Source organism: Streptomyces sediminimaris, assembly GCF_047049295.1.
GTDB lineage: Bacteria > Actinomycetota > Actinomycetes > Streptomycetales > Streptomycetaceae > Streptomyces > Streptomyces sediminimaris.
Window position 1 is genome coordinate 226,371 of sequence record NZ_JBJWOT010000002.1, and the last position, 101,774, is coordinate 328,144.

The 101,774-nt window shown below is 70.0% G+C and carries 78 protein-coding genes and 8 pseudogenes; 53 read left to right on the forward strand and 33 right to left on the reverse strand.

Going from position 1 to position 101,774, the window contains the following annotated elements; genetic code table 11:
* Positions 1-236: 236 nt before the first annotated feature.
* From ACJ9NR_RS38985 to ACJ9NR_RS39000, 4 genes are read left to right on the forward strand one after another with little or no spacing between them, the layout of a single operon-like run.
* Complete coding sequence (locus ACJ9NR_RS38985; RefSeq protein ID WP_412494466.1) at positions 237-1,121, forward strand: hypothetical protein; 885 nt, start codon at positions 237-239, stop codon at positions 1,119-1,121.
* Between the two features lie 20 nt (positions 1,122-1,141).
* Complete coding sequence (locus tag ACJ9NR_RS38990) at positions 1,142-5,395, forward strand: CHAT domain-containing protein (protein WP_412494465.1); 4,254 nt, start codon at positions 1,142-1,144, stop codon at positions 5,393-5,395.
* Between the two features lie 53 nt (positions 5,396-5,448).
* Complete coding sequence (locus ACJ9NR_RS38995) at positions 5,449-5,601, forward strand: hypothetical protein (RefSeq protein ID WP_412494464.1); 153 nt, start codon at positions 5,449-5,451, stop codon at positions 5,599-5,601.
* Positions 5,598-6,254: a hypothetical protein gene (locus tag ACJ9NR_RS39000; RefSeq protein ID WP_412494463.1), complete on the forward strand. Its 657-nt coding sequence runs from the start codon at positions 5,598-5,600 to the stop codon at positions 6,252-6,254. Before ACJ9NR_RS38995 ends, ACJ9NR_RS39000 begins: the two co-directional genes overlap by 4 nt.
* 33 nt (positions 6,255-6,287) lie before the next feature.
* On the opposite strand, the gene ACJ9NR_RS39005 is transcribed toward ACJ9NR_RS39000, so the two are convergent.
* A complete protein-coding gene (locus ACJ9NR_RS39005; RefSeq protein WP_412494462.1) occupies positions 6,288-6,596 on the reverse strand; it encodes a transposase family protein in 309 nt (102 codons plus the stop codon).
* Between the two features lie 31 nt (positions 6,597-6,627).
* Between ACJ9NR_RS39005 and ACJ9NR_RS39010 the strand changes: the two genes are divergently transcribed.
* Positions 6,628-6,993, forward strand: a complete 366-nt coding sequence (locus tag ACJ9NR_RS39010; protein WP_412494461.1) for a hypothetical protein — start codon at positions 6,628-6,630, stop codon at positions 6,991-6,993.
* Positions 6,994-7,127: 134 nt separating this feature from the next.
* On the opposite strand, the gene ACJ9NR_RS39015 is transcribed toward ACJ9NR_RS39010, so the two are convergent.
* The gene (locus ACJ9NR_RS39015) at positions 7,128-12,083 is read right to left on the reverse strand and encodes a LamG-like jellyroll fold domain-containing protein (RefSeq protein ID WP_412494460.1); all 4,956 of its coding nucleotides are present in this window, start codon (positions 12,081-12,083) and stop codon (positions 7,128-7,130) included.
* A 473-nt stretch (positions 12,084-12,556) separates the two neighbouring features.
* On the opposite strand from ACJ9NR_RS39015, the gene ACJ9NR_RS39020 reads away from it, so the two are divergent.
* The gene (locus ACJ9NR_RS39020; protein ID WP_412494459.1) at positions 12,557-19,015 is read left to right on the forward strand and encodes an RHS repeat-associated core domain-containing protein; all 6,459 of its coding nucleotides are present in this window, start codon (positions 12,557-12,559) and stop codon (positions 19,013-19,015) included.
* 203 nt (positions 19,016-19,218) lie between these two features.
* Positions 19,219-19,617, forward strand: coding sequence for a hypothetical protein (locus ACJ9NR_RS39025; RefSeq protein ID WP_412494458.1), 399 nt, complete (start codon positions 19,219-19,221; stop codon positions 19,615-19,617).
* Positions 19,618-20,154: 537 nt separating this feature from the next.
* On the opposite strand, the gene ACJ9NR_RS39030 is transcribed toward ACJ9NR_RS39025, so the two are convergent.
* Positions 20,155-20,571 carry a hypothetical protein gene (locus tag ACJ9NR_RS39030; RefSeq protein ID WP_412494457.1) on the reverse strand — a complete coding sequence of 139 codons (417 nt, stop codon included), beginning with the start codon at positions 20,569-20,571 and terminating at the stop codon, positions 20,155-20,157.
* A 177-nt stretch (positions 20,572-20,748) separates the two neighbouring features.
* Between ACJ9NR_RS39030 and ACJ9NR_RS39035 the strand changes: the two are divergent.
* A pseudogene (locus tag ACJ9NR_RS39035) lies at positions 20,749-21,282 on the forward strand (ABC transporter ATP-binding protein); the annotation flags it as partial.
* Positions 21,283-21,406: 124 nt separating this feature from the next.
* On the opposite strand, the gene ACJ9NR_RS39040 reads toward ACJ9NR_RS39035, so the two are convergent.
* Positions 21,407-21,892 carry a DUF389 domain-containing protein gene (locus tag ACJ9NR_RS39040; protein ID WP_412494456.1) on the reverse strand — a complete coding sequence of 162 codons (486 nt, stop codon included), beginning with the start codon at positions 21,890-21,892 and terminating at the stop codon, positions 21,407-21,409.
* Between the two features lie 306 nt (positions 21,893-22,198).
* On the opposite strand from ACJ9NR_RS39040, the pseudogene ACJ9NR_RS41725 reads away from it, so the two are divergent.
* Positions 22,199-22,347: pseudogene (locus tag ACJ9NR_RS41725) on the forward strand (IS256 family transposase); the annotation flags it as partial.
* A gap of 30 nt (positions 22,348-22,377) precedes the next feature.
* Here the strand turns inward: ACJ9NR_RS41725 and ACJ9NR_RS39045 are convergent.
* Positions 22,378-23,229, reverse strand: a complete 852-nt coding sequence (locus ACJ9NR_RS39045; protein WP_412494455.1) for a helix-turn-helix transcriptional regulator — start codon at positions 23,227-23,229, stop codon at positions 22,378-22,380.
* 86 nt (positions 23,230-23,315) lie between these two features.
* Between ACJ9NR_RS39045 and ACJ9NR_RS39050 the strand changes: the two genes are divergently transcribed.
* The 3 genes from ACJ9NR_RS39050 (at position 23,316) to ACJ9NR_RS39060 (ending at position 25,119) form a co-directional block, all read left to right on the forward strand.
* A complete protein-coding gene (locus ACJ9NR_RS39050; RefSeq protein WP_412494454.1) occupies positions 23,316-24,107 on the forward strand; it encodes an SDR family NAD(P)-dependent oxidoreductase in 792 nt (263 codons plus the stop codon).
* A 227-nt stretch (positions 24,108-24,334) separates the two neighbouring features.
* Complete coding sequence (locus ACJ9NR_RS39055) at positions 24,335-24,850, forward strand: hypothetical protein (protein WP_412494453.1); 516 nt, start codon at positions 24,335-24,337, stop codon at positions 24,848-24,850.
* A 53-nt stretch (positions 24,851-24,903) separates the two neighbouring features.
* Positions 24,904-25,119, forward strand: a complete 216-nt coding sequence (locus ACJ9NR_RS39060) for a hypothetical protein (protein WP_412494452.1) — start codon at positions 24,904-24,906, stop codon at positions 25,117-25,119.
* A 604-nt stretch (positions 25,120-25,723) separates the two neighbouring features.
* Here the strand turns inward: ACJ9NR_RS39060 and def are convergent.
* Entirely contained in the window at positions 25,724-26,266 is a 543-nt protein-coding gene (gene def, locus ACJ9NR_RS39065; RefSeq protein ID WP_412494451.1) for a peptide deformylase, read from the reverse strand.
* A 161-nt stretch (positions 26,267-26,427) separates the two neighbouring features.
* Here def and ACJ9NR_RS39070 point away from each other — a divergent pair.
* Positions 26,428-26,716, forward strand: a pseudogene (locus ACJ9NR_RS39070) (ISKra4 family transposase); the annotation flags it as partial.
* A gap of 54 nt (positions 26,717-26,770) precedes the next feature.
* On the opposite strand, the gene ACJ9NR_RS39075 reads toward ACJ9NR_RS39070, so the two are convergent.
* On the reverse strand, positions 26,771-27,802 hold the full coding sequence (locus ACJ9NR_RS39075; protein ID WP_412494450.1) for an SAM-dependent methyltransferase: 1,032 nt from the start codon (positions 27,800-27,802) through the stop codon (positions 26,771-26,773).
* A 1,375-nt stretch (positions 27,803-29,177) separates the two neighbouring features.
* Here ACJ9NR_RS39075 and ACJ9NR_RS39080 point away from each other — a divergent pair.
* The gene (locus tag ACJ9NR_RS39080) at positions 29,178-29,684 is read left to right on the forward strand and encodes a DUF6924 domain-containing protein (protein ID WP_412494449.1); all 507 of its coding nucleotides are present in this window, start codon (positions 29,178-29,180) and stop codon (positions 29,682-29,684) included.
* A gap of 247 nt (positions 29,685-29,931) precedes the next feature.
* Here the strand turns inward: ACJ9NR_RS39080 and ACJ9NR_RS39085 are convergent, their stop codons facing one another.
* On the reverse strand, positions 29,932-30,201 hold the full coding sequence (locus ACJ9NR_RS39085; protein WP_412494448.1) for a hypothetical protein: 270 nt from the start codon (positions 30,199-30,201) through the stop codon (positions 29,932-29,934).
* 96 nt (positions 30,202-30,297) lie between these two features.
* Positions 30,298-31,191 (reverse strand): LysR family transcriptional regulator, encoded by an 894-nt coding sequence (locus tag ACJ9NR_RS39090; RefSeq protein ID WP_412494447.1) that lies wholly within the window; start codon positions 31,189-31,191, stop codon positions 30,298-30,300.
* Between the two features lie 143 nt (positions 31,192-31,334).
* Here ACJ9NR_RS39090 and ACJ9NR_RS39095 point away from each other — a divergent pair, with 143 nt between their 5' ends.
* Together ACJ9NR_RS39095 and ACJ9NR_RS39100 are read left to right on the forward strand one after the other, a co-directional pair.
* Entirely contained in the window at positions 31,335-32,402 is a 1,068-nt protein-coding gene (locus tag ACJ9NR_RS39095) for a YncE family protein (protein WP_412494446.1), read from the forward strand.
* A gap of 34 nt (positions 32,403-32,436) precedes the next feature.
* Entirely contained in the window at positions 32,437-33,195 is a 759-nt protein-coding gene (locus ACJ9NR_RS39100) for an SDR family NAD(P)-dependent oxidoreductase (protein WP_412494445.1), read from the forward strand.
* Between the two features lie 253 nt (positions 33,196-33,448).
* Here the strand turns inward: ACJ9NR_RS39100 and ACJ9NR_RS39105 are convergent, their stop codons facing one another.
* From ACJ9NR_RS39105 to ACJ9NR_RS39125, 5 genes are all read right to left on the reverse strand, one after another.
* On the reverse strand, positions 33,449-34,237 hold the full coding sequence (locus ACJ9NR_RS39105; RefSeq protein ID WP_412494444.1) for an alpha/beta fold hydrolase: 789 nt from the start codon (positions 34,235-34,237) through the stop codon (positions 33,449-33,451).
* A 73-nt stretch (positions 34,238-34,310) separates the two neighbouring features.
* Positions 34,311-34,745, reverse strand: a complete 435-nt coding sequence (locus ACJ9NR_RS39110; RefSeq protein ID WP_412494443.1) for a MarR family winged helix-turn-helix transcriptional regulator — start codon at positions 34,743-34,745, stop codon at positions 34,311-34,313.
* A 123-nt stretch (positions 34,746-34,868) separates the two neighbouring features.
* On the reverse strand, positions 34,869-35,123 hold the full coding sequence (locus ACJ9NR_RS39115; protein WP_412494442.1) for a hypothetical protein: 255 nt from the start codon (positions 35,121-35,123) through the stop codon (positions 34,869-34,871).
* A 474-nt stretch (positions 35,124-35,597) separates the two neighbouring features.
* On the reverse strand, positions 35,598-36,113 hold the full coding sequence (locus tag ACJ9NR_RS39120) for a putative immunity protein (protein ID WP_412494441.1): 516 nt from the start codon (positions 36,111-36,113) through the stop codon (positions 35,598-35,600).
* 478 nt (positions 36,114-36,591) lie between these two features.
* A complete protein-coding gene (locus ACJ9NR_RS39125) occupies positions 36,592-36,795 on the reverse strand; it encodes a hypothetical protein (protein WP_412512784.1) in 204 nt (67 codons plus the stop codon).
* A gap of 108 nt (positions 36,796-36,903) precedes the next feature.
* Between ACJ9NR_RS39125 and ACJ9NR_RS39130 the strand changes: the two genes are divergently transcribed.
* A complete protein-coding gene (locus ACJ9NR_RS39130; RefSeq protein ID WP_412494440.1) occupies positions 36,904-37,431 on the forward strand; it encodes a hypothetical protein in 528 nt (175 codons plus the stop codon).
* A gap of 25 nt (positions 37,432-37,456) precedes the next feature.
* On the opposite strand, the gene ACJ9NR_RS39135 is transcribed toward ACJ9NR_RS39130, so the two are convergent.
* Positions 37,457-37,633, reverse strand: a complete 177-nt coding sequence (locus ACJ9NR_RS39135) for a hypothetical protein (protein ID WP_412494439.1) — start codon at positions 37,631-37,633, stop codon at positions 37,457-37,459.
* Positions 37,634-38,830: 1,197 nt separating this feature from the next.
* On the opposite strand from ACJ9NR_RS39135, the gene ACJ9NR_RS39140 reads away from it, so the two are divergent.
* Complete coding sequence (locus tag ACJ9NR_RS39140; RefSeq protein WP_412494438.1) at positions 38,831-39,349, forward strand: hypothetical protein; 519 nt, start codon at positions 38,831-38,833, stop codon at positions 39,347-39,349.
* Positions 39,350-39,425: 76 nt separating this feature from the next.
* On the opposite strand, the gene ACJ9NR_RS39145 is transcribed toward ACJ9NR_RS39140, so the two are convergent.
* Positions 39,426-39,614: a hypothetical protein gene (locus tag ACJ9NR_RS39145; RefSeq protein WP_412494437.1), complete on the reverse strand. Its 189-nt coding sequence runs from the start codon at positions 39,612-39,614 to the stop codon at positions 39,426-39,428.
* A gap of 47 nt (positions 39,615-39,661) precedes the next feature.
* Here ACJ9NR_RS39145 and ACJ9NR_RS39150 point away from each other — a divergent pair, with 47 nt between their 5' ends.
* The gene (locus tag ACJ9NR_RS39150) at positions 39,662-39,991 is read left to right on the forward strand and encodes a hypothetical protein (protein ID WP_412494436.1); all 330 of its coding nucleotides are present in this window, start codon (positions 39,662-39,664) and stop codon (positions 39,989-39,991) included.
* A gap of 562 nt (positions 39,992-40,553) precedes the next feature.
* Positions 40,554-40,742 (forward strand): hypothetical protein, encoded by a 189-nt coding sequence (locus tag ACJ9NR_RS39155; protein ID WP_412494435.1) that lies wholly within the window; start codon positions 40,554-40,556, stop codon positions 40,740-40,742.
* A 1,062-nt stretch (positions 40,743-41,804) separates the two neighbouring features.
* Here ACJ9NR_RS39155 and ACJ9NR_RS39160 read toward each other — a convergent pair.
* Positions 41,805-42,719, reverse strand: a complete 915-nt coding sequence (locus tag ACJ9NR_RS39160) for a class I SAM-dependent methyltransferase (RefSeq protein WP_412494434.1) — start codon at positions 42,717-42,719, stop codon at positions 41,805-41,807.
* A 47-nt stretch (positions 42,720-42,766) separates the two neighbouring features.
* Positions 42,767-44,473 (reverse strand): LuxR C-terminal-related transcriptional regulator, encoded by a 1,707-nt coding sequence (locus tag ACJ9NR_RS39165; protein ID WP_412494433.1) that lies wholly within the window; start codon positions 44,471-44,473, stop codon positions 42,767-42,769.
* 226 nt (positions 44,474-44,699) lie between these two features.
* Here ACJ9NR_RS39165 and ACJ9NR_RS39170 point away from each other — a divergent pair, with 226 nt between their 5' ends.
* Together ACJ9NR_RS39170 and ACJ9NR_RS39175 are read left to right on the forward strand one after the other, a co-directional pair.
* Positions 44,700-45,170 (forward strand): helix-turn-helix domain-containing protein, encoded by a 471-nt coding sequence (locus ACJ9NR_RS39170; protein ID WP_412512785.1) that lies wholly within the window; start codon positions 44,700-44,702, stop codon positions 45,168-45,170.
* Positions 45,167-45,850 (forward strand): IS630 family transposase, encoded by a 684-nt coding sequence (locus tag ACJ9NR_RS39175; RefSeq protein WP_412490659.1) that lies wholly within the window; start codon positions 45,167-45,169, stop codon positions 45,848-45,850. The genes ACJ9NR_RS39170 and ACJ9NR_RS39175 overlap by 4 nt, the downstream gene beginning before the upstream one ends.
* 179 nt (positions 45,851-46,029) lie before the next feature.
* Here the strand turns inward: ACJ9NR_RS39175 and ACJ9NR_RS39180 are convergent, their stop codons facing one another.
* Entirely contained in the window at positions 46,030-46,566 is a 537-nt protein-coding gene (locus tag ACJ9NR_RS39180; protein ID WP_412494431.1) for a TetR/AcrR family transcriptional regulator, read from the reverse strand.
* 109 nt (positions 46,567-46,675) lie between these two features.
* Here ACJ9NR_RS39180 and ACJ9NR_RS39185 point away from each other — a divergent pair, with 109 nt between their 5' ends.
* The 3 genes from ACJ9NR_RS39185 (at position 46,676) to ACJ9NR_RS39195 (ending at position 49,114) form a co-directional block, all read left to right on the forward strand.
* Positions 46,676-47,683 carry an ATP-binding cassette domain-containing protein gene (locus tag ACJ9NR_RS39185; RefSeq protein WP_412494430.1) on the forward strand — a complete coding sequence of 336 codons (1,008 nt, stop codon included), beginning with the start codon at positions 46,676-46,678 and terminating at the stop codon, positions 47,681-47,683.
* Complete coding sequence (locus ACJ9NR_RS39190) at positions 47,680-48,468, forward strand: ABC transporter permease (protein ID WP_412494429.1); 789 nt, start codon at positions 47,680-47,682, stop codon at positions 48,466-48,468. The genes ACJ9NR_RS39185 and ACJ9NR_RS39190 overlap by 4 nt, the downstream gene beginning before the upstream one ends.
* A gap of 235 nt (positions 48,469-48,703) precedes the next feature.
* A complete protein-coding gene (locus ACJ9NR_RS39195) occupies positions 48,704-49,114 on the forward strand; it encodes a hypothetical protein (protein WP_412494428.1) in 411 nt (136 codons plus the stop codon).
* Positions 49,115-50,085: 971 nt separating this feature from the next.
* On the opposite strand, the gene ACJ9NR_RS39200 is transcribed toward ACJ9NR_RS39195, so the two are convergent.
* A complete protein-coding gene (locus ACJ9NR_RS39200; RefSeq protein WP_412494427.1) occupies positions 50,086-50,691 on the reverse strand; it encodes a dihydrofolate reductase family protein in 606 nt (201 codons plus the stop codon).
* Between the two features lie 340 nt (positions 50,692-51,031).
* Between ACJ9NR_RS39200 and ACJ9NR_RS39205 the strand changes: the two genes are divergently transcribed.
* Positions 51,032-52,249, forward strand: a complete 1,218-nt coding sequence (locus ACJ9NR_RS39205; protein WP_412487501.1) for an IS110 family RNA-guided transposase — start codon at positions 51,032-51,034, stop codon at positions 52,247-52,249.
* Between the two features lie 112 nt (positions 52,250-52,361).
* On the opposite strand, the pseudogene ACJ9NR_RS39210 reads toward ACJ9NR_RS39205, so the two are convergent.
* Positions 52,362-52,982, reverse strand: a pseudogene (locus tag ACJ9NR_RS39210) (saccharopine dehydrogenase); the annotation flags it as partial.
* A 68-nt stretch (positions 52,983-53,050) separates the two neighbouring features.
* Between ACJ9NR_RS39210 and ACJ9NR_RS39215 the strand changes: the two are divergent.
* Complete coding sequence (locus tag ACJ9NR_RS39215; protein ID WP_412494426.1) at positions 53,051-53,308, forward strand: NPCBM/NEW2 domain-containing protein; 258 nt, start codon at positions 53,051-53,053, stop codon at positions 53,306-53,308.
* A gap of 75 nt (positions 53,309-53,383) precedes the next feature.
* Here the strand turns inward: ACJ9NR_RS39215 and ACJ9NR_RS39220 are convergent, their stop codons facing one another.
* Both ACJ9NR_RS39220 and ACJ9NR_RS39225 read right to left on the reverse strand, forming a co-directional pair.
* Positions 53,384-54,376: a DUF8094 domain-containing protein gene (locus ACJ9NR_RS39220; RefSeq protein ID WP_412494425.1), complete on the reverse strand. Its 993-nt coding sequence runs from the start codon at positions 54,374-54,376 to the stop codon at positions 53,384-53,386.
* A gap of 275 nt (positions 54,377-54,651) precedes the next feature.
* Positions 54,652-55,226 (reverse strand): annotated as a pseudogene (locus ACJ9NR_RS39225) (transposase); the annotation flags it as partial.
* A 567-nt stretch (positions 55,227-55,793) separates the two neighbouring features.
* Between ACJ9NR_RS39225 and ACJ9NR_RS39230 the strand changes: the two are divergent.
* From ACJ9NR_RS39230 to ACJ9NR_RS39285, 12 genes and pseudogenes are all read left to right on the forward strand, one after another.
* Positions 55,794-57,392 carry an arabinofuranosidase catalytic domain-containing protein gene (locus ACJ9NR_RS39230; RefSeq protein ID WP_412494424.1) on the forward strand — a complete coding sequence of 533 codons (1,599 nt, stop codon included), beginning with the start codon at positions 55,794-55,796 and terminating at the stop codon, positions 57,390-57,392.
* A 165-nt stretch (positions 57,393-57,557) separates the two neighbouring features.
* Positions 57,558-60,008 (forward strand): RICIN domain-containing protein, encoded by a 2,451-nt coding sequence (locus tag ACJ9NR_RS39235; RefSeq protein ID WP_412494423.1) that lies wholly within the window; start codon positions 57,558-57,560, stop codon positions 60,006-60,008.
* A gap of 60 nt (positions 60,009-60,068) precedes the next feature.
* On the forward strand, positions 60,069-61,217 hold the full coding sequence (locus ACJ9NR_RS39240) for a ricin-type beta-trefoil lectin domain protein (RefSeq protein WP_412494422.1): 1,149 nt from the start codon (positions 60,069-60,071) through the stop codon (positions 61,215-61,217).
* 67 nt (positions 61,218-61,284) lie between these two features.
* Positions 61,285-62,745 (forward strand): annotated as a pseudogene (locus ACJ9NR_RS39245) (glycoside hydrolase family 10 protein); the annotation flags it as partial.
* 405 nt (positions 62,746-63,150) lie between these two features.
* Positions 63,151-64,578: an arabinofuranosidase catalytic domain-containing protein gene (locus ACJ9NR_RS39250; protein ID WP_412494421.1), complete on the forward strand. Its 1,428-nt coding sequence runs from the start codon at positions 63,151-63,153 to the stop codon at positions 64,576-64,578.
* A gap of 43 nt (positions 64,579-64,621) precedes the next feature.
* Positions 64,622-66,250 (forward strand): glycoside hydrolase family 27 protein, encoded by a 1,629-nt coding sequence (locus ACJ9NR_RS39255; RefSeq protein ID WP_412494420.1) that lies wholly within the window; start codon positions 64,622-64,624, stop codon positions 66,248-66,250.
* A 136-nt stretch (positions 66,251-66,386) separates the two neighbouring features.
* Positions 66,387-67,856 carry an arabinofuranosidase catalytic domain-containing protein gene (locus tag ACJ9NR_RS39260; protein WP_412494579.1) on the forward strand — a complete coding sequence of 490 codons (1,470 nt, stop codon included), beginning with the start codon at positions 66,387-66,389 and terminating at the stop codon, positions 67,854-67,856.
* A gap of 76 nt (positions 67,857-67,932) precedes the next feature.
* Positions 67,933-69,765, forward strand: coding sequence for an RICIN domain-containing protein (locus tag ACJ9NR_RS39265; RefSeq protein WP_412494419.1), 1,833 nt, complete (start codon positions 67,933-67,935; stop codon positions 69,763-69,765).
* Positions 69,766-69,813: 48 nt separating this feature from the next.
* A complete protein-coding gene (locus ACJ9NR_RS39270) occupies positions 69,814-72,222 on the forward strand; it encodes a ricin-type beta-trefoil lectin domain protein (protein ID WP_412494418.1) in 2,409 nt (802 codons plus the stop codon).
* Positions 72,223-72,275: 53 nt separating this feature from the next.
* Positions 72,276-74,258, forward strand: a complete 1,983-nt coding sequence (locus ACJ9NR_RS39275) for an alpha-L-fucosidase (RefSeq protein ID WP_412494417.1) — start codon at positions 72,276-72,278, stop codon at positions 74,256-74,258.
* 48 nt (positions 74,259-74,306) lie between these two features.
* Positions 74,307-75,644, forward strand: a complete 1,338-nt coding sequence (locus ACJ9NR_RS39280; protein WP_412494416.1) for a ricin-type beta-trefoil lectin domain protein — start codon at positions 74,307-74,309, stop codon at positions 75,642-75,644.
* Positions 75,645-75,733: 89 nt separating this feature from the next.
* A complete protein-coding gene (locus tag ACJ9NR_RS39285; protein ID WP_412494578.1) occupies positions 75,734-76,036 on the forward strand; it encodes a substrate-binding domain-containing protein in 303 nt (100 codons plus the stop codon).
* Here the strand turns inward: ACJ9NR_RS39285 and ACJ9NR_RS39290 are convergent, their stop codons facing one another.
* Complete coding sequence (locus tag ACJ9NR_RS39290; protein WP_412494415.1) at positions 76,037-76,990, reverse strand: expansin EXLX1 family cellulose-binding protein; 954 nt, start codon at positions 76,988-76,990, stop codon at positions 76,037-76,039.
* 216 nt (positions 76,991-77,206) lie between these two features.
* On the reverse strand, positions 77,207-79,438 hold the full coding sequence (locus ACJ9NR_RS39295; RefSeq protein WP_412494414.1) for an alpha-L-fucosidase: 2,232 nt from the start codon (positions 79,436-79,438) through the stop codon (positions 77,207-77,209).
* A gap of 431 nt (positions 79,439-79,869) precedes the next feature.
* Between ACJ9NR_RS39295 and ACJ9NR_RS39300 the strand changes: the two genes are divergently transcribed.
* From ACJ9NR_RS39300 to ACJ9NR_RS39355, 12 genes are all read left to right on the forward strand, one after another.
* On the forward strand, positions 79,870-80,931 hold the full coding sequence (locus ACJ9NR_RS39300) for a sugar ABC transporter substrate-binding protein (protein WP_412494413.1): 1,062 nt from the start codon (positions 79,870-79,872) through the stop codon (positions 80,929-80,931).
* A gap of 48 nt (positions 80,932-80,979) precedes the next feature.
* Complete coding sequence (locus ACJ9NR_RS39305) at positions 80,980-82,542, forward strand: sugar ABC transporter ATP-binding protein (RefSeq protein ID WP_412494412.1); 1,563 nt, start codon at positions 80,980-80,982, stop codon at positions 82,540-82,542.
* Between the two features lie 4 nt (positions 82,543-82,546).
* Complete coding sequence (locus ACJ9NR_RS39310; RefSeq protein ID WP_412494577.1) at positions 82,547-83,590, forward strand: ABC transporter permease; 1,044 nt, start codon at positions 82,547-82,549, stop codon at positions 83,588-83,590.
* A 92-nt stretch (positions 83,591-83,682) separates the two neighbouring features.
* Positions 83,683-85,017, forward strand: coding sequence for an L-fuconate dehydratase (locus ACJ9NR_RS39315; protein ID WP_412494411.1), 1,335 nt, complete (start codon positions 83,683-83,685; stop codon positions 85,015-85,017).
* On the forward strand, positions 85,010-85,909 hold the full coding sequence (locus tag ACJ9NR_RS39320) for an amidohydrolase family protein (protein ID WP_412494410.1): 900 nt from the start codon (positions 85,010-85,012) through the stop codon (positions 85,907-85,909). The genes ACJ9NR_RS39315 and ACJ9NR_RS39320 overlap by 8 nt, the downstream gene beginning before the upstream one ends.
* Entirely contained in the window at positions 85,900-86,337 is a 438-nt protein-coding gene (locus tag ACJ9NR_RS39325; RefSeq protein ID WP_412494409.1) for an RbsD/FucU family protein, read from the forward strand. Before ACJ9NR_RS39320 ends, ACJ9NR_RS39325 begins: the two co-directional genes overlap by 10 nt.
* The gene (locus ACJ9NR_RS39330; protein ID WP_412494408.1) at positions 86,334-87,377 is read left to right on the forward strand and encodes a zinc-dependent alcohol dehydrogenase; all 1,044 of its coding nucleotides are present in this window, start codon (positions 86,334-86,336) and stop codon (positions 87,375-87,377) included. Before ACJ9NR_RS39325 ends, ACJ9NR_RS39330 begins: the two co-directional genes overlap by 4 nt.
* On the forward strand, positions 87,374-88,135 hold the full coding sequence (locus ACJ9NR_RS39335; protein ID WP_412494407.1) for an SDR family oxidoreductase: 762 nt from the start codon (positions 87,374-87,376) through the stop codon (positions 88,133-88,135). Before ACJ9NR_RS39330 ends, ACJ9NR_RS39335 begins: the two co-directional genes overlap by 4 nt.
* On the forward strand, positions 88,132-88,761 hold the full coding sequence (locus ACJ9NR_RS39340) for a bifunctional 4-hydroxy-2-oxoglutarate aldolase/2-dehydro-3-deoxy-phosphogluconate aldolase (RefSeq protein WP_412494406.1): 630 nt from the start codon (positions 88,132-88,134) through the stop codon (positions 88,759-88,761). The genes ACJ9NR_RS39335 and ACJ9NR_RS39340 overlap by 4 nt, the downstream gene beginning before the upstream one ends.
* On the forward strand, positions 88,758-89,795 hold the full coding sequence (locus ACJ9NR_RS39345; RefSeq protein WP_412494405.1) for a sugar kinase: 1,038 nt from the start codon (positions 88,758-88,760) through the stop codon (positions 89,793-89,795). Before ACJ9NR_RS39340 ends, ACJ9NR_RS39345 begins: the two co-directional genes overlap by 4 nt.
* A 35-nt stretch (positions 89,796-89,830) precedes the next feature.
* Positions 89,831-90,844 carry an aldo/keto reductase gene (locus ACJ9NR_RS39350; protein WP_412494404.1) on the forward strand — a complete coding sequence of 338 codons (1,014 nt, stop codon included), beginning with the start codon at positions 89,831-89,833 and terminating at the stop codon, positions 90,842-90,844.
* A complete protein-coding gene (locus ACJ9NR_RS39355; protein ID WP_412494403.1) occupies positions 90,835-91,557 on the forward strand; it encodes a FadR/GntR family transcriptional regulator in 723 nt (240 codons plus the stop codon). Before ACJ9NR_RS39350 ends, ACJ9NR_RS39355 begins: the two co-directional genes overlap by 10 nt.
* A 136-nt stretch (positions 91,558-91,693) precedes the next feature.
* Here the strand turns inward: ACJ9NR_RS39355 and ACJ9NR_RS39360 are convergent.
* The 6 genes and pseudogenes from ACJ9NR_RS39360 to ACJ9NR_RS39385 form a co-directional block, all read right to left on the reverse strand.
* A pseudogene (locus ACJ9NR_RS39360) lies at positions 91,694-91,915 on the reverse strand (aldo/keto reductase); the annotation flags it as partial.
* 35 nt (positions 91,916-91,950) lie between these two features.
* A pseudogene (locus ACJ9NR_RS39365) lies at positions 91,951-92,184 on the reverse strand (PfkB family carbohydrate kinase); the annotation flags it as partial.
* A gap of 32 nt (positions 92,185-92,216) precedes the next feature.
* Entirely contained in the window at positions 92,217-94,205 is a 1,989-nt protein-coding gene (locus ACJ9NR_RS39370) for a DUF8034 domain-containing protein (RefSeq protein ID WP_412494402.1), read from the reverse strand.
* Between the two features lie 8 nt (positions 94,206-94,213).
* Positions 94,214-95,068 carry a carbohydrate ABC transporter permease gene (locus ACJ9NR_RS39375; RefSeq protein ID WP_412494576.1) on the reverse strand — a complete coding sequence of 285 codons (855 nt, stop codon included), beginning with the start codon at positions 95,066-95,068 and terminating at the stop codon, positions 94,214-94,216.
* Between the two features lie 106 nt (positions 95,069-95,174).
* A complete protein-coding gene (locus tag ACJ9NR_RS39380) occupies positions 95,175-96,089 on the reverse strand; it encodes a carbohydrate ABC transporter permease (RefSeq protein WP_412494401.1) in 915 nt (304 codons plus the stop codon).
* The gene (locus tag ACJ9NR_RS39385) at positions 96,086-97,450 is read right to left on the reverse strand and encodes an ABC transporter substrate-binding protein (RefSeq protein ID WP_412494400.1); all 1,365 of its coding nucleotides are present in this window, start codon (positions 97,448-97,450) and stop codon (positions 96,086-96,088) included. The genes ACJ9NR_RS39380 and ACJ9NR_RS39385 overlap by 4 nt, the downstream gene beginning before the upstream one ends.
* A gap of 314 nt (positions 97,451-97,764) precedes the next feature.
* On the opposite strand from ACJ9NR_RS39385, the gene ACJ9NR_RS39390 reads away from it, so the two are divergent.
* Positions 97,765-98,526, forward strand: coding sequence for a FadR/GntR family transcriptional regulator (locus ACJ9NR_RS39390; protein WP_412494399.1), 762 nt, complete (start codon positions 97,765-97,767; stop codon positions 98,524-98,526).
* Here the strand turns inward: ACJ9NR_RS39390 and ACJ9NR_RS39395 are convergent.
* A complete protein-coding gene (locus ACJ9NR_RS39395) occupies positions 98,490-98,999 on the reverse strand; it encodes an SGNH/GDSL hydrolase family protein (protein ID WP_412494398.1) in 510 nt (169 codons plus the stop codon). The genes ACJ9NR_RS39390 and ACJ9NR_RS39395 overlap by 37 nt on opposite strands.
* Positions 99,000-99,500: 501 nt before the next feature.
* Positions 99,501-100,643, reverse strand: coding sequence for an FAD-dependent oxidoreductase (locus ACJ9NR_RS39400; RefSeq protein ID WP_412494397.1), 1,143 nt, complete (start codon positions 100,641-100,643; stop codon positions 99,501-99,503).
* Between the two features lie 112 nt (positions 100,644-100,755).
* On the opposite strand from ACJ9NR_RS39400, the gene ACJ9NR_RS39405 reads away from it, so the two are divergent.
* Positions 100,756-101,454: a TetR/AcrR family transcriptional regulator C-terminal domain-containing protein gene (locus ACJ9NR_RS39405; protein WP_412494396.1), complete on the forward strand. Its 699-nt coding sequence runs from the start codon at positions 100,756-100,758 to the stop codon at positions 101,452-101,454.
* Positions 101,455-101,774: the final 320 nt, after the last annotated feature.

A 101,774-nucleotide genomic window follows, 5' to 3' on the forward strand; every position in this document is an offset into this window, starting at 1 on the left:
CACATCACCCAGCACTCCGAGACCCACGTCTGCGTCAGCCGGGGCGGCAACATCGACAGTGTGTACCTGCAGGTGGACGATTCCACCTGCGGCTCCCCGAAGGAGCGCCGGGCCGCAGGCGAGCGTGAACTCGCCGGACATTTCGAAGTCGCTTGCGTTACGGTCGAGTTGGCTGCAGCAGATGTGCGCCGCGGTGGGCCGCCCGGACCCTGCCGCCGCTGGGGGAGGTAGGGGCCATGCAGGCACGCGAGCGGTTGGACCGTGAGTACGAGCAGTTGCGGCAGCAGCAGATCGATCCCGGGCGCAGGGGCCCGACGCCCGCTCAGTGGCAGGCTCTGGCCGACGGATACCGTGCCGCGCTGCGCAACGGCCAGGACGTGGACAGCGCCCGTGGACTGGCCCGGGCGCTGTGGCGGTGGTCCGTGCAACTGCATGCGTCAGGCGATCCGGCGGGCGCTCTCGAGCCGGGACGGCAGGCCGTGGCGGAGTTCGACGCCGCGTTCCGGAAAACGCTGGGGTGGAAGGGGGACGAACACTCCGATGCCGCCGACGCCGTCCTGGCGGAGTTGCTCGTGGCCCGCTGCGACCTCGCCGAAGCCGCCGCCGCGGCGGGCGAATCCGATGAGTGCGTCCGGATTCTGAAGGACTCCCGCCAGGCAGGAGGCAGCATCACCATGGGCCCTGCTTCGCTGCGGGCGATGGGGACGGTGCACCACAACCTGTCCGTGGCCGAGCTGAACCACGTCCTGGACGGGGCTCGTCGAGGACGAAGCGACCTCGACCTCGCGGCCCCCGCCCTGTCGGCCTCGCGTGCCGTGGAGATACGCCAGGGGGTGCTCGCACCGTCGGACCCGTTGACGGTGTGGGAACTGGCCAACACCTACATCCACTACCTGCGATGCCTCGGCCTGATCGAGGAGTTGGATCGCGCGGTGGCCGTGACAGAGCTGGCGGCGAAGCTCGTGGCCCTGCATCCGAAGGGGCCACTGGCCGCCCTCGGTCCCCAACTCCGCGAAGCCGTCGGCTTGCTGGCCGCCGCTTACCCCTCGCATGCTCGTGCCTTCGACCGGGTGCTCAAGTCCGCCGGGCCGCGCCGTGGCTGGCGCCGGCGCGGGCTTTGAGAAGGTACGGCGGCGGGAGGGTGGGAGTCGCACTGCGGCTGGAGGCCCACGATGTCGTCGGTCCGCACCGATGGCGCTGGGTACTGAGCGGACCTGACGGCCGGACACGTGCCCGCCACGAGGTGCGTCTGGACCAGGAGAGCCCGCAGTACGAGGCGGCGCTGGATCTCCCGGGGTACCTCCGGCGCCATGTCGCACCGGACCTGCGCGAGGCCGGGCAGGAGGATCTCCTGCGCGAGGTGGGGGAGTGGCTGTGCGAGAGGGTGCTGGGACCGGTCGCCGAGGCGCTGTGCGCGGCGGCCCCGGCGGTGGTGCGGGTGGTGGTGCCCGCGCAGGCGTCGTACCTGTCGGAGCTGCCCCTGGAGCTGGCGTGGACGCGAGAGGGGCCGCTCGCCCTGCAGGGCGTCACACTGGTGCGGTTGTGCGGCGGCGGGGAACCCGCCGGCGGCGAGCAGGTGGTGTACGGCCGGCGCCCGGTGCGGGTGCTCGCCCTGTTCAGTCTGCCGGACACCGGCAGGGCGCTGAATCTGCGGCGCGAGCGGCAGACCCTGCATCGGTGCTTCAGCGGGGCGGTCCGGGCGGGGCGCGGGGTGGAGTTCCGCGCTGTGCAGTACGGCGTGACCCGGGAGCGGCTGCGGGCCGTACTGCAGCGGCGAGACGGTTGGGACCTGATCCATGTGTCCGGTCACGGCAGACCGGGTGAGCTGCTGCTGGAGACGGAGGCCGGTCGACCGGACCCGGTATCGGCGGGTGACCTGCTGGAACTGCTCGCGGTGGCGCGCGGCGTCAGGCTCGTGACGCTGTCGGCGTGCTGGTCGGCCGCGGCAGCGGTGCGCGCGCAGCACCGACTCCTGCAACTGCCGGACGTCGGCGACCAGCCGAGCGCCGTCCCGTCCGGATCCCGGCCGGTGGGTGCGCTCGCGCACCTGGTCGCCGACCGGCTGGGGTGCGCGGTACTGGCGATGCGCTATCCGGTGTCCGACGACTTCGCGATCGCACTGGCCGAACGGCTGTATCCGCGCATGATCCTCGACGGTCACACGCTGCCGAGGGCCTTGGCCGGCACGCTCGAGGAACTCGCTGAGCACCACCGGAGCCATGTGCCCACGGCACTGCAGACAGTGACTCCGACGCTCGTCGGCGCGTCGGCGGCCGAGCTCGCGCTGCCCGCTCCGCACGTTCCTGTGCCGCCCGGGGGCGGCGAGGCAGCGGCGGACCAGCCGTCCGCGGCACCGGAGCGGAGTACGGGAGGTCCGCCGGTCACGGGCAGGCCCCTGGTACCCGAGCGGTTCGTCGGCCGCGTCGCCCTCATGGCCCGGGCCGGTAGGACGCTTGCCCCGCACGGTGACCGAAGCGGGGTGCTGCTGAGAGGGATGCCGGGCGTGGGCAAGACAGCGTGTGCCGCGGAACTGGTGGTGAGCCATGGACATGCCTTCGAGCACGTGGTGTGGTTCCAGGTCACGCCGTCGGCGCAGCGGGGCCCTGACGGCGTCCTGGCCGAACTGGCTCTGTCCCTGGAGCAGGCGGTCCCCGGGCTGCGCTGTGTGGAAGTCGTGGCGGACGCCGACCGGTTCGAGGAAGTGCCGGTACTGTTCGGCGATTTCATGCGGCGGCACCGTGTCCTGCTCGTCATCGACGGCATCGACCCGCTGCTGGGCCACGACGGAGACTGGCTGGACCGGCGGTGGGCACGGTTGCTGGACGCTCTCACGGGCCACGGGGGAGCCGGACGCCTGATCCTGACCGGCCGCAGCTCTCCGCGGGTCCTCCCTCCGGGGCTGTCGGCGGAGCCCGTCGGTCTGCTCAGCCATGACGAGAGCATGCTCCTGACCCGGGAACTGCCCCACTTCGCCAGGCTCGTGAAGGGCGACGTCCCCGGCGTGAGTGTGGCAACGGCACTCCGCCACGCTCGCGCCCTCTTCGAAGCCGCCCACGGACATCCGCAGTTGCTGGAACTGGCCGACGGCCTGTGCGCCGATCCAGGCCCGGGCTTGGCACGGACTCTGACCGCCGAAGCGGCGTTCGAGGCCGACGCGGGCGACGACCGATTGCTGCACGTCATACGCGACTGGACCAGCGCCGTCGTCGATGACCTGGCGGCGGACCACCGTGACCTGTTCCTCTTCCTGTGCTGCCTCAAGGCGGCCGACCGCACGCCGCCGACCGTGGAGCACAACTGGCCGGAGCTGCGCACCCACCTCGGCTACGGCCAGGCACCGCTGGAGGCGAGCCTGGGGACGCTGGTGGAGCGAGGCCTGGTCACACCGTGCCTTTCGCCCGCCTCCTACGACCTCCAGCCCTCGATCGTGGCAGTGGGACGCGACCTGGCCGACGACAGCTTCCGCACACTTGTCGATCGCAGGCTGGCCGGGTACTGGATGACGGTGTTCCGGATGGCGTGGGAGCGAGAGGGCACCGAGGCGGAGCGAGCACACCTCGCCGGTCCGCTGCTCGCGCGCTCCGGGCTGTCCGCCGCGCCCTATCTCGTGCGCCTGGGCGAATTGCAGGCGGCCGAGGTGCTGCTGGAGGCGGTGCTCCGCCGGGACACCTCCCTGCCGACCATCCACCGCGTACACCCCCTGCTGCGTCGGCTCGCCACGCTGCGAGCGGCCGGCACCGGCGGACAGCCCCTCACGGGAGCGCTGGACCTGGTGCTCGACGTCGTCCGGCCCGAGGACGCCGAGAGACAGGCCCGCCGCACGTTGGAACGGGCGCGTTCACGAGGGGATCACGCGCTGGCGGGCGCTGCCGCGGGCCGGCTGCTCGCACTGTGTGTGCGGGCCGGTCGTACGGAGGAGGCGATCGCCCTCGCCGACGAGGAGATCGACCATGTGCGGCATGCGGGACTCGGCGAATGGTCGCGGCTGCACAGCGAGGTCCAGCGGGTGCACGTACTGGCCGAGTCGCGATACGCGGAGCAGGCGCTGACCGAGGTGGCCGCCCTGCGCCGGCGGATCGAGGCGTTGCCGCGCGGGACCGGCCGGGAGGGCATGCCCTGGTGGCAGGTGTGGGAGGAACTCCATGAATCCGGCCAGCGGGCGGCGATTCGCACGGCCGACTGGCGACGGGCACTGGAGTACAACGCTGAGCTGTGCCGCACGAAGGAAGCGCGGGGCGCTCCGGCGACCGAACTCGCGATGGCCCGCTTTCCCGCGTACATGCCACTGGCGCAGCTGGGACGGACCGAGGAGGCCTTGTCGCTGCTGGACCGGTGCCGCGCCCATGTCACCGACGCTGCCGACCTCGGCGAGGTGTTCGGTGCCCTGGGCAACATCGAGCACCTGCGCGGGCACGGTGACGTCGCCATCGCCCGCGCACGGGATTCCCTGCGCTACGCCTACCTGGGCAACGTCCCGTCCTTCATCGCCCTCGGGCACGGCAATCTCGGCAGCTATCTCCATGAACACGCGCGCGACGGCGCCCAAGCGGCGGCCCACCACCTGGTCGCCGCGCTGCTGGGCCGACTGACCAGCGGCGTCACCATCGACGCCGTAGGATCGCTCGCGGGCGATCTGAGGGAGTTCGGACAGGCTGCCGACCCACCCACCGACCCGGACGAACTGGCCGCTCAGGTCGGCACCGTCCCCGGTGTGGACCTCCGCAAAGTCCTGCGACAGGTCGCGCCCGACCCGGCCGCCGTGGGTGACCTGCTGGCGAGCCTCGTGGACGAAGCACGCCGACTGGCGGCACGACCCACGAAACAGATCATCAGGCAAGCCGCGTGGAGCGTCGTCTGGGAGCCCGTCGTCGCCACCCTCGTGGCGGCCGCCCGCGGCAACACCGCGGCCTACATCCAGCTACGGCGCCGCCTGATCGCGTTGGAGAATCTCGACCCGCAATTCGCTCAGCTGCCCGCCGTACTGAGGCGGCTCCACGACGGTGAACGCGGGCCGCACCTGCTGGCCGGCCTCGGCCCGCTCGACGCCGCCGTCGCCGTCCGCGCCCAGGACGCGCTGGAGAACCGAGTCGATATCGACCTCGACCTGTGGCCGGCTCTCCACGTCGGCGTGGCCCTCGCCAACGTCGTCGCCACCGCCACCGCCACCGGGCATGTCGAAGCCGCGCACACCCCCCGAAGTACCGTGGGCGACGACTTCGCCGGTGATCCAGTCCTCGGGCCCATGGCGGACATCCTGACCGACATCGTCGGCGGCAGCCGCGACAGCGATCAGCTCGGACGGCTCGACGATCCGACCCAACGCGCAGTGCTGCATATGGTGTTGCGGCACATCACCGAAGTCGAGTCAGCCGACGCGGGGCACACCGGTGGTTGACTTCGGGCAGGACCGGGCCTGACGGGGCACGCACGCAACAAGGGGGAGCAGCCATGGACGACGAGCCACAGATCAACGCCGTGCGACAACTTGAGAACGGCGACTTGGAGCGCTACAACGGCGAGACCTGGGTCCCCTATCTGGACATCGAGCAGGACCTCGGCGAATGGCCCCTGGGCCTTGCCAGGGGCGACGACCGGCCATGACGACCCCCGCACCCGACGACGGCCGCACCGTCCTGCCGTTCGACACAGCCCTGCCCTCTCCTCTCGAAGCCGTTTCCGATCTGCGGGCCGCCGCACGCTGGATGCTGGCCGCGTTCGGAGCCGTCGGCGCCGCTCTCATCGGCGGCGGACCTCTGGTCGCCGTCGGCCGCGTGCACGGAGTCGCGGACGCCGCCGGCGCGGGCGTTTCGCTCTTCGTCGCCCTCACCGGGGTGAGCATCGCCATCTGGCACGTCAGCCGGGTGCTGGAACCCCCGATCACCACACCTGCGACACTCGCCACACCGGCCCTTCGCGGCCTGCGTGAGATGATCGACGACGCCCCTGCCGACTTCTTCGGCACCGCCGCCACCAGCGTGGACGACCTGTTCAGCCACCGGGCCGTCGCAGTGAACATCCACCGCGCCGTACTGCGCGAACGCGACCCCGCGCGGCGTGAGAGCTGGCTGCGCCACCTGGAGCGCGCCCGGACCAACGCCGCTCGCGTCGCACCTCTCGAGCGCTGGCTGCTGGCAATGGCACACGTGTACCAGATCCAGACGGCACTGCGCGCGGCTCGTCGCTGGTGCCTGGTCGCAGTCGCCCTGGTCGCAGTAGGCACGGTGGGATTTCTCTTCGTCACCGGAAAGGGATGACCGCCCGTACGGCCGTGCGAGCGACGTGTTGAACTACTGCTGGTCAACGGTGAGTTCGCCGCCCATGGGCTGATGGCGGGGCATGCGGAAGCATGCTGGGGCACCTTCGTGGCCGGTGCCGGTGCCGGTGCCGGTGCCGGTGCCGGTGCCGGTGATCGCGATCGTGATCGGGCCGCCGTCAGCGGCGGCCGCTTCGAGGGCGTCGAGCAGGCCGTGGGTGCGTGCGGTGGACATGTCGTGCTCGCGGCCGGGGCGGGTCGGAGAGGTCCGGATCGGGAAGCCGTCCGGGGCGGACAGGACCTGGACGGTGCCGCCGTGCCGCTTGTGTTTTCCGCTCCACAACAGGTCGATTGCCCTTGGTGGAACCGGGGACGTGGCGGGCGTCGGTCTCGATCAGGGTGCCGTCCAGCAGGAGATGGCCGTGGCCGGCGGCCTTCGCCGCGCGGAGGGCCCGTTCCAGGGTGGGCGCCCGGACCTTGAGCACGTCGATCCCCTCCTGGAGGTAGCGGTAGCCGGTGCGGCCGGACAGGCCATTGCCCGCGGCGAGTTGGCTGATGCGGATGCCGTCGATGAACCGGCACAGCACCATCACCGCCTGCCGGAACGGGGTGAGCAGCCGGGTCGCGCGGCGCGTGCGGCGGTTCCGGCGCTCGGCGGCCGGCAGACGTACCGGACGGTCTCCCCGTCGAAGGCGAGGGTGGCTTCACGCCGTCACACCACCAGCCCGGCACGCCGCTGACGCGGCGTCCCCACTCGTTGCCGGCAGCGACTCAGCCCTACGTATGTGACGGTGTCCGGTGGGACGCGGTACGCGCCTGGCGTCTGGCGCCCCACCGGACGGTGGACGGTTGCCGGGTTTTCCGGCTTACCGGATTACGGGATCTGCTTGTACAGGGCCGAGACCTGGTCGCCGGTGAGGGCGTAGTTCCAGGCCTGTACGTTGCTGACCTCGCCGGGGAGGTAGTCGGAAGCGCTCCCGTTGAACTTGGCGCGTCCGACGGTGAAGGTCCCGGTCGACGCCCACGGGGTGACGCCGGTGACGGTCGCGGCGAGGGTGCCGTTCACGTACAGGCGGCCGGTGCCGGTGGTGGCGTCGAAGGTGCCGACCAGGTGGGTCCAGGTGTTGGCCGTGGCGCCGGAGGCGTAGGCGATCTTGTTGGACGGGCTGGCGGTGTCGGTGTCCGGGAACGTCAGCGCCCAGCCGGGGTGCCCGTTGTATTTGATGTCGTATTTGAGGTAGAAGGCGCTGTTCTCCGTGCCGTCCTGGGCCGCGACGGCCGCGTTGCTGCCGGTGGGCAGGGAGGCGAGGTCGACCCAGGCGGAGACCGAGTAGCTGCCGGTGGTGTCGAGGACCTGGCCCCCGGTGGTGGCGTTGCCGGTGCTTCCGTCGAGGCTGAGGACTTCGCCGTGTGTGGAGTCGTTGGTCCAGGCGGTGGTCCCGTTCAGGGTGAGGGGGCTGGCGCCCACGGAGTAGTCGTTGACGGAGTGCGGGGTGTCGGTCGGTGCGCTGTCCGCGGCGCTGGTGGCTCCGTCGCCGTCGTCCAGTCGCCAGGTGTCGTGCGGCGAGAGAATCGCGCTGGTCTCGGCGCCGTACCCGGCGTTGGTGAGGTTGACGTGGTCGCCGGTGTCGGCGGCCGCGCTGAGCTTGTTCTCGCCGTTGACGGTGTCGGGGACGGCGAGGGCCGTGTCGAAGTCGGCGTAGTAGACCGCGGGGGTGCCCCACGGGTTGCCGAGGTTCATGCCGCCGAGCCAGGCGTTGGCGTTGTTGCGGTAGCCGTCGATCGTGCTGGTGCACGGGTCGTCGGGGCTGGCCCCGGAGCCCGCGTAGCCGTCGCACGGGGTCAGGGCCGCGAGCGTCGTGGAGATGCCCCAGGCCTGGAGCTGCTGGACGAGCGTGGTGTACCCGTTGGCCTCCAGATCGTCGTCGGTGGCCCCGTGGAGCAGGTCCTCCAGTCCTTCGTCGACGACGACGCTGGAGATGCCGGGCTCGTCGAGGATGTCCCGGTCGATACGGGAGAGGGCCGACGGGCCGCCGATCGTATGTCCGTTGTACGTCTGCGGGTTGTCGGTCATGAGCTCGTTGGACTCGATGCCCGCGGCGACGGTGCCGTAGGGGCTTGCCGCGGTGGGTTCGGCCGCAGCGAGCATGTCGGAGATGCGCCGCCCGCTGGTGACGGGCTTGGTGTTCGGCTGGAAGGGGTCGACGAGACCGTCACCGAGGACCGCCTTGGTGGGGATGTCGGCCGAGCTGACGTCGAGATCGGTGACCAGGTCGGTGAACCAGCCGGCGTACTGGCCACTGAAGGGGGTGCCGGTGGTGTCGGTGGTCTTGTCCCCGGCGCCCACGGCGGTCAGGTACTCGTACGCGTTGTTGGCGAAGGAATGCTGGACCAGATAGGGGACCGAGTTGGACAGCTGGAAGGAGACCAGCAGGTACTGGTCGGCGCTCACGTCGAAGGAGAGCGGGTCGCTGTACACCGAGCCGCCGGCCGGGACAGTGACGGACTGGGATCCGGCGAAGGTGAGACCGGTCGGTGTGGCCGCGGGTACCGCGGAGGGGGAGCCGGATCCGGAGTCCGGGGCGACGGTGACATGGCCGATGGACAGCTTGCTGGTGCCCAGCGCGTTGTCCAGCTTGACCCGGACCGTGCTGCCCGCGATCGACGTCTTCATCGCGATGCGGAACGTCTGGTCGGAGAAGTTGCTGCCCTGGAAGTTGTACTGACCTTCGTTCGGGTTGGCCCAGGCGCCGGTCCAGCTCTGCCCGGAACCGGCGCCGACCGTGGTGCCGTCGGCCTTCGGTGTGCCGTGGGTGGTGTCGCGGGTCGCCATGCCGAAGATGTGCATGGCCGGGGTGCGGTAGCCGATGTGGTTGCTGACATCGGGCAGGGTCACCGAGGCGATGGTCTTGCCCGGGTCGAGCGGCACCGAGAAGGCGTACATACGGCGCGCGTACGCCTGCTGTCCTGTGGTCTTGTTCTCGTGGGGGAAGACCATGGCGGCGATGGCGTCCAGACTGTCACTCCAGCCCGGCACGGTCAGATGGGGCCTGGTGGAGGTGCCGTCGGTGTAGGTGACGGTCACTGTCGGCACGCAGGGGCCCAGCGGGGTGGTGCCGGAGAAGCAGTAGGAGCCGCTGACCCAGTTCCCGGCGGGCACGTACGGCGCGGTGGCGTCGTCGGCGATGGCACCGGGCGAGGTCACGTTGGACCACGTCGAGGTGGCCAGGAACTCCAGGGCCGAGCCGGAGCCGGAGAAGCCGACGGTCTGGTTGGCGGCCAGCACGTTGTCCTTCTGACCGGAGCCGAAGGCGGGCAGCGTGAACGATGCCCCGTTCACGGTGAGCTTGCCGCCACTGGTCCAGCCCGCGCCTGTCAGGTCGGTGGCGGAGAAGCTGTTGCCGCTACCGTCCAGGTCCGCCTGGGCGGGGGCGGAGTCGGCGCTGATGCCGGTGTTGTCGAAGCAGGCGGCGAGGCTGGAGCAGGTGGTGTTGGGGTTACCGGTGGCCAGGAAGGGGTAGCCGGTGGTGCCCGAGTCGTCGCCGGCCGCGTCGACCGCGTACACCCACAGGGTGTGCGGGCCCGGAGAGTACGGCGTGATGCTGATCTTCGCCGCGTCGGAGGAGGCGGTGACGACTGCGGAGGAGGGCGGGTTGCTGGTGGCGGGCGGGATGTCGACCGAGTAGACGAACTTGGCGGCACTCGCCCCGGAGGCGACCGATACGTCGAAGGTGCCGGCGGTGCCCGCGGCCGCGCCGGCGCCGCCGCCCTGGTCGGTGTCGGGGTAGACGTTGTTCTCGGAGGTGACCTGCGGCGCGTCCGGCGCTGTGGGCTCGGCGGTGAAGTGGCAGGTGACCGAGTAGGCGCTGGTGTACTGCCCGTCGGTGGTCTTGGCCCGCCAGTCCACGACCTGGCCGTCGGTGAGCGCGCTGGTGAAGCTGGACGGCAGGGAGTAGGTGGCGTACGAGCCGCTGGAGAGGTTGTCGCCGCTGAGGCCGGTGTGGGTGGTGGACGAGCCGTCGATCCAGTACTCGAAGGTGGCCTGCTGCTTGTCGCTGTCCTTGTCGGAGACCTTCGCCTTCAGCACCGGCGGCGTGGAGGCGATGGTCTTGCCCATGTACGGATACGGGCTGCTGGTGTCGCAGGCCGCGTCGTCCGAGCCGGAGACCGCCGACATCGACGACTGCGCGGGCGTGTACGGGGTGAAGTCGTAGTAGACCTGCAGGCTCGGGTTGTGGGAGAACCGTGAGAAGCCGTTGCCGTCGTGGTTCGACTCGGCACCGTCCTCGCTCAGGGACACGGTGAAGGTGGAGGCGTGCCCGGACGCCTCCTTGGCGATCGGGGTGTAGACCGACAGGCCGTGGCTGACGTTGCCGTTGCTGGGGCAGTACGTGGGATTGTACGAGCGGGCGTAACCGGCCGAGGTGGAGTAACTGTTGTAGCCGGGACGGTTGTTCCAGTCCGTGCCCGAGCCCATGCCCTTGGACCAGTGCAGGTTCACCGTGTACGTGCCCGAGCACGCCGCCGAGTAGACCTCGGTGGCCTCGACGGTGGCGCTGTGGATGTGCGAACCCCAGATCGTGGATGACAGCTTCCACTGGTAGATCGCGTGCTGGCGCCCGTAGCAGCCGCCCCAGCTGTTGTAGCCGACGCCGAGGCGGCCGTAGTCGCCGTGCGCGTCGGTCTGGTTGTAGAACGAGGTGCTCGGGCAGCCCTGCTTCACCTCGTCGAAGGCGGGCGCGGACGGGGAGTAGGGGTGCCAGTTGAAGGTCGGATCGATGTAGACCGGGTAGACGGTCGACGGATCCTTCAGCATGCCGGCGTCCGGCTTGAGCGACAATGTGGAGTCGGACAGTCCGGTGGTGACCGGCGCGATCCGGGCGACCATGCCGGGCTGGCCGGTGCCGGAGCGGTCAGGAGCCACCTTGGAGGTCGTGGCGGCCTTGGCCGTAGTGTGCGTTGTACGCGGCTTGCGCAGCGTCGTGTTGGAGTCCCACATCGACGGCGCGGCGGCGTCCAGGACCTGCTTGCCCTGACGGTTGGTCACGCCGAGTGATCCGTCACCGGTGCGGCGCAGGTGGCCGCCGCTCACCTTGGTCGTGAGGTTCAGCTTGCGCAGGGCCGGATCGTGCGCGGCCGAGGCCGACTTGACGACCAGGACGTCCCGGAAGCCGCCGCTCGCCGTCGCCGACACCACCAGGTCCACCGACGGGAACACGGACTTGTACGTCGCCGTGTCCTCCTGCACCACCGGCGCGGGCAGCCTGCCCGGCCAGCCGACCGTCATGGTGGTGGCGCCGGACCGGGTGGTCACCAGGGGGCCGGTGCCGCCGCCGGAGAGCTCCACCGTGCCGTACGCGGTGGCCGCCGGGGCCAGGCGTCCGTCGGAACCCCGGTGGAGCGTCAGGTCGATCTTGGTCCAGTGACCGTGCTGCTTGGTGCGCACCGGATGAGGGTGGGCGGTCAGTTCGAACCCGCCGCCCGGTACGGCGGTGACCTGCTGCCGGGGCGTGGTGAGCGCGTCGACGACGACCGGGGCACCCTTCTTGGCGGCCTGAGCGGCGGCGGTGGTCATCGCCTTGAGCTGGGCGGCCGATGGGCCGTAACCGTCGGGGAGTTGGGGAGCGTCGGCCGAGGCCGGTCGGCCCTTGGCGGCAGGGGCGGACCGGCCCGTGGAGTAGTGGGTGTCGCTGTGCGCGGACTGTGACGACGCTGCTGCCTGTGTGACGGGGAGCGCTGCCGTGCCCGCCAGGAGCGTGAGGGCGGCGGTGACGACTCTTCGCCGCCGCAGGACGCCGCGCCGTCTGCGGCGTATGTCCGTATTCACCATGTGCGCGAGATCTCCATATCCGGCAGGGCCGAAACCGGGTCAGCTTGTTCGGCCCACACCAGCCCCGCTCCCGCCCCTGTCAGGGTTGATTGACGGAAAGGATCACCCAAACGCACCAGTGCGTCAAAGGCCGGGATTCCCCGAACTCCCCCTGTTCAGCTGGCCTTTTGAGCCGGTTTGCATGATCCTGTGGCGCGTTGAGCCGCCCCGGAATACGTCCCGAACGTGCCGCTATGGGGTTGTTGGCGACGCGGAAAGCTCTTTACCCGGCAGAGTCCGCATGCGCCGGCGTGACCGTTTCATGACCGAGCAAAGTGCGCCAAGTTCGGGGTTTGTGAAGGGGATTGAAAGGCTAGGATCCGGCTCGAAACTGATGATCATCAGAAAGTGAGGGCGTCGTGTCGGATGGCAGATCCGGGAGCGGCACCGCCGGCCGAATATGGAAACGGGCGAAACCCGGCACCCTGATCCGGGTGCTGGTCGTACTCGCCCTGTCCACCACGAGCCTGGGCGCCAACGTCGGTGCGGCCTCGGCCGCAACCCACCGGCACCCCCCGAAGGCGGCGCACACCAAGCCGATCCCGGTCTCCCCGGTCGCCTCCCACTACCACCGGCTCAAGCCACCGGCCACGCACCGGCTGCCCAGGCCCCAGTGGCCCAGCGGCAGCGCCACGGTCACCCTGCCCGGCCATGCCGCCTCGCCCGCCTCCGCCCGCGCCGGAAAGCTGCCGGTCTGGCTCGGCAGCGCGCCGGACAAGCACGCGGCCCACAAGAACCGGGCGTCGGCAGACACCGCCTCGGCAGCCGGCAGCAGCGCCAAGGTCCGGGTCCTTCCGCAGAGCGCGGCCACGGCGGCCGGTGTCCACGGCGTCCTGGTCGAGGTCACCCCAGGGGCGCACACCACCGGCTCGCTACGGCTGACGCTCGGCTACCAGGCGTTCAAGAGCGCCTTCGGCGGTGACTGGTCAAGTCGCCTGGGCATCAGCTCGCTGCCCGCGTGCGCCCTGACGTCCCCTCACCGTGCGGCATGCCGCGCCCACTCGCCGCTGCCCACCAAGAACAACACCCGAGCCGAACGGCTCACCACCACGCTGCCCGCGCAGAGCACCAGCAGCGGTTCCACGACCACCGGCACCAGGTCCACCGGCACCGGCACCACCGCCATGCAGCCGATGCTGCTCTCGGCGGACACCACCACCTCGTCGTCCTCCGGCGGCGGTGGCGGCGACTTCGGCCAGACCAGCCTGAGCCCGTCCGGGAAGTGGCAGGCGGGCGGCAGCTCGGACGCGTTCACGTGGGCCTACCCGATCTCCACCCCGTCGGTCCCCGGCGGACTCGGCCCGAACCTCTCCTTCGACTACGACTCGCAGTCGGTGGACGGCCTGACGTCCTCGACGAACAACCAGGCGTCCCCCGTGGGCGACGGCTTCAGCCTGGGCCGGAACTTCATCGAGCGTTCCTATCAGTCCTGTCATGAGAACCCGACCGGGACCACCAAGACCTGGGACAGGTGCTGGTCCGGCACCAACCAGATGGTGCTGTCCCTGAACGGCCGGTCCAGCACCCTGATCAAGGACGACCTCACCGGCGCCTGGCACCCGCGGGACGACAGCAACGAGAAGGTGGAGTACCTCACCGGCGCGACCAACGGTGCCCACAACGGCGAGTACTGGCGGGTCACCACCGATGACGGTACCCAGTACACCTTCGGCCTGAACCGGCTTCCGGGCTTCGCCGGCGGGGACGCCACCACCGACTCCGTACAGACCGAGCCGGTCTACGCCACGAGTTCCGGACAGCCGTGCTACAACTCGACGTTCGCCGACTCCTGGTGTCAGCAGGCCTACCGGTGGAACCTCGACTACGTCACCGACACCCACGGCGACGCCATCTCCTTCTTCTACACCCGGCACACCGGGTATTACGCCCGTGACCTGGGCAGCACCGCGAACACCCCGTACACCAGGGACGCCGAACCGGCCAAGATCGAGTACGGGCAGCGCGACGGCTCGGTCTACTCCACCACCCCGGCCGCTCAGGTGCTGTTCACCTACAACGGCCGCTGCAACACCTCCTCCACCGGCTGCTCCACCTCGACTCTGTCCTCCTCGACGGCGTCCAGCTGGCCGGACGTGCCCTACGACCTGCACTGCGCGCAGAACGCGTCCTGCACGGTCAACTCGCCCAGCTTCTGGAGCGAGGAGGAGCTGACCGGCATCCAGACCCAGGCGCTGGTCGGCACCACCGAGCAGGACGTGGACCAGTGGGCGATGACCTACTCGTTCCCCGCCACCGGTGACTCCACGACACCTTCCCTGTGGCTGGACTCGATCACCCGCACCGGCCAGGACATCAGTGCCGGCGGGTCCAGCTCGCCGATCACCCTGCCCTCGGTCACCTTCTCGGGCACACCGCTGTCCAACCGCGTCAACACCACCGACGGCTACGCGCCGATCACCCGCTACCGGCTCAACAAGATCGAGACCGAGACCGGCGAGCTGATCAACGTCGGCTACTCGTCCCCGGACTGTGCCTCGGGCACCCCGTCCGACCCGAGCCAGAACACCACCCGCTGCTACCCGTCGTACTGGACGCCGTCCGGGACGACCTCGCCGATCGAGGACTGGTTCAACAAGTTCATCGTCACCGGCGTGAGTGAACAGGACCCCACCGGCGGCGGTGTCAACGACACCATCAGCACCCACTACACACCCATCGGCTCCCCGGCCTGGCACTACGACGACAACCCCCTCACCCCGTCCGGACAGCGGACCTGGAACGAGTGGCGCGGCTACCAGGGCATGAAGGTGACCACCGGCACCTCCCCCGACCCGGTCACCGAGACCGACTCCACCTACTTCCGCGGCATGGACGGCGACACCCTGCCCAACAGCGGGACCCGCTCGGTGACGGTGACCGACTCACGCGGCGACACCCCGGTCACGGACCTGAACCAGTACGCGGGCGACCTCTACGAGAAGATCGTCTACAACGGCTCCGGCACCGGCAAGATCGTCACCGACAGCGTGACCGACCCGTGGACGTCCACCGCGACCTCCACCCACGCCCTGTCCGGCTCGCTCCCCTCCCAGCAGGCGTTCCACACCGGCTCGGGCAAGTCGCGGGTGTTCACGCCGCTGGCCTCGGGCAGCACCCAGGAACGGGAGATCAAGTACACCCACGACTCGTACGGCCGCGTCACCCAGACCGACGACCTGGGTGATCCCTACGCCTCCACCGACAACCTGTGCACCACGACGACGTACGACGACAACACCGGCAAGTGGATCCTCGACACGGCCGACGAGACGGCGACGGTCTCGCAGAAGTGCACCGTCACGCCCACCTACCCGGATGACGCGGTCTCCGACGTCCGCACCTACTACGACAACTCCACGACCTTCGGCGCCGCCCCCACCAAGGGGGACGCGACGATGGTGCGGCAGGTCAGCTCCTACAGCGGCTCGACCCCGGTGTGGAGCACCATGTCCACCGGCACCGTGGACGAGTACGGCCGCGCGAAGACCTCCACCGACGCGGACAGCCGTACGACCACCACCGCCTACACTCCCGCCACCGGCGCCGAACCGACCAGCATCCAGGTCACCGACCCCCTCGGCCACGCCGCGACCACCAGCTACGACGCGGTGCGCGAGCTGCCGCTGAAGGTCACCAGCCCGGCGGGCTACGTCACCTCCGGACAGTACGACGCGCTCGGCCGCACCACGGCCACGTTCGCCCCGGGCATCAGCAAGGCCGTCACCGAGTACACCTACACGCTCTCCAACAGCGCCCCGTCCGCAGTCACCACCAAGTCCCTCAACAAGGACGGGTCCACCTACCGGATCAGCGAGTCGCTCTACGACGCGCTGCTGCGCGAGCGCGAGACGCAGACCGCCACCGAGGACGGCGGCCGCAATGTGACCGACACCGTCTACAACACCGACGGCTGGACGGCCAAGACCACCGCCCCGTACTACACATCGGGCACTCCGAGCGGAACGCTCGTCCAGGCGCAGGACGGCGACATCCCGTCCGAGACCGGCTACGCCTACGACGGCGCCGCCCGCAAGACGACGGCGACCGCCTACGCGCTGGGCACCGAGACGTGGCACACCACGTACAAGTACGGCGGCAACTTCACCACCACCGTGCCCCCGGCCGGCGCGACCGCGACCACGAGTCTGGAGGACGTCCGCGGCCGCACCACCGATCTGTACGAGTACCACAAGGGCGCTGCCGCCGACCCGGTCAACGACCCGGCCACGGACTACTCCGACACCCACTACACGTACCACCCCAGCGGCAAGCAGGCCACCGTCAAGGACGCCGCCGGCAACACCTGGTCCTGGAGCTACGACCTGCTGGGCCGTCAGACCTCCGCGAGCGACCCCGACACCGGCACGACCACCAGCACCTACGACGACGCCGGCCAGCTGCTGACCGCCACGGACGCCCGCGGCAAGCAGACCACGTACACCTACGACAACGACGGCCGAAAGAAGGCCTCGTACGACACCACCGGCGGTGCCGCCCCCTCCACCGGCAACCAGACCGGCGCCTGGACGTACGACACGATCAAGAAGGGCTACCCGACCTCCGACACCGCCTACCAGCACGGCACCACCAGCACCTCGGTCACGCACCAGGTCCTCGGCTACACCAGCATGGGCAAGGTAGCCGCGACCAGGCAATCGCTGGCCAACCTGCCGTCGAACGAGGCCGTTCTGGAACCCTCCGGCGGCTACGTCACCTCCTACAGCTACAACGTGATCGGCCAGGTCGCCAGCCACCAGGACAGCGCCGCGGGCGGGCTGCCCACCGAGACCGTCGGCATCGGCTACGACACCTACGGCCAGCCCACCAGCCTGAACAGCACGGGCACCACGGCCTGGCCCTACGCCGACGCCATCGGCTACGACGAGTACGGCAAGGTCCTCCAGTACACCCTGGGCAGCTCCGGCAACTGGGTCGACCTGAGCCTGACCTACGACCCGCAGACCAGTGCACTCACCGGCGCCAAGACCACCGACTCCACCAGCTCCACCGTCGTCGACAACACCACCTACACCTACGCCGACGGCAGCGTCTCCAAGGGCGCCGGCCTGGTCACCGCCACCACCGACCAGCAGAACGGCGGCGCGGTCACCGACACCCAGTGCTACACCTACGACTACGCCACCCGGCTGTCCAGCGCCTGGACCGCCACCGACAACTGCGCCACCACCCCCATCTCCGGCAGCAGCTCCACGGTCGGCGGCCCCCACCCCTACTGGACCAGCTGGACCTACAACGCCGCGGGCGACCGCGGCACCGAGACCGACCACGACACCAGCGGCACCACCGCCGACGACACCACCACCACGTACGCCTACCCCGCCCAGGGCTCCGCCACCGACCAGCCGCACACCCTCACCGGCACCACCGCGACCGGCCCCAACGCCTCGGCGAACACAGCGAGCTACTCGTACGACACCTCCGGCCACACCACCAAGATCACCGGCGGCAGCCTCGGCGACCAGACCCTCACCTGGAACGACCAGGGCAAACTCGCCACCGACACCAACACCACCGGGACCACCAGCTACCTCTACGACACCTCGGGCAACCTGGTGCTGCGTACCGGCCCGTCCAAGGCCCAGCTGATGGTCGGTGACGAGGAGATCACCGAGAACCTGTCCACCCAGGCCCTGTCCGGTACCCGCTACTACAGCGTGGCCGGCGCCACGATCGCCGAACGCTCCAGCAGCGGCGCCATCCAGTACCTCATCCCGGACCACCAGGGCACCGCCACTCTCGCCGTGGACGCCCAGACCCAGTCCGTAACCCGCCGCCAGTACACCCCCTTCGGCGCCACTCGGGGTACCGCACCCACAAGCTGGCCCGGTGACCGGGGCTACGTCGGCGGCACATCCGACGCCGCCACCGGGCTGGAGAATCTCGGCGCCCGCGAATACGACCCCGCCACGGGCCGCTTCCTCTCCGCCGACCACGTCCTGGCCCTGGACAACCCGGAAAGTCTCAACGGTTACGACTACGCCGACAACTCCCCTGTCACCCACGCCGATCCGAGCGGCCTCTACACCTGCCGCAACGGGCACGAGGGCTGTGACGAGCACGGCAACGCCTGTGGAGGCGACTGCAGCGCATGGGCGACGCAGACCGGTGACTGTGTCCACACCGAATGCAGCACCAGCAAGTGGAACCAGAACCCTGACGCAACCCTCAAGCAGCAGCGCCACATGTCCTACGTGGCGCACCACTGCGATGACCTGTGTGACACCCTCGGATACTCCGGCCCCGAGGATCCACAGCGTCAGCAGCTGCTGAAGTCGCTCTACGACCCGAACGCCGAGAAGAAGCAGGAGGAAGAACGGGCAGCCGCCAGGCGGGCGGCCAAGGAAGTGGTGGAGCATCAGGGAGCGGCGGCTGCCGTCGCCGCCGCCTGGGCCTTCGGTCAGGCGCGGGTCGGGCCCAACTTCAGCGCCCCGATCGAGGCCGGCGGACAGAAGTACCGGACCATCGAAGCTCTCGCCGACGCCATCAAGAAGGGCAAGGTGGATGTCGGTGACATCCAGATAGAGGCATTCAAGAGGGGCAACGTCAGTGTTTCTCTGAGCAACAGGAGATTCACCGCGATCATCAAGGCCGGAAAACTTCCGACAAACGTCGTCTACCGTGATCCGACACCGAATGAGCTGAAGCGTCTGAACGAGACATCGGTGTTGGGCGAAGAACTGCCATCCCGAAGTATTGCAATAACCCCCTCGATGAAGAACAAGACGGTCATCGACGAGGTATCGGTGGACAACGTCGACGCCGCGGCGATGGAATCGCAGGCGATGACTCAAGCGGAGACTCAGGCCGCCATAGCGCAAGCCGAAGCAGAGGTACAAGCGGAGGAGGACATGCTCCTTCTGGAGGATGAATAGCATGTGCCACTGAGGCATGGGATCCTCCGGGTCAACCACCCAAAGGTCCAGATCTTCGAAGTGAAGGTCTGGGCCTTTGGCCTGGGTTCAATCAGGATTTGGCCGCCGCCTTCGTCTCCTGCGCTGGAGCGGCTCGTCGTGCGGTTTCCGGCGACCGACCAGGCGCTACGTTGCCCCAGGGAGCCGTGTGGCACTCTTCCGCCATGAACGATGACACGCGGAAGTACGAGACTCGCCGCCTGGCCGTCTGGGAAGGCGACCGCCCGCCCGGCGACCCTGTTGCAGAACGGGTCTTCAAGGAGCTCTACAGCCGCTTCGTCTGGAACGGCGATCCGGACGACGACCACGGCTTGAACGAGCCTGCGACCGAGCGTATCTCGGCGTATGCGGCCGCGCTGCTGGAACGGTGGCCCAACGAGACCGGGGAAACCGATGACCACCCGGTATGGGACGACGGACTGCTCGGCGACGCGACGGGCCCGCTGATCTATTTCGGCGTGCGCTGGAACATGGCCGAGGAAGTCACGGCGTACGCGGCGCAGGTCGCGACGTCCATGGGACTGGTCTGCTTCGACGTCTCACGCGGGAAACTGCTGCCGTAACAGGTGTACCTCACCACCGGATCCGCGAAGAAGGCGTGACGCGGAGCCGGCGGCCGGAGCCTCTGAGGGGGCTCCGGCCGTCGTGCCCGGCGCGCGGGACAAGTGGCGCACGTCCTCGCGGCCCGCGCCTGTCGCCGTGTGGAGGACTGGGCTGAGAGCCGGCGGCTCCACCATGCGGAGAGCATGTCGATCAAGGGATCGGCTGCGACACTGCCCGTAGCGGCAGGCTGGCCGATCGCCACCCGGTCGATCGAGGGCGTTTGCCGGCACCTGATCGGCGACCGCCTCGACATCGGCGGCTCCCGCTGGGGCCTGGTCGGCGCCGAAGCCGGCCTGAAAATCCGCGCCTCTGAACGACAACGACGACCCCGACGAGTACTCGTCCTACCACCGCGCTCGGGAACACGAGCGTATCTGCCCCAGCCCCGCCCCCGACCGGCACAACTACCAACTCACGGCTTGGCAAGGAGACTTCCCACGGTCGGAGCTGCACCCATATCCACCGGGCGCAGCTCCGACCGTCAGGTTTCCATCGCCTCAGTGGCCGAAGAGGTGGAGTCGCCTGCTGCGCTGGCGACGCAGTGGTGACGTCGACGCGGGCTCGGATGCCGGGGGCGTGGCCGCTGCCGGACCCGTCTGGCCGGGGGCCGTCGCTTGCGGCGCTGCGGCCCCCTCACGCTCCGAAAGCCGGGCCGCCAGGGCGTCGCGTTCATTGCGCATCCGCATCCTTTGGTTGCGACGGCGCACGGCGCCTCCGGCGGCCATGTACAGGCCCAGCGAGAAGATCAGGGCCAGGGCGAGCCCGGCGCAGAAGATCGCCAGGGTGCTCATGGTGGCGACGTCGTTGCCGAGCACGGACACCGTGTAGTCGGGTCCGCCGCCGAGGTTGTCGGAGATCGCCAGTCCCGTGAAGGCCGCAGTCGCCGCGAGCAGAAGAAGTCCGAGGAACAGCATGCCAAGTCACCTCCGGTCTTTAGCGACCGGCTACCCGTGGCGTGCCACTGCTAACGCCCACCGGCGCCAATGGCGCGAATCGCCGCCTCACAGCCGCTCGCGCGCTCCCACTCCGTGGTCTGACTCCTTGCACACGGCCGCGGGGCGACCTCGTGCCCGAGTGATGGCGTCCCGCCCGGGATCCTCACCCCCGACTCGGGCGAGGTGCGCTTCGACGGACGCCGCGTCGACACCCTGAACGAGGCCGAGCGCAGCGCCTTGCGCCGCGACACCTTCGGTTTCGTCTTCCAGTTCGGTCAGCTCGTCCCCGAGCTGACCGCCGAGGAGAACGTCGCCCTGCCGCTGCTGTTCGCCGGAACGCGCCGGGCGGCCGCGCTCGCCGAGGCACGCCCGTGGTTCGCCCGGCTGGGCCTGGACGGCCTGGAACGGCGCCGCTCCGGGGAGTTGTCCGGAGGACAGGCGCAGCGGGTGGCGCCGGCCCGCGGGCTGGTCGCCCGGCCCAGGGTGCTGTTCGCCGACGAGCCGACCGGAGCGCTGGACTCGCTGACCGGCGAGCAGGCGATGGACCTGATGGTGGACGCGGCCCACGAGGAGGGCACCACCGTCGTCCTGGTCACCCACGAGCCCCGGGTCGCCGCGCACGCCGACCGGGAGGCCATCGTCCGCGACGGCAGGGCCGGCCTGCTCACGACCGGGCGGATCGCCTCGTGATCGCCTTCGCGCTCCGCCTCGCGGCCGGCGGCGGCCGGGAGGCACCATCATCCACCCCGGTCACGGAGTGCAACTCGGGTCCTGGGCGCTCACCCAGCGCGCGCGGGACTCCGGCTTGCTGCCCTCAACGGGCTCCATCGGAGACTGCGTGGACAACGCGATGATGGAGTCCTTCTGGGCACGCCTCCAGGCCGAACTGCTCGGTGTGCGCCCAGCGCCGGCCATCCCGGCAGTTGTCCAGGCACACTCCGGCCTCCACCGGGGGCGGGACGAGAGGGATGGCGATCGCGACTCCGGGCAGCACGGCGGCGACGTCCCGGCGGGCCAGTGCCACCGCGCCGGCGAAGCCGGTCGCCAGGGCGGCGGTCAGGTCCATCGGGCCCGGCGACGTCCGCGACGAGATCTGGGTGTTGGACAGCAGGTCGTAGCCACTGGGGAGGAGCACCGGCATGGTCATCCCGACTGCGGTCACCAGCAGGCACGCGAGGAGGGCGACCTGCACCGATCCGATGCGGCGGCGCTTCACCGATCCCGGAGCGATGCCCACGAAGGGCGTGGACAGCGGTGCGATGATCACCGCGCCGATCACGGTGGCCGTCGAGTCCGTCAAGACGGGCACCCGTGCCCGCGCGGCGCGGTGAAGCAGGAAGCCCCCGGGAGGGTCAGGCGACCCCCAGGCCGGAGTCCCTGGACTTTCAGGCCAGGGAGCACGTCAAGACCCAGAACTGCATCTCGGCACCCGTCCGGGACCGAGCCGGCGGCCTGAGCACCCTTTACCGCCGCCGCCGCCGCCGCAGCAGCAGCAGCCACGAGGTGACCGAGTGGGCATCCCGCGGCTCTTCGGAGTGCCTCGACCAGACACAGGCCGGGCCACACGTCAACGCATCCCGGAACAAGGAGGCTGGCAGGGGGAGTCTGCGTCGTTCACCTACTGAGGAACAGCTTCCGTTACGCGGCTCGGCAGGAGTGGGAGAAGGTCGCGCAGGCGCTCAGGCCCGGCTGCGCCGCCCGACCGAGGAGGCCGTGCTGGAGCGGTTCGTGGGGTTGACCGGCGCCTCAGCCTGGCGTCCGTGCGTTGACGCTTCCCACGGGCGACTATCGGGTGTAGTCGCCGGCCTCGGCTCCGAGGACGTTCAGCAGAGCAAGGGCCTCGGCGCCGGGGGATCCCGGTGGTGCGGTGTAGAGCACCAGGTACTGATCGCGGTCGGGGAGGCTGAGCGTGTCGCAGTCGACGGTGACCTCACCGACGACCGGGTGGCGGAAGGTCTTGGTCAGCATTGGCGCGGCCTGTACATCGTGCTGTTCCCAGAGCCGGGCGAAATCGGGGCTGTTGGTACGGAGTTCGTCGATGAGGCCCGTCACCTCGGGATCGGTCGGATAGCGGGCGAGAGTGGCGCGGAGCTGCATGACCACGTGGTGCCGGAACTCGGCGGCGTCGGAGACCCCGTACAGCGGCGCACCTGCGCGCTGCGGCCCGAGGAAGGCACGGCGTGCCAGATTGCGGTCGCTGGGGGCGAGCGGTGCGAAGTCCTCCATGAGCGCGGCCGCGAGGTCGTTCCAGGCGAGGACCTCGAAGGCGGTGGAAATCACGAAGGCGGCTGTCTGCGGGAGCCGCTCAAGGAGCGCGAGGATGCTCGGTCGGACATCGCGCCGATGCAGCTGGACACGCGCCGGCGCAGTCCCGGCGAGGACGTGGAGGTGGTCGGACTCGGTGTCGGTGAGCCGCAGCGCGCCCGCAATCCCGGCGAGGACCTCGGCCGACGGCCGCGGCGCCCGGCCCTGCTCGAGCCGGACGTAGTACTCCGTGGAGATGTGCGCGAGGACCGCGACCTCCTCGCGGCGCAGACCGGGGGTGCGGCGTCGCGGTCCGGCGGGCAGGCCGACGTCCTGCGGGCGGAGCCGCTCACGGCGGCTGCGGAGAAACGCCCCGAGTTCCTGCTTGTCCATACCCCGAGTCTGCCCGCTGTCCGGCGGCGGATCCTGGTACAGCCTGTGCCTGTATCCGGCCGACGACCGACCGGACGCTGGATGTCATGACGAACACCACACACACCACACCCCGTGCACCCGTCGGCCTGCTCACCGGCAAGGTCGTGTTCATCACCGGCGCCAGCCGCGGCATCGGAGCGGCCGCGGGCCGGCTCTTCGCCGCCGAGGGCGCTGCCGTCGTGCTGGCGGCCCGCGGCATTGACGCCCTGGAGCGGATCGTGAAGGAGATCCGTGCCGACGGCGGTGTCGCCGACGCCGTCACCCTGGACCTCGCCGACTCCTCGAACATCCGCGTCGCGGTCGATCGCGTCGAGGAACTGCACGGACGGCTCGACGGCGCCTTCAACAACGGCGCGGTGATCCAGCAGCCGGGACCGCTCGACACCACCAGCGACGAGGACATCGATGCGCAGTTCTCCGTGAACTTCCGCTCGCACTGGACCGCCATGATCGCCGAGGCCGCGCTCATGCGCCGCACCGGCGGCGGGGCGATCGTCAACACCTCCAGCATCGGCAGCCGCCGCGCCAACCCCGCACTGCCGGCCTACGGCGCCATGAAGCGCGCGCTCAACAGCATCACCGAGACCGCGGCCGTGACGTGGGGCCATGAGGGCATCCGCGTCAATGGCATCACTCCCGGCGGCACGGCCACGGAGATGATCGACGCATGGGAGGCGGTGTCCCCGGGCATCGTCGAGGCCAACAACGCGGCGACCCCGCTCGGTCGCATGGCCGAGCCCCGGGAGGTCGCCGAGGTCGCCGCGTGGCTGCTCAGCGACCGCGCCTCGATGGTGACCGGCGCGATGGTCCCGGTCGACGGCGGCGCTGGCGCCTGACCGGTACCGGCTCGGACCGTTTGAACGACGGGAGAGAGTCTGCCTGTCGGCCGGAAGACCTCGACGAGCAGCGCGTTCTCGCCGTACGAAACCGCAGCAGCCCGCAGACGGTCTCGGCCGCTCCCGGCCAGCCCTCACCGCCCGGTTCGGGGGTGCACTTTTCTCCACCCGGGGTCGGAACCCTGCGTGACTGACGGTGCCCTGGGGTGCGGCGGAGGGTGGAGCACGTGGAGCGGAGAGCCGGCGGGGAGCGGGGCAAGACGATGCGTCAACTGGTGCTGTGCAACGACGAATCGGCCGGTGGTGAGGGCTTTGACCGCGCCGAGGTCATCCCGCTCCATGGAGGGGCGGAGGAGCCGCGCCCGGCGCGGGGCATGCGGCGGGCCGGGTGGCTGCTGGTCGCCTGCGGGCTCGCCCTGCTGCCGTGGCTGTACGTGCTGGCCACCGGCCTGCCGGCCACCGCGACAGCGGCGCACTGGCCGGTCGCCTGGGTCGGGCTCGACGCGCTGGAGGCGCTCGGCCTGATCGCCACCGGCCTCCTCGCCGCCCGCGGCGACCGGCGGCGCGCCCTGGCAGCCGCCGCGACCGCGACGCTGCTTGTGGTGGACGCCTGGTTCGACACCACGACCGCGGCCCCGGGCGGCGACTTCGCCAGCGCGGTCGCCTTGGCGCTCGGCGCCGAGCTGCCGCTCGCCGCGCTGTGCGGCCGGCTGGCGCTGCGGGCGCTGAGCCGGCCCGTGTGACGCCGACCGCCCGACTACGTACCACGGACCGCATCGATCCACTGGAGAACACCATGCACCACATCACCACCGCCCCCGTCGCCCCGATCCCGGCCCGGATCCGCTGGGCGGTCGCCGCCGGCGCGGGTGCCGCGTTGGCCGCCGCCTGGTGGCTGGGCGACACGGCGCCCTGTCCGTACGCCCAGCGCGGCCTGCTCGGCGGCATGGATTTTGGAGTCGCCCCCGCGGAACGTGCGGTCGCGGACGTGGTGCAGAAGATTTTCGCATAGGGGGCGCCGTTTTCCGGCGCCCCCCTCCTCAGAACCGTGCTTGCCACTCGTCGCGGCACACGGCTCAAGCAGCCCGCAAGGGCGGTCAGGACGTTGCGGTCTGCTGCTGCGTGCCGCTGGGCTCGTCGTCTGGGTGACGACGGGCGCAGTCACACCAAGCAGGCGACGGCCGAACCGAGGAACCTGAACACCCATCAACCCCTCTCTGACCAGCTGATCAGCACCTCTCGCCCAACGGGGGTCTCTGTGACCACCGACTGCTCCACTCACGCCCGGCCGGCCTGCGCCGAACGTGCGAACCACCCGCCCCGACCTATGGGCGCATGTGCGCCAGACCATCTATGCCGACTTGGCGTTGCCCCCCGGCCGGTCCTCGCGGGCAGGGGTCGCACGGAACGCGGCGGCCGGGCCGCGGCGTCTCCTCTCCGCAGGCTGGCCGCTGAGGCTCTGCTCCCCACCCTTGACGTCCCCGGAGGGAAGGCGTCGCCCTGTGCGTGACGCAGATGGCATCGGTAGGGCCTCCGCGTGCTGGAAACGGTGGGAGCGGGATCAGTGCGCTGGGCGTGTCTCACCCAGGGCTGACAGAGCGGGAGTCGGCGGCGTTCTACCGATGTGGTGACTGTTTGATCCTGGCCATGACATCGTCGTCGAACCAGTCGGCCGCGCGCAGCGTGGCCATCCACCGTTCCCGCATCTCAGGGGTCAGTCTGTCGATGAACATCACTCCATCGAGGTGATCAGTCTCGTGCTGAATGCAGCGGGCCAGCATCCCGTCTCCGACGATCTGGACTGGGTCGCCCTGCATGGTAAAGCCCTTTGCCACGACATTCATCCGACGCCTGGTGTCCAGGTAGACGCCGGGGATGGACAGGCACCCTTCTATGCCGTCCTGCTCTTCTTCATCCGGAAAGCCCACGACGGGATTGACCAGATGGTCCAGATCGCCGTCGGACAACTTGGGGCTCCAGACGAACACGCGGAGGCCGACACCGAGCTGAGGAGCGGCAAGCCCGGCCCCCTGGGAGTCGTTCAGCGTCTCGCGCAGGTCGCCGACCAAGGTGCGGAGTTCGGCGTCGAAGTCTGTGATTGGCTTGGCCGGCTCCCGCAGAACCGGGTCGCCGAGTTTCCTGATCGGAATGACCGTCATGTAAACCTCTTCTTATCGAAGGACACCGCATGTGTGCGGTAACCGGTAAGCCAGCTCGTTGGGTCGGCCGCGCAAGGTTCTCGCAGTCCTGCGCCAGGAGCCGAGTGATTCTCTGTGTGCTCGCCGAATTGAGCCGCCGCTTTCTGTACGTCGGGACAGCATCAGCCCGCCGCGAGGCAGCCACCGCCTGCCGGCCGCTACCTCACCGGCAGCCACCTTGGTCAGTTCCACTACGGCACCGGCCTCGTGAGTGGCTGGCCGACGGCTGCCGGCGCCGTCGAAGGCGCCTGCTGGCACCCCCTGGGCGTTGACGGTGCCGAAGCCGTCCTCCGACTCCGCGCGCCGATCACAAACGGCGGCTTCGACAAGTACTGGATGTTCCACGCGGCCCATGAACATCAACGCCCTTTGCCTGGCCCCGACCAGCAAAAGTGCCGCCTCACGGCTTGACCCCCTCACTTCAGAGGACCCCGCACGAGCCGCGGCTCGATGCTGCGGTGTCGCTCAGCGACGGGGTTTGCGGACCATGACCAGTCTGCCCGCCGGGCTGTCGAGCACGAGAAGGTCCTGGAACCCGGCTGCCTCTGCCTCGGCAACCAGGTCTTCAGCGGAAAGCCCGTACGCGATGTTCTGCCGACGGTAGACGAGGCGGTCGAGCCGCGAGCGCGTGGTGCAACCGTCCCGCGCGGTCGTCGACGGGAACGTCTCCTGCATCAACAGCAGCCCGCCGGGTTGCAGTGCGCGGAAGATCGCCTTGAGGACGTCAGTTCGGGTGCCGGCCGGGAAAAAGCCCTGGGCCCAATAGCAGACGGCGAAAGCCGACTCATCCTCGAGGGAGCGCGCGTCGACTGCCCGGACCGCGACGCGGGAAGCGACACCCGCCTCTTCTGCCCGATCACGGGTTTCGGCGGCGACCGCCGGAACGATTTCGACGCCGACCGCGCGAAGTCCGGGAAACAGCGAAAGAGTCGTGAGCAGCGCGCCACCGACACCGGAACCCACATCCAGCAGGGGGCCGCCTGCCGCGAGCCTGTCCCGGTACTCCGGCAGCGCTTCGTACACCAGGCCGTACAGTTGACGGGCACCCCCACCGGCTCGAACCCCCCAGTCCCGTGCCAGTGCCAGCGCGCCGTCGAATCCGCTCCGGCTGTCAACCCGCCCGGTCGCCTCAGCGATGCAGATGCGCGCGAGGTCGTGCGCCGCGAGCGCTGTGGAAAGGTCGACGCCGGAGGCTCCCTGAACAAGAGCATCGAACGCTTCGCTCAACTGGAACGAAGTGTCCTCGGCTTGGACCACGCCGGCCGAAGCGAGTACCTCCAGCACGTCCGAGACCGCTTCTGTTGATGTGCCGGTTTTGGATGCCAGCTCCTCTACGGTGGTCCTGCCGTGCATGCGCTCCAGCCAACCGGCTTCGTGGACAGCGCGGATCAGCTCCATGAGCTCCGCGCCCGCGGCCCAGTCCTTGACCATGGACCGGGCTGACAGGGCGGCTTGAAGCCGTTCAAGGCCGTCTTCCCGGTTTGGGATGTCGTTCATGTTCTCGGTCTCCCTGCTGTCACGCATGTTCTTGATCTCTGTTCTTCTGCGGCTCGGGGAGCGGAGGTCGACCCGTCACCCTTTCGCGCCTCGGCCGTTCAGCCGGGACGCCCTCCCCCTGAGCGGCGTATTCGAACGGAGCACGTCCAGCCGGGTCACGTGCCGCGGTGATGGCCTCGTCAGCCCCGCCATCAGCGGGACCACCGCCTCCGTGGCGCCCACCAGTACGAGCAGCACCGGGTCGTGGCGGAGGGTGTCGTGGCCGCCGGTGAGGATCGCAGCGGCGGTGAGTCGCCCGGTTCCAGGAATGGGGCGGGTGGCGCGACCGGGTCGGTCGGATCGGTGCCGATGAGGTGGGCTCGTCCAAGCCCTGCACAACGGGCAACCGACACGGGCCGCGGCCAGCCCGGAGTACGGTGCGTCGGACCGCAGTTCGCGACGCGACCCGTCGTCGTGCCGGAACGGGTCAGCCTTCCGGCCCGGCACGGCGGCATCTCAGCCCTGCTGTCCTTCGCCGGTGCACGAGGGCCTCGGTGATTCAAGCGGGAGTCGGCCCAAGACCGGGAAGACTGCCTGGAACGTGTGGGCGAGCAACGCGGGGCGCCGGACGATTTGAGCGGCATGGAAGGCTCCTGGCGCTGAGACGAGGATCCGGCTGTCCGGCGGCTTCGGCGGTGACATGCCGGCCTCGACGGCGATCGCGGGCTGCTTGAGGCAGGCGTTTCGATGACGGCGGCGACGCCCGGTTCGCTGCGGCTGGACCGGCCGAACCGCTGCGCCTGCCCTGCAGTCCAGGTCCCTCGACCGGCATACCCGAGCAGGACACGTTCACCGACCGACCCCTCTGAGGTGATCTTCGGGGTGCCGGAAATCGGCCCCGACCGGCGTCCCACCACCGGCCGTCAGCGGCGCCGGGGCATCCGGCCCCGACACCTCGTCGCACCTGGCCAGCACCGAACCGGCCACGGCACAGAACAGTGCGGGGCAGTGGTTGACTTCAACCTCGCGGAGCATCGTTCCTCCAGGAATGGGCTTTCGACGTGAGCCGCTCCGGATTCGCGGCCCGAACGCTGCGGGCCACCCACACGCTAGGGGTCAGCGGGTTCTTGATCGTCACCACGCAGTGGACACTTGCTTGTAGCTCTCTCGGGGGACAAAGCCGTTCAGTCTGCCTTGCGAGCTCCGGCCCGCTGACTGATCACTGCTGATGCCAGCGGCTCCAGCGGTCTTCGCCGCTGGACATGGAAGACCACCTCCATGCCTCCCCGCGGAAAAGCGGCTGGAAATCACGGTCTGCCCCTTCTCGCCGTCCGCGCCGAATGACCCAGTGGGGGGTGGTGTATACACTCGGGGCCTCCCGGACGCCGGAGGACACATGACCGCCGCACCCTTGAGCGGGACCGACTATTCCCCGCTACTGCGCACGGACTTCACGGACGAAGTAGCGTGGCAGGCGCTGCTGGACGAGATTGACACGGACTGGCTCACGGTCATGCACGATCCGGCCCACGAGGGGCTGTCCGTCCCGGATTTGCTCGCACTGGTCCTGGAGGGCAGCGCCTATCCGGCGCTCGTCGTCGCCGACGGCGAGACGTTCTCCTCAAAGGAACGCACGCTGCTCCTGGTCGACGTCCAGGAGCAGCCAGGCCGGACGTTCCGCGCTGCCGTCCCCGACGCGTTCGATTCCGTCCTCGGCAACCTGGCCATCCGGAATCAGACTTTCGACGACTGCCTCGACTCCGGCTCTCTCGGTGACGACGGCGTCTACCGCCTTTCCAGCCACCATCGCCAGGCCCTGGTCGAGCTGCAAGGTCCGCGCGGCAAGCAGGAGTTCATGGAGGGCACCGGGCAAAGCCCCGGGCCGGGAACTCAGCGCGTCTGACCGCCGCCGACCTCCAAGGCGTCCCGGACCGTGCCCGGCGCCGCAGCGACGAAGTGCTGCCGAGCGAAGCACCTCGGCAGCACAGTCCAGTAGTCCTCACCATCAGCCGGGGCGTCCCCCGGTTCCTGGGACGGGTGGCGCCCGGTCACCTGGTAAGCCTACTTCGGCCTCACTCGCAGGCGCCGTGCGACCTCCGGCGGCTTGACGGCAGGTTCTCGGTTGTTCCCACGGCACTGCCGAGGGCCGCTCAGGCCGACTTGGCGCTCGACCGGCCGAAGAACTCGATCTCGGCGATGGCGATCTGCTTCTTCGACGACGTACCGGTGGCGGACTCGATGGTGAAGCGGACCGGGCTGACCGTGCCGACGCGGAAGGGGATGCGCTGGCCGCCCGCGCCGGGGTCGCGGGTGATCTCGCGGGTGACCTTTTCGCCGTCGGACAGGGATGATGCTCGCCTTGATGCGGTGCGGGCGGGCCGACCGCGGCGGTCGGCCCGCCGACGCCGGGTTCCCCACAACGGCCGCCGGTTACACCGCTGATCCCGCATTCGTGGCTGCTCACGGTGTTGATGCCGCGATGGGCGTGGGAGGCATGTCTTCCCACGGGTCGGGGTTCATGTCTGCCCCCCGATGGTCGTGCGGACTTGGTCGCGGAACCAGCGGTGGGCGGTGTCGGTGTCGTGGCGGGGGTGCCAGGCCATGCCGATCTCGATGGGTGGGACGTTGAGGGGGATGGGGAAGGTGCGTAGTCCCAGTGCGGTGACCGCGTCAGGCAGGTTGCCGGTGGCGATGGTCAGGCAGACCAGGTCCGTGGTCCGTGCCAGCATCATCGCGCTGGTGTGGCTGGGTACGACGGCGGCGATGTTGCGGCGCAGGCCCAGCTTTCCCAGTGCGGTGTCGATCGGGCCGTGCCGTTTGCCGGTGCGGGAGATGCCGATGTGATCGGCGTCGGCGAACCGGCGCGCGTTGATGGGCGCGTCGAAGAGTGGGTGGTCGTGGCGCGCGGTGGCGACCATCGGCACGCGGGCCAGCGGCTCGGTGTGGGTTTCTGGGTCGAGGTGGTCCAGCACGCCGAGTTCGAGGTCGACGGAGCCCTGGCGGAGCGCGGGGGTGTCTTCCACCGACTCGGGTATGAAGGTGACACCGACCGCCGGGGCTTGGGAGCGGGTCCGGCTGATCAGCGGTGCGGCCAGGGCGGCCAGTAGCGCGTCGCTGGCCTGCACGGTGAAGGTCCGGTTCAGGCTGGCGACGTCGAGTCCGCGCGTGGAGGTGAGTATGGCCTCGGTGCGTTCGATGAGCGCGCGTACCTCAGTTCGGAGTTCGAGCGCCCGGTCGGTGGGGACCATCTGCTGTCCCGCGCGGACGAGCAGCGGGTCCCCGACGATGCGGCGGAGGCTGGCCAGTTTGCGGCTCATCGCGGCCGGTGAGGTGCCGAGTTGGTCGGCGGCTCTGGTCACGCTGCCCTCCTGGAGCAGTGCGTCGAGCGCGGTCAGCAGGTTGAGGTCCATGCGGTCGTCCTCTCCCTCCGTCTTTGCGCTGAGCGCAATGATTACATGCCGATCTTTGCATTGCCGTCATGCCCGGGTCGATGGAGGCTGCATGTGTTCGCAGAATGCGGACGGGTGAGACACGCGATGTGAGAGGGGTAGTCATGCCGCAGACGGCCCGAGCCGGCCGGACCGGGGACGTGGTGGCCGTGGTGAGTCAGAGCGGTCCCACGGTGTCGTTCTTCGACGCCGTGTCGGACCGGCATCTCGACACCGTGGAGACGCTGGCCGAGCCACACGAGCTGTGCTTCGACCCGACCCACCGTCTGCTGTGGTGCGCCAACACCTACCGTGGCGGGTACTACCACGCCAACGCCGGCCGCCGCAGCGAGCTGACCGTGATCGACCCGGACACCCGGCAGATCGTGGAGGTCGTCGACCTCGCCCCCGAGCACGGCCCGCACGGGCTCGCGCTGGACGTAGCGCGCGGGCGGCTGTATGTGAGCGTGGAGGGGTCGCGGACCCGCGTCGGGGGAGTGGTGATCGTCGACACCGCCACCCGGCGGGTGCTCGACCGGATCGACACCGAGGCACCCGGTCCGCACTGGTTCGTGGCGAGCCCGGACGGGATGACGGGGTACGCCAGCAACAAGGAAGCACCGTTCGTGTCCGTCGTGGACCTGCTCGGCGGCACGCTGACGGACCGGATCGAGGTGCCCGGCGGGGAAGGTCTCGCGGTGTCCCAGGACGGGGCGAGGGTCTACCTGGCGTCGCCGTACGCGTCGTTCGGCGGCGCCAGGCCCGAGACGGCCCCGGGTATCCGCGTCATCGACACCAAGACCCGGTCCGTCGTCGAAACGCTGCCCACCGACGACCTCGTGGTACCGGTGCACCTGACCACCACCGGCAAGCTGCTGGCCGGAGAGGTGCGGATGGCCTCAGGCGACGGCAGCGGGAACGCACACGCGGAGCCGGGACAGCTCCGGACGCCGGGGCAACTGACTGTATTTTCGGCCGAGAGCCACGAGAAGGCAGGCAGCATCGACGTCGGCCGGTGCCCGCTGACGATCATCTCGTCGCCGGACGGAGCGTTGGGCTACGTGGCCAGCGTCATCGACTCCACGGTGCACGTCATCGACCTGGACGCGATGTCCTGCCTGGCCCGGCTGGACATCGCCAAGCTCGGCGAGCCCGGCGCCCACGGCCTGGCCTACATCCCCCGCGCCGCCTAGCGCTGTTCTCGTGATCCGTGAAGGAGATCCGACCATGACTCGCATCGCACTCGTGACCGGCGGCAACCGGGGCATCGGCCGCGCCGCCGCCGACGCTCTCGCCGACGACGGCACCGACGTCATCCTCACCTACCGCTCCAACCCGGACGAAGCCGAGGAGGTGGTCGGCAAGCTCATCGCCCGCGGCCGCACCGCGGCCGCCCTGCCGCTCGAGCTCACCCAGCCCGAGAGCTTCCCGTCCTTCGCCGAGCAACTGCGCGCACAGCTGCGGAACCGATGGGGCACCGACCACTTCGACATCCTCATCAACAACGCCGGGTTCGACAAGCTGACCCCGTTCGGCCGGACCACCGCCGACGACATCGACGCCCTCTACGCCGTGCACGTCCGGGGACCCGTCCTGCTGACCGAACTACTGGCCCCCATCGTCCGCGACGGCGGCCGAATCCTGTTCACCTCCACCGGCCTGACCCGCTACGCCGCCAACCCGGCATATTCGGTCTACGCCGCCATGAAAGGCGCCGTCGAGGTCTACACGAAGTACGCTGCGAAAGTGCTGGCAGCGCGCGCCATCACCGTGAACGCTCTCGCACCTGGCGCGACCGCGACCGACTTCGCCGGCGGCGTCATCCGCGACGACGACAACTACCGCGCCGTGATCACGGCCAACCACGCGTCGGGCCGCGTCGGGGAACCGGAAGACATCGGCAACGCCGTGCGCGCCATCACCGCCGAAGCGGCATCGTGGATCACCGCACAGCGCATCGAAGCATCCGGCGGCCAGAGTCTGTGACTCCGCACGGGCGGGGCGCCGTGCCGGCCGGGGCCGCTGCCACTGCCGAGCACAGCGCGCGCGGCGGGCGAGACCGACCTGCCGGGATCTGCTCGGCGGTCGCCGCTCACGGAGAGGTGTGTCAACTCAGCGGCCCTGTCTGCGCGGAACCCGGAGCTGAGTGCGGCGTTCATGGTGTTCAGGACTATCGCGGCCTGCGCGTTCTTCACATGGCTGGCGGGTGCAGTCGGTTGTGTTCCGTGTGCGTACCAGGTCAGGCCCGGCTCAGGGCCTGCAGCAGCAAGGCGTTGAAGGATGCAGCGGCGCGGACCGGGATGAGGTGGTCGCTGTCGAGGCTGTGACAGATGAGCTGCTGAGCGGGGAGGGCGTCGGCGATGCTGCGGGCGACCTTCGCGGCGTGCGGGGTGTCGTGGATGGCGGTGATCAGATCTACGGGGCAGCACAGCTCATGCAGGCGTTGTGTTGCCGGTGGGCTGCCCCATCGGCTCAGGTCCGGGGGGAGGGTGAAGCCGGTGAGGTTGTCGGTGATCATGCGGCGGATGGTGAGCGTGGTCTCGGAGTGCGGTGCCAGGGGTGCCCACAGCCTGACGGCGATGTCGACGAACCGGGTGAAGTCGCGTCGTGCGGCTGCTTCGGCGAAGGCGGCGGCTTGTTTTCCCGGGGGCAGCGGAATGCCTGTGATGCCTGGGGCGGCCAGGACGAGTGACCTGGTCCGATCGGGGTGCTGAATGGCGAAGTCGACGGCGATGCGGCCTCCGAGGGAGGCGCCGACCAGCGTTGCGGAGCGCACGTCGAAATGGTCAAGGACTGCCATCAGGTCGCTGACGGGGGCAAAGGGCGCGGTGGGAGCCGGGCTGCGGCCGAATCCGCGCTGGTCGTAGCGGATGACGCGGTGGTGCTGCAGCACGGCGCGCACCTGCTGATCCCACATGCGCCGGTCGGCGATGCCCGCGTGCAGCAGGATGACGGCGGGGCCGTCGCCGGCGGTGTCGGCCGCCAGGCGGTTCCCGTCGGGCAGGGGTATCCACGTCGTGTGGGTCATGCAGGCTTCCTTGGTCGGGACAGGTGCGAGCGGTGGTGTCGTGCGCGGGTCTGCCAGCGGCTCGGGCAACTGCTCACAGCAGGTCGGCGATGCGGGCCAGCAGAGGCATGGCGGCGGTCAGCTGGGCGCGTTCGTCGGGAGCCAGAGCGTTTGACAGAGCGTGACCGATGCTTTGCGTCACGGACTGGGCTTGCGAGGCCAGTGCTGCCGTGCCGGCTGCGGTCAGGGTGATCGTGGTCTTCCTGCGGTCGCGTGCATCCCGCCCACGCACGATGAAGCCACGGCGTTCCAGGGACGCCAAGGTCGGGACGAGCGCTTGCGGCAGAAGTTTTTCGTGGTTCGACAGCTCGCTCTGGCTGCATGGGCCGCTGGTGTGCAGGCGAGCCAGGACCGAGATCTCGGGAAAGGCGAGTTCTCCGTCGGCGTACAGGTGGCGCATGCGGCGCGCGAGTCGCCCGCCGACAACACACAGGTTTGTTGCCAGATCGGCAAAGGGGTCCACAGTCACAGACTAAAGCTAACTTTATAAAGTCAACTTTATCAACTGTTAGCCGGGCTGCGGATGCGGCACACCGCCGCGGAAGGCTCTGCACGCAGTACTGAGACGCTATCCGCTTCCGCGGGTCACCAGTCACCGGTGAGCGCGATCACGAGCAGGGCCATGGTGTTTGCGCTTGCCGGAGTAGTTCTTCCGGTTCTGTGCCCCGGTGCGCCGTCGGGTGCGGATCAGTAAGCCGTCCAGCAGGATCACCCCGCTCTCGGCCAGCATTTCCTGCAGATGCCTGGCCGACTCATCGGCGGACGTCAGTTCACTCCGGCGAGCCGTGATCAAACGCCCCGGCCATGCCAAAGCCCTGGTCGCCGTCGCCCGCTCGCCACGCATCATCGCCTGGCACCAGCGGCTACCCGTCCGCCCGCATCCGCCGCAGGGCACGCCTTGCGGAGATCAGGGCGGGCATCCGAACCAACCCCGACCGCCGCCCGCCGGGTTCACGCTCGGGCCGACGCCATGACATCCGAGACCGCCTACGACCTCGCCCTCCAATGGGGCTCCCCCTTTAAATCGCCGTCGACGGCATCAGAGCCCATGCCGAACACGCCACCATCCCCGGCCAGCGCGGCGCACTACGCGCCGCCGTCATCGCGTATCTCACCCGCTCCCATGGAGAACCGCGCGCCCTCGCCCCCAGCCAGGGCATCCGCCCGCCGCTCTTCACCTACGACGTCCTGGTCCTACGCTGTCGCCGTTCCGTGAAACCAGGTTCAGAGATCGCCGACATACGCCCCGCCGGTTGGTGTTCCGGCGGGGCCGTCGTCGGTGAGCTGTCGTCTTCCTCGGCAAGGTGCCGGTGGATCGGCCTCAGCAGTCAAACACCGACCAGCAGTTGTCGTTGCGCAATCGCTGGTCGTCAAATACGAGCTCGCGAATCGCCTCCGGAAGCCGGTCGCGCCGCCACTGGCACTCGAGTCGCCTTGCGGCCTCGCTCTCGCCTTTCGGCGCGGCAGCGCGTGCGGCCTTGATCGCATAGGCAGCCGCACCGAGCTCGTGCGCGGCGACGTGCGCGACGACTGCGGCTTGGCCGGCGGCGTAAGCGGCATGCCGTGCTGCGCCACGCAGGTCCCGGGCCGCGCCCATCGCATGGCCGCCCGCCGAGCGGGCCTGCATCATCTTGACCTCGCCTCGCACCCAGGCGCGGGCATGCTCGATCGCCCGCCGCGGCCGAGGGTTCTGAGGCTGAGCCGACTCGACGCGGTCAAGGACGTGCTCCGCGCAGGCCGCCGCCCAAAGGGCGAGGAGATGATGGTCCGCATCAGTGAGGGTCCCACCGCGGCGGATCGTCACGAAGCGAGGGTCTCTGACCTTCGGGAGGATCATGGTCGGCCTTCCTTCCTGCCGGCATCGCCCCACATCCGAGCATGCGTATCCGCGACCGTGAGCACCGGTGCCTCGGCGCGCTGCACGGCCCTTTCGGACTCGGCCAAGAGTTTGCCGGGAGGGCCTTCGCATGCCCTCCTGATCGGCAAGGTGTCGCCGCCGACGATCACCACCGTCGCGCAGACATGCGTCCGAACCCGTCGGCACACAGCATGCTCTCAGCCCGCCGCTCACATAGGCATCTTGAGCGTCGTTGAACACCCCGGCCCGCCGCCTGCTGGCTGTGGCTGACCGCGCTGGTGTCCTGCACGCCGGCGGGCGCCTGCCCGGCGGGCCGCCTGCGCGCTCATGGTGACGGCGGTCGCGAGGGCCAACGACGCCTTCACTTCCTTGCCGTTCACCGCCGGCCACGCGGCCGGGCCCGGGTGGTGGCCGCCCGTCGCCTGGACGCTCGCCTGCACGGTCGTTCTGCCTGCGGTCAGAGAAGACCGGGAACCTCCTCGCCCACGAAGCCGCCGGGCTCGCCCCGGGACGCCTTGTCCCCCCTGCCCTGCAGCCGACCGACGTCCACCAGACCGGACTCGTCGCGATCCCCGGCAGCCTGGCCACCCACCGCGCCTACCAGCGGCACGGCTCCGCCCCCGGTCCGCTCGGCCTCCGCGGGCTGATCCGTCCGCCGCACGCTGCCCCCTGCATCGGCACCACCCCCGGACATCTCCAGGGCCTGTCCGAGGAGAACGAGTCGGTGCGTCAGCGGCTGCCGAGGGCTCGATCGATAGGCTGGCATCCCGTGGAGCTGTGGGGAGCACGTCTTTACGGGAACCCTTGCCGGGACTGCGGATTCGGCTGGTCGCTGAGCCCGCGTGAAGCCGTTGGACTGGTCGAGGATCTTCCGGCGCGGTACGGGGCGTTGGTGAAGGGGCGCCGCGGTGATGAACGGCATCCGGAGCTGGCCTGGAACATCGCGGCCTACATCAGCCACGTCACCGACAATCTGCGCAACTGGGCCGAGCGACTGGCCGGGGCGAGGCTCACTGGCGTGCGCCAGGTCCCCGGCTACGACCAAGACCTTCTGGCCCAGGCCCGCTCCTACAACGACGTCTGCCTGGCGGGAGCTGTGTGGTCGCTGCAGCGGGCGGCCGAGGCCTGGGCGGAGTCGGTGTCTGCCGCACTGGAGGAACACGTCGTGCTTGAGCACGCCGACCGTGGCGTGCAGCGGGCAGAGGACATCGCACGCAACAACGCCCACGACGCCGCCCATCACGCCTGGGACATCGAGCGGATCTTGGCGTACACCGATCAGTCAACCGGGAGCTGAGCCCGGCATGTATCCAGGACGGCTGTCAGCGTGGGGGATCGCACGGTGCGCGGAAGTCGACGGGCCGGTTCGCGTCCTGCTGGACCTGTTCGGCGATGCGACTGGCCTCCGCTTGAACGTCGCCGAGTTCGGCCACGAGAGTGTCGTAGATCGGTGCTTCGCCGGGCGCCGCCGGCCGGGTGGTGCGGTGGTGCTGGTTCACTGGTGTGATCTTCCCCGTGAATGGAAACGGCTTGCGAGTGTAGGGGCCGCGATGAGGGTCGGGCGCACCGGGCGAGCGAGGTCCGCTGGCGGACGGGAGGGCCGTGGGCTCCTGCGCTTGCGGCGTGGGGCGGCACCGTGGGGGAAGGACTGTGCTGTCCGAGGGAGTGAAGAGGCGGGCGGCAGCGGGCGGGCACAGCGCCCTCGCATCGATGAGCGGATGGATCTGCGTGACGAGTGCGAACAGTGAACGGGCCGCTGACCGGTTTTCCGGGCGGTTTTGGACGGTGCGGCCGGCCGGGCACCGTGACGGTCCGGCCTCGGTCACCTGCAGCGGGAGCGGGTGCCGGATGCCGGCCCGGTCCAAGGACCTCGCAGGGCTGCGCGCCTTCGCGGCCGGGCGTGCCGCCGCGCACGCCAAGGCGGCGAAGGCACGCCGTCACGCGTCCTGTCACTGCCGCGCCGTGGGGTGCGCCGCCCACCCCGCCATCCGGGCCCTGTGTACCGGGGGCGTGGTGCTGGTCGTGCGGCACGACCCCGTCGTGGGCCGGGTGTGGATCGTCGAAGAGGCCTGCGCGGTGCTGATGCCCCATGCCACGGTCGCAGCCCGCGCGCCGCGGCCGGCAGCCGTGCCTGCGCCCCCGGTTCCGCGTTCCGACTTCCCGGCGCCGACCCGCGTCCCGGGCGGCTTCTCCTCCGCCGGCGCCGTCGCGGACAGCCCGGTGCCCAGGCCCCGCAGCGCGCGCCGCAGCGGGCGCGGACCACGCCGAGGCCGCGGAGGGCGGCCCGCGCAGGGACGCTGAGGATGCCCAGCCGCGGTCCGGCGGAGCAGGGGGCGCGCAGCAACCGCGCCGGGCCGTGATCGGTGCGGGCCTACGCTCGCCCCGGTGGGGCAAAACCGGCGATGTCACGCACCTGTTTCCCGCGGGGCGGAAGCGGAGGGGTGAGCGCCGCCCGCCGCCTCCCGGGAGGCGGCGGGCGGAACGGCCCTCCGGCCGCGGACCCGCCTGCTCACGGGCAAGCTGCCGCCTGCCGCCTGCCGCCTGCCGCCTGCCGCGCGGTGCCCCCTGTCGCCGAGCAGAGAGAGCCGCGATGAGCGAACGGACCGCCGCTGCCGACGACCTGGCCGCGCTGCTGACCGGCGCGAGAGGCGATGCCTTCGCCCTCGCTACGCCGAGGTGCCGCCCGATCCGGTGGAGTGAGAGCAGGCAGCCGCACCGGCGGCGGGGGAGACGGGAGCCGCGCGGGCCGCCGCGGCCGCGCGCGCATCGAGGTCCGCGAGGTCGTCCACGGGCAGCGCCAGGCGCTGCGCCGGTGGCTGCAGCTGGACGACGGGCGCCGGCCGTTGACGATCCTCTCGGCCGACGCAGGAGAGCTGCGCGAACACACCCCCGGCGAACTGGCGGCCCGCGTCGGCGAGGCGGGCGATCCCGACCGGGCGGCGCGGACCGCCCTCTGGCTCAGCAGCTGGCTGTATCGGCGCGCGGCCGACGCACCCCAGCAACAGGTCCTCGACTGGGTGGCCGCGGCGGCCGCCTGGGCCTGGCACATGCACGTGCTCGCCGACGCTCCGCCGTCCGGGGTACTCGCCGACGCCCTCAACCGGGGGCAGGCGAACAGGACCAGGCCACCGAGGACCTCCTCACCCGTACCGGCACCGGCCTCGCCCGGCTCCTGCGGCGCCTGCCGCAGCGCTCCCGGCCGCGAGGCGACCTGATCGAGGACTACCAGACGCTGCGGGCGGTGTCGGCCGGTGTGCCCGAGCTCCAGGCGAGTGCCGACTGGCTCCTCGATCAGGTCGCTCTGTGCGACCACGAGGCGCGGTGGCTGCGGGCACGCTCGAGCCCGACATCGCCGACCATCTGTGCGACCGCCTGCTGGCGGGAGCGGACGCTCCGCCTCTGGATGCTCCGCGCGTCGAGCAGCTGGCCCAGGCCCGCGCGGTCGTGCGGGACTACGCCGCCGCCGTCTGCAGGGGCCACGCGGGGGACGCGGCCCGGCTGCGGGGGCCTTCCCGCCGCCGCTGCCCGTGCCGGAGCAGCAACCGGTCGGCGCATGGCGGCAGCGGTCGGTCACCGCCCGGCGCGCCGTGGACGCACTGGCCGGCCCGGCGGATGCCGCGATGGCCGAACACCGCCTCCTGGACGGCCCGGAACGGCTGCACGCCGAGGCCACCTACCTGGCCACGCGGCGGGCCCGGCTGCACCTGATGCACGATGCGCTCGGCCGTGTCGCCGATCCGCTGCCCGCACCGCCCTTCCTGCCCGAGGGCCGTACGCAGGTCACGGCCGGGACGGTCCAGCGGCGTCTCGCCGAGGCTTGCGGCTCCGGTGAGCGGGCCCCGCAGCCCAGCCGATAAACCGCTCTGGTGGGGGCTCGTGGCCAGGTAGTGCGCACAAAACCGGCGTCCGTCCGCGCCGAGTACGGACGCCGACACCACATCGGCACACTCACCCGCGCTGCATGATCAAAGAACGCATGTCTCCCATCACAGAAGAAGGCCGCCCTGTCCCGCAGTGGTGTCACTCACGGCTGTGTTTGCCCAGGTCAGAGCATGAGACGTCCCAGAGCGCAGTCACTTCGTGGCCGATGCTGGAAATCCCGGCCCGCGGTCCGTCAGCGTGGGCGCTGCTCCGAATCCACGCATCGGCGGATCTCAATCCGGCCGATGCCGATCCCAGGGAGATCTGGTGGAACGAAACCATCGTTCGCGTTTCCGAAGGACAGTCACGACCGCACTCAGCGTCGGGGCGCTGTGCGTCAGCGGAGCAGTGATCGGCCCCTCGGCAAGTGCGGCTCCAGCCCGGCCCGCGGCCTCCTGTTCCGGCGGGTACCGGGACGTGTACAGCGCGGAGTCCGTCAACAGCCGCGGTGACCAGTCGGTTGCCGTATGGCTGCAGTACAACCCGTCATGCAGGAGTGTGCGAGCCCAGGTCGCGAAGGCGTCCGACACAGGATGGGAGATCTGGGTGTACAACAAGTCCAACGGCGGGAAAGCCACCCAGTACAGCCCGGGCACGACGACCAGCTGGCTCAATGACGCGGGAACGCTGTCCCACGCCTGCGTGCAGCAGTACGGATCCCCGAAGGCATGCACGCCGTACTACTGACAGTCACGCCGCATCACTGCGTCGAGCCGTCCGGCCACGGCTTCGGATGCTCCCGCGGCCACTGACCGGCAAGGTTCACCTCGCAGTGGAGCAGGGGGCAGAAGTCCTTGTCGGTCGTGATCACGGCCGGGCAGCGGGGCGACCCGCCGCAGTTCGGGGCTGGGCCGGGCCGGTGTGCCCGCAGGTCCGGGACTGTCGGGGGTGAGCCGGTGGCGAGTGGGCGGTCCTGCCCTGCGTGCGAATGAGGCGCGGGACCGCCGGGCCCGGCTGTCCTGTCAGAGCCAGAAACCCAAACCATACAGAATCATGTCATATTGGCACACGCGTCACACGGGTCGATCCCGCGGCGAGTCGACGGCGTGATGGGCGGGGCAGACATGCCGTCAGGGCGTGCTCGGCCCGGGCGGATCCGCGGCGCTGCCTCCGGTAGCGGCGCTGCGGCAGTGCAGCAGGCGGCGGCCACCGCCGAAGCCGACGCGGGTCATGCGTACAGGGGCGGGTCCTTCAGCCGGTTCGGCGCTCACACTCCGCTGTTCGAGGATTCGGCCAAGCCTGTCCCGGCCTCCCGTCACCCGTGCAATGATCCGAACGCCAGAGCGTGCCGAGCGGCTGCTTCATGGCGGCGGGGGTGGCATGGCACCGATCGTTCTCGTGCACGGCATCTTCAACTTCGTGTGTGGCGCCGAGCCCGAAGCGGCGGCGCGGCGCGCGGCCGACGGCCGCCTCAGTCTTGCCGACGGCTTCGCCAGGGCCTGGATCCCCGGGCCCTGCCCTGACGTGGTGATGGCCTACTACGCAGACCTCCTGCCGGTCCGATGTGCCGCAGGACGCCCAGGCGGGAGGGGAGGCGCCGGGCTTCGACGGCTGTTCGAGGACGCTGCCGGATGGGTGGATGAGGTCCGTGGAGACGGTAGCGGAGGGAAGGTGGCGCGGTCGACGAGCAGGACCCGGTAGCCCTTCCGGGCGAGCAGCATCGCGGTCGGTGACCCGGCGCAGCGGGCGCCGACGACGATGGCGTCGTAGCCAGGGTGCGGGAGTGGTTGACCGTTGAGGTTCTCCGTTTCAGTGCTTGTGTCCGACCGTGAGGAGATACTCGGCCGAGGTCAGGCCCTGATGCAACGCGAGTAGGTCGCGATGCAGCTCGGGCCAGCGGCCGTCCGCCTCCGCCACGGCGCGCGCGGCCATGAGGGGCCCGAATCTGTTCAGGCGGTACTCGAGGTCGTCCTCAGCGGACGCGAACGGCGGGAAGTGGGCCTCGCCATGCTCGAACTCGAGGTCGACGGCAGCGTCGGCGAACAGCGAGCGCACGTGCTCCTCCCGGCCCCAGAGGATCGGAGGGGACGCGAACAGTGGCGGCGCCGGCAGGTAGCGTGCGAGGGCTGCGAAGACGTCACCCATACCGCTCTCGGGTGTCCAACAGATGAGGGCCAGCCGCCCGCCGGGACGTAGTACCCGGGCGAGTTCGGCGGCGGCGACGCGATGGCGCGGGGCGAACATCGCCCCGAGGACGGAGACCAGGACGTCGAATGTGGCGTCGTCGAACGGCAGCTCCTCGGCGTCGCCTTCGACCCACTCCACCTCGGCTCCGGCGTCTGCTGCGGCCCTGCGTCCTGCGTGGAACAGTTCGGGGGTGAGGTCGAGGCCGACGGCGTGGCCACCGGCCTGGGCCGCGCGGATCGCCGCGTTGCCCGACCCGCATGCCACATCGAGTACGTGCTCGCCCGGCCGTACGCCGACGCAGGCGATGATGCGCTCGCCGAGTGGCCACAGCTCCCGCTCAGCGATGCTGGGATAGTCGCCCGCGGCCCACATCGCTCGGGCACGATGCTTGAGCTCGACGAGCGCACGCGATTCCTGGGCCTCGCGGTTCACCTCGTGGACCGCGGGAGTCCGCGTCATCGGCCCGCCATGGTGTCCTGTCTGGTCACGTTCTGTCTGGTCACGTTCTGTCTGGTCTGGTTCTGTCTGGTCTGGCATGCCGCCAGGGTGCGCCCGTCCGCGCCCGATGCCATCGGCGAGAACCCTCAACTCGTGGCTGATTCGCCCTCGACGTGGCGTACGGCGTAGGCCGCGGCCTCGGCGCGGCTCCGCAGACCGAGCTTGGTCAGCACGCCGCGCACGTGATGCTCGATCGTCTTCCGGCTGAGGAAGAGCCGGTCTGCCAGTTCTCGGTTCGACAGCCCCTCGCCGAGTAGGAGCAGCACCTCCCGCTCCCGTTTTGTCAGTGCCTCGGTGGTGTTGCGGCCGCCGCGGGTCGCGCGCTCCCCCCACGATCGGAGCAGGGTCGCGGCGGCGTCGGCGTCTCGGCTCGCGCCCAGCGCGTCGAAACCCGCCAGCGCGGCCCGCGCCTCTGCGACCGCGGCGGGGCGATCTCGGTCCGCCGTCAGTGGGGCCAGTATGAGGTGGGTGCGTGCGGCCTCGTAGGGCATCTCCAGCCGCTCGAGGCCTGCCAGCGCGCGCTCCAGGTGGCGTACCGCGGTGGGAACGTCGCCGCCGGCGGCGAGGACTCGGCCGTGTGCGCGCTCAGTGCGCGCGACAATCAGGTCATGGCCTGCAACCGTCGGCAGCGCGGCCATCCGCCGCACGGTCTCGGCCGCCTCATCCAGACAGTCGATCTCGATCTCGGCTTCGCTGAGCAGCTCCAGCAGCTCGGCCTGGTCGAGACAGATCGCGGCTCCCGCCCGGTATGAGGTGGTCCGGTCACGTCGGCGCTCGTCGACCTCGAGCAACCGCCGCCGGAGCATCCGGGCCGCCGTGGCGGGGTCGTTGCGCGCCAGCCGCAGTACGGCGAGGGCCGCGGTGCTGGCGACGTGGTCGTCGAAGCCGTCCAGGAGCCGCTCGGCCTCCTCGATACGTCCCTGGGCGAGGCGCAGCTGGGCCAACCCGGCCAGCGCCTCGCCGTACAGGGCGCGTTCGGCGGACTGGCCGATGCGCAGTGCCTCTCGGAACGCTTTTTCCGCTCCGCCCCAATCCCCGGCGGCGAAGAGCACGGCGCCATGGTAGGTCCGGCAGTGCGTGTACAGATGGGCGCAGCCGTAGCGGCGGGTGAACCCGTCGGCGGCGCGGATCCACTGGGTGGCTCGTTCGACCTCGGCGACGCGACTGCAAGAGCTGATCATGTTGCAGCTGGTGTAGACGACCGTGTTCAGTCGCCGGCACTCCCCACCGAGCGACGCGGCCATCGCCTCGTCGAGCAGCGCACCGCCTTCGGCAAGCCGCCCGAGCTGCACCAAGGCGGCCCCGAGCTGGCTCAGCGCGCACAGTTCGAGATCGGGGTCGGCGAACCGCCGGGCCAGCTCGCTCGCCTGCTGCGCCCATCGCCGCGCTGCCGCCGCATCGTCGCTGTCGTGGGCACGCAACAGCAGGACCCATCCGGCCAGCGGCGCCAGATCGGCCTCCTCCACCAGCCGCGACAGCCGTCCCAGCCACCCTCGTGCCGCCGCGGTGTTGCCCAGGCTGATCCTGTACAAGAAGTAGAGCCCGATCGCCGACTGCGCGGCATGCAACGGATTGGGACGGCGGCGGAACGCGGCGTAGGCGCGTTCCCCATGCTTGATCGCGTCCTTGGTTTCCCCCTGCCACCACATCACGTCGGCGAGCCCGGCGAGCGCCTCGGCAACCGGATGTTGCTTCAGCGCAGCCTCGAACGCGGCCCTGGCATCGCCCCATTGGCCGGCTGCCATGGCCTCGTCCCCTGCCGCCAGCAGATCATCCAGCTCGGCTGCCGCCACCCTCCGAGGGTACGCGCGACCACCCGCCCGTCGCCCAGCGCCCGCACCCGCGGGACGGGGACGCTTGGTGCTGCTACCTCGCGCGGGGCGTGGCCCGGACCGCCAGTCGGCCTCGGGCCAAGCCGTGGCGGCTAGTAGATCGTCGCGGCTAAGTGTTGTTCTGGTTGGTGGAGTTGGGGTCGGGCAAGCTCCTCTTGTCGCTTCCGTTCGGCCGGGCAGGGGTGCCGTGTCCTCGCAGAAGAAGTATCCGGTTGCGTTGAGTGCCGAAGATCGTCAGGCGTTGGTGCGCGTGACGACGACGGGGGTCCGCAGCGCGTCGATGATCAGGCGGGCACGGGTGCTGCTCGCGTTGGACACGTCGGTCGGCGACGTCGATCCGCGGGCGGTGATCGCGGAGCGGGTCGGGGTCTCGTGCGAGTCGGTCCGCCTGATCTCGAAGCGGTACGCGGAGACCGGCGGCGATGTGTGGGCCACGGTCGGCCGGAAGAAACGCGCATGCCCGCCGGTGCCCTCCTTGGTGACCGGCGAGGTCGAGGCGAGGCTGATCGCGCTCGCCTGCTCGGCGCCGCCCCAGGGACACGCCCGGTGGTCGCTGCGACTGCTGGAAAAGCACGTCGCGCTGGCCGAGGACATCCCGGATCTGGACCACTCCACGATCGGCCGGGTGTTAAAAAAACGGAACTGCGTCCTCACGTGAAGAAGTACTGGACCATCCCGCCCGCTGCGAATGCGGCCTTCGCCGCGGCGATGGAGGACGTCCTGGCCGTCTACCGCCGCCCCTTCGATCCGGCCCGCCCGGTGGTGTGCATGGACGAGAAGCCGTACCAGCTGCTCGGCCACGTCCGCGATCCGCTTCCCGCGCGGCCGGGCCGTGACCGGCGCGAGGACAACGAGTACGTCCGCTCGGGGACCTGCTCGATCTTCTGCTGGGTCGAGCCACTGCGCGGATGGCGGCGCGTGGACGCCCGGCCCCGCCGGACCAGGGTCGACTGGGCGCACCAGGTCGAGCACCTCCTGACCGTGGACTACCCCGACGCCACCACGGTCGTGCTGGTGATGGACAACCTCAACACCCACACCACCGCCTCGCTCTACGAGGCGTTCGACCCGGCAAAGGCCTTCGCGCTGGCCCAGCGCCTGGAGATCCACCACACCCCCAAACACGGGTCCTGGCTCAACATCGCCGAGATCGAGCTCTCCGCCCTCACCCGCCAGTGCCTGGACCGCCGCATCGACGACCTCGCCGTGCTCAACACCGAACTCGCCGCCTGGCAGCAGCACACCAACAGCAACCAGCGCCACGTCGACTGGCACTTCACCACCGACGACGCACGCGTGAAACTACGCCACCTCTACCCAACCACACAGCAAAATTAAGCCGCGACGATCTACTAGTGCCGCGGCAGGCAACGTTTGTCCGCCAAGGAGCGGCGTCCGGTGCGTGCTCTCGGCGTGGCGGCCGGAAGCCCTCGTACTGGACGTACTTGGGGTTTCGGCAGGTGCGGCGAGAGTGCGTGCCGGGCGTCGCGACGGGGCGAACGTTGCCTGTTGCGGCACTAGCGGCGCGCCAGCAGCGCCCGCAGCGTCTCCAGCGCCCCCGCCACGTCGAGGTCGGGGTCGAGCAGCGCGTGGAGGAGCAACCCGTCACCGACTGCGCCCAGCAGCGTCGCGACGCCCTCGGGCGACACCTGTGCGGGCATCGCGCCGTCGGCTTGGGTGGTGCGGACGAGGTCGACGATGACCTGCCGGTACGTCGCGAGCATCTCGCCCAACCGGGCCCGCAGCTTCTCGTCGCGCTCGGCCTCGCGGAGCGACTCGAACATCAGCCGGGTCAGCGCCCTGTTGCCGGCGACCCCCGCCCCGATCTCGGCACCGACCAGGGTGAGCAGCTCGTCCATCGTGGACGGTGTGGCGAACTCCGCGTACGGCATCGCGTTGGCGAACGCGGACATGCTCGCTTCGATGAGCAGGTCCTGCTTGCCTCGGAAGTGGTAGCTGACCGCGCCGTGCGGGAGCCCGGCGCGCTCGGCGACCGCCCGGGTGGTGACCCGCCCCCAGCCGACCTCGCCGATCAGCTCGGCCGCGGCGGTCATCAGCTTCTCGCGCGTCGGGCGGGGGTCCGGCCCGCGTCCGGCCGAGCTGTCCCCAACGGTTTGTCCATTTGGCTTGTCCATGTGGCCAAATCCTAGCTACTCTGCCTGCATGACACCTTCCGAGCCTGATCTTGCCGTGCGGGCACGCGGTCTGGTGAAGACGTTCGGCACGCTCCGCGCCGTCGACGGGGTGGATCTCGACATCCCGTCCGGCAGCATCTACGGGGTCCTCGGACCCAACGGCGCGGGCAAGACCACCACGATCCGGATGCTCACCACCCTGCTGCGCCCGGACGACGGCAGCGCGGCAGTGTTCGGTCGCGACGTGCAGCGGGAGCCGCATGCCGTACGTCGGCGGATCAGCCTGACCGGCCAGTTCTCCTCCGTCGACGAGGACCTCACCTCGCGGGAGAACCTGGTGCTGCTCAGCCGCCTGCACGGTTACCCGGCGCGTCGGGCCCGCGGACGGGCGGACGAGCTGCTCGAGGCCTTCGGCCTCGCCGACGCCGCCGGGCGGCTCGGCGGCCGGCTCTCCGGCGGGATGCGTCGACGCCTTGACATCGCGGCCAGCATCATCGTCCGCCCCGACCTGCTGTTCCTCGACGAGCCCACCACCGGCCTGGACCCCAGGAGCCGGAACAACGTCTGGGAGGTCGTACGCGGGATCGTCGCCGACGGCACCACGGTGCTGCTGACGACCCAGTACCTGGAGGAGGTCGACCAGCTCGCCGACCGGATCGCGGTGATCAACCACGGCCGGGTGATCGCGGCGGGCACCCGTGGCGAGCTCAAGGCTTCGGTCGGCACCGGAGGCGTCCGGGTCCGGCTGCTCGACCCCGCCGACCGGCCACGCGCGGAGAAGATGCTGGCAGCCGCGCTCGGCACGGAGGCGCACCTCGACTCCGACCCGGCCGTGCTCACCGCGCGGATCCCGTCCGCCGGGCCCGGCGCCCAGCCCACCGCGCTCGCCGTCCGTGCCCTCGACCGCCTCACCGACGCCGGCATCGCCGTCACCGACTTCGGCTACGGGCAGCCGAGCCTGGACGAGGTTTTCCTCGCCCTCACCGGGAGCACCGCAGGCGAAGCCCCCGCCGACCCGCAGGAGGCGCTCACATGACCGACCTCGTCGTACCCCGTCCGCAGCCGGCCAGCCCGGTCGCCGCCTCGTTGACCTTCGCGTGGCGCTCGCTGCTCAAACTCAAGCACGTGCCCGAGCAGCTCGGTGACGTGATCGGGATCCCGATCCTGTTCACCCTGCTGTTCACCTATCTCTTCGGCGGTGCGCTGACCGGCTCCACCCACGACTACCTGCAGTTCTTGCTGCCCGGCACACTCGTGCTCGCCATGGTGTTCGTGACGGTCTACAGCGGGGTCACCCTGAACCGGGACCTGTCCACCGGTGCCTTCGACCGATTCCGCTCTCTGCCGATCTGGCGGCCGGCGCCGGTCGTCGGAGCGCTGATCGGCGACCTCGGCCGGTACCTGCTCGCCGCCGGCCTGGTCGTCGGCCTCGGCTTCCTGATGGGGTACGACGCGCACGGCGGCGCGCCGGGAGTCCTGGCCGCCGTCGGCCTGGTCACGCTGTTCGCCTCGGCGCTGTCCTGGGCCTGGATCACGCTCGGCCTGGTCCTGCGCACCCCGACCGCGGTGATGAACCTCGGCTTCGTGATCCTCTTCCCGCTCACCTTCTTGAGCAACGTCTTCGTCGCCCCGACGACGATGCCCGGATGGCTGCGCCGCGTCGCCGACGCCAACCCGGTCAGCCACCTGGTCACGGCGGCCCGCGGCCTGATGGACGGCACCGCCACCGGCCACCAGGTTCTCGTCGTGCTGCTGGCGTGCGCGGTGCTGATGGCCGTCTTCGCGCCGGCCACGACGGTCCTTTACCAGCGGCGCCGATAGCCCGACGTCCACGCGCAGGCGCGCACAGGGTCACCACGCGTCGAGTCCGGCAAGGCCAGGAACTCACGATTCGGCGCGTGCGGTACCGCAGCTCGGCGCCTGTGGGGCCGCTCCTGTCTCCGGCACCGCGGCGCTCCTCCTGACTGCATCCCGGCGCCGACCTTTTGCGCCTGGCCCGCATGGTTGCCACGAGGTCCGAGCCGTCGATTGGCGACGGAGGTCAGGTGCTTGGCAGGTGCTTGGTAGGGAGTGGAGCAGTTCGCTGAAGTGGGCGTCGATCTTGTCGCGGGTGCTCCGGACGACGGTGATCGGGACGCGTTCCGGGACGGTGACCGGCCGGGTGGTCCAGGCGTCCCTGAAGCTGGTGCTGGAGCCGGTCTTTGAGGCAGATTTCCTCCCGTGCTCCTACGGGTTCCGCCCCAAGCGCCGGGCTCACGACGCGCTCGCCGAGGCACACCACTTCGCCAAGAGCTCCTACGAGTGGATGGTGGAGGGGGATAGTCGGATCACCAGCCCCACACCGACGATGATCGCCGGCAGCAAACACCCCGTGCGCCAGCCCCACGGCAGAAAAGCGTCCTGGGACATCGACGTGGTCAGAAGCGCCGGCATCCCGTTCGCGCCCAGGAGCTGCCAGAGGGGGTGAGGGCAGGTGGCCAGGCGTCGGTAGGCGCCGGTCGACCAGGTGCAGGCGCTGCCGGGCCGCGTAAGCGCGGGCGGGGGTGGTGATGCGGCCGTTGGCGACCAGCACGGCGATGACCGTGCGGCAGTACGAGGACGCGACGGCCCGGGCCGATGCGGCCCTGCGCACCAGAGGTCCGCTGGAGGGGGACACGACCCTGCTGGGTGAAGACCGGGTGCGCTGGAGCGGCGTCTACGTGCTCCTCCATACCGGCAGCCGGCCCCGTCACGTCGGTCCCTTGGTGAGGTGTGCCGGCTTGGACCGTCCGGCACACCGAAACTCATCGGCGACCGAAGCAAAGCATGCAAAGGGGCTGGCGTCTGCGTGGCCGCGCAGGCGAGAGGGGGCCCGGGTCCAACGTTTGGGCTGGGTCGCGGCGGTGGTGGTGGGTACCGATGGCTCGCGACCCCTTCACCCGTGCCGGGGCTTTGCGGGCGATGACCTGGTCCGCCCGGCGGGCGGCGGCCTCGTCCCCGCGGGGCCCTGGCGAGGGCGGTGAACAGGTCGGTGGCCGCGTCGAACGGCATACAGGCGTCGCGGGGGAGCCGGGAGGACTGCATCGGGCGTGCGGGCCTCGTCTGCCGGTCTGAGACGGTGTCCGCGTGGAGCGGCGCACAAGGGCAGTTGGGGCGCCGCGGGGTCGCTCGGGCGAGCGGGCGGCCGCCGGGATGCGGCGACCTGTGCGCCGGGCTCGCAGGTGACCGGGTGCCGATGGCGCGGTGGTGCGGCCGCCGGCGCGGGCGGGGACCGTCCGGCGGCTGGGCCGCCGCAGGCCCCCGGCGTCGTCCGGGCGGGAGTGTGCGGTTCTCGGTTGGCGGATGCCGGCGCAGGGCCCTGCACGGCCACGAGGGGGGGCGGGTGCAGAGCGGCGCGGCCTCCAACGCGGCCCGGCCCTCGACGTGGGGCGGCGGCACTCGGCGGCCGCGGGCACAGACTCAGTAGCTGTCGTAGGTGGGCTTGCCGTGTGGCCGGTAGACGCCGACGACGGTGCCGCCCTTGGTAGTGGAGACACTGACGGGCTGCAGCGCGGTGGGGATCGCTCCGTCGGCGAACAGCCGCTTGCCGGTACCGATGATCACCGGGTGGATGGTGAGGCGGTACTCGTCCACGAGGCCGTGCCGCATGAGGGTCTGGGCGAGGTCGCCGCTGCCGACGACGTTGATGTTGCCGCCCTCGGACGCCTGCAGCGCGCGTACGGCATCGACGGTGTCGCCTTCGAGCAGCGTGGAGTTGTGCCATTCGACGGACGCCAGCGTCCGAGACGCCACGTACTTGTGCATGCTGTTCATCCGCTCGGTGAACGGGTTGTTGGGATCGGCGGTCGGCCAGTACGACGCGAAGATCTCGTAGGTCTTGCGGCCCAGCAGCATCGCGTCGGCGTCCTCGTACCAGCCGGCGATGGCCGCGCCCATCTCGTCGTCGGCCACCGGTTTCTGCCAGCCGCCGTGCTCGAAGCCGCTCTCGGCGTCCTCGTCGGGGCCGCCCGGCGCCTGCATGACGCCGTCCAGCGTGAGGAACGTACAAACGATGATCTTGCGCATGGTGCGCTCCCTTCGTCGACGGGTAGACGGCACCGCCGCCGCAAACTCATCGGTGGAGCTTTCTGCGGCAGTCCCCCCGTTATGTTTTCCGCGGTCCTGCAAGAGGGCCGCTGGCCTCCGGGCCCGGCATGACTGTTGCCCCCTGTCGAAGGCATGACCTGGGGGGTGGTGTCACCGGGCCCGGGAGGTGCCGTCGGAGACGCTGATCAGAGGTCCGGCCACCGCCCGGTCCGGCGCAACGCCGGACAGTTCGCGGGCGGCAGGTCTGCATAACGTGGATGCGCGAGCACGACACCCGAGCCGAGGCCGGCACCGTCAACACCCCTGGGGAAGGGGCACGATGTTCGAGATCGAAGACGTGGGCGTGTTCCTGGGCCTGGACGTCGGCAAGAGTGCCCACCACGGCCACGGACTCACCCCGGCCGGGAAAAAGGTCTTCGACAAACCGCTGCCCAACAGCGAGCCCAAGTTGCGGGCCGTCTTCGCCAAGCTGCGCGAAAAGTTCGGCACCGTCCTGGTGATCGTGGACCAGCCCGCCTCCATCGGCGCCCTGCCACTGACCGTCGCCCGCGACGCCGGCTGCCAGGTCGCCTACCTGCCCGGACTCGCGATGCGCCGGATCGCCGACCTCTACCCCGGCGAGGCCAAGACCGACGCCAAGGACGCCGCCGTCATCGCGGACGCCGCACGGACGATGCCGCACACCCTGCGCTCGCTGGAACTGACCGACGAGATCACCGCCGAACTCACGGTCCTCGTGGGCTTCGACCAGGATCTCGCGGCCGAGGCCACCCGCACGTCCAACCGGATACGCGGCCTGCTCACTCAGTTCCACCCGTCGCTGGAGCGCGTTCTGGGTCCCCGCCTCGACCACCAGGCCGTGACCTGGCTGCTGGAGCGCTACGGCTCCCCGTCCGCCCTGCGCAAGGCCGGCCGCCGCAGACTCGTGGAGCTGATCCGCCCGAAAGCCCCCCGCATGGCCCAGCGGCTGATCGACGACGTCTTCGACGCACTCGACGAGCAGACCGTCGTCGTCCCCGGCACCGGCACCCTCGACATCGTCATTCCCTCCCTGGCCGCATCCCTGGCCGCCGTCCACACCCATCGCCGGGCGATGGAAGCCCAGATCAACGCCCTGCTGGAGACTCACCCTCTTTCCCCGGTCCTGACGTCGATGCCCGGCGTCGGCGTCAGGACCGCCGCCGTCCTGCTGGTCACCGTCGGCGACGGCACCAGCTTCCCCACCGCCGCCCACCTCGCCTCCTACGCCGGCCTCGCCCCCACCACGAAGCAGTCCGGGACCTCGATCCACGGCGAACACGCACCCCGAGGCGGAAACCGGCAGCTCAAACGGGCGATGTTCCTCTCCGCCTTCGCCTGCATGAACGCTGACCCCGCCTCCCGCACCTACTACGACCGCCAGCGAGCACGCGGCAAGACCCACACCCAGGCCCTCCTCCGCCTGGCCCGTCAACGCATCAGCGTCCTGTTCGCCATGCTCCGCGACGGCACCTTCTACGAATCCCGGACACCGAAAGGCGTCGAGCTCGCCGCGTAACCTCAGCAACCCCGAACCACCCCAAACCCGACAGGAGTGCCTTGACGAAAGACATAGAGGCACCCCCCCGCAAGCGCAGCATCCTGGCGCACGGTGGGCGCGGGCCCGCGCTCTATGGATGCAGTTCCAGAATGATGTGCGGGGACAGCGCGCGGAGGAAGCCGGACGCGTCGAAGATATCGCCGGCCGAGGCGACGCCGACCGTCCTGGTCCGTTTCGTGAGGATGCGGTCGACCGCTTCCACCGCGAGCGGCGGGGTGACCGCGTAGATGTCCTGGCCCCTCGCCACGGCGCGCCGCTCGGCGCCGCCGGAGCGGACGACGACGTCGACGAGGAAGGTCTGTGCGGACCGGCCGCGCACGTCGACCGCGGTCGACGCGGGTGTGTCGGGGGCCGCCAGATCACCGGCCGCCTCGATGGTCATGTAGGTGCGGACCTCGGGGACGTAGGTGCGGACCTCGGGGACGGCCACGTCGCTGGGAACGGTGACGACGTCGGCCATCGTGAACTCCCCGATGACGGTCCGGGGGCCCATCGGGTCGGGGAAAGGCCACTTCAGGGTGGGCAGGGCGTCGTCGTGGTACTCCAGCCGCCCGTTCCGCCGTTCCCCGGACACCTTGACCCCGCACCTTCCGCTCAGGGAGTCGCCACCTGCGCAGCAGTGCCCGGTTGTGAGCCCACCGACCACGCCGGAGGCTCGGGCACCGACTCGGTCAGCGACGTCGGCCTCTGCCTCGCCGGGAAGTGCTCCCGGTTGACGGCGGAGGCCGGGGCCGACGACGAGACGGCGGTGCGGGAACGGTGACGTTCTCCGTGCTCGCCGACGGCAGGACCTTGGTGGCCACGCCGGCGATCCGCGGCGGACAGGCCGCGGTGCCGGTCGACGTCGACGTCTGCGACGCCCAAGCCGTCGACCTCAGGGTCGTTGACGCCGCCAACGGCACCGGCAACGACCACGGCCACTGGGCGATGCCGGCGCTGACCTCCGGCTGGAGCCTGTCCGCAGACGGGGCCCGGCCTTGGCGTCTGCGCGGCCGGACAGACCGCCGCCCCGTATGAGGCGGCGGTGACGTCCTCACGGACGCCGGCGGTGATCCATACGGCAGCTGCTCCTTCGCCGTATGCGGGTGGCCATCATGCGTTGGTCACGGCTGTCGGTGTGGCGTCCACCTTGGTCAGCTGGGTGCCGATGGAGTAGACGGACGGCCTGCCGCCTGCGGAGATGAGCCCCATTTCCGTCTGTGCGTAGCTTCGGACGACCTTGCCCATGCGCGCGTCCGGGGTGTGCTTGACGAACGGCTTGTCCGAGTCACCGAGTTTGATGTAGGACTGCAGGTCCTTGGCGAGGAAGGTCTCGTCAACGGCGCTGTCGGACAGCACCAGGGCGCCGCCGTCAGTGGTCTTCGCGGCGAAGACGTCCCCGGCGTAGGGGGTGGTCTTCTTGAAGTCGACCCAGGCATGATCGCCCATGTTCTCGTTCCGCTGGGCGTGCCAGGACCTCCCGGTGCGTAGGGCCGCGGTGTCGGCGAGCGGGGTCCTGCTGCCACCCGTCACCCACAGATCGGTGACCAGGTCCGGGAGCTGGGAGGGCGCGGTCTCGCCGATCTTCGTGTCGGGGGCGGCGATCTTCAACAGCCCCGCTCTGTCGAGGGCGATGTGCGGTGCCTTGGCCACGTCGGCTCCGAAGAAGTCGCGGGCGACCACCATCCGCCAGCCGTTCCCCGAGCGCTTGAAGACGAGGAACCTGATGTCCTTCGACCACAGCTTGCCCGGCTTGCCGTGGGTGAGGTGCGCGCTTCGGGCGCGTACGAGGAACCAGTCGGCCTTCGAGGAGGCGGGCGGGATGTAGAAGGTGCGGTTGACATACACGAAGGGGGCGAGGTTGTCCGCGACGTCGCTCTTGTCGAGGCCGGGGATCTGTGTGAAGTACGCCTGGTCCATCGCGAGGACGGCGCCGCCCTCCGCCCGCGCCATGAGTGCCGGGGAACGCCGGGTATTGGCTTGGTTGTTGGCCTTCTGATAGGTGTCCACCGTCTTGTTCGCCTCGGCTTTGGTGAGCAGCGGCCTCTCGGCCGGCGCGGCGTCCGAGTGCTCGGTGGCACTGTCCGTGGTGGAGCAGGCGGTCAAGGAAACCGCGGCTGAGACTGCCGCCGCGATGAACACGCCCATGCGCGTGCCACGGTTCGTGCGAGCAGAGCGGGCCGAGTTGGCCATGGCAAAGAGTCCCCGTTTCTCGAAGTACCGTCGGCGACCACCCCAACTCTGTGCAGCTGCACACGAGATGATCACTGTGCCACGTTATCGGCACCGCCTCGGGTGGCGACTTCCGCCCCACTTGGAAAGCGGGCTCCTCGGCCGCCTGGCGGGGGACCACGGCGGGGCTTGAGTGAGCGTCAGGTCCATCATGCCTGTTCAGAGGCGTTTTCGGTAGGAGGTAGCGCACGCCCGTTCGGTCTTGCTGCGGGGGATGCCGTGCCCGCAGACTCGTCGTCATCCACTCTCCGGCCAACGTGCCGGCATCCGTCATCGGCTGCCGGTGCGTTCGCCGTGCTGTCTCTCCGTGTGACATGCGCCGGCTCGAGTGGGAATCGAACGGTGTTTCTGGGGTCGTGGGGGGCAACAGGGGGCGAGAGCCGGCCGTCGAAGGTGATCTCGGAGGCGTTGACGCGGGCCTTCCATCGCTGTGACCAGCGTTTGAGTCCCTGCCCGGTCGGGTCGAGGGACATGATCGCCATGGAGACGCACTTGATCGCCGCTTGCTCGTTCGGGAAGTGCCCGTGGGCCCGGACGGCTTTGCGTATCCGTGCGTTCACGCTTTCACATCGTGTTGGCCGTGCAGACAACTCGCCTTGTCTCGCTGTCGCATTCGCGTGATCGCTTGGGGCCAGAGCGTCTCGATGGCGTCGGGCAGGCCCTTGAAGCCGTCGCAGACGACCATGCGGACGGCCTCGGTCCCGCGGTTCTTGATCTCGGCCAGGGAGCCCGTCCCGAGGGCTGGTACAAGATCCGAGTTCGGGCGAACCGATTCGACGCAAGCGCTTCGACGGGATGTCATGCCCGGCCTTGCGCCGACCAGTCGCGTACCGCGAAGCGCAAACAGTGCCAACCCCCGCTGAGGGACGCCCGGTTCGGTGGGGGCCGTCCGCTGCGGCGCTGCGTGATCAATGCCCCTGTGAGAACATGCCTGTTCACCGGCAGGATGGGGAGGCGTCCGAAGTCCGGCGCCGGGACGTCTGCCACGCCCGCGGGGCCCGCTGCGCCCGCGGGGGAGACGGCCGGACCGCCGTCAGGCGCTGCCGCATCGCAACTTTTCGTGGCTGCCGAGAGCTTGCGAACCGCGGCAATCAGCAGTCGAATCGATTCCGTACGAAGGTTCGCAGGAAGGTCCTCCCCGCCCTTGACAGTCCTGTGGGACCGGGAGCACCGTCTCCCCGCGATACCTCTCTGCAATCCCACTGCACCACGGCACGTTCAAGCGCTTCGGCATGTGTCAGCGCCACCACCGCAGCCCGACCGGGATGCGCCGGCACGGTAGGGAGTCCAGATGGGAACCACACGTACAAGACGCCGCCTGCTGCCCGGACGCGGCGGCGTCGAGCGGTTGCTCGCGGCGGTGCGCCATCGCGGCGGGCCCCGGAACGGGCCGCCTCGGACACGTCCGGCTGCGTCGGCGGGAGGGGCCCGCTCCCGGTGGAAGACGTTAGCCCGGGCCGGGGCGGCAGCCGCGCTCGTCGCCGGCGCTCTGGCCGGCGCCACGGCCACGGCCGGCACGGCCCGCGCCGCCACATCCGGCCCCTGCGACATCTACGCGGCGGGCGGTACGCCCTGTGTGGCGGCGCACAGCACCACACGAGCGCTGTACACCTCGTACAACGGGCCGCTGTACCAGGTCCGGCGCTCCTCGGACAACGCCACCCGTGACATCGGTGTCCTGAGCGCGGGCGGGTATGCCGACGCCGCCGCACAGGACTCGTTCTGCTCGGGGACGACCTGCGTGATCACGGTCATCTACGACCAGTCGGGCCGCAACAACAACCTCACCCAGGCACCCGGCGGCGGTGCCGCGGGCGGCCCCGACAACCTCGCGAACGCGACCGCCGCGCCCACCACGGTGGGCGGTCACAAGGCCTACGGCGTCTTCGTGGCACCCGGCACGGGTTACCGGAACAACCACACCAACGGCATCGCGACCGGGGACAACGCCGAGGGCATGTACGCGATCTTCGACGGCACGCACTACAACGGCGGCTGCTGCTTCGACTACGGCAACGCCGAGACGGACAGCAACGACGACGGCAACGGCACCATGGAGGCCATCTACTTCGGCAACATCAAGGTCTGGGGCTACGGCAGCGGCAACGGTCCGTGGATCATGGCCGACCTGGAGAACGGCCTGTTCTCCGGCGTCAACCAGCACTACAACGCGGGCGACCCGACCATCAACTACCGCTACACGACCGCCATCATCAAGGGCGAGGCGAACCACTGGGCGATCCGCGGCGGCAACGCGCAGTCCGGTGGCCTGTCCACCTTCTACGACGGTCCGCGTCCCAACGTCCCGGGCTACAACCCGATGCGCAAGCAGGGAGCCATCATCCTGGGCACCGGCGGCGACAACAGCAAGGGCGCCCAAGGCACCTTCTACGAAGGCGTGATGACCTCCGGCTACCCGTCGAACGCCACGGAGAACGCCGTCCAGGCCAACATCACCGCGGCCGGATACAGCAACTCCTCGGGGGGCGGGACAGGTACCGGCGCGCTGCACGCGGTGGGCGCGGGCAAGTGCCTGGACGTGCCGAACTCGTCCACCACGGCCGGTACGCAGCTGCAGATCTGGGACTGCAGCGGTGGCGCCAACCAGACCTGGACCCGCACCTCCTCGGGGCAGTTGACGGTCTACAGCGGCAGCAGCCGGATGTGCCTGGACGCGTACGGCAACCAGACGTCCGCGGGTACCAAGGTGGTGACCTGGCCGTGCAACGGCGGTGCCAACCAGCAGTGGCAGGTGAACTCGGACGGCACCGTGACCGGCGTCCAGTCCGGCCTGTGCCTCGACGTCACCGGCGCTTCCACCGCCAACGGCGCCCTGGCGGAACTCTGGTCGTGCAACGGCGGATCCAACCAGCAATGGAAGCTCGGCTGACCTGAACGGCTCCGGTCCGCGGCCGGCCCTCCGCCGGCCGTGGACTCTCACCACAGATGCGGACACCGGGCCCCGGTGGGTGCGTCATGCAGGTGATTCGCACGGCGAACAAGCGCCGCAACGCCTCGCGGCACAGGACGACACGCGCCATCACCGGAGGAGACCATGTCCAGAGCCAGAGCGCATCGCGGCCTGTGGGCCGTCCCCGCAGCTGTGCTCGCCCTGCTGGTCGGCAGCCCGGCGACCGGCGGGGTCGCGTACGCGGAACCGGCACAGGGCCAGGCGGGCGTCGCCGACCTGTTCGTGGCGGCGGACGCGGCACCCGGCGGGAACGGCAGCGCCGGGCAGCCGTTCGCCACCATCGACCAGGCGCGGCAGCCCGCGCACCGGCTGTCGGCCGATTCGGACGTCGTGGTCCACCTGGCCGGCGGCACCTACCGGTTGTCCGAGCCGCTGAGCTTCGGCTCCGGCGACGGAGGCCAGAACGGCCACACCATCACCTACCAGGGCGCGTCCGGTCAGCAGCCGGTCGTGACCGGTGCCCAGCAGATCACCGGTTGGCAGGTGCATGACCAGACGAAGAACATCTGGTCGGCCCATGCCGGCACCGGCGTGAACACGCGCCAGCTCTACGTCAACGGCAAGGAGGCACCGCGGGCGGCGATCCAGGTGTCCCGCTCCGCCTTCAGCTTCACCCGGTCCGGTCTGACCGTCACCGACTCCTCCCTCGACTACCTGGCCGGTCTCTCGGACCAGAGCCACATGGAAGTCGAGAGCGTCAACTCCTTCACCGACCGCTACGCGCCGGTCCAGTCGATCAGCGGCAGGACCATCACGATGCGGCAGCCCGCGTGGAACAACAACTCCTGGGGCTACGACACCATCAACGCGCCCTTCGCCGGCGGGACGATGTACCTGGAGAACAACTACGCGTTCCTTCAGCAGGCCGGCCAGTGGTATCTCGACGCGTCGGCGGGCGACCTCTACTACCGGGCCCGGCCGGGACAGAACCCGAACAGCCTCGACGTCGAACTGCCCAGGATGCAGAACCTGCTGGGCGTCAGCGGCAGTTACGGCTCACCGGTGGCGGGTCTGGGCTTCACCGGGATCCGGTTCACGGGAAGCTCCTGGCTCGGCCCGAGCGGACCCGACGGATACGCGGACCAGCAGAGCGGCGCGCACATCACCGGTGACTACCCGATGCCCGCCAACTGGCTGAGCACCTGCAAGTCGGGCTGCAAGCAGTTCGAGGCCACCCGTAACCACTGGGCGCAGATGCCCGCGGCCGTCCAGGTCTCCGCCGCCACCGGCATCACGTTCTCCGGCGACACGTTCTCCGAACTCGGGCAGGCCGGCCTGGGCGTGGGCAACGACGGCGTGGCCACGGCCTCCGGCACCGGGCTCGGCGCCACCGGCATCACCGTCACCGGCAACACCTTCACCGACATCGCCGGCAGCGGCATCCAGGTCGGCGGGATCCAGCCGGACGCGCACCACCCCGGCAACCCGCAGATGACCAACCAGAACATCACCGTCAGCGACAACAGGGTCAGCGGGGTGGGCACCGACTACAAGGAGACCGCCGCCATCCTGTCCACCTACGTCACCAACGCGACGATCACCCACAACCAGTGCGACCACCTGCCCTACGACGGCATAGACATCGGCTGGGGCTGGGGCGTCAACGATCCCGGCGGCAGCCAGGACTACGTCAACCGGGGCACGTACGCCTACCAGCCCGTCTACAGCACTCCCACGACGCTGAAGAACAACACCGTCTCCCACAACCTGATCTACGACACCAAGAACGCGATGTTCGACGGGGGCAGCATCTACAACCTGTCCGCGAGCCCCGGGTCGGTGATCAGTGAGAACTACGTGTACGACAACAACCACACCACCGCGCTGTACCTCGATGAGGGCTCCCGCTATCTGACGGTGTCGAACAACGTGGTGCAGGACGCCGGCAACTGGGCGCTGACCAACGCCAACGCGAACAACCACACCGACGACAGCACCTTCTCCGGCAACTGGTACAACGGCGGCAACACATACGTGGCCACGGGCCCTCCGCACAACAACGTCCTCACCGGCAACGTCCAGGTCGGCGGCACCAACTGGCCGCAGGGTGCACGGCAGGTCATCCAGCAGGCGGGGGTCCGGTCCTCCGGCGGCGGAGGCGGATTCCCCGCCGGTCACCACCAGTTGGCGATCGCCAGCGACAGCCTGTGTCTGGACGTGCACGGCAACTCCGGCAGCGCGGGCGCCGCGATCGACCAGTGGACCTGCAACGGCCAGGGCAACCAGCAGTTCCGGTTCGTGCCGGCCGCCGGGAGTTACGGCCAGTTGCAGGCGCAGAGCTCCGGACTGGTGGTCGCGGTGTCGGGTGGTTCGACGGCCGCCGGCACGCCCGACATCGTGCAGCAGGCCCCGGACCGAGCGGCCGGCGCCCTGTGGCTGCCGGTGCGGCAGTCGGACGGCTCGTACTCCTTCCAGAACCGGAACAGCGGCCTGTGCCTGGACGTCTACGGCGGCAGGAGCAGCCCCGGCCAGCAGCTGGACCAATGGCCCTGCAAGAACACAGCCGGCAGCAACCAGGACTTCACTCCCCGCTGACCGACCGATTCGTGTGCTCGTTCACCCCCACCCACTGTCCCGCACCAGTGAGGAACGCTCATGAGGAAGTGCCCCGTAACCCTGGCTGCCGCGTCGATGGCCGCGCTCGCCGTCGGCGTCGCATCGCCCGCGGCGTCCGCCACCGCCACCGCGGCGCCGCCCTCCGCCGAGCGTGCCGCCGCGGCGCCCGCCTCCCTGCGGCTGATGCCGTTGGGGGACTCGATCACCTGGGGCGTCGGCAGCGCGTCCGGGAACAGCTACCGCGGTTTCCTGTGGAACCAGCTGTCGGCCGAGGGGCACACCCTGGACTTCGTCGGCTCGGGCCGCAACGGCACCATGTCCGACCCGGACAACGAAGGTCACTCCGGGTGGCGGATCGACCAGATCGCCGGCATCGCCGACTCCGTACTGGCCCGTTACCGCCCGAACGTGGTCACCCTGGAGATCGGTACCAATGACCTGAACGGCAACTACCAGGTTCCGACCGCCCCCGACCGCCTCCGCGCGCTCCTCGACCAGATCACCCGCGACGCCCCCGACGCGACCGTCCTCGTCGGCACCGTGATCGTCTCCACCAGCGGCACCGAGGAGGCCGGACGTCCCGCGTTCAACGCCAAGCTCCCCGGCATCGTCCAGGCCGAGCAGGCCCTCGGCAGGCACGTACGGCTCGTGGACATGAGTGCTCTGACCGGCGCGGATCTCTCCGACGCCCTGCACCCCAACGACAACGGCTTCCGCAAGATGGCGGACGCCTTCAACGCCGGGGTCCAGGCCGCCGACGCGGCCGGCTGGCTCAAGCCGCCGGCATCGGCCGGCGGTGAGGTGCGCTCCGGAGTCGCGGGGAAGTGCCTCGACGTCAGCGGTGGCAGCAGCGCCAACGGGACCGCCGCGGACATCGCGACGTGCAACGGCTCCGTCGCACAGCAGTGGTCCGCGCCCTCCGACGGCAGCCTGCGGGCGCTCGGCAAGTGCCTCGACGCGACGGGCCGCGGTACCGCCAACGGCACGAAGATCGAGGTCTGGGACTGCAACGGCGGCAGCAACCAGCAGTGGCAGGCGTACAACGGGGGCTACCGCAATCCCGCCTCCGGCCGCTGCCTCGACGACCCCGGCTCGTCCACCACCGACGGGACGCAACTGGTCCTGTGGGACTGCAACGGCGGTCCGAACCAGCGGTGGACCGCGCTGCCGGTCGCCTCGGCCCAGTGACCCCGCCCGGCCGGTGCACCGGCTCCTGGCCGGTGCCCCATCCCCCACACAAGGAGACTGATCCTTCATGTCCTGGCTCAACGAAGAGCCCCGTCTGCGCAAGGTCCTGGTCCTGGCCGCCGGGCTGACAGCCGGTACGGCACTGGCTCTCGCCGGCCCGGCCGGCCCCGTCGCGCACGCCGCTTCCGGCACATTGGGCGCGGCAGCGGCCGAGAGCGGCCGTTATTTCGGTACGGCGGTGGCTGCCGGAAAGCTCGGTGACTCCACGTACTCCAGGATCCTCGACCGGGAATTCAACATGATCACCCCGGAGAACGAGATGAAGTGGGACACCACCGAGCGCTCCCGCGGCTCGTTCAACTTCGGGCCCGCCGACCAGATCGTCGGCCACGCCACCGCCCACGGACAGCGGATGCGCGGTCACACCCTGGTCTGGCACTCCCAACTGCCCGGCTGGGTCAGCTCCATCACCGACGCCAACACCCTGCGCAGCGTGATGGACAACCACATCACCACCGAGATGAACCACTTCAAGGGCAAGATCTACGCCTGGGACGTGGTCAACGAGGCATTCGCCGACGGCGGCAGCGGCCGGCACCGCAGCTCCGTCTTCCAGAACGTGCTCGGCAACGGCTTCATCGAAGAGGCCTTCCGCACCGCACGCGCCGCCGACCCCGCCGCCAAGCTCTGCTACAACGACTACAACATCGAGAACTGGTCCGACGCCAAGACCCAGGGCGTCTACACCATGGTCCGCGACTTCAAGTCCCGTGGCGTCCCCATCGACTGCGTCGGCTTCCAGTCCCACTTCGGCACCGGCGGCCCCCCGGCGAGCTTCCAGACCACCCTGTCCACCTTCGCCGCCCTCGGCGTCGACGTGCAGATCACCGAACTCGACATCGCGCAGGCACCCGCCACCGCCTACGCGAACACCGTCAAAGCCTGCATGAACGTCGCCCGCTGCACCGGCATCACCGTCTGGGGCATCCGCGACAGCGACTCCTGGCGGAGTGGGGACAACCCCCTCTTGTTCGACGGCGGAGGCAACAAGAAGCCCGCCTACGACTCCGCCCTGAGCGCGCTGGGCGGCAGTGGGGGAAGCCCGGGCGGCATCGTCTCGGGCACGGTGTACTCCTTGACCGACGTCGCCGCGGGCCGGGTGCTGGACGTGCCGGGCGGGCAGACGGCGAACGGCACCTCCCTACAGGTCTGGGACGGCCACGGCGGTGCGAACCAGCAGTGGAGGGCGAGCCGGAACGGCGATGGTTCGTACACGCTGACGAATGTCGCGAGCGGACGGGTTCTGGACGAGCCGGGTGGCCAGACGGGCAACGGCACGCGGATGGAGATCTGGGACTCCAACGGCGGCGCGAACCAGCACTGGCAGGCGAGCCGGAACGGCGACGGTTCGTACACCCTGACCAATGTCGCTTCCGGCAGGGCGCTGGAGGTTCCCGGCGGGCAGGCCGCCAACGGCAGCCCCGTCCAGATCTGGGACTCCAACGGCGGCGCCAATCAGCACTGGAACCTCGGGTGAGGTGATCGGGGTCCGGTAGGGACCCCGCAGCGAACACCCGCGCCCGGTACGGCGGCCGTCGCCGGGCGCGGGCTCCGGCATGCCCCCAAACGGTCTGACCAGGCATTAGACATGGGATGTATCAGGAGGTGGCTCGCTGAGAGGCCGCTATTGACAGAGCGTTGGGCCTGTGGGATCACTATGCGACATGGGATGTATGAGTGTTCCCTGTGAGTGCTCTCGGGCACGCTGGCAGGAGCGCTCGACACCCCTTCCGACCCCCCCCGGACAGGCACGGCACTCTCCGTCCCCACCCCCCCGCATATGCGAGGACACAGAATGCAGCCTTCATCCGCTCCGCCTTGTCGCCCCACCGCTCGTGCGTCGCGCTTACCGGCGGCCGCCGCCGTGTGCGTGATGGGACTGCTGGCCATGCTGCTGGCGGCCGGGCCGACATGGTCCGCGCCGGCGACCGCGGCGCCCCTGACGAGTTCGGCGTCGGGCCGGTGCCTGGACGTCAAGGGAAACGTCGACACGTCCGGCACCACGTTGGACATCTGGGACTGCAACGGCCAGGCCAACCAGGCGTTCGAAGCGACCTCGGCGGGTGAGCTGAGGACGATGAACGGCACCCGTTGCGTGGACGCCTACGACAGCCGGACGGCCCCCGGAGCCCCCGCGGTCATCCGCCCGTGCGACGGGCGGGCCACCCAGGTGTGGCGACACAACTCCGACGGGTCCTTCACCGATACCCCGTCCGGCTTCTGCCTGGACGTCAGCGGGGCGGGCACGGCCAACGGCACCGCGGTCATCCTGTGGACCTGCAACGGCCAGAGCAACCAGAAGTGGACCACGTCGACGGCCCCGCCCCCGCCCGATGGGTCAAGGCCGTGCGACATCTACGCCGCGGGCGGTACCCCGTGCGTCGCCGCGCACAGCACGGTGCGCGCCCTCTACGGTTCGTACGACGGCTCCCTGTACCAGGTCAGGCGCGCCTCGGACAACGCCACCCGCGACATCGGCGTACTGGCACCCGGCGGCTTCGCCGACGCCGCGGCCCAGGACAGCTTCTGCGCGGGCACCAGTTGTGTGATCACGGTCGTCCGCGACCAGTCCGGACACGGCAACGATCTGTGGTACCAGGGCTCGGCCCAGGTCCCGGGCTCGAGTCAGAGCAGCCCCGCGAAGGCGACCTCCGAGTCGCTGACCGCCGGCGGCACCAAGGCGTACTCGCTGTACATCAACCCGGGCAACAGCTACTGGCGCGACGGCCACCTGACGGGCGTGCCGACCGGTGCGGCACCCGAAGGGGCGTACATGGTGACCAGCGGCACCCACGTCAACGGCGGCTGCTGCTTCGACTACGGCAACAGCGAGACGACGAGGAAGGCCGACGCCGCCGGGGCGATGGACGCGATCAACTTCGGTACCGAGTGCTGGTTCGGCGGCTGTTCGGGAAGCGGTCCCTGGGTGCAGGCCGACCTCGAATGGGGGCTGTATTCCGGCGGCAGCCAGTCCTGGAACCCCAACCAGCGGGCGTTCGCCAACAGGTTCGTCACCGCGATGCTGAAGAACAACGGCACCTCGAGGTTGGCCCTCAAGGGCGGCAGCGCCCAGTCGGGGGGCCTGACCACCCTCTGGGACGGCGCGCTGCCCGGCGGATACAGCCCCATGAAGAAGCAAGGGGCCATCGTGCTGGGCAGCGGCGGCGACTGCTGCAAGCCCGGCGGCGGCGCCAACCTGAGCGCCGGCACCTTCTACGAGGGAGCCATCGTCGCAGGCTATCCCTCCGACGCGACCGACAACGCGGTGCAGGCCGACATCACGGCCGCCGGCTATCGCTGAACGGCCGCCCCTTTCCCCGACCCGCTCCAGGAGCCGATGACCTATGCCCACGACCACCTCACTGCCCCCACGGCCGTCTCTGCGCAGAACCCTGGCACTCACCCTCTCGGCGGTGCTGCTCGCCGTGGCCGCACCCCTGTTCGCCCTCGGCGCGGCACAGCCCGCCGCCGCGCTCGGCAACGGACTCGCGCCGACCCCGCAGATGGGCTTCAACGACTGGAACGCGTACGGCTGCAACGTCTCCGAGTCGCTGATCAAGTCCACCGCCCGGGCGATGCACACCAACGGCATGCAGGCGGCGGGCTATTCGTACGTCAACATCGACGACTGCTGGATGACCCGCAACCGTGACTCCGGCGGCCACCTGGTGCCCGATCCGGCGAAGTTCCCCGACGGCATCAAGGGCACCGCCGACTACGTGCACTCGCTGGGCCTGAAGCTGGGGATCTACGAGGACGCGGGCACCGCCACCTGTGCGGGATACCCGGGCAGCCTCGGCCACGAGCGCACGGACGCGCAGTCGTTCGCGTCGTGGGGCGTCGACTACCTGAAGTACGACAACTGCAACAACACCGGCGTGCCGGCACGCACCCGGTACACCGCGATGCGGGACGCCCTGGCGGCCACCGGCCGGCCGATCCTGTTCAGCCTGTGCAACTGGGGCCAGGAGAACGTCTGGACCTGGGGCGCGGACGTGGGCAACAGCTGGCGCACCACGGGGGACATCAGCCCGAGCTTCTCCAGCATGCTGTCGATCTTCCACAGCAACGTCGGACTGGCCTCCTACGCCGGACCCGGCCACTGGAACGACCCGGACATGCTGGAGGTCGGCAACGGTTCGATGACGGGCACCGAGAACCGCAGCGAGTTCAGTCTCTGGGCGGAGATGGCCGCGCCGCTCATCGCCGGCACCAACATCCCCCAGGCCAGCGCCGCCACCCTCTCCACGCTGACCAACTCCCGGGTGATCGCGGTCGACCAGGACGCCCTCGGCAAGCAGGGCACGATGGTGTCCTCCGCCGGCGGCCTGGACGTGCTGGCGAAGCCGCTCGCGAACGGGGACGTGTCGGTCGCGTTGTTCAACGAGACGGGCTCCACGGCGACCATCACCACCACCGCGGCCGCGATCGGGAAGACCGGGGCGCCCTCCTACACCCTCACCGACCTGTGGTCGGGCGCATCCTCCGGCACCTCCGGCACCATCAGTGCCTCGGTGCCGGCGCACGGCACGGTGATGTACCGGGTCGCGGGCGGCACCAGCGGCGGTTCCACCGGCGTGACCGGCCCGCTGCACGCCGTCGGGTCGGGCAAGTGCCTGGACGTACCCAACTCGGCAACGACCGCCGGCACCCAGGTGGAGATCTGGAGCTGCAACGGCGGCGCCAACCAGACCTGGACCCGCACCGCGGCCGGCCAGCTCACCGTCTACTCCGGCAGCTCCCAGACCTGCCTGGACGCCTACGACAACCAGACCACCCCGGGGACGAAGGTGGAGATCTGGCCGTGCAACGGCCAGCGGAACCAGCAGTGGACGCTGAACTCCGACGGCACGATCACCGGCGTCCAGTCCGGTCTGTGCCTGGACGTCACCGGCGGGGCCACGGCTGACGGAACCCTCGCCGAGCTGTGGACCTGCAACGGCAGCAGCGGTCAGCAGTGGACGCTGGGCTGACTCCCCCCGCCCCTCGGCACCGGCGGCCTCGCTGCCGCCGTACGGCTGCACCGCAACAGAGGAGGACTCCTTGCCCGGATCACCAACCGACCGCCGGCGAAGGCGATTCCCGGCCGCGTTCCTGATCGCCCTGGCGATGGCCCTGGCCGTACTGGGCACACCCGCGTTCGCCACGTCCCCGTGGACCGGCGCGAGCACCACCGCTCACGAGGCTGCCCCCGCGCCCGCGGCCGACGCGTCGCTGCCGTGCGACATCTACGCCTCCGGCGGAACGCCGTGCGTGACGGCGCACTCCACGACCAGGGCTCTCTTCGCGGCGTACAACGGGCCGCTGTACCAGATCCAGCGGGCCTCCGACCACGCCCACCGGGACATCGGCGTGCTCGCCGCGGGCGGCTACGCCGACGCCGCGTCCCAGGTCTCGTTCTGCGCGGGCACGTCGTGCACGATCACGAAGATCTACGACCAGACCACCCGCCACAACGACCTGCCGATCTCCTGGGGCGGCTACTGGAAGGGCCCCGGCCCCAACGGAGCGGACGTGGGAGCGGACGCCATGGCCCTGCCGGTGACCGCGGCCGGACACCAGGTCTTCGGCGTCAAGGTCACCCCAGGCGTCGGCTACCGCATCGATCACGCGAGCGGCGTCGCCACCGGCTCCCAGCCCGAAGGCATCTACATGGTGACCTCGTCGAACTACACCAACCAGTGGTGCTGCTTCGACTACGGCAGCGGCGAGAACTCCCACACCGACACCGGCAACGCCACCATGAACGCCATCTACTGGGGCAACGCCTGCTGGTTCAAGAACTGCACCGGCAGCGGCCCATGGGTCGAGGCCGACCTGGAGAACGGCATGTTCCACACCAACACCGGCTCCAACAAGGACCCGAACAACCAGGGCGTGCACCACCCGTTCGTCAGTGCGTGGCTGAAGAACAACGGCACCACCAACTTCACCCTCAAGTACGGCAACGGCGCGGGCGGGGGCCTGACCACCACCTTCTCCGGTCCGCTGCCCAACGGCTACTCCCCGATGAAGGTCGACAGCTCCGTCCTGCTCGGCACCGGCGGCGACAACAGTCCTTCGGGACAAGGCGAGTTCTTCGAAGGCGCGATGACGGCGGGCTATCCCTCCGACGCCACCGAGAACGCCGTCCAGGCCAGTATCACCGCCGCCGGCTACGGGACCTCGGGCGGCGGAGGCGGCACCACCGGTGCACTGCACGCCGTGGGCGCGGGCAAGTGCCTGGAGGTGCCGGGCTCCGCCACGACGCCGGGCACGCAGACGCAGATCCGGGACTGCTCGGGTGCGGCCAACCAGACCTGGTCGCAGAGCTCCACCGGTGAGCTGACCGTCTCCCTCGGAGGAAGCCGCCTGTGCCTGGACGCCTCCGGGCAGGGCACCAGCCCCGGCACGAAGGTCATCACCTGGACCTGCAACGGCCAGAGCAACCAGCAATGGACGCTCAACGCCGACGGCAGCGTCACCGGCACCCAGTCCGGGCTGTGCCTGGACGTGTCGGGCGCCGCCACCGCCAACGGAACCCCGGTGCAGCTGTGGACCTGCAACGGCCAGTCCAACCAGAAATGGACGCTGAGCTGACCCGTTGAGCCACCGCGCCCGGATCCGGGCGCGGTGGCGTCCCGCCGCCGCCCCGACTCAGGAGGATCGGATGAGGATGAGGATGAGAGCGAGACCCGGCGTTGCGGCGCTGGTGAGCGGCTTCGTGCTGGCGCTCGTGCTGGCGCTGCTGACGACGGCCCCGAGCCGGGCCGCCTCGGGACCGTCGCTGAGCGTCGACCTGGCCTCGACCCGGGGTCCGTCGACCGGCGTGGGGGAAGGGTTCCTCTACGGCGTCAGCCAGGACGGCGCTCAGCCCGCCGACCAGTTCCTCCAGCCGCTGGGCATCAACGCGTTCCGCGGCGGCGGGTGGTTCTCCGGCGGCTGGATCAAGGACGGCTACCAGTACGGGCCGGCGACCCGGGCCGACCTCGACTCGATCACCGCGCAGGCCCGGCGGCTCACCCGGCCGCCCTACCACGCGCAGTACCAGGTGCTGGTCAGCGACATCTACGGCGCCAACGGCGGCCAGCCGTCGAACACCAGGTACCCGTGCGACAACGGCGACTGCTCCAACTGGATCAGCTTCATCGACTCCACGGTGGGAGCCCTGCAGGCTTCGGGGCTCACGTTCTCCTACGACATCTGGAACGAGCCGGACATCTCCGTGTTCTGGACCCGGGGTGTCAACAGTGCCCAGTACTTCCAGATGTGGGACACCGCCTACCGGGAGATCCGGCGCATCGCCCCGGGGGCGCAGATCGTGGGGCCCTCCCTCGCCTTCACCCCGCAGCGCAGCCCCGGGGAGTGGCATACCTGGCTCGCGCACGTGAAGGCGGCCGGGACCGTGCCCGACATGATCACCAACCACAACGAGGGCGACGTGGACGACCCCGTCACCGTCGCCCAGAGCCTGCGCAACTCCCTCAGCGCGGCAGGCATCGGCCCGCTGCCGCTGTCCTCGAACGAGTACCAGCCCGCCGACCGGCAGACGGCCGGCGTGACGGCCTGGTACCTGGCCCGGTTCGCGCAGTCCGGGTACACCAACGCGATGCGCGGCAACTGGGTGTGCTGCGTCACCCCGAACCTGACGGGGGTGCTCACCCGGAGCGGGGGCACCTGGCAGCCGACCGGCAACTGGTGGGCGCTTCGGGACTACGCCGACATGACGGGAACCCTCGTCGACACCTCCGGGCAGGTCGGCTCCACGGCCATCGCCGCCTCCGAGGACGCCGCCGGCAAACGCGTGGTGGCGCTCGTCGGCGATTCCAACGGGTCCACCGGCGCCGCCTCCGTGACCTTCGACGGGCTGTCCTCCGTGCCCTGGCTGACGAACGCGGGCAGCGTCCACGTCACCGTGCACCGCATCCCGGACCAGGCACCGCTGGGTGCGCCGCAGACCGTGTACGACCAGAACGTGAGCGCCTCGGGCGGCTCGCTCACCGTGCCGTTCACTTTCCAGGGCACCCACGACGCGTTCGCCGTCTACCTCACCCCGGCCTCCTCCGGCGGCACGGACTTCCCGGACGGCTACCACCAGCTCGTCGTCGCCGGCGACGACCTGTGCCTGGACGTGTACGGCAACTCCACCGCCGCGGGCGCCGTGGTCGACCAGTGGACCTGCAACGGGCAGGGCAACCAGCAGTTCCAGTTCGTACCGGCCTCGGGCGGCTACGGCGAACTGCGCGCCCAGCACTCCGGCCAGGACGTGGCGGTCGCCGGCGGTTCCACGGCGGCGGGCACCCCGGACATCGTCCAGCAGGCGCCCGGCACGGCCGCCAACGCCCTGTGGCTGCCCGTGCGCCAGTCCGACGGCTCGTACGCCTTCCAGAACCGCAACAGCGGCCTGTGCCTGGACGTCTACCGCGCCGCCGGCACCGCCGGACAGCAACTGGACCAGTGGCAGTGCAAGAACGCGCCGGGCACCAACCAGGACTTCCTCGCCCGCTGATACCGCACCCGACGCGGACCCCACCGACCTGCGAAAGGAACCCCCACCGTGTCAGCATTCAGACGGCTGCTGCGGCGCATGCGCGCCTCGACGGCCGTGCTCACGGGCCTCCTCCTGGCCATCGGCGGCCTTGTCGGCACCGTCGCGGCCCCGGCCCACGCCGCCACCTCGATCACCATCAACGGCGCGTCCGGGGGACGGACCTTCGACGGCGTCGGCGCGATCAGCGGGGGAGGCGGCAACAGCAGACTCCTCATCGACTATCCCGAGCCCCAGCGCGGCCAGATCCTCGACTACCTCTTCAAGCCCGGCTACGGAGCCTCCCTGCAGATCCTCAAGGCCGAGATCGGCGGGGACACCAACTCCACCTCCGGCGCCGAGCCGAGCCACCAGCACACCCGCTCCGACCTGAACTGCGACCGGGGCTACGAATGGTGGCTCATGGAGCAGGCCAAGGCCCGCAACCCGGACATCAAGCTCTACGGGCTCGCCTGGGGCGCTCCGGGATGGATCGGCGGCGGGAACTTCTGGTCCACCGACATGATCAACTACCTGGTCTCATGGCTGGGCTGCGCCAAACAGCACGGGCTCACCATCGACTACCTCGGCGGATGGAACGAGCGAGGCTACAACGTCTCCTGGTACGAGCAACTGCGCAGCGCGCTCAACTCCAACGGCTACGGCAAAGTCAAGATCGTCGCGGCCGACTCGGACTGGTCCGTGGCGGGCGACGTCAACTCCGACCCGGCGTTCGGCGCCGCGGTGAGCGTCATCGGCACGCACTACCCGTGCGGTTACCGCTCCTCCCAGTCCAGCTGCTCCGTGCCGTCCGCCGCCACCTCGTCCGGCAAGCCCCTGTGGGCCAGCGAGAACGGCTCGGACGACTACAACGGGGGAGCAGCCGCCATGGCCCGCGGCATCAACCGCGGATACATCGACGGCCGGATGACCGCGTATCTCAACTGGCCGGTGGTCGCGGCGATCACACCGAACCTGCCGTACCCCACCATGGGTCTCGCCCTGGCCTCACAGCCGTGGTCCGGCCACTACGCGATCGGCAAGAACACCTGGGTCATGGCGCACACCAGCCAGTTCACCGCCCCGGGCTGGCACTACCTCGACTCCTCCAGCGGCTACATCGGCGGCAACCGGACCAACGGGAGCTACGTCTCGCTGAAGTCCCCCGACAACTCCGACTACTCCACCGTCATCGAGACGATGGACGCCGGCAGCGCCCAGACGCTGAACTTCCGCGTCACCGGAGGGCTGTCCACCGGAACCGTCCATGTCTGGTCGACCGACGTCGACTCCGGCAACGCGGCCGACTACTTCGTGCACTCCGCGGACATCACCCCGTCCGGCGGCGGCTTCAGCCTGACCCTGCAACCCCATCGCGTCTACACCCTGACCACCACGAACGGGCAGGGCAAGGGCACCGCCACCGGCCCCGCCCAGGGTGCCATGAGCCTGCCGTACAGCGACACCTTCGACGGTTACGCCACCGGCACCGAGGCCAAGTACCTCATGGACTGGCAGGGCGCCTTCGAGGTGACGGCGTGCGGCGGCGGTCGCGCCGGCAAGTGCGTGCGCCAGATGAGTCCGCAGAAACCGATCACCTGGGACGCCCTGTCGGATCCGCACGCCTTGCTCGGCGACGTGGGCTGGAGCAACTACACCGTCTCCTCCGACGTACTGCTCGAACAGCCGGGATACGCCGAGCTGATCGGCCGCGCGAACGGCCAGGACTACAGCAGCACCGGCGGGCTGAACGCCTACCACCTGCGGGTGAGTGACACCGGGGCCTGGTCGATCCTGAACTCCGGCACCAACGGCAACGTCTCGACTCTGGCCCGCGGCACGACCACGGCGCTGGGCACCAACCGATGGCACACCCTCGCGCTCACCTTCTCCGGCACCACCATCAGCGCCGTCATCGACGGATCCACGGTCGGCTCCGCCAACGACCGCACCTGGGCCGGCGGACAGGTCGGCTACGCGACCGGCCAGGGCGAGACGGCGCAGTTCGACAACCTGTCGCTCACTCCCGGCAGCGGCGGGAGCGGCGGCGGTACGACCGGCGCGATCGTCGGGGTCGGCTCAGGCCGGTGCGTGGACGTCCCGAACCAGTCGCAGACCAACGGCACCCAGGTGGAGCTGTGGGACTGCAACGGCGGCGGCAACCAGCAGTGGACGAGCACACCGGCCGGTGAACTGCGGGTCTACGGCAACGCCTGCCTGGATGCGGCGGGCAGTGGCACCAGTCCCGGTACCAAGGTGGACATCTACGGCTGCACCGGCGGCAGCAACCAGAAGTGGACGCTCAACGCCGACGGCACGATCACCGGCGCCCAGTCCGGTCTGTGCCTGGACGCCACCGGTGCGGGAACGGCCAACGGCACCCTGCTGGAGCTGTGGACGTGCAACGGCGGCAGCAATCAGAAGTGGACCCGTGAGTGACCGGTGCCGGCCGAGACCGCCCACCCCCTCAACCGATTCTGAGGAACCCCGACATGACTCCTTCCCCCCACCCGATCAGCCGGCGCCGCCTGCTCGCGGCGACCGGCGCCGCCACGGCCTTCGGCCTGCTGCGGTTCGCCCCCCAGGCCGCCGCGACCGACGGCCCCGCGAGCTACAGCGCCAGCTGGTCCTCCGTGGACCAGCACCCCCCGGCCCCGGCCTGGTTCCAGGACGCCAAGTTCGGCATCTACTACCACTGGGGAGTCTTCAGCGTCCCCGCGTTCGGCAACGAGTGGTATCCGCGCAACATGTACATCGGCGGCTCGAACGAGAACAAGCACCACATCGCCACCTACGGCGACCCCTCGGTATGGCCGTACCACAACTTCATCGACGGAGCCCGCGACAAGTCGGGCAACTTCGTGCAGTTCGCCCCCAAACTCCCGTCTCAGGGCGGTAATTGGGACCCGGGCGCCTGGGCGCGGCTGTTCAAGGCCGCGGGCGCCAGATTCGCCGGCCCGGTCGCCGAACACCACGACGGCTTCTCCATGTGGAACAGCCGCGCCAACCCGTGGAACTCCGTACGGCACGGCCCCGGACTGGACCTCGTCGCCCTGCACGCCCAGGCCATCCGCGGACAGGGCCTGAAGTTCATGGCCTCCCTCCACCACGCCTACCACTTCAACGGCTACTACGACCACGTACCGTCCCAGTCCGACCCCGCCCTGCGCGTCCTGTACGGACAGCAGGGCCCGGCGGCGGAGAACAAGCTCTGGTACGACAAGCTCGTCGAGGTCATCGACGGCTACCGGCCCGACCTGCTCTGGCAGGACTTCGACCTGAACCTGGTGCAGGAGTCCTACCGGCTGCAGTTCCTCGCGCACTACTACAACCAGGCCGTCGCCTGGAACAAGGACGTGGTCGCGACCTACAAGGACGGGCTCGACAACAAGGGCGAGGTCTTCGACTTCGAGCGCGGCGGCCCGGCAGGATTGCTCACCCCCTACTGGCTGACCGACGACAGCATCTCCTCCTCCAGCTGGTGCTACACGGTGGGCATCGGCTACTACTCGACGCAGGCCCTGCTGCACTCGCTGATCGACCGGGTCAGCAAGGGCGGCACCATGCTGCTGAACATCGCCCCGATGGCCGACGGCACGATTCCCTCCGGACAGCAGTCCATCCTGCTCGGCATGGGCGACTGGCTCGGGCGCTTCGGGGAGGCGGTCTACGGCACCCGCTCCTGGGCCAGCTACGGCGAGGGCCCCACCAAGATGGGCGGAGGCTCCTTCAGCGGACCGGTGGTCGGCAAACCGCAGGACGTCCGCTTCACCCGCAGCCAGGACAACAAGGTCCTGTACGCCACCGCGCTGGGGTGGCAGGGCGCGACCATGACCGTCACCACGCTGAACTCCAACCAGATCAACCTCAGCAGCCTGACCGGCGCACAGCTGCTGAACAACGCCGCCGGCACCTACGTCGACCTGCCCGCACCGACCCAGGACGCCTCCGGCCTGCACCTGACGATGCCGTCGTCGAACCCGCCGTTCAGTGCCCTGGCGTACACGGTCAAGCTCACCTTCTCCGGCGAGATCCCCGTCCTGGGCGCACCGGGCGGCTCCACGACCTGGGTGAAGATCGCCAACGTGACCAGCGGGCTGGTCCTCGACAGCGGGGGCGACGTCGCCTCCGGCTCGAACCTCAAGCAGTGGAACTACGACGGCAGCGCCAACCTGCAGTGGCAGCTGATCGACCTCGGCAACGGCTACCACCGCATCATGAACCGCACCAACGGCATGGCCGCCGACAGCTGGGGCGATGCCGCCAACGGCGCTCCCGCCCGGCAGGCGGCGTGGAACGGCGGCAACAACCAGCAGTGGTCGCTGAGCAGCCTCGGGAACAACCGCTACCAGATCGTCAACCGCGGCACCGGCACCGCGCTCGACGGCAGCGGCAGCACGACGGTCGGCTCGACCACGGTGATGTGGACGCCGAACTCCAGCACCAACAACGCATGGACCATCACCGGCGTGTGAACCGCCGGCACGACCGAAGCCCCTCCTCGACCACGGAAGAAGGAGCGCATGAAACGCAGACCACTCTTAACGTCCATCGCGGCTGCGATACTTCTCGTCCTGTCGGCAGCCGGCACCTCGTTCGGCACCGGCCTCGGCGCCGCCAGGCCGGCCACGGCCGCCACCGCGGGCACCGCCGGCTGCGGCAAGGCCCCGACGCTGACGAGCGGCACCCACACGATCCAGAGCGGCGGCCAGACCCGCAGTTACATCCTGCGCGTCCCCGCGGGCTACGACAGCAACCGCCCCTACCGGCTGATCTTCGGCTTCCACTGGCGTGGCGGCACCGCGGGCGACGTCGACTCCGGTGGCACCGACGGATACAACTGGTCCTACTACGGTCTGCGGCGCCTGGCGGACAGCGCGAACAACGGCACGATCTTCGTCGCCCCGCAGGGCATCGGCAACGGCTGGGCCAACTCCGGCGGCCAGGACGTGGCTTTCGTCGACGCCATGGTCAGCCGGATCGAATCAGGCCTGTGCGTCGACACCACCCAGCTGTTCTCCGCCGGCTTCAGCTACGGCGCTGCGATGTCCTATGCCCTCGCCTGCTCCCGGGCGAGCGTCTTCCGCGCCGTCGCGGTCTACTCCGGCGCCAACCTCAGCGGCTGCAACGGCGGCAACCAGCCCATCGCCTACATGGGACTGCACGGACTCAGGGACAACGTGCTGCCCATCTCCTTGGGACGGCAACTGCGCGACACCTTCGTGCGGGCGAACGGCTGCACCCCGCAGAACCCGCCCGAGCCGGCCTACGGCAGTCTGACGCACATCATCACCACCTACTCCGGCTGCAGGTCCGGATACCCCGTCGTGTGGGCCGCGTTCGACGGAGCGGGCCACGATCCCGGTCCGATAGACGGATCCACCGGTGACGGCTGGCGCACCTGGACGTCGGCGGCGGTGTGGCAGTTCTTCACACAGTTCGGTTCCGGCCAGTCGCCGCCTCCGCCACCCACCGGCGACCAGGAGATCATCGGCCAGCAGTCGGGGCGCTGCCTCGACATCAACAACTTCGCGACCGCCAACGGCACCCAGGCGCAACTGTGGGACTGCAACGGCGGCGCCAACCAGCGGTGGACCTACTCCAGCGGGAAGCAACTGGTCGTCTACGGCAACAAGTGTCTGGGCGTCGGCCAGTCCGCCGGCAGTGGCACCCCGGCGGCGATCTGGGACTGCAGCGGCCAGGCGGACCAGCAGTGGAACATCAGTTCCGACGGCACGATCACAGCGGCGCAGTCGGGTCTGTGCCTGGATGCCAACGGTCAGGGAACCGGCAACGGGACGAAGGTCCAGCTGTGGACCTGCACGGGCGGCGCGAATCAGCACTGGCGCCTGCAGAGCTGACGGGCGGGGCCAGGCACGGTGACCACGCCGGACCTGGCCCATCCTGACGGCCTGCGGCCGGCTCGTCCGCCTCGGCCTTCGGCCACAACATCCTCGCTGCCGTCCGGCGCCACCGTCTTCGGCTACCGCGGGACCTGTTGGTGGCGTGCATCAGCGAGGATCCGGACCACGCGACGACCAGTCCGCCCGTCACCGCACTCAGCCTCCGCCCGGACCGGATGGGCGACGAAGCCGTCGGTCTGCTGATCGCCGTCGTCAACGCCCGCGGCCGTGTGGACCGGCGTCGGCTGGTGCGGCCGGTGCTGACGCCCCGCCGGTCCACACGGCGTGCCGCTGCGGATCCACGACGAAGACAACGGCCGGCGCGGCCGGCCGACCTGGAAGCGAGGTGATCAGTGCCGGGCGAACTGCACCTGGGTGTGCTGCACGACGTTCGGCCGAACCGCGATTCCGCTGACGGTCAGCCGTTGCCCGTAGATGTCCGTGATTCTGATCGAGCTGCCGCACCCACTGCCGTTGGCGGAGAGGAAGTAGTTGTAGTCGGTGCGGGGCAGCTGCCGCCAGCCGCCGGAGGTGCTCACCTCCAGCCGCGTCACCGGGTTGCGGTGGCCGATGACCTGGATGCCGCACCAATAGAGGCTGGACCCCGTCTTGTACCTGATGGAGATCGTGCCGGCCGTGCTGGGACTGACCAGGCTCCACGTGATCGGGATTCGGCCCACCTTGAGGTCGGCGAGTTTGGCGAAAGCCTGCCGGCTGAGGTCGAGTTGTCCGGGAGCGCAGGGCAGGGGGCACTCATTGGTGATCCGCACGGTGACGGACTTGCCGTTGGCCGCGCGGACGAGAACGTAGGCGCCGCACGCCCTGGACGTCTCGTAGTCGGTGGTGTTCATCGCAGCGATCATGAGGGTGTCGCTGGGGCCGAACAGGCAGGCACCGTTTCCGTCGCCGGCCTCGTAGGCGGTGGCGACTCCCGTGTAGGTGGTCCTGGGCTGAATCCGCCCCGCCGACGACGCCGTGGCGGCCGATGTTCGCGCAGGCCGTGGGGTGGCCTTGGCCCTCTGCCGTGCCGCGGTCGCGGTCGCGGAGGGCGCCGGTGTCGGCGAGCCGCTCGACGGAGAGGCCGCAGACGCGCTCGGTGTACCGGTCTCGTCTGCGGTGGTGGTGCTCACCTGACGGGTGGTGACGGGCGTGGCGGCAGCAGGTGCCGCATCCGGTGTGCGGTCGGGGAGCATCCCTATGACCAGGGAGGCGAGAACGCCCGCGGCGCTCACTCCCAACGTGGCGCCCAGCACGAGCCTGCGTCTCTGCCTGCGTTGACGCGCGGCCTGCCTCGCTGTGTTCATTCGCTGTCCGTTCGGAAGATCGAGCTGACGGTGCACTGCTCAGTGGCCGCACGGGGCGAAAAGGTTGCCGCCCGATTTCCCGGTTCGCCCTCGGGGCCGGCTCCGCGAAACGGGCCGCGTCCGGCGACGGCGACGCCCACCGGGTCCTGTCACCGGCGCGCCGCCCAGCGAGCGGCGGCGTGGGAGACACGCGCCGCCGCTCGCTCGGCCCGGCGATCACACGGCCGTGAAGGTCCACAGCAGGTTGGAGCTGCTGCCGTAGGTCCACTGCTTGGCCACGGAGCCCGAGGCGACGTCGCCACCGCCGTCGAGGACCAGACCGGTGGTGCGGTTGGCGACCGAGTACTGGTCGCCGCCCCGGTCGGTGATCCTCCACTGCTGGTTGGTGCTCCCGTTCCACGGAGCCTGTCTGGCGGGCGAGCCGTCGGCGGTGCTGCCCCAGCCGTCGGCGACCATGCCGTTGGTGCGGTTGACCAGCCGGTAGTAGCCGCCGTCGAGCGCTTCCGCCCTCCACTGCAGGTTGGCGTTGCCGTTCCAGGTCCACTGCTTGAGGCCGGATCCGGAGGCCACGTCGCCGCCGCTGTCCAGGGCGAGGCCGTCGGTGACGTTGGTGATCCGGAGGTAGGCGGCCGGGGCGAACTGGACCCTCAGCGAGGTGATCTGGTCGTTGTTGCCGGTGACTCGCAGGTCCGGGTTCTCGTTGGTGAAGGTCCAGGACGTGCCGGAGAAGTTGTCGCCGGAATAGCCGACCACCTGGTAGCCGGGGGCAGGCCGGAGCGAGGAGAGGGTGCCTACGCCGAGGCCGGCCGCGGTCAGGTCGGCCGCGGTGTAGTCGCCGATGCTGAAAACACCCGCGTTGCCGGCGTAGTCGACGTCGGCGAAGGCCACCGCGCCGGCGATCGGCCGCAGCCCCGGGATGGTGCCGGAGAAGGTGAGCTTCAGGACATAGGCGTTGGCGCTGTAGGGCGCCGAGGAGGGCAGGGTGACCGTGAGGCCGGCGGCGCTCTGGGCCGGTGCGGGCAGATCGATGTAGCTGCCGGCGGTGGTGCCGAGGAGCTTGACCGAGGTCAGTGGGGAGAGGTTGATCCGGTCCGAGGCGAGGGTCTTGATCGTCAGCGAGCTTCCCGGCCAGCCCAGGACGGTGGCGTACAGGACGGTGCCCGCCTTGTTGCGGGTGAAGCGGATGTCCTGGGCGGTGCCCGCGTGCGGTGTGGTGAAGGCGCCGCCGCCCATCTTCGTCGGGCCTTCGCCGTACGCCGTCCAGGCCCGGGTCGCGTAGACGGACTCCCCGAAGCGTCTCAGGTGGTCTCCGATGCCCAGCAGGATGTCCTTCTGGGCTTGGGGGATGGTGCCGTCCGCCATCGGCGCGATGTTCAGGAGCATGGTGCCGTTCTTGCTGACCCGGTCGATGAACGAGTGGAGCATCTGCTGGGTGGTGTAGTAGCCGATGCCCTGGGTGTAGCACCAGCTGCTGCTGGAGATGCTGTCGTCGGTCAGCCAGTAAGGGCTGGTGAGCCCGGCCGGACCACCGCGCTCGTAGTCGAAGACCTCGCCCCTGTTGTTCAGGCCGTCCTTGTAGGTGGCGACGACCTCACGGCCCCAGCTGTTGGCCTGGTTGTAGTAGTACGACAGGAAGTTGAGGCGCTGCGTCTCGTCGACGGCGTCCAGCTTGAAGTCCTGCCAGAGGATGTCGGGCTGGGCGCGGTCGACGACCTCCTTGAGCTTGTCGAACCAGCGCTGGTTCTCCTCGGCCGAACCCGTCTGCCCGTAGAGCTTCTTGAGGCTCGGGTCCGTCTGTGCGGGGACGAACTCGTAGAAGCCGTTGAAGTGGTACGCGTGGTGCATGGCCACCAGCAGTCTGAGACCCTTGGCGCGGATGGCCGTGGAGAACAGTCGCAGGAGGTCGAGGCCGGGGCCCTTGTTCACCGAGTTCCACTCGTTGACCTGGCTGTCCCACATCGAGAAGCCGTCGTGGTGCTCGGCCACCGGGCCGGCGAACCTGGCACCGGCGTCGACGAAGAGCTGTACCCACTCGTCGGGGTCGAACTTCCCGCCGGCCGACTTCAGCTTCGGCGCGAACCGCACGAAGTCGCCCGCCAGGTCACGGGCTCCGTCGATGAAGTTGTGGTACGGCCATGCCGAGGGCCGGCCGTAGGTCGCGATGTGGTGCTGGTTGGCGTTGCTGCCCGACTGGTACATGTTGCGCGGGTACCACTCGTTGTCGTAGGCGGGGACGCTGAAGACGCCCCAGTGGAAGTAGATCCCGAACTTCGCGTCCTGGAACCACTCCGGGGCCGCCGGGTGCTGGTCGACCGAGTTCCAGTCGGGTGTGTACGTGCCGGGCGCCGCCTGGGCGGTACCGGCACCGAACACGCCTCCGGCGACGGCGGTGGCGGCCACACAGGTGGCGCCGGCCAGGAAGTGGCGTCTGTTGACCGAGCTCGACATGGAGACATCCCTGGTACAGGAGGGGGGCAGGGGGTGCGGGGCGCCGCTTGTTACGCAAGAAGGTCCGGCATCTCTCCCTGGAATGTCAATCCGTTCGCAGGGATGAAAGACGCTTTCCTGTATGCCGTTTCGCGCAAATTGAGGTAATTTCGCGCCGTTTACCCTCCGTAAAACATGGCATGTTTACCGGCACCGCGCGATGGTTCAGGGTTGCCCATCGGCCTTTGATTGATGGGATGGATCTCCACCGAGTGCCACCCTCTTTGTCGCCTCGGCGAGGTTTGAGCTGGGAGTTCGGAGCGATCTGGGCGCGGGGGTGGACAACCTGATGCGAGTGCCCCTATAAACATCCCATCTCTAACGTCCGGCGATACACACATGTCGTCGCGGCGAAACATCTCCCGCTTCGGGACCGGCGCGAGGAAGCACCGATGAGAGTCAGAACCGCCCTGTGTTCAGCCGTCTCCGCCTTGTCCGCACTGGCGCTGCTCAGTGCCTGCGGAAACGGTTCCACTTCGGCGTCGTCGGGCGGCAAGCCGCTGGTCGGTGTCGACTACCCGCGCTCCGACACCGACTTCTGGAACTCGTACATCAAGTACACGCCCCAGTACGGCAAGCAGCTCGGCATGAAGCTGAAGACCACCAACTCCCAGAACGACGTCGCCAAGCTCACGGCAAACGCGCAGACGTTCATCAGCCAGGGCGTCAAGGGCATCGCCATGGCCCCGCAGGACACCGCGGCCATCGCGCCGACCCTCGCGCAGCTGAAGGCCAAGAAGATCCCGGTCGTCACCGTCGACACCCGCCCCGACACCGGCGACGTCTTCATGGTCGTGCGCGCCGACAACCGCGCCTACGGGGAGAAGGCATGCCGGTACCTCGGCACCAAGCTCGGCGGCAAGGGCAAGGTCGTGATGCTGGAGGGCGGCCTGGACTCGATCAACGGACGTGACCGCACGGAGGCGTTCAACGACTGCATGAAGAAGAACTACCCGGGCATCAAGGTGCTCGGCGAGGCCACCAACTGGGACGGCGCGGTCGCGGCGCAGAAACTGCAGACGGACCTGACCGCCAACCCGGACATCAAGGGCGTCTACATGGAGTCCAGCTTCGCCCTGTCCGGCACGCTCCAGGTCCTCAAGCAGAAGCGCCTGCTGGTGGGTCCGAAGGACAAGAAGCACGTCTTCGTCGTGTCCAACGACGGCATTCCCGAGGAACTCAAGGACATCGCCGCAGGCCACATCGACGCCACCGTCTCCCAGCCCGCCGACCTCTACGCCAAGTACGCCCTGTACTACCTCAAGGCCGCCATCGACGGGAAGACGTTCAAGCCCGGCAAGACGGACCACCACAGCACCATCATCCAGGTCCGCGCCGGCGTCCTCGAGGACCAGCTCTCCGCCCCGCTCGTCACCGCCGACGGCGCCGCGTACGGCGGTGTGCCCAGCGTCAGGAGCGACGACAAGTCGCTGTGGGGCAACAACCTCGGCTGATTCCCCCGATACCGCACGGCAACGGCTCACGAGAACAAGGCGGTCGAGATGAACGACGGGGAGCGAGCAGTGACCCCCGTGCCCGCCCCGGCGGACGGCGGGCGGGTCCCCGAGAACCCGCCGGTCGTCGAGGCGACGGGCATAGTCAAACGATTCGGTCCGACGGTGGCACTCGACGGCGCCCGGATCACCATCAGGCCCGGCGAGACCCACGCCCTCGTCGGCCGCAACGGTGCCGGGAAGTCGACGCTGGTTTCGGTACTCACCGGTCTGCAGGCCCCCGACGAGGGAGTGGTGACATTCGGCGGTGAGCCCTCCCCGCGGCTCAGCGACCGCGACGCCTGGCGGCAACGCGTGGCCTGTGTCTACCAGAAGTCGACGATCATCCCCACACTCACCGTCGCCGAGAACCTCTTCCTGAACCGGCACGACCGCGGAGCCGGGCGCCTCATCAGCTGGCAGGCCACCCGTCGCCGCGCGAAGGACCTCCTGTCGACCTGGTCGGTGGACGTCGATCCGCAGGCCCCGGCGGGCGATCTGAGCGTCGAGCAGCGGCAGTTCGTGGAGATCGCCCGCGCCCTGTCCTTCGGGGCGCGGTTCATCATCCTCGACGAGCCGACCGCCCAACTCGACGGGGCGGCCATCAACCGTCTCTTCGGCCGCATCCGCGACCTGCAACGCCAGGGCGTGACCTTCCTGTTCATCAGCCACCACCTCCAGGAGGTCTACGAGATCTGCGACATGGTCACCGTGTTCCGGGACGCCCGGCACATCGTTACCGCGCCGGTCGCCGAGCTGCCGCGTGCCGAACTCGTCGCCGCCATGACGGGCGAGGCGGCCACCGACGCGGGCGCGGAGCGGTCGAGCACCCTGGACTCCGCCGCCACGGCCGCACTGAGGGTCCGCGACCTGAGCGGCGCGTCGTACGGCGACGTCACCTTCCAGGTGGGCGCGGGCGAGATCGTCGGCCTCGCGGGCGCCGCCGGCAGCGGACGCACCGAGGTCGCCGAGACCGTCGTGGGGCTGCGGGCCGCGGCGGCCGGCCTGGTGGAGATCGCCGGGAACCACCCCCGGCCGGGCAGCGTGCCGGCGGCGCTGGCCGCCGGCGCCGGGTTCGTGCCGCAGGACCGGCACCACCAGGGTCTCGTCCCCGACATGTCGATCGCTGACAACGCCACGCTGTCCGTGCCGCAGCGGCTGAGGGCCCGTGGGTTCCTGAGCCACGGGCGGCGCGACCGGCTCGCCCAGAGCATGATCGAGAAACTGGCCATCAAGACTCCCGGTCCCGAACTGCCCGTCTCCGCCCTGTCCGGAGGCAACCAGCAGAAGGTGGTCATGGCCCGTGCCCTCGCCGACGACCCCGGGCTGCTGGTGCTGATCAACCCCACCGCGGGCGTCGACGTGCGCTCCAAGGAGTTCCTCCTCGGCAAGGTCGAGGAGACCGCGCGCACCGGCACCGGAGTGCTCATCGCCTCCGACGAACTCGACGACCTGCGCATGTGCGACCGGGTCCTGGTGATGTTCCAGGGCCGTGTGACCTCGGAGATCGCCCGCGGCTGGCACGACCACGCCCTCGTGGCCGCGATGGAAGGAGTGGACCTGCATGCCTGAAGTGATGCCTGAAACCGTCCTCGCGGACACAGCCGCGGCCAAGGGCCCGGAGCCCGGGGCGAAGCGGCCGGCGCTGCTCGGCGGCCGGATCCCCCTGGCCCGGCTGCGCGATCTCGCGCTCGTCCCGGCCATCGTGGTCATCGCGATCGTCGGACAGATCGTCAACCCGGTCTTCCTGCAGACCGACAACCTCATCAACGTGCTGCAGACCATGTCCGAGATGGCCCTGCTGGTCCTCGCCCAGACGATGATCCTCATCGTCAAGAAGATGGACCTGTCGCTGGAGTCCACCATGGGCCTGGCGCCCGGCGTCGCGGCGTGGCTGGTGGTACCGGCCGGCGCGGGCCACGGACTCGGGCTGCTCCCCGGCGCGTGGGCCATCCCCGTCACCCTCGCCGTGGGTGCGCTCGTCGGCGTGATCAACGCCCTGCTGATCATCCGCTTCGGCCTCAACGGCTTCATCGTCACCCTCGGCATGCTGATCGTGCTGCGCGGTGTCCTCACCGGTATCTCCGGCGGACAGACCTTCTTCCAGCTGCCGCCGTCGATGCTCTACCTCGGCACCGCCGAATGGTTCGGGATGCCCGCGTCCATCTGGCTCTGCCTGGCCCTGTTCGCCGTCGCGATCGTGGTGCTCGGCTGGACGGGTTTCGGGCGCTCGCTGTACGCCATCGGCGGCAACGTCGACGCCGCGAAGGCGGCGGGCATCCGCACCGACCGGGTGCTGTGGATCGTCATCGTCACCGGCAGCCTGCTCGCCGCCCTGGCCGGACTGCTGCTGTCCGGACGACTGGCATCCGTCGCCTCGGCGCAGGGCAACGGTTACATCTTCACCGTCTTCGCAGCGGCCGTCATCGGCGGGATCAGCCTCAACGGAGGCAAGGGCACCGTGTTCGGTGCCTTCAGCGGCATCCTCCTGCTGTTCATGATCCAGAACGTGCTCACTCTGGGTGGCGTCCCCGCCCAGTGGATCGGCGCACTCAACGGACTGATCATCCTCGTCGCACTGACCATCTCGCGTATCACGGGCGGCAAGGTCCAGGACTGAACCAGGCGCCGTCGCGGCCGCCCGACGTTCTCGGCCGCCCACATCTCGTCGCAAGGGGCCCACCACCCCTGCACCACACAGGAGTTGCCGCCATGTCATCCGCCCCGTCCGCTTCCCCGGCTTCGGCCCGCATCACCGCCCTGGACGTGCTGGACGTGCGTTTCCCGACGTCCGAGCACCTGGACGGGTCGGACGCGATGAACCCCGAGCCCGACTACTCCGCCGCCTACGTCGTGCTGCGCACCGACGCGGGCGACGGACTGGAGGGCCACGCCCTGGCCTTCACCACCGGCCGCGGCAACGACGTGCAGGCCGCCGCCATCGCCGCCCTCGCCCCGCATGTGGTGGGCCTCCCGGTCGAACAGGTCTGTGGTGACCTCGGAGCGTTCTCCCGCTCCCTGGTCCACGACCCCCAACTGCGCTGGCTTGGACCGGAGAAGGGCGCCATCCACATGGCCACCGGGGCGGTCGTCAACGCCGCCTGGGACCTGGCCGCCAAGCGCGCGGGCCGGCCCGTGTGGCGCTTCCTCGGCGAGATGTCACCCGAGAACCTGGTCGGCCAGGTCGACTTCCGGTGGCTGAGCGACGCCCTGACACCCGAGGAGGCCCTGCAGATCCTCAAGCGCGCCGAGCCCGGTCGCCAGGAGCGCATCGCCCGGCTGCTGGAGCGCGGCTATCCCGCCTACACCACCACCCCCGGCTGGCTCGGCTACTCCGACGAGAAGCTGGCCCGCCTGGCCCGCGAGGCCGTCGCCGACGGCTTCACCCAGATCAAGCTGAAGGTCGGCGCCTCGCTGGAGGACGACGTACGGCGCATGCGCACCGCCCGGGAGGCCGTCGGCGACAACATCCGCATCGCGGTGGACGCCAACCAGAGATGGGACGTCCAGCCCGCCATCGACTGGATGCGGGCCCTGGCCCCCTACCAGCCGTACTGGATCGAGGAACCCACCTCGCCCGACGACATCCTCGGCCACGCCGCCGTCCGCAGGGCCGTCAGCCCCATCAAGGTCGCCACCGGCGAACACATCGCCAACCGGGTCGTCTTCAAGCAGCTCCTCCAGGCCGGCGCCGTCGACATCGTGCAGATCGACTCCGCCCGCGTCGGCGGCGTGGGCGAGAACATCGCGATCCTGCTGCTGGCGGCGAAGTTCGGCGTGCCGGTGTGCCCGCACGCCGGGGGCGTGGGCCTGTGCGAGATGGTGCAGCACCTGTCGATGTTCGACTACGTCGCCGTCTCGGGCACCACCGAGGACCGGGTCATCGAGTACGTCGACCACCTGCACGAGCACTTCGTCGACCCGGTGCGGATCGTCGACGGCCGCTACCAGGCGCCGGCCCTGCCGGGGCTGAGCGCGCAGATGCACCCCGAGTCCCTCAAGGAGTACGTCTACCCGGACGGCCCCGTCTGGACCGCTCGTGGCTGACGTGCCGGCCCTCGTCGACGCCCACCACCACGTGTGGGACCTGGACGTCCGGCCACAGCCCTGGCTGGACGAACCCGGGAACGAACCGATCCGCCGTACCTTCGGCCCGCACGACCTGAGGAAGGCCGCGACCCGGCCGATCGCCGGACGGCGCCTGACGAGCACGGTGGTCGTCCAGTGCATCGCGTCCGTGCCCGAGACGCGCGACCTGCTCACCCTGGCCGACCGCGATCCGCTGATCGCCGCCGTCGTCGGCTGGGTGGACCTCACGTCCCCCGCCGTCGGCGACGTACTCGACGAACTCCGGTCCGGGACCGGGGGCGGCCGCCTGCGCGCCGTACGGCACCTGGTGCAGGCCGAGGAGGATCCGCACTGGCTCCAACGGCCGGACGTCGAGGAGGGTCTGCGGGCGGTGGGGGAGCGCGGGCTCGGCTACGACGTACTGGTCCGCGACCACCAGCTCCCGCAGGCGGCCCGGCTGGCCGAACGGCTGCCCGAACTGCCGCTCGTCCTGGACCACGCCGGCAAACCGCCGATCGCGCGGCGGGAACTCACCGCATGGGCACGGCGGTTGCGGACCCTGGCCAGACATCCCCAGGTCCACTGCAAGGTGTCGGGTCTCGTCACCGAGGCCGACCACGACACGTGGACCATCGACGACATCCGCCCCGTGTGGGACGTCCTGCTGACCGCCTTCGGGGCCCAGCGGCTGATGTTCGGCTCCGACTGGCCGGTCTGTGTGCCGGCCGGCGGATGGAACCGCTGGGCCGCCACCGTCGAGGAGCTGCTGGACGACTGCTCCCGCAGCGAGAAGCAGGCCGTGCTCCGCGGTACGGCGAGCGCCTTCTACCGGCTGTCCGACGAGAAGGGGAGAACACCCTCGTGCTCCTGACCGAACTACTTCATCCCGGCATCCTCGAAGCCCTCGCCGGAGCCGGCCACGGCGCCCGCGTGCTGCTCGCCGACGGTCACTACCCCGCGAGCACCGCCACCGGCGAGCGCGCCCGCACCGTGCACCTCAACCTGGCCCCCGGCCTGCTCGACGTCACCACCGTCCTCGACGTCCTGCTGCGCGCCCTGCCCGTCGAGTCGGCGCACGTGATGGTGCCGCCCGAGGGGCGGCCGGAGCCGCCGGCCATCGCCGAGTACCGCTCGATGCTGGCGCCCGTCCCCGTCGAGACGCTGGGCCGCTTCGAGTTCTACGACGCCGCCCGCTCACCCGACCTGGCCCTGGCGATCGTCACCGCCGACATCCGCACCTACGCCAACCTGCTGCTCACCATCGGCGTCCGCGCTGAAGGGACCCTGAGAACACGATGACAATCGCAGTCCGCTATCTCTCCGCCCGTACCCTGGACACCGCGCCCGCCGAGGGTGCGTCCCCCGGCCCCGGCCAGGTGGAGATCGCCCCCGCCTACGTCGGTATCTGCGGTACCGACCTGCACATCTTCCACGGCGACATGGATGCCCGGGTCGCCGTGCCCGCCGTCCTCGGGCACGAGATGTCCGGCCGAATCGTGCGGGTGGGTGCCGGCGTGGAGGGCTGGGCACCCGGTGACGCGGTCACGGTGATGCCGCTGCGCTGGGACGACAGTTGCCCGGCCTGCCTCGCCGGGCACCAACACATCTGCCAGCACCTCGACTTCATCGGCATCGACTCCCCGGGCGCGATGCAGCAGCGCTGGACCGTGCCCGCCGCGACACTCGTCCGGCTGCCCGGATCCCTTCCCCTGGACCACGCTGCCCTCGTGGAGCCCACCGCGGTCGCGGTGCACGACGTCGGCCGGGCCGGGGTACGCGGCGGCGAGAAGGCCGTCGTGGTCGGCGGCGGCCCCGTCGGCGTCCTCATCGCCCTGGTCGCCCGGGCCGCGGGCGCGGACGTCCGAGTGGTGGAGCTGAGCACCCACCGGCGGCGTCTCGCCGAGGAGTTGGGGCTGGCTGCCTGGGATCCGGACGCCGACGACCTGCCGGAGCTGGTCCGGCAGTGGGCCGGCGACGCGGGAGCGGACGTCGCCTTCGAGGTGTCCGGCGCGCAAGGCGGAGTCGACACCGCCGTCGAGGTGCTCGGCGTGCGCGGCCGTCTCTGCCTGGTCGCCATCCACCCCCGCCCCCGCGAGGTCGACCTGCACCGCTTCTTCTGGCGCGAACTCACCCTCGTGGGTGCCCGGTTGTACGACCGCTGCGACTTCGAGAAGGCGGCGACCCTGGTGGCCGACGGCACCGTCCCGGCCGAGCGGCTGATCAGCAAGGTCGTGCCGCTCACCGAGGCGCCCGCGGCCTTCGAGGCCTTGGAGGGCGGCGGCGACGTGATGAAGATCCTCGTGGACTGCACCGACGGCGCTGAGGGAGTCGACGCATGACCGCCTTCGACCTCACCGGCAGGCTCGCCGTCGTCACCGGAGCCCGGCGCGGTATCGGCCGTGCCATGGCCCGCGCGCTCGCCGGGGCCGGCGCGGACGTCATCGGCGTCAGCGCCTTTCTGGAGGAGACCGGCAGCGCGGTGGAGAAGGACGTCACCGCCGCCGGCCGCGCCTTCGAGGCGATCCGCACCGACTTCGCGGATCCCGAGGCCGTACGAGGGCTGGGCGCGGACCTGGCCGGTCGCGAGCGCCCGGTGGACATCCTGGTCAACAACGCGGGCACGATCCGTCGCGCCCCGGCCGCCGAACACGAGGACGCCGACTGGGAGTTGGTCCTGCAGGTCAACCTGACCGCGCAGTTCGCCCTGACCCGCGCGGTGGGCGCGGCGATGGTGGCCCGCGGCCAGGGGAAGGTCATCTTCACCGCGTCGCTGCTCAGTTTCCAGGGCGGCATCACCGTCCCCGGCTACACCGCGGCGAAGCACGGCGTCGCCGGGCTGACCAAGGCGCTGGCCAACGAGTGGGCTCCGCGCGGGGTGAACGTCAACGCCATCGCGCCCGGCTACATCGCCACCGACAACACCCAGGCCCTGCAGGACGACCCCGTCCGCAGCCAGGCGATCCTGGAGCGCATCCCGGCCGGCCGCTGGGGCAGCGCGGACGACCTGGCGGGCGCCACGGTCTTCCTGGCCTCCGATGCCGCCGCCTACATTCACGGCACCGTGCTGCCCGTCGACGGCGGATGGCTCGGCCGATGACCACCGACCTGACCACCGTCCTGGCCGGAGCCCGCCTTCTGCCGGTACTGACCGTGCCGTCCACCGCGACCGCCGGCCCACTGGCCGACGCGCTCGCGGCGGGCGGCGCCCGCTGCGCCGAGGTCACCTTCCGCACCCCGGACGCCGAGCGGGTGCTGAAAACGATGGCGGCCCACGGCGGCCTGGCCGTCGGTGCGGGCACGGTCCTCACGCCCGAGCAGGCGGAACGTGCGGTGGCAGCCGGAGCCCGCTTCGTCGTTTCTCCGGGCTATGACGAGGAAGTCATCGCCAAGTGCCGGGAGCTGAGGGTGCCCGTGGTGCCCGGTATCGCCACCGCCACCGAGCTGATGTGGGCCCTGAAGGCGGGCCTCGACACCGTCAAGCTCTTCCCCGCCGAGCCGCTCGGCGGCCCGCGTGCGCTCCGCGCGCTCGCAGCGCCGTTCCCGGGAGTGCGCTTCATACCGACCGGCGGGATCGACGCCTCCCGTCTGACCGCCTACCTGGCCGATCGGGCGGTCCTCGCGGTGGGCGGCAGCTGGATGGCCACCGCCGCCCACCTGGAGCGGGGGGACTACCAGGAGATCCGCCGACTGACGGCGGACGCCGTGGACAGGAGCAGGACGTGATCGACGTGGTGGCCCTCGGCGAGGTGATGCTGCGTTTCGACCCGGGCGAGGGACGCATCCGCACCGCCCGCACCTTCCAGGTGTGGGAGGGCGGCGGCGAGTACAACGTCGTCCGCGGGCTGCGGCGCTGCTTCGGGTGGCGGACGGCCGTCGTGACCGCTCTCGCTGACAACGCGGTGGGCCGACTCGTCGAGGACCTGATCCTCCAGGGCGGCGTCGACGTCTCGCTGATCCGCTGGACACCGGACGACGGCATCGGCCGCAGCGCCCGCAACGGACTCAACTTCGTCGAACGCGGTTACGGCATCCGCGGCGCGCTGGGTGTCAGCGACCGCGCCCACACTGCCGTGTCCCGACTCCGCAAGGGTGACGTCGACTGGGACGCGGTGTTCTCGGCCGGCGTGCGCTGGTTCCATGCCGGCGGTGTCTTCGCGGGTCTGTCCGACACCACCGTCGATGTCGCCGACGAGGCGATGGCGGCCGCCCGCCGCCACGGTGTCACCGTCTCCTACGACCCTAATTTCCGCCCCAGCCTCTGGGCCGGCCGGGGCGGCGCCGACGCCGCCCGCGAGGCCGACCTGCGGCTCGCGCGGCACGCCGACGTCGTCGTGGGCGCTCTGGGCCTGGCCGGGACGCACCCGGGACAGACGCGCATCGGGGACGACGAGGTGGCCGACGCCCTCGCCGAGTCGGCCGGCCTGCTGCCCGATGCGAGAGTACTGGCGACGACCCTGCGCGGCGTACCGTCGGCCGGCGTCAACGACTGGTCCTCGGCCGCCTGGTCCGCCGAAACCGGCTTCATCAACGGCCCCCGGATGCCTGGTCTGCAGGTTCTGGACCGCATCGGCTCCGGCGACGCCTTCGCCGCCGGCCTGATCCACGGACTGCTGGACGACGCCGGCCTGGAGCGCGCCCTGGCCTACGGCACCGCCCACGGTGCCCTGGTCATGACGACGCCCGGAGACGTCTCCATGGCTTCCCTCGCCGAGGTCGAAGCACTCATCGACGGCGGGTCGGCCCACGTCAGACGCTGACCGACGTCCCCCACCCCTGTCCCCAGGAGTACGCCTTGCACCAGCGGAAGATCCAGAACACGTCCGTCGCGCTCACCGGGCTCGGCTTCGGGGCCTCCGTGATCGGCAACCTCTACCGGGTGACCGACGCCCATGTTGCCTCGGCCGCCCTCGACGCGGCCTGGGAGGCGGGCATCCGCTACTTCGACACCGCACCGCACTACGGCCTCGGCCTCTCCGAACGCCGTCTGGGCGCCGCCCTGCGCGACCGCCCGCGTGCGGAGTACGTCATCTCCTCAAAGGTGGGACGGCTGCTGGTGCCCAACGAGCACCCGCGGGGCGTCGACACCGAGGGCTTCGTCGTACGCGACGACCTGCGCCGGCAGTGGGACTTCAGCCGCGACGGCGTACTGCGCTCCATCGAGGACACGCTGCGGCGCACGGGCCTGGACCGCCTCGACATCGTCTATCTCCACGACCCCGACGACCACTGGCGGCAGGCGGCCGAGGAGGCCATGCCCGCCCTGGCCGCCCTGCGCGAGCAGGGTGTGATCGGGGCGATCGGCGCCGGCATGAACCAGTCCGCCATGCTCGCCCGGTTCCTGCGCGAGACCGCCGCTGACGTGGTGATGCTCGCCGGGCGCTACACCCTCCTCGACCAGTCCGCCCTCGACGACGTCCTGCCCGCCGCCCGCGACCTCGGCAAGAGTGTGGTGGCGGTGGGCGTGTTCAACTCGGGACTGCTCTCCCGGGACCGGCCTGCCGAGGGCATGAAGTACGACTACCACGACGCCCCGCCGGCTCTGGTCGCCCGTGCCCGGGCGATCGCCGAAGTCTGCGAGTGGTACGACACCACCCTGCCCGCCGCCGCGATCGCCTTCCCGTACACCCATCCCAGTATCATCAACGTCACCCTCGGCATGCGGACTGCGCAACAGGTCGGACGAAACGTGGAACTCCATGATCAGCACGTCCCGGACGGCCTCTGGGACGATCTACGCGCGCAGGGGCTGATCAGGGCGGACGTGCTCGCGGGGCACGGTGGAGGGAGGGATGTGCGGTGTCTCTGACGGACAAGGCCATCGAGCAGATCCGTGAGCTGATCCGTACCGGTGCCCTTCCTCCGGGCTCGAAGCTCCCACCAGAGCCGGACCTGGCCGCGCAGCTCGGCCTGTCCCGCAACCTCGCCCGCGAGGCGGTCAAGGCACTGGCCGTCGCGCGGGTCCTGGAGGTTCGCCGGGGGGACGGCACGTATGTGACCAGCCTCCAGCCGAGCCTGCTCCTGGAGGGGCTCGGCGGTGCGGTGGAACTCCTGCAGGGCGACTCGGTCGCCCTGCAGGACCTCATGGAGGTACGCCGACTCCTCGAACCCATGGCCACGGCCCTTGCCGCCACGCGGATTTCCGATGAGCAACTGGCCGAGGTCAAGCAGCACCTGGACGCCATGCGTGAGGCCCGCGACAACGTCGAACGGCTCAACGCCCACGACGCCGCCTTCCACCGCGCCGTCGTCTCCGCCACGGGCAACGAGACCCTCCTCACCCTCCTGGAAGGGATCTCCGGCCGCACCCTGCGCGCCCGTATCTGGCGCGGTCTGGTCGACGGCAAGGCCGCGGGCCGCACCCTCGCCGAGCACGAGGCCATCTTCAACGCCCTGTCCACCCGTGACGCCACTCTCAGCCAGGCTGCGGCACTGCTGCACGTGAGCAACACCGAGCAGTGGCTGAGGGAGCATCTGCGCTCGGGTGAACCGCTGCCCTTCGGGACGACAGCGGGGAAGTGACGGGCGAGTGCCGACATTCTCCCGGGACCGGAGCTGGGAGGGCTGAGGTCCCGGGATCGAGGGGCATCCGGGCGGCCGGTCCGGCGGGGAGGGGCGGCCACGAAGCACCTTCGCTTTCCCGAGACCTCTTCCCGGGGCGGGGCCGGTCGCGCAGGGCGGCGCCCAGACGGCGTTCGGAGAGGCCGAGGCCGTAGTGCGGTGCGGTGTCGAAGTAGCGGATGCCCGCCTCCCAGGCCGCGTCGAGGGCGGCCGAGGCAACATGGGCGTCGGTCACCCGGTAGAGGTTGCCGATCACGGAGGCCCCGAAGCCGAGCCCGGTGAGCGCGACGGACGTGTTCTGGATCTTCCGCTGGTGCAAGGCGTACTCCTGGGGACAGGGGTGGGGGACGTCGGTCAGCGTCTGACGTGGGCCGACCCGCCGTCGATGAGTGCTTCGACCTCGGCGAGGGAAGCCATGGAGACGTCTCCGGGCGTCGTCATGACCAGGGCACCGTGGGCGGTGCCGTAGGCCAGGGCGCGCTCCAGGCCGGCGTCGTCCAGCAGTCCGTGGATCAGGCCGGCGGCGAAGGCGTCGCCGGAGCCGATGCGGTCCAGGACGTGCAGGCCGGGCATGACGGGGCCGGTGACGTGAGAATCCCCTCCTTCAGCAGGCGGAGAAGTCAGCCCGATTCCCCTGTCGCGGATGAGTTGGCCTGCTCGGCCGTGGCGTCGAACGGTCTGCGATAGCTGGGTGTGCGCGTGCGCATCCCGAGCCGCAGGGTGAGCCGGATCCGGGTGGAAGCGGGCAGACGGACCGTCAGGAAAGGTGAGCCGCACGGGACTTCTGTCTCGGAGACCACCGGCTCGGCGTGGCCGTAGTCGTACATGTCGCCGATCCAGCCGTCGTCCGGGCAGATCGTGTAGCGGACGCCGGTGATGGTGTGCTCGGCGAACGCGCCCGCCTGGACGATGACCGTGCGGTCGGTGCCGGGGGAGAGGTTGACCAGTTCGACGGTGGTCGCCTCGGGGTCGATGGAGGTGACCAGGGCGGCGACATCGGCGGGCAGACCCGCGCGGCGGGCGTCGGCGTCGTGGTAGCGCAGCCGCGCCTGTTGTAGACCGCCCTGGTACATCACCTGCGGGCCGCCCCAGGTCAGCTGCACCAGGGCCTCGGTGACCACCGGGTTGCACTGCTGCCACACGTGGATGTCGGCCTCGGGCACATCCAGGTCGCGGTAGCGGTCGATACGCCGCAGCCGGTGCCTGGCCTGGGCCTGGGCGGCCGTGAGGATCCGCTCCGGGTAGCCGGGGTCGTCGCCGGCGAGGAAAGCGAACCACGCCTTCTCGTGCCCGGACTCCTCCTTGGCGCGGAACGGGCGCACGGTGCGCCAGTCGATGCCGTCGGCCTCGCGCAGCCGTTCGAGGCGGGCGCGGTCGGCCTGCGAGGAGGTGTGGTGCCACAGGGCGACCGGCACGGGGGGCGTGGAGGGGTTGTAGTCGAACCAGCCCGAGTCGTTGTGCCGGAACGGCAGGTGGAGCGTGGGCGTGTCACGGTCCGGGCCGAGTTCGGCCACCCACTTGGAGGGCAGGCTCGAGTCGGCCTCGGTGTGGGGCATGACCTTGCCGCGGTCGATGAGGGCGTCGAGCGAGGTCGCGACCATGGAGAGGTAGTCGTCGTCCCCGGTGACCGTCGCTGCCGCGAGTGCCGCCACGCAGGCCGCGTGTCCGACACTGTGCCAGCCGTGCGGCCAGGACCAGCCGTAGTGGCCGCCGTACCAGCGGCCCTCCAGCAGGCTGCCGACGACGCCGTCCGGGCCGACGTTGTCCGGGATCAGGCCGCCCTGTTCCCGGGTGCGCTGGCGCCAGGCGCCCACGTAGTCGACGATCCAGTCGCGGTAGCGCTCCTCGCCGGACAGGATCCAGGCGTTGAGGACCAGTCCGGCCGCGGCGAGGTTGAGAGCGGTGTCGCCGACGCCCATCCGGTCCCGCATCTGGTCGCCCAGCCGGGGGTCCGCCGACAGCGGGAAGGGGCCGTCGGCGGCTTCGGGCAGCCAGTCGAGCGGGTAGCCGTAGGTCTGTGCCTCCTTCGGCAGCCAGGGGTAGACGTCGCCGTCGAACAGGCCGGTGCGCTCGGGGTCGCTGCCGTTGTGTGGGCGGGTGATGATGCGGTGCTCGGGGTCGTAGTTGCCCTTGGCGGGGTCGACGTAGAACTCGGCGAAACGCAGGGCCCGTTCGGCCCAGCGCTCGGGCGCGGCCATGCACAGGAAGTAGAGCAGCAGCAGGCTCTCGCCCTGGTGGAACCAGTCGTAGCCGCGCTCGTACTCGTCGCGCAGCATGTTCAGTTCGGTCAGCTGACTGGTCACGCCCTCCCAGTGCCGCTCGCTGGCGGGCAGGAGGTCGTCGGCACCGCCGAGCAGGTACAGCTGGGGCCAGTTGAAGAAGACCTCGTAGAAGTCGTCCACGCCGTCGCGGCTGGTCAGGTGTCTGTTGTAGTTGAGTCGGCCGTCGGGGCCGGTGAAGGCGTGCTCGAAGCGGCGCCAGGCGTGGTCGAGCAGGTCGAACAGGGCGCGCTGTGCGACGGCCCAGCCGGGGGGTTCGAGCAAGGGGACCGTGGCCTGGACATCGGGTGTCGAGGCGTCGGAGGTGTCGGGGTGTGTGCTGAAGGGCATGGGAGCGGTCACTCCTTGGTGGCGCCGGCGAGCATTCCGCTGACCAGGTAGCGCTGGGCGAACAGGAACACGACGAGCACGGGGGTGATGGCAACCAGCGTCGCCAGTGCCAATTGCGGGCGCTGGATCGCGAGTGTGCCGACGGTGGGGTTGAACGACGGCACATTGCTCAGGAGACTGCCGACGCCCACCTGGATCGGCATCTGGTCGCTCTCGGGGAGCATCACGTAGGGCAGGAAGTAGTTCGTCCAGTTGGCGACGAAGCTGAAGAACCCGACCAGCGCGATGACGGGGGTCGCCAGGGGCAGGGCCACGTGCCGGAAGACGCCGAACTCGGAGCAGCCGTCGATCCGGGCCGCGGCCAGGAGGTCCGTGGGCACGGCGGTGGTGAAGTAGATGTACGTCAGGTACACCCCGAAGGGGTAGAAGGAGTACGGCAGGATGATCGACCACATGGTGCCGATCAGGTGCACCGCGTTGATCTCCAGGAACAGCGGTACCACCAGCGTGGCGTTGGGCATCAGCATCACGACGAGGGTCGCGATCAGCAGCGTGTGCCGGCCGCGGAACTGGGTCATGGCCAGCGCGTATCCGGCCGGGACGGCCAGGCAAAGGGTGATGACCAGGGAGATCGCGGCGTAGAGGGCGGAGTTGCGCAGCCACAGCAGGATGGCGTCGTCCTGGAAGGCGGTGAGCGCGTGCCAGTTGGCCGACAGCGCGTGCCAGGATCCGAAGGACAACGGGTTGTCGTGGACCAGTTGCTGGTCGGTCTTGGTCGCCGCGAGCAGCAGCCACAGGACCGGCAGCACGAAGAAGACCACGAAGACGGTGAGTGCCGAGCCGGCCAGCAGCCGGGACGTCATGCGCCGCGGGCGCCGGCCGCGCTGCCGCGGTTCCCCGCGGCGGCTTCGGCTGATGATGTTCGTCTCCCGTTCCGCGCTGGCGGTGGCAGGGGGAGTGGGTCGGGTGTCAGTCGGCATCGAAGAACCCCGACCGTGCGACGAAGACACCGGCGACCGACACGCTGACGACCAGAAGCTCCACCGAGACCGCGGCCGCGCCGTTGATGTTGTTCATCTGGAAGGCGAAGTCGTACGTCAGCTGGTTGAGCGAGTAGTCGCGGCCGGCCACGCCCGTGCTGGCGAGGGAGAGCAGCTGCGGCTCGACGAAGAGCTGGGCGCCGCCCGCGAAGGCCAGGATCACCATGTACACGATCCACTTGCGCAGCATGGGGATCTGGACCCGCCAGGCGGTCTGCCAGCCGTTCGCGCCGTCGATGCGGGCGGCTTCCATGACGTCCTTGGGGATGTTGTTGAGCGCGCCGTACATGACGACGATCCAGCCGCCCGCGCCGGTCCAGAACGCGATGATCGTGAACAGCAGCGCCAGATTGCCGGGGGCGATGACCTCACCGAAGGTGTGGAAGCCCAGTGTCTCCAGCAGGGAGCTGACGGGGCTGACCGTGGGGTCGAGCATGAACAGCCACACCAGGACGCTCGCGGCGCCGGCGAGTGCGCCGGGGATGTAGTAGAGGAAGCGCAGCGCCTGGCTGACGGGACCGGAGGACAGCCGGTGCAGGAGCAGCGCCAGGACCACCACGAACACGACGAGGGACAGGAGCCAGAAGAGCAGATACAGGGCCACGTGGCCCAGGGAGTCGACGAAGCGGAAGTCCTGTGCCGTGGTGGCGAAGTTGGAGAAGCCGGTGAAGGCGCCTCCGGCGTTCGTGAACGCGAAGTAGATGGCGTAGCAGGTGGGGAGGACGCCGAAGGCGATCAGCAGCAGTGCGTAGCCGGCGACGAATGCCATGCCGGCCCGGCTCTGCCGGGAGGTGCCGCGAGGGCGTCCCCGGACGGAGCCGGCCGAGGAGTGCGTGAGCGTCACTGGGAAACCTTGTATCCGTCGGCCTTGGCGTACTTGACGATCGAGTCCTGCCAGGCGGGCAGCATCGATTCGATGGTCTTGCCCTGCGTCAGGCCGGGCTTGACGGTGGCCGCCCAGATCGCCTCCTGGCTGAACTGGCCCGACCCCCAGTCCGACCACACCTGCGAGGAGGCGTCCTTGAGGGCGGTGAGGCCGCCGGCGAAGTAGCCGGAGGTGGCCTGCGCCTTCAGCCAGTTCTCGGCGGCGGGCGCGTACGCCGGGAAGCCGGGGGCCTTCTCGCCCTGGTAGGCGTTGTCGGTGGTGACCCACTTCAGGAAGTCGGTGGCCGCCTTGATGTGGGTGGAGTGCTTGGACAGCAGCCAGGTGCCGCCGCCGACGTTGCCGGTGGAGGGGGAGGTGTCGCCCTGCCACTGCGGTATGGGTGCGACCGCGATCTGCTTGGCCGGCGTCTTGAGTCCGTCCTTGAAGACCGCGCCGCCGTACCAGGCCGGGCCGGGCATCAGCAGGACCTTGTCGGCCTCGTTCTTGGCGAAGTCGGTGCTGAAGACGCCGCTGATCGACATGGACTTGTTCTTGATCAGTACGTCCATCAGTGTGGCCATCTTGGTGCAGGCTTCGCTGGTGGTGTTGACCGAGACGGCCTTGGGGCCGGTGATGTGGTTGGCGCCGCACTTGCTCGCCCACAGGTAGATCTCGGGAGTGAAGGAGTCGCCCGCGTCGCCGACGAGGTAGCCGGGGTGCTCCTTGGCGACCTTCTCGCCGAGCGCCTGGTACTCCTGCCAGGTCGTGGGGACCGTGTAGCCGAACTTCTTCAGCAGTGGCGCGTTGTACCAGAGCACCACCTGGGAGAGGTCGTTGCGCAGGCAGTAGAGGGTCCCGTCGACGGTGCAGACGTCGTTGGCGCCCTTGGCGAATCCGCCGAGGGTCGCCTGCGGGATCAGGCCCTTGTCGAGCGGTGCCGCGAAGCCCGCGTCGACGGCCCAGCTCGCCTCGTTGTTCTGGGAGCTGAAGACGACGTCCGGCCAGCCCTTGCCCGTGCGGTTGAACAACTGCACCTTGGTCTGGAGGTAGTTGGAGCCGTTGGCGTCACCGTCGTAGCTGACGATGTCCATCTTCACGTCCGGGTGCTGCGACTGGTACAGCTTTGCGGCGTCCATGCGGGTCGCGTCCACCCAGACGGTCAGCGCCCCGTCTTTCTGGGCGGCCTGCGCGAATCCGTCCTTGGCCGTGCCGGTCGCGCCGCCACTCCCGCCACAGGCGGTCACGGTGAGCAGCACGGTGACGGCACAGCCGGCCAGCAACGCGGCACGTCTCCCGCTGGTCCCTGTCTCCTGGGCGACCGAAGACCTGTAGACGGACATGAGCGACTCCACTCGGTTTGCATGAGGCTGACGGCTCTGTCATTACCGCTGCGGAAGAAATTAGCCGCCACATCAGAGGATGCGTCAAGGGGTGTGTACGGCTTTTTCGGGCGCCATTAGACGTGCGAGAGCTACGTCAGGGCTGCTCTAGGGCAAAAGGACCTGAACAACTAGTCATATATGGTGCAAGTCGCACAGAAGGATGCGATCAAGTGTCTGAAGAATGAGTACGACTTATATTGAGCTGAGGTACGATGGGCATGGCTTCAAAGCAGATCAATCACTCTCGTCGCAGCCACCCGGAGGCAGGACACATGAACGACACGCCCGCCGTGCCAGCAGTGGTGAACGGCGCGGACGAGCGGCGCGACTACCGGCCCGGATACGAGGTCGTGGCGGAGCGGATCCTCGAGTTCATCGCCGAGGAGCGCCTGGTACCCGGTGACCGGATGCCCACGGAGAACGACTTGGCCCAGCAGTTGGACACCAGTCGGGCGGTGGTCAGGGAAGCCGTGAAGATCCTCTCGGCGCTCGGCCGGGTGCGGGCGCACAAGGGGCGCGGACTGTTCGTCGCGGATGACGACGGCATGCTGATCACCAGTCGCTGGGGCGGTTTCTTCCGGCCCGTGGACCTCGACCACGTCCTCATGCTCTTCGAGTTTCGCCGGGTCCAGGAGATGGCCGCCGCCAGGTTCGCGGCCACCCGTGCCACGCCGGCCGAACTACGCACCATCGAGGTCGCGATGCAGCAGTGCCGGCTCGGGTACGTCCATGGCGAGGTCGCCGTCTTCAACCAGGGCGACGACGACTTCCACGCGGCGGTGGCGGCCGCCTCGCACAACACGTTCCTCGGCAGCGCGGTGCGCGACGCCCGCCGACTGCAGCGCCAGTCCAGCGCGATCGGCATCCACAACACCCTCGGCGAAGGCACTCCGGCCGCGGTCGAGGAGCACGAGGCCATCTACCGCGCCATCCGCGACGGCCACCCCGACGAAGCGGCCGAGGCCACGGCCGTGCACCTGGACCGGACCCTGGAGGACTACCGGCGGGAGATCCAGCGGCGCCTGTTCGGCTGATTCTCCTGCCAGGACATGCGGAGGGGCAGCACCGCGATCGGCTGGGCGAGGGCCGGTATCTCGTCCAGCGGCGTGATTCTGCCGGGAAGGCTCCAGTCGTTGCTGTTGTAGGCGATCACCAGGTGCGTCACGCCGTGGGTTGCGAGCACGTCCTCATCGAACCGGGACAACCCGGCCCGGACCCATGACGGAGTCGCCGACGGTGCGTCGAGCCGGATTCGGTTTCCTGCGATTCCCCGGTTGACGACGGCGATCCTGGTATCAGCGGGAAGCCGGGCTGCGGTGTACTGCGGCCACCCCATTGCCGTGCTGGATGCCCCGAGGCATACGACCACCGCCTTCGCCTCGGCTCCGGCCACCTCGAAGGTGCGCAGGAAAGGACCTCCCGGAGGCAGGGACCAGCCGTTCCCGTCGGGCTCGGGTCCGGTGCTGGTGCTGGTGGCAGGGAATTCGCGCGATGCGTCGGCCTCCACCTGCGCCGATCCTTCGAGCGGGAACGCGCGTGATCCTACGAAGTCGCCCGGCAGGGACCGGTTGAACGTGGCTCCGTTCGCTGACGTGTAGGGCGTGAACTCGGGCAGATGCAGGTCGACGACGATCTCGTCGCCGTGGCTGACGGTCAGGTCGACCGGGTCGGTCCACCGCGACGTGCCGACCGGGATCTCTCGATGACTGCCCGTCGATGGAGACCTCGACGAACCGTCCGCAGACTCCGATGGCCCTTCGCGCGATCCGAACGGCGCCGTGTCCGAAGAGATTGGACAGCTCTACCCGGACGCGGCTGCCGCCGATGCTCGCGGGCACGGTCAGGCGGACGGTGACATCGTCGAGGGGCGGTCCGTCCTCCTCACCGCGGAAGTCGGTCATGGCCTGGGTCCCGCCGGCGCCCAGCCGCCCGCGCCGTCATCGGTCTCGTGTGTCCTCAAGCTCGCCTCTTTCTTCGTCTGCTGTGGGTCGGCTGTCGGGCGTGGATGTCACTCGGTCTGGTCGGCGGCGGTGAAGAGGTCGAGGAATCCGGACGGTGCGTTGTCGCCGATCATGAGGTCCAGCATGTCGTGCGCCTCGGCGTAGAAGGGTTCGGTTCGGGGGAACAGCGCCTCTTCGTAGGCGGTGAGAGCCGCCTCGACGTCGTCGGGGTGGGCGGCGATCGCCTTGCCGAGTTCGGCGCCGTCGAACATCGCCAGGTTCGCGCCGTCACCGGACGGCGGCATCAGGTGGGCGGCATCGCCGAGGAGCGTCACTCCGGGCACGCGCTCCCATCGGTGTCCGTCCGGGAGTGTGTGGATCGGGCGGGCGACCGGAGCGGTCGCGCCGTCGGTGATCAGCGCGGTGAGCTCCGGGGCCCAGCCGTCGAACTCGGCCGCGATCCGGGCCGTCGCGGCGGTGGCGTCGGTGAAGTCGATGGCGGCGATCCACTCGGCGGAGCGGTTCAGCTCGACGTACGTGTGCAGGATGTTCCCCGCCTCGCGGTGCGCGATGATCCCCTTGCCCGGAGCCAGCGCGTACATCGCGCCGGCACCGACCGCTTCGGCCGCCGCGGGGTGCCGTGCGTCGGCGTCGTACAGGTAGATGTCGATGAATGTCGTGCCGGTGTACCGGGGTTCGGCGTCGGAGAGCAGCGGGCGGACCTTCGACCAGGCGCCGTCGGCGCCGACGAGGAGACCGGTGGTCACGGTCGAGCCGTCGGTGAAGGTCAGCTCGTGTCGGCCGTCGCCGAGGGTCCGGACGCCGGTGGCCTTGTGTCCCCACCGGACCGTCTGATCGGGCAGGGAGTCGAGCAGGATCCGGCGCAGGTCTCCGCGGAGCACTTCGGGACGCCGCCCCGCGCCGTCGTCCGGGGCCTCGAACAGCAGCTTGCCGCCCTGGTCGAACAGGCGCGAGGCCTCGGCGCCCTCGTGGATGATCGCGCGGAACTCGTCGGTGAGGCCGGCGTCGGCGAGCGCGCGCTGCCCGTCGGTCTCATGGATGTCGAGCTGGCCGCCTTGCGCGCGGTACTTCTCCGAGGGATCGGCCTCGTAGACCGTCGCCGGGATGCCGTGGACGTGCAGGACCCGGGCGAGAGTCAGGCCGCCGAGGCCGGCGCCGACGATGGCGATCGGGTGGTGGCTGGTGTTCATGGGCTTCCTCGTTTCCGCACGGCGCAGCGTCGGGCACGCACCCGACATCAATATGGACCGGCGTTCCATTAGCAATATGGAACACCGCTCCAGGGCGTGTCAAAATGAGGTCATGCAGCGGACGCGAGGAAGAGCACCTTCCGGGGGACGCGCCGGCGCCCTCTCGCAAGAGTTGATCGTCGGCGCGGCCGTCTCACTGCTGGACGAGCTGGGCGAGCGGGGGCTCACCTTCAGGCTGCTGGCCAAACAGCTGAACACCGGGACCGGCGCGCTGTACTGGCACGTGTCGAACAAGGACGAGCTGGTCGCCCTGGCCGCCGATCAGGTGCTCGGCCATGCCTTCGCCTCGCACCCAAGCCCCGAGGAAGACGCCGGCTCCGGGCTGCGCGCGCTTGCCGTCGCCGTCTACGACGCCCTTGACCGGCACCCGTGGGCGGCGTCCCACGTTTCCGCGCCACCCACGCTGGCGAACGCGCTGCGCCTGCTCGACCGCATCGGCACCCTGGTCGCACGCACCGGGCTGCCGGCCGACCGGCATTTCGCGGTCTCCACCGCGATCTCCTACTACGTCACCGGCGTCAGCGCTCAGATCATCGCCCCGCGCACCACCCCCGACGCGGCCGTCAGCCGCGACGACTTCCTCGCCCGGACCGCCCAACGCTGGGAAGAACTCGACCCGGCCGACTACCCCTTCCTGACACGCACCACCCACCACCTGCGCAACCATGCCGATCGTGACCAGTTCATCGCCGGCCTCGACATGCTCCTGGTCGGCCTGAACGCGACCACGGACCCGCGACCGCCCGCATGACGCCGCAATCCAGGCGGTACGGAATCGATCGCTTGGCCGACCGCGCCGCTGTGCACCGTGGCGAACTGTGGGCAGCGGACTTTGGCGAGGCACCTGGACCACAGCAGCGCCGAGGGCGGGACGTCCCGGGCGTCACGCCGGGACTGCGGCTGACTCCCCTTGCGGGGCGCGCGGGCCGGGCGGGCGTGTCCAGTGGCGGATGGCCGGGCCGCGACGCCGCCCGCGCGCTGCTCACCTCGATCGGCATCGATCCCGCAGCCGTCTAAGCGTCATGTCCGACCGTCTGCGCATCATCGGGGTGGAAGAGACCGCCGTCGTAG

What these genes read in the sequence shown, in the direction of transcription:
- ACJ9NR_RS39185 (WP_412494430.1), top strand. Translation starts at nt 46,676, where the DNA reads ATGACACCTTCCGAGCCTGATCTTGCCGTGCGGGCACGCGGTCTGGTG.
- ACJ9NR_RS39370 (WP_412494402.1), bottom strand. Translation starts at nt 94,205, where the DNA reads ATGCCCTTCAGCACACACCCCGACACCTCCGACGCCTCGACACCCGAT.
- ACJ9NR_RS39075 (WP_412494450.1), bottom strand. Translation starts at nt 27,802, where the DNA reads ATGAACGACATCCCAAACCGGGAAGACGGCCTTGAACGGCTTCAAGCC.
- ACJ9NR_RS39260 (WP_412494579.1), top strand. Translation starts at nt 66,387, where the DNA reads ATGGCCCTGGCCGTACTGGGCACACCCGCGTTCGCCACGTCCCCGTGG.
- ACJ9NR_RS39205 (WP_412487501.1), top strand. Translation starts at nt 51,032, where the DNA reads ATGTTCGAGATCGAAGACGTGGGCGTGTTCCTGGGCCTGGACGTCGGC.
- ACJ9NR_RS39330 (WP_412494408.1), top strand. Translation starts at nt 86,334, where the DNA reads ATGACAATCGCAGTCCGCTATCTCTCCGCCCGTACCCTGGACACCGCG.
- ACJ9NR_RS39310 (WP_412494577.1), top strand. Translation starts at nt 82,547, where the DNA reads ATGCCTGAAACCGTCCTCGCGGACACAGCCGCGGCCAAGGGCCCGGAG.
- ACJ9NR_RS39095 (WP_412494446.1), top strand. Translation starts at nt 31,335, where the DNA reads ATGCCGCAGACGGCCCGAGCCGGCCGGACCGGGGACGTGGTGGCCGTG.
- ACJ9NR_RS39390 (WP_412494399.1), top strand. Translation starts at nt 97,765, where the DNA reads ATGAACGACACGCCCGCCGTGCCAGCAGTGGTGAACGGCGCGGACGAG.
- ACJ9NR_RS39050 (WP_412494454.1), top strand. Translation starts at nt 23,316, where the DNA reads ATGACGAACACCACACACACCACACCCCGTGCACCCGTCGGCCTGCTC.
- ACJ9NR_RS39115 (WP_412494442.1), bottom strand. Translation starts at nt 35,123, where the DNA reads ATGATGCGTGGCGAGCGGGCGACGGCGACCAGGGCTTTGGCATGGCCG.
- ACJ9NR_RS39235 (WP_412494423.1), top strand. Translation starts at nt 57,558, where the DNA reads ATGTCCAGAGCCAGAGCGCATCGCGGCCTGTGGGCCGTCCCCGCAGCT.
- ACJ9NR_RS39280 (WP_412494416.1), top strand. Translation starts at nt 74,307, where the DNA reads ATGAAACGCAGACCACTCTTAACGTCCATCGCGGCTGCGATACTTCTC.
- def (WP_412494451.1), bottom strand. Translation starts at nt 26,266, where the DNA reads ATGACGGTCATTCCGATCAGGAAACTCGGCGACCCGGTTCTGCGGGAG.
- ACJ9NR_RS39045 (WP_412494455.1), bottom strand. Translation starts at nt 23,229, where the DNA reads ATGGACAAGCAGGAACTCGGGGCGTTTCTCCGCAGCCGCCGTGAGCGG.
- ACJ9NR_RS39015 (WP_412494460.1), bottom strand. Translation starts at nt 12,083, where the DNA reads ATGGTGAATACGGACATACGCCGCAGACGGCGCGGCGTCCTGCGGCGG.
- ACJ9NR_RS39340 (WP_412494406.1), top strand. Translation starts at nt 88,132, where the DNA reads ATGACCACCGACCTGACCACCGTCCTGGCCGGAGCCCGCCTTCTGCCG.
- ACJ9NR_RS39290 (WP_412494415.1), bottom strand. Translation starts at nt 76,990, where the DNA reads ATGAACACAGCGAGGCAGGCCGCGCGTCAACGCAGGCAGAGACGCAGG.
- ACJ9NR_RS39030 (WP_412494457.1), bottom strand. Translation starts at nt 20,571, where the DNA reads ATGCTGTTCCTCGGACTTCTTCTGCTCGCGGCGACTGCGGCCTTCACG.
- ACJ9NR_RS39025 (WP_412494458.1), top strand. Translation starts at nt 19,219, where the DNA reads ATGAACGATGACACGCGGAAGTACGAGACTCGCCGCCTGGCCGTCTGG.
- ACJ9NR_RS39180 (WP_412494431.1), bottom strand. Translation starts at nt 46,566, where the DNA reads ATGACCGCCGCGGCCGAGCTGATCGGCGAGGTCGGCTGGGGGCGGGTC.
- ACJ9NR_RS39200 (WP_412494427.1), bottom strand. Translation starts at nt 50,691, where the DNA reads ATGCGCAAGATCATCGTTTGTACGTTCCTCACGCTGGACGGCGTCATG.
- ACJ9NR_RS39405 (WP_412494396.1), top strand. Translation starts at nt 100,756, where the DNA reads ATGCAGCGGACGCGAGGAAGAGCACCTTCCGGGGGACGCGCCGGCGCC.
- ACJ9NR_RS39160 (WP_412494434.1), bottom strand. Translation starts at nt 42,719, where the DNA reads ATGCCAGACCAGACAGAACCAGACCAGACAGAACGTGACCAGACAGAA.
- ACJ9NR_RS38995 (WP_412494464.1), top strand. Translation starts at nt 5,449, where the DNA reads ATGGACGACGAGCCACAGATCAACGCCGTGCGACAACTTGAGAACGGC.
- ACJ9NR_RS39090 (WP_412494447.1), bottom strand. Translation starts at nt 31,191, where the DNA reads ATGGACCTCAACCTGCTGACCGCGCTCGACGCACTGCTCCAGGAGGGC.
- ACJ9NR_RS39255 (WP_412494420.1), top strand. Translation starts at nt 64,622, where the DNA reads ATGCCCACGACCACCTCACTGCCCCCACGGCCGTCTCTGCGCAGAACC.
- ACJ9NR_RS39120 (WP_412494441.1), bottom strand. Translation starts at nt 36,113, where the DNA reads ATGATCCTCCCGAAGGTCAGAGACCCTCGCTTCGTGACGATCCGCCGC.
- ACJ9NR_RS39105 (WP_412494444.1), bottom strand. Translation starts at nt 34,237, where the DNA reads ATGACCCACACGACGTGGATACCCCTGCCCGACGGGAACCGCCTGGCG.
- ACJ9NR_RS39385 (WP_412494400.1), bottom strand. Translation starts at nt 97,450, where the DNA reads ATGTCCGTCTACAGGTCTTCGGTCGCCCAGGAGACAGGGACCAGCGGG.
- ACJ9NR_RS39080 (WP_412494449.1), top strand. Translation starts at nt 29,178, where the DNA reads ATGACCGCCGCACCCTTGAGCGGGACCGACTATTCCCCGCTACTGCGC.
- ACJ9NR_RS39400 (WP_412494397.1), bottom strand. Translation starts at nt 100,643, where the DNA reads ATGAACACCAGCCACCACCCGATCGCCATCGTCGGCGCCGGCCTCGGC.
- ACJ9NR_RS39295 (WP_412494414.1), bottom strand. Translation starts at nt 79,438, where the DNA reads ATGTCGAGCTCGGTCAACAGACGCCACTTCCTGGCCGGCGCCACCTGT.
- ACJ9NR_RS39250 (WP_412494421.1), top strand. Translation starts at nt 63,151, where the DNA reads ATGGGACTGCTGGCCATGCTGCTGGCGGCCGGGCCGACATGGTCCGCG.
- ACJ9NR_RS39375 (WP_412494576.1), bottom strand. Translation starts at nt 95,068, where the DNA reads ATGACGTCCCGGCTGCTGGCCGGCTCGGCACTCACCGTCTTCGTGGTC.
- ACJ9NR_RS39335 (WP_412494407.1), top strand. Translation starts at nt 87,374, where the DNA reads ATGACCGCCTTCGACCTCACCGGCAGGCTCGCCGTCGTCACCGGAGCC.
- ACJ9NR_RS39230 (WP_412494424.1), top strand. Translation starts at nt 55,794, where the DNA reads ATGGGAACCACACGTACAAGACGCCGCCTGCTGCCCGGACGCGGCGGC.
- ACJ9NR_RS39000 (WP_412494463.1), top strand. Translation starts at nt 5,598, where the DNA reads ATGACGACCCCCGCACCCGACGACGGCCGCACCGTCCTGCCGTTCGAC.
- ACJ9NR_RS39275 (WP_412494417.1), top strand. Translation starts at nt 72,276, where the DNA reads ATGACTCCTTCCCCCCACCCGATCAGCCGGCGCCGCCTGCTCGCGGCG.
- ACJ9NR_RS39305 (WP_412494412.1), top strand. Translation starts at nt 80,980, where the DNA reads ATGAACGACGGGGAGCGAGCAGTGACCCCCGTGCCCGCCCCGGCGGAC.
- ACJ9NR_RS38985 (WP_412494466.1), top strand. Translation starts at nt 237, where the DNA reads ATGCAGGCACGCGAGCGGTTGGACCGTGAGTACGAGCAGTTGCGGCAG.
- ACJ9NR_RS39315 (WP_412494411.1), top strand. Translation starts at nt 83,683, where the DNA reads ATGTCATCCGCCCCGTCCGCTTCCCCGGCTTCGGCCCGCATCACCGCC.
- ACJ9NR_RS39300 (WP_412494413.1), top strand. Translation starts at nt 79,870, where the DNA reads ATGAGAGTCAGAACCGCCCTGTGTTCAGCCGTCTCCGCCTTGTCCGCA.
- ACJ9NR_RS39190 (WP_412494429.1), top strand. Translation starts at nt 47,680, where the DNA reads ATGACCGACCTCGTCGTACCCCGTCCGCAGCCGGCCAGCCCGGTCGCC.
- ACJ9NR_RS39265 (WP_412494419.1), top strand. Translation starts at nt 67,933, where the DNA reads ATGAGGATGAGAGCGAGACCCGGCGTTGCGGCGCTGGTGAGCGGCTTC.
- ACJ9NR_RS39100 (WP_412494445.1), top strand. Translation starts at nt 32,437, where the DNA reads ATGACTCGCATCGCACTCGTGACCGGCGGCAACCGGGGCATCGGCCGC.
- ACJ9NR_RS39240 (WP_412494422.1), top strand. Translation starts at nt 60,069, where the DNA reads ATGAGGAAGTGCCCCGTAACCCTGGCTGCCGCGTCGATGGCCGCGCTC.
- ACJ9NR_RS39060 (WP_412494452.1), top strand. Translation starts at nt 24,904, where the DNA reads ATGCACCACATCACCACCGCCCCCGTCGCCCCGATCCCGGCCCGGATC.